Below are 115,343 nucleotides of genomic sequence, written 5' to 3'. Positions count from 1 at the left end.
AGCAAGTGTAGAACGTTCTTCGCTCAAAACCATATTGATTACCTGGCTATCGCCAACTTTTACCTCTTTGGTGCGGTAACCGATCATGGAAAACGAAAGCACGGCATCAGCACCAACTTCAATACGGTAAGCACCATTTCCGTCAGTAATGGTACCGCTTTGCGTGCCCAATACTTTGACCGAAACGCCCGGAAGTGCCAAACCTGTGGTATCTTTTACTACCCCAGTGATGATCCGGTCTGGTTTGTTGATTACGGCGTTGTTTAAAATCACGTATCCGCCTTTTTCCAGCACTTGTAAGCCTAGCCTGTCTAAAAGCGACCTTACCGGCTCTGTGGTGAAATCGCCGCTTACCAACATGTTTTTTTGTTGTAACTGGTCTGGATTGTACACAAAACTAAGCCCAGTACGGGATTCGATTTCTTTGATGATTTCGGTCATTTTACGGCCTTTATTTATGGTAATATTAACCGTTGTATTCTCTAATTTTTGCGCCATTCCTGCCGAAGCCAGAATAGAGCTGCAAAAAATACAGAGGATTGTAAATGTTAAACATGAGTATTTCATGATCTTATAAAGAGCTGTTTTCCTCTTAGGGGAGGTTGTTTTCATTGCTTAATTTGTTTTGTTTTATTTTTGTAAAGCTTTAATTATACTGGCCTGTACTGCCAGGAAGAAAGATTGCGGCGACCAGTCTGACCGGTACCGTAGATAATTTCTATATCACATCTTTATCTCATCTGTATATATTAAATGTTTTATGACTTTTTGATCCGTTGAATTTTAAGTGGTGAAGGCTGCAGATAATATCCAAAATCTCTTCAGGCGATTGCCGGCTATTGAAAGAAGCGGTAGTTTTAAGATTACCCAAAGCGCTATCGTTCAGCAGGATTTTAATGCTGTAAACATATTGGAGTTTTGCAATGACCTGGTTAAGGCTTGCACCATCAAAAGCGAATTCGACAAATACCGTTGCTTTTATTTTATGGATGGCTGCAATACCGTCATTTTTATCGTACGTTAATGAGTCATTCCTAACCAGGGTAGCGAGTTTGCCTTTTTTATTGCTAACTGCAACTTTACCTGTAACTACAGCAATCTCGAGCTGTTTACTGGCCTGATAAGATTTAACTTTAAAAGAAGTTCCCAAAACTTTGATATCAACACCTGTTGTGGTATGCACAGTAAAAGGCCTGTTCTCCTGATGGGCGATATCAAAAAAAGCCTCACCCTCCTTTAGTGCAATATGCCGGCTGTTTGAGGCAAATACTTTCGGATAGCTCAATTTTGCAGACGGACCAAGCAATACTACTGAACCATCTGGTAAGATAATACGCTTTCTTTCTGTTGCTCCGGTACTTGCGGTTACCTGATTTCCGGCAGGTTTTACCTGACTGCTGATTTTCCAAATTGCTAGTCCAAGCGTAACCATAACCAGTACCGCAGCGGCTATCTTGTAAAAAGTTTGAAGTTTTAGTACCTTATTGTACTTTGGTTTTTCGTACATCGCCGCCTTAAGCCTGAGCAGCATTTGTTCTCCTATGGCAGCTTTTTGTTTGGCTGATACCAATACATCTTTTGCCTGGAGCGTGGCATACCACTCTTCAACCTTTTTTTCTTCTTCTGGATTTGCCTGCTGATCCAGGTATTTCTGCAGCAGTTCTTTTGCCTGTTCCTCTGTCATTTAAATACATGTCGGTTAAAATGCAGAGTGGTACTAACCAAAGATGTTATCTATAAATTAACTTTATGTTAAGCCGATCAGAATAGCGATTAACAGGATATAGGAAAGGCTTTTTTTGAGGAGTTTTAACGCTGCAGAAATTTGATTTTTTACCGTTTGTACAGAAACGTCCAGCTCGGCAGCAATTTCTTTGATCGATTTTTCCTGTTTTCGGCTCATCGAAAATACCAGTCGCATTTTTTCCGGTAAAAGTGAAATAGCGTTATCCACTTCTAAATGAAGTTCTCTTAACATCAGCTTATCATCTGCTGCAGCGCTATGTTTCTCTTCCATTAACGCGGTAAGTGCATTTTGATGCTGCGCTTTGAGGCTACCCGACCTGAAATGGTTGATGATTTTATATTTTACAGCCCCATATAGATAGGCACCAAGGTTTCCAGACAGGTTAATCGTTTTATGGTTTTCCCAAAGCGAAATAAAAATTTCTTGGGTAATATCCTGTGCAAGGTCTTCATCTCCAGTTTTTTTAAGCGCGACATCAAAAATATCTTCCCAATAAACCCGGTAGATTTCTTCCATGGCCTGATGGTCTCCGCACTGTAAAGATGAAAGTAAAGTTTCGCTCAAGGGATGCTGCTTTATCGCGGCAAAACTAATTATCCAATATTCCCTTAATATTAATAAATCTTAAAGAGTAAGTGATGGAGGATGGAAAATGCAGGATGGAAAACGAGCAGGACGCTGCACTTAACAAACGGACAGCGCCCAGTATAGGGCTGTGTTAATCCCTAAATAAGCCTGCAAAAATTTTATTCGAATGCAATTTTGCCTGATGATCGTAAATATGCGAGGTACTCATGATCTCGTTTACACCGTATTTAGCAACAAAAGCTTCTAAATTTTCTTTAATGGTTTGGGCACTCCCAATAAACGAATAATACAACATCTGCCCTACGGCTTCTTTTTCCAACTGATCCCAGTAAATATCCATATCATCAACGGCAGGCTTCAGTAATTCTCTTTTACCCGTTATAGCACCTAAAAATATACGTTTTACAGAGCTTGATAAACGTTCTGCTTCTGTATCAGTATCAGCAGCAACCACATTTACACAAGCCATTACATAAGGTTCCTGTAAAAATTCAGATGGTTTAAAGTTATTTCTATAAATGGAGATAGCCTGTTCAAAATAAGTCGGTGCAAAGTGACTTGCAAAAGCATAAGGAAGCCCTTTCTCTGCCGCTAAGCGTGCACTGTCAGTGCTAGAACCTAATATCCAGATCGGAATATCCAAACCTTCTCCTGGAATAGCCCTTACACTTGCCCGATTATTATCAGCAGAAAAAAACTGCTGCAGCTTGTCAATATCTCTTGAAAAATTATGAACAGCATTAAAGTTTTCTCCACGGATGGCCATTGCCGTAACCTGGTCGGTTCCTGGCGCCCTGCCCAGTCCCAAATCAATACGGTTGGGATAAAGCGAAGCCAATGTACCAAATTGCTCGGCCACAATTAATGGTGCATGGTTGGGCAGCATAATGCCACCAGAACCTACGCGAATGCTATTGGTACCACCAGCAATGTAACCAATGAGCACAGCGGTAGCCGAACTGGCAACGCTGGCCATATTATGGTGTTCGGCAAACCAGTACCGTGTATAACCTAAAGCTTCAGACTGTTTAGCTAAATCAAGACTTGTTTTAAAACTATCTGCTGCAGTAAAGCCGTCTAAAACAGTTGCAAGATCGAGAATGGAATAACGTACATTTTTCAATATGTGATCAGCCATAAATCAAAGGAATAAAATCTATGCTACAAAAGTATCTGTATTAAAACCAAGTCTGCTTTAAATAAATATATATGACGTTTAACCAACACTAACCCCGCTGTTCAACCAGGCAATTGTACGTGTTTTATCAATGTTAAGTGACCGTTAAATAAAAAATTGATTTTTATCATCAAGTAATTAACAAAAACACCTTAAAACAGTAATATTAAACATACAAAAAATTTAATTTCAGTAAGCACCAGTGTATCTTTGCTATATGAAAATCTATAAATCATTCGCTCTGGTATTCCTTTTAATCACCTCATTATCTTGCCTATCAACTCATGTTCATGCTCAGAACAAGCAGATAAAAGTAAACAGGTTAAACGGAAACGATCTGATTAAGCAACTGGCTGATCAGCGCAATACATTTAATAAAAAACATTCAAACAACAGCCTGCCAAAGGCAGAATATATCATCAACAGGAATGACCTAACCCTCATTAATTTTAATGGCTTAGATTATTACGTAAAAAACAACAGGGTAATGGGTATTGAGGGAGTAAATCTTTCAGATACGGTATTAAGCCAAATTACAGATAAACTGGTTCTTTTAGACAGCATCCAATTTAACCAAAGTGTACGTTCAAACATGGAACACCTTAGTCCAAACATTGATTTTCAAAAGATCAGGAATATCGACCGTCAGTTTATGCTTACACTTAGAATGTTATCATGCACAGTGAGAGATATCGCTGCACTTATAAAAAATTCGAATCCGTCTTTAACTGTTGAAACCCAAATTGCCAAAATGCGCTTACCCAATATCGATAAGGCTGTAGAAAAATTAAAGATGCAACCACTGGTATTATTGTCGAAGTAGTACCAGCCGCCCCTTTTATTTCACTAAAAAAAGGATAATTATTAATCTGAACTCAATAATTATTTAGTGAGAAATGTTTTGCAAACATCCCTGAATAGCCCCATTCGTCATGCTGAATTCATTTTACAAGCAGAAATAATGTTTTCAATTGGCTTGTAGCAACTACGTAGTCAGCATGTTTTTAGCAGAAAAGCCCCTGAAATAAATTACCTTCGGTGAGCTCGCCAATGCTCGGTTAAGGGTAACGACCACCTTAAATTAAAAAGCCGGTCTGGGCTACCAAAGGTGATATTAATTATCTTCTTCAGTTAATTAATCTGCTTACTTACCGGAATACACTTCGGCAATCTGGACAGAAAGGTATTTAAACGCAAGTGGCATTTCGGTAGCGGCATTTTTAATACTACCTTCAATAAAAATGAAACCTTTATAATTTATTTTATGCAGGGCCCTTAAATAAGGTTTAAAATCGTCGCCCATAACGCCAGGTAATGACCTGTTCTGTTTTTCGGCAATTTCAGAAAATGCGATCAATTTCCCTGCTTCAATAATTTCATTTGGAGATTCTCCTTCACGCATCATATGAAATATGTCGGCATTTAGCCTGAAATTGGGGTGATCAACTCCCCTTACAATCTCCGCAGCAGACTTTAACGAAGTAATAAAGTTAGTTTCGGTGGTCTCGAGGTTTTCCAGCAAAATAGTAACCTTATGTCTTCCGGCAATCTGCGCAAGTTTTTTACCTAAGTTAATAAAATCAGATTTTGCCTTAACGATATTATAATCTGCCGGGATGCTCCTTGCACCAGAACTGCCCAAAACAATAAACCTGACACCCGCCTGCCCGGCCCTTGAAAGGACTGTTTCGGTATAAGCCAGTACCTTCGCCTCATCTACTTCCGGACCAGCTATTTTTATACTTGCCGGATAAAAAAGGTTACAGCTTAATACTTTACATTTTGCTGCCTTAATCTTTTTTAAATTCTCATTAAACTGATCATCTGTAAGTGCCGGCGAGAGTATCTTCGGAACTGATTCTCCAATCATTTTAAAACCTGAGGCATAAGCTAAACTATCCTGTGTTAAACCTGATACAATTCCTAAACGCGGGTATTCCTGTTTATCGGAAACAAAACCACATAAACAAATGAAAATCAAGCAGATCAAAGAAGACAAACCATTAATTTTCGTATTTCTCATATTATTTCTTAAGTAATTTGGTTAAAAAATATAAAAATTCCGTTTTGCCATTGCCCGTATAGTTCTGCCTGATAGCTTGAGAATTCTTATTTAAAGATAAGGGAATTATGCAGAAAAGTGAATATACAGAGGTTTGTATTGGTCGGATACAATAATGTGCTCGGCTATTGGGCAGTTTTTAAATCCAGTTCGTCGACAATTTAGCTGTGTTGGTATAATAGCGGTATTTCTACTGCAACGTTTTTGGGGTATGGGCGTCTTATCTATAAAAACAATTACTAAATATTAATTAAAAATATAAACAACAGCATTATGAAAACCTCAATCAAAACCCTAACAAAATCAGTATTGGCAGCTATCGTTTTAAGTTCTGCTATTTTTTCTACAAATGTAATGGCCGATGAGAAAAAGCCAGCTAAAGTTTCTGCTCCCAAAAATGTAAGCCAGGTTATTGTAAGCGGAAATGTAGAAGTTACCCTGGTTCAAAGAGCGAAAGAAGGCATTAGTTACAATGACGACAACCTGGGCAAAGTAAAAGTAACGCAAGATGGCTATGCATTAAAAATCAGTTCAGAAGATCAGGAAGTAGCCAAAGTTACAGTTTACGTTAATAATATCTATAGGGTTAAAGCATCAGACCACGCTGTGGTAAAAACACAGGGCAAGTTGGCATTAAAATATCTTCAAATATTTTTAAATGAAAATGCAGTTGCAGAAATCAACTCTGATACAGAAAGTTTATATACCGTAATCGAAAACAATGCCGATTTAAAACTGAGCGGAGCTACAGAAAAACATACCCTGGTAATGGGTAGAACCCCTAAATTAAACCTTGATAGATTTGCAGCACTTACAACAGAAATGAGTAACCCTGATGCCAATGCATTACAAACTGCAGCTCTTGCAAAATAATAATACCAAAGAATAAAAAAAGCGACAGTGATGTCGCTTTTTTTTTTGCAATAAATTTATCCGGAAATGGCAACCATGATTATAATACCGCTTTATTAAAACCTCCTATTTCCAATCAAATGGCAGGTACCAATTGGCCGGGTCCATTAATTTTTGCCTTGTGAGGCTTGCATTTGGATTGCCTGCTTTTAACAGTTTTTGATAAATGCGGTCTGCTAAAAAGGCTGGATTATTCTGCCTGCGGGCAATACGAACCAAGTCTGGCCAGCGGTTACCTTCAAAAGCAAGTTCTAGTGCAGCTTCATCAATTAATTTACCTTCTAAGCCCAGCATATCAGTTTGGTAACTTACATCTATGGCATTTACCACTGCCCTGCCCCTAATGCCACAGTTGCGGTACCATGTACCTGAAACATCGTTATTTTTTCTCGCATCAAAATAATACGGAGAACTTGGTGCATAGGGCGTAATCATGGTGTTCAGCTCAGCTACCGAAACCGGGGCTTGTGCTCCTGCTGTAATGGTACCTGTATAATAAGTGTTTCTTATCCCGGTGTTTAGCAATGCCCAGCCTAATTTGGTTTGGCCATCCCTATTGGCTGCTTCCGAAAAGCGCAAGTGCAACAATGATGCACGATAAATACCCCATTTTCCTCCGTTATCGGTTAATTTGGTAATCTCATCGCCCATAGATGAAGCATTGAATGATAATTTGCTCCTCGGATCAAAAGGGACACCACTTGTGGTTACCTGGCTGTTCCACAGGTCTTTTATGGCCTGCGAAGGTTTAATCTGGTAACTTTTAAGCGGCGAACAAAAATCAATCATCGGGTTTACCGGTTTAAATGCCGTATTATAAGGCATCGCCCATAACCATTCGGTGTTCCACGGGTTCGAAGTTGTTGGCAATGCAAAAATAGCACGCCAGCCTGCATCTAAACTGTTTATTAAACTGCTGGCATCCTGCCCACTTCTGCTGAACAGTACAGCTAAATTAGCATAGGCCACATCAGCAGAATTATTTACCTTATAAAAGTTAAACCTAAAATTATCATTTGCATTACCGTTTTCGGCATTCATCAGTTTGGCATAGTTTTCGGCTGCTTTGATATAATTGCCCTTCCACAAATAAAGATCGCCTAACAGAAAGGCTTTGGAAGCAAACAACTTTTGGGTACTGTTGGCATCGATGGTAACCAGCAAGGAAGTTCCTGCCGGGTAAGCGTAGGCTTCCTTGTATGGCAGCCCCTCGTTAAAGGCAATTAATTTATCCAATAACTGATCGAATGGTGTTTTTGGATAGTTAGCCAAATTTTTAAGATCATCAACCGTTTCCAATGCATCGGTTAAATAGGGTACACTACCATACTGAATACCCAGGTGCAGGTAAATCCAGCTTCTTAAAGTTGCAATGTCTGAATAGCGCTTGTTATAATCGTCTACGCTCATCCGGCGGTTATCGACCATGATTTTAAAGTTTTTGAGCACGTCGTTACAAGCTACAATCACCTGATAATAGGGCCTGGGATCTACATACTGATTATTCCTGGTTTCGGTATGTGATGAGAGTTCTTGAAGATCGGCGGCTGATCTTGATGTAACATCTACCAAATCTCCGCGGAGCTCGTTTTGAAGGATATACAATTTTTCCAATCCCAAAAACTGCCCGTAAATACCGATTACGGCAGCATCTGCATCTGAAACTGTTTTATAGGCATTCACATAATCCAATTTATCTTCGGTTGGCACATCAAGCATTTTTTTGCACGACCAAGATCCTGCCGATAAAGTACCCAATAATAAAAGGGATGCAATTTTTTTATTTAAGTTCATTTTCATGAGTATATCTTTCTTAATTATAATCCAACTCTAACACCTAATTGAAATGACCTGAACTGTGGTTCGAGCGTGGTGTCTACCCCTTGTGTAAACAGGCTTCCCGAATTACTGAATTCAGGGTCGTAACCTAAATAATTAGTAAGGGTAAACAGGTTATTTGCAGTAGCATAAATTTTCGCGTACTTAATCGCTTTTAATTTCAGGGGCACATTATAGGTTACATTTACGGTACGTAAACGCAAATAAGAACCGTCTTCTATCCAACGATCGGAGAAGCGGGCATTTCCAACGGGATCTCCGTAAGCTGCTTTCGGGGTATTGGTAAGCTGCCCCTCGCCTTTCCACCTGTTGTTTATATTGGGTGTTTGGTTATAGTAGGTGCTGCCCGATTCTAACTGCGACCGGGTATAGTTATACACTTCATTTCCGCTAACAAAGGTGATCAATGCATCCAAGCTCCAGTTTTTATACGTGAGGGTACTGCTAAAACTTCCAAAGAAATCAGGGTTGGGGTTACCGATAACCGTGCGGTCTGCATTGTCTATTATTTTATCTCCATTTGTATCCACAAATTTTATGTCACCAGCAGCAAAAGGGACTAAAACACCTGCACTATTGCGGCTAGATAATCCTGAAGCTGCTGCTTCTGCACCTGTAGCGTAAACACCATTGGTTCTATAACCATAAAACTGATTGGCCGATGCCCCTACCTGACTGATGTAAGCACCGCCTGCATAAGTGGTTACCACAGCATTTCCATCGGCTAAACCGGTTATTTTATTAGTTGATGTACCAAAGGTTAAGCCCGCATCCCATTTTATTTTTTTATTTAAAATCCTGCCGTTTATGGCTAAATCAATGCCTTGCGTTTGCATGCTGCCATTATTGGCAATGTATGAAGCAGTACCTGCAATTGCATTCAGTAACTGATAACCCAACATATTTTTGGTACTGTTTCTCCAATAGTCTAAACTGATACTTAAACGTTCGCTAAAAAAGGAACCATCAATACCGGTATTAAACTTACGTACGGTTTCCCATTGTAAATTAGGATTGGCAAAATTCCCTGTTATAATCCCCCTTATGCCTAAAACATTCTGAGTGGTGTAATACTTTCTTGCCGTGTAATTGCCAACATCATCATTTCCGACTAAGCCATAGCTCATCCTTAATTTCAGAAGGTCTATGCGGTTTAAATTGCGCATAAATTTTTCTGAAGAAATTATCCAGGCAGCACCAATAGCAGGTAAAACCGCATAACGGCTTCCATTAATCCTGAGGCCATCATCAAAACTTAAAAAAACCTGGTCTGCCTTTGTACCGAAACGTGACGATCCATCTACTGCCATAGAGAAATTAACCAGGTATTTATCGGCATAACTGTAATTTGCTGATAAGTAATTATTGAGTGTACGCCACTTGCCAATATCACCTCCGAAGGTTCTAAAAGCTGCATTACTGTTTCCAATACTGATCAACTCGTCTGTTGCAGAGTTAAAACCCAAAGCATAGTCTTGTTCACTTTCGCTCTGAGAATAGCGTGTACCAACTATTGCATGTAGCTTGCTATATAAACCAAAAGATTGATCGTAGGTTAGGCGCAGATCGTTAAACACGTTAAAAAATCTTCCTACCTGGGTACCCAAACGGCTATCGGCAACATAATTGGAAAGCGTATCGTTGGTTACCCCTTTTCTGGGAATAAACAGGGTTTCCTGTATTTTATCGTAAGTAACCCCGCTCAGGTTAGATAATTTAAAGTTTTTATTAAAAGTAAAATCGAAATTAATGTTTCCAAAAAAACGGTAGGCTTTTTTTAAGTTTTGTCCTTTCTCAATCAAAGCCCGTGGGTTACTCACCTGTAAAGTATCATAATCAGCTAAGTTTGGTGAAACTGCCCCAAGTGAACTCACGTCGTTCCTTGCCATAAACGGCGATTTAACCAGCGCCAAAAACAGTGGATTGGTTACCGGTGCAATGCCCTGATCTTTTAAACGTTGCTCGGTGTAGGTGAAAGATAAGCTCGTACTACCCTGTAGCTTTTTGGTCAGGTTTAAATCGCTGTTAAACCTGGTGCTGTATTTTAAATTGTCAGTACTGTCTATTACCCCTCTATCTCTTGCATAGGCCGCAGAAAGTGCATATTTGGCAATATTATCACCTCCGGTTACTTTTAAAAAATAGTTTTGATCAAAACTGCTCCGCAATACTTCCTTTTGCCAGTTGGTTTCGTTATGGTATTTAAAATAATCGGGATTATCAGGGCTATCATTCATATATGGTTTTGCTGCAATGGCGCTGTTACTCAAACCCTGGCTCTTTAAAATATCCGAAAGGTATAACCGGTAATCGTAGGCCTCCATTACGGCTAAATTTTTAGGTTTAAAGTTAAAACCAGCATAACCGGAGAAATCGATATTGGTAGCGAGGTCATGGGCGCGGTTAGTGGTAATTAAAACCACACCATTAGCTGCTTTTACGCCATAAGTAGCAGCCGAAGGTGCATCTTTAATGATACTGATATTCTCAATATCCCTTACATCGATAAATTGCAGGGGATTATTAACATGCCCCTTAGTTAAAGAATTACCATAATTGCTGGCATCGTAGATCATTCCGTCTACTACATATAATGGTTGGTTTGTGGCATATAGCGAGTTAAATCCCCTAATGCGTACATCTGCGCCAATGCCAGGGGTTCCGGAACGTCTGGTTACATTAACACCTGCTGCCCTGCCCTGGATATAACTCGTTACACTTTCAGAATTGTTGGCCCAGCCACCCTGCATACTCACGTTGCTAACAGCAGGTACTGCTCTCGCCAATGACAGGATACCCGAGGGTGTAACCACCTCATTATAAACAGAAATAAAAGATAATGGATAAAGTTTGGTTTTAATTTCCCTGTCTTTATAAACGGGCAATACCTTGGTTTGAAAACCATTACCCGATATGATAATACTCGACTTATAATCAGGAACTACGATGGTAAATTTCCCTTTTTCGTCAGTAATGGCAGCATTAAAGCCGGTAACCGTAATATTAATACCAACCAATGGTTTATTGGTATTTCCATCAAGCACAAGTCCCCTTATTTTTTCGCCTTTAACAGCGCGAATTTTTGCCTTTACGGTGGTGGTATCTGTTTCGGTTTTCATCGAATCTACCTCCTGTGCCGTAGCGCCCAGACCAATTGCCAGCAAGCAAACCAATACGCCCCAAACTTTTTTTATTGTTGTAAAATTATACATAGTATTTTTTTTGAAAGCAAGATTCATAATTAAGGTAAAACGGGTTCGAAGCGGAGGTAATCGAGTATAACGGTATTTACATTTACACTTGTGCTGTTCGCAGCCGTTAGCCTAAAAATAAAATTGCCAAATTCAGTAGGTGTATATTCACCAAGATACGTTTCGTTAAAGGTTAGCGGGTTTACAAGATGGGTGTAAAACAGTGAATAACTTGTAGTAGAAGGGCTATAAAAGAAATAGCGCTGTGTAAATGCCACCACTTGCGGATCTCCCTGTAGGCCAGAAATGGCCCTTGCATAAACTTTATATTTTACAACCGGTAAATTGGCTTTAGTATAAAACACACCAAATTCGGCATACTTATGGTCGTATACTTCCAGATCGTCAAAGCTTTTCCCTAAATTATCAATTTTAGTACGGTATAAAAGTGTTCTTGCAGCAGTTACCGATTGCGGTTTTTCGCCTTCGATTTTAAATTCGGGCACTTTATCTTTTAAACGGAATGGTAAAGCATTTACCACATGCACCATACCGTTACTGGCACGGTACGAACGGATAATATTGGCCTTGTTTACCGGAACTTTTACGCCTTGTACAGAAATAAGGGTATCTGGCAATTTTTCGATCGGATAAACACCTTTAACGGTTAAATCTTTTACCAAAAAGTACGATGCATTCAAATTTGGATTTACACTCGGAAAATAAGGGGTCAGTTTTGCCGATTCGGCGGTAAAAGCAGCATCCTGCAGAATAAAATAGGTGTACTGCTGTTTTTCGTCCCTTAAATCGGCCACGTTTACCCAATAAGTATTACGCGAAATCATTGGTGGATTTGGTGCAAAAATCGGATTACCCAGGTTGTTATAACCAATAATTGTAGCGTTTGCAGTATCTATTACAGTAATAGACAGATTATTAATATAGTTTTTCTGCAGCGAAGCATCTGTATTGGCCAGCATATAGTCCCATATGTTCTGTTTGGTTACAACGGCCTGATCTATAGCATACAACACCCCATTTTTCACAAATTGGCCAACACCACTAATGGTGCTTTCTTCAAATTTGGTGCTGGTAAAAGTACCATATTTGTTATTGAGCAGTTTTAACCTCGAAGTATCACCTTCTTTATTTAACCCGAATGTAGATATGGCAATGTGATTAGCCACAAAATCTTTCAGTTTAACCGGGTCAGAAACAATAGCTGCATCTAAGTTGGCCAAAGCCTGGTTGGTAGGTGCCCAGACCGTATAATTTTGCGCACCGGCCAGCACCTTATCATAACCTGTACTTTTAACATAACCGTTAAAAATGCTAAGGTTGGCCTGGGCGCTGAGCTTTTGTGAGAGGTCCAGGCTGTTATCTATATTGGTAAGCCCGTTATGCAGTTCCAGGTTATTTTTACAGGAATACACAACCACACTAATGCAGAGCAGGGCAATGTATTTGATATATTTTCTAGTCATTATATTTAGTTAGTATTAGTTTTATGGCTCGGTTACCGTTCTCAATTGGTTACGGGCGCTTAAATATGGCACCCGTTGTACCAAATCTTGGATAATTCTGATCGTCATCAATAGGAATGAAATGGATCATATCGATATTCATGATATAATCGTTGTTTCCCCTTAAGGTGGTAAACCTAATCCAATGCCTGTCGGTTGTTTTAATGTCGACTACACCAGCCAATCTCCCCACCATAACAGACCATTGGTTATTAACCGAAATGGGCTGTATACCCCTTACCCCATCCTGGTTAACATCTGCCGTGGTAGCCATATAGCGCTTAAAGCCATTCGTTAGCATTAATCCGTCTGCAGAAGGTAAAGCCGCGTTAGCTGTTGGTACGCCAGAAGAAGTTAACGATTGTGAAAAATCGACCAGATTCGGTAAAATCTGTTCTTGCGTTGTACCTACATCTACACCAATTTGAGAAAGTGGCCCATTTCCATTTTGCGTGTAGCAGATCCATACTTTATACTTGCCCTTTACCAGCATAGGTGTTCTCAGTTCAACCCAAATGTTACGTGCAGTGTTATTGGTAGTCATACTAAACTGGATCACATCTCTATTGGCATAACTTCTGCCATCACTTGTTCCTATAGGCAATGTTGAGGTAGAATTAAGATGTAAACGGCCAGGTATCCTGTCAGCTCTTAAACCCGACAAAACAAACTTTCCATTCTGTATGAGCGATATATTTTGACCAGGCACCCGCCATGCGGCCATTAATTTAAGCTCGGGCTGGTCGCTAATATCAAAGTAAACGCCTGTAGGCACCCTTGGCTTAATTTTGTAGAAGCTTTTAGATTCGTGTAATACACCATTCGCTGTGGTAACATTGCTAAACGTTCTGTTCACTTCTACCCCTGGTTCTATAACACCATTAAATTCATCTTCGTTTAATAATATCCTGGTACCTACCAGTTTGGTGGTTACAATTTCGCTAGGCACCAAAGTAGCTAATGACGGCGAAGACACAATATCGGGGGTATAATTAGCACCGGTAGATATATGATAAGCCACATACATCCATAAACTATCGGCATGGCTCTGGGGATTACCAGTTTTAGACAATTTCGCTTTTAGAGCCGCATAGTTACTGAAACCCGCCGCTTTAATTGCAGAGTCTGATTCGAGTATTACGGTTTGAAAACGGCGTGTAGTATCAGGAATAGCCGATTGCACATAATTTAACGAATCGTAGAATCCGGTTTCTTTTAAAGCCTGCGTAAAAATGCTATACCTGCTGTTCGTTTCTATGCTTACCGCCAGTGTTTTGGTTGATGGTGTTAAAACATGGTCGATCACATGGATAATGCCGTTCCCTACCCTTACATTAGATTGTGTAATAAGCGCCTGCTTATTAATGATGTAACTGCTAACACCATCTTTAAATACCACACCTGTTTGCAGGTACTGCCCGTAAAGTGTAATCTGATTTAACTTGCCATCAGTAAATTTACCGGTAGCAACCGTATCTGGCAGTATGTGAAAACGGACTATATCTTTTAGTTCTGCGGCACTTAACTGATCTACTGCAGTTTTATTTAATTCTTTTAACCAAGCAGTAATTGCATTGTTATCGGGTGTAAATATGGTATATTTCCCGTATGCGGCTAAATAACCCTTTGTACCCGATCTTTCCAGGATCTGGGTAAATAAAGAAAATTTTTCAGGGTTTTTCTCCAAAAAGCCGGTAATGTTTACATCATCAGTAGTGCTTAATGTTAAACTTTCTCTTTTGCAGGCATTGATCATGAAGCTGACTAATGCACCAAGCAGAACCAAATAGGTAATTTTTCGGACGTCTAATTTCATTTTCATATCACTTAGTCTATTTAGTATAAAATGGATTTTGAACCAGGTTGGGATCAACAAACAACTCGCTTTGATGGATGGGCATATAATGGCTGTTTGGATCTCTAAACTTGGTAATGGCCGATTGCTGAAGGGTTGGCGATACTGTTTTAGCGGCAAGATCTAACAAGATATCGATACGGCTATAATTGCTGCGTTTGGCATGACGTAAAAGATCAAACCACCTTTTACCTTCAAAAGCAAACTCCCTGGCACGTTCTGCCAAAATATAGTCGCATATACCTTCAGTATTTGAAGGATCTACATTAGCTTTTGTGGCATTTACTGCATTACGCCTTGCTCTCAGTTGATCAACCAAAGCCAAAGCCTCTGCTCCACTACCGGTTAAAGCCAGGGCCTCAGCTTTTATCATCATGATATCAGAATAGCGGTAAGCCTGCCATTTTACAAATGAAGGGTTTTCTGTACCGTACTTTTGGATGGTCATGGCCGAATTGTAATAGGATACCGGCCTGATATCGTAATTATTATCCGGATCTAACTCATCCGGAATATAAATCTCGCTGATCAAAAATGGTGAACCGATAAAACGCCGCCTGGTATTAACCAACACATTATAAAACGGATTTTCGATCGGTTGGTCAAATTCAAATATGGTTTCGATAGATGAGCCTTTGAAAAATACGTTGTTGTACCAGCCCGAACCTGCACCAACAAGGGCAAAACGCTGCGAGTCGATAATTTTGTTGCATTCGGTAATCGCATTCGGATAATCTTCCATCCACAGGTACACATCGGCCAGTAAAGCATTTACCGTAAATTTAGTTACCCGGCCTTTATCCAGCTTGGTGCTTCCGTAAGTGGTAACTGCACCTTGCTCGGCTCTCTTTAAATCTGTAACAATTTGCTTTAAAATATCGGCCTGTTTGGTTTTAGGCAGATCCTGCAGATCGGTATCTTTAACCGTGGCGGTTAATTTTAATGGCACATCCCTAAACGTACGCAACAGGTAGAAATACATTAAGCTCCTCAAGGTAAGCGCTTCTGCTACATATCCGTTCAATATTGCATCGGTAAAGGTAGGATCGGTACTTTTAACACCCGGTGCAAAATCAAGTACGGTATTACAGTAATTAATGGTACGGTAAAATGCCGCCCACCTGGCTAAATTATTGTCCTGGGTAATATTTACATTTATAATGTCTGTTTCTTCGGTAGTAATGCTCGGGCCGGCACTAATCATGTCTGCCCGGAGTTCTCCGTATATAAACATGTATTCGAGTAGCGATTTATCGCCCACGCCCGGAGGGGGTGCTAATAAAGATGCGTAACAACCAGAAACCGCAGCTAAAACATCTTCTTTGGTTTTCCAGAACTCCTGCCTGGTGATCCCGTCGCGAGGTTGAAGATCCAGCCATTTATTACAAGAGCTGCTCATCACCAAGATCAGGAATAAACCGGTACTATATAGTATATTTTTCATCAGTTTCGAATTAAAAGTTAGCTGTTAAACCTAAAGTGATTGTTTTAATTGGTGGTGTGGTAGAGTTATCTATTACCGTGTTCGAACCGTTTAACTTAATCGGCACCTCCGGATCCTGCCCGGTATATTTGGTAAATGTTAAAATATTCTGAACAGTAAGGTTAGTGGTTAGCGATTTCATACCTAATCTTTTCATAAAGGTTTTAGCAAAATCGTATCTCAGTACTACCGAACTCAGCCTTAAAAAAGAACCATCTTCAATGTAACGGTCTGAGCCTAAAAAGTTGTAACCAGCTCCATACATTGCCCTTGGCATATCGGTAATGTCTCCTTCTTTTTTCCACCTGCGCAGCACGGCAGTACTCTGGTTATTAAACCCGTACATATTGGTGGTATTAATTTTAGTACCGTTAATAATATCGTAGCCGGTACGGAAAGTAAAGTTAAAACCTAAACGAAGGTTACCGTTTATAGTAAGGTTGGTTCCAAACCCACCGGTTAGTTTTGGGTTACCGTTTCCTAAGTATACAATATCCTTGTAATCGATGTTTCCGTCGTGGTTAATATCTTCATACATGGCATCGCCCGGTTGGAAAACATAATCGATAGAAGGATAAGCGAAACGCATATAGATTTTATCGCCGTTAGGGCCAATAATCTGGTTTCCGTTTTCATCAAGTGCAACCGTCGAATTTTTATCGGGGTACACACCTTTAAACTTGAAACCGTAAAATGAACCGAAAGGATTATTCTCCTGAACAAATACTTTGTATACGTTGTTACTCGTTACTTTGGCTTTATTTTCTCTCGGGTATAAAGGTGAAACCTCGCGGATGACATTCTCGTTATGCGCAATATTGAAAGAAAAGTCCAGTCTTATTTTTTTCTTTTTAATTAGGGTGGCATTCAGGTTAACTTCCCATCCCTGGTTATCCATTGTACCTACATTCATATCAACACCACCATAACCATTGTAACTTGCTACCTGTAAACCCGGATAAAACAGATCTGTGGTGCGTTTACGGTATAAATCGAAATCGACATTGAAATTTTTAAGTACGTTTAAAGTTATCCCCAGGTTAGATTGTGTAACGGTTTCCCATCTTAAATCGGTCAATTCCATGTTAGTAGAATATACGCCGGCATTATCCAGGTAACTAAAACCGTAATTCTGATAGATATTAAAATAAGAGTAATCGTAACGGGGCACGTTACCACTCTTACCATAACTGGCCCTTAAACTGAAATCATCTACATACTTACTGGCCTTTTTCATAAATGGTTCTCCCGATATCCGCCAACGGCCAGAAACCGATGGAAAAATACCATAACGGTTTGCCGCACCGAACCTGGAGTTTCCATCGCCCCTAATGCTGCCATTAATGATGTAACGATCTAAAAATTTGTATTGAACGTTTGCCAATAACCCTACAGAACGGGTCTGGCCCAGAGACGAGCTTGCTGAACCCGAATAATTGGTACGGCTATCAACCGATGGATCAGACAAATAAGAAGAAGCAGTATTGGTAGAAAACAGGTACTGTCCGGTCCTGCGGCTGTCTTCGCTATCAAAACGCAAAAAACCAATAATATCGTGCCTGTCATTCAATTTCGGCGTATAGGCCAATGTCATGCTGGTATTCATGGTAAAAGAATCGCCATCTGCATCGGAAGCCGTATTGACTACTGCCTCGGTATAGGGACGGCCTGTTGCAATCTGCGGAAGGAAAGTTTTCACCTTGGTGTTGTTAATGTTTACCATAAAACTTCCGTTTAAGCGCAGTATGCTTGGCAAAATCTCGTACTGTAAACTAAATTTTGGGGTAATACGTTCGCCCAGTTGATGGTTAGTACCTGCGGTGGCCATAGCCAGCGGGTTAAAGGTCCCGCTTACCCTTTTGGTATCGAAATTATAAAGGAATAAACCTTGCGCAGTTGCCGCAGGACTAAAATAATTAGAGGTTAAATTTCCATACTCATCGTACTCATAAATGCTCTGATTAGGCATTTTAGTATAAGCTACATCTCTAACAGTCTGCGTAAAAAGCCCATTCTGGTCAATGTGGGTATATGATATATCAGAGCTGAACCTGATTTTATTAGACACCATATAATCTAAGTTTACCCTTGCCGAAACACGGTTTAAATCAGTACCAATGGTTGTACCGGTCTGGTTAAAATAATTTACCGAGGCACGGTACTTTGCCTTTTCGCCTCCGCCTGAAATAGAGAGGTTATGGTCCTGTAAATAACCAACCCGGGTAATGGCCGACAGCCAATCGGTATTGTTGCTGTAATTATAATAGTTATAAGGATCGTTCGGATCGTATTGAAATTGCTTGGCAAATTCGGAGCTGGAAAACTGACGGCCGGCATTATAATATTCTTCTAATATTAGCGACGAGTATTGGTTACCATTTAACATCGGGATCGGGCTTGGCTGCTTCGAATACGACCCTTTGAAGTTATAGGAAATAGCAGGCGGGCCAATTGAACCTCTTTTGGTGGTAATAATCAATACCCCGTTTGCTGCCCTCGAACCCCATATGGCAGTTGCTGCTGCATCTTTAAGCACGCTGATTTCTTTAATGTCAGATGGGGCAATGTTTAACAACTGCCCATAATTGTTCTCATCTGATGTGGCAAAATTAAAATCAGAGGGAATGGTAATGTCATAGGGCATACCATCTAATACGATTAAAGGATCGGTAGCGCCATTAATAGAAGATGTACCGCGGATACGGATTTGCATCGGGGCTCCCGGGTCGCCAGTACTGGCCGTAATGTCTACCCCAGCCATTCGTCCCTGCAAAGCCTGGTCTACAGAAGCCGCCTGAAGGTCTTCCAAATCCTTGGCATCGATGGTAACCGTGGCAGAAGTTTGATCGCGTTTATCGATGCTCATACCGCTTCCATTGTTTGTTTTAGCCCTGGAAACAATCTGAACCTCATCCATCTGGTTATCTGAGGCTTCTAACTGGAAATTGATAACCGCTTTATCGATATTAATCGGCGCAGAAGATTTATAACCGATGTAGGAAACCGAAATCCTATATGTTTTATCCGCTACGGGCAAAGAATAATTTCCGTCAATATCAGTAGAAACACCTTTAATTACCCTTTTATCTTTATCAATAATGACAACAGATGCACCTATAATCGGTTGTTTATCTTTTTTATCAATAACCCTGCCTTTTACATAATTAATTTGCTGGGCATAGGTTAATGACGATAGCAACAAACACCACAGTAAAATAAAAAAACTATAATTATATCTTTGAGTCATCTCGGTTTAGAATTGATATTTTAAATAAGAATTGATTTGGTGTATCACCGTCCGGTTAGAAAGCACGTTGCTTCTATCTGCTGTGCCAAGCAAAACATTAACCGATGTATTGGTTACATCTTTAAGGATAAGGGAATTGGTCGTATTGGTGGCTACTGTAACCTTGGCTGCATCGCCCGAATCGTTTTTCAGTAAACTTTCGAAAGCCCCTAGTTTCTGTCCATCACTTACTACTGTATTTTTGATAATGTGGTATTGAATAAATTTAGACACCTTGTTAATCTCTGCTGCATCTGTAGGCGCATAATTCGGACTTCCATTAGCCAGCTTAGGCAAAAGTCCTGCTGTTACTGCTGCCTGTATAGCTGCATTGGTAGGAATAAAAACAGTATAAGGCGACCCGTCTGTTACACCTTGAATAGCACCAGACGAGGCAGTATAAAGGGTTACATTGTTTTTTAGAAACTGGAAGAAAGAATAATAAGGATCGGTAGTTAAGGTACCGTATTTTTCAATGTGTTTGCTCACCGGAAGTACCGTATACATCAGCACTTTGGCAGCATAAGCATCTGCCCCGTTAATGGCAGTTGTAACAGAATCTATTTTTATGGTTTTATCAGCTACAGCTGTCATATCTTCTGTTCCGGCTGAAGAAAAGAACCCTTTATCGTATTTGATATACTCGCCACCTGATGTTTCCAAAATACCAGCTGATGTGGCAAAATTTGGTACTGCACGGTCGCCCAAGGGGATAATGTGAGTTTGCAGCAATCGCCTTAAAATATTAAGGTCGCCCCTAATGGGTGCTGAAGGGTAAAACGGATCGTATGAAAATCCTAAACTTATTAAGGTGGCATCGGGTATCGGAATTACGATATATTTTAAAGAAGCCGTTTTAATCGGAATGCTGTAGCCCAATACATCCAGGGCTTGCTTCATAATGTAATAGGTTGGGTCTAAATTTACTTTTCCATAAACGGTAGCAAACACATTGGCATTCTGGGCAGTATTTACCCCATAAAACAACCCATTACTCAAAAACTGTTTATCTACCACATTTGAGGTACTTAGTTTGGTAGACTCGCCCAAAAAACTGTTAACAGTGGTAAATTTGCTTGGCCAAACCGTAGTTCTGTATAAGTGGGAATTGATAAAATCTCTGATAATATCTGACCTTAAAGAAAACAGCTCGTTTAACTGGGCTTTATAGTTTCCGGGTTGTAAGCGGTTTTTGGCATAATATTTCAGCAATACTTTTGAATATGCTTCTACAGCCTCATCTGTAGGGGCAAAAATGGTATACATGCCAACCTGTGCATCATTAGCATCTTCTTTTAAGTAATTTTCGTTGTTTGGCGAAAAACCAAGCAATATGCTGTAATTTTTAGCATAAACATTATCACTTTTACCCGATAATACCTGATAGCGGTGCGTAATATCAGTGTTTATGTTATAGCTTACATACTTATCTAAAAGTGCTTTGAAGGCACTATACTGCGGTTTGGTGCCGATATACTGATCGATACTTGGCGGTGGTGTAAGTACCTTATCTACAACATGGATTACGCCATTTTCGGCAACAATATCCTGCTCTGTAATTTTCCCGGGACCAACATTTTTGCCCGTAAACTCTGTATTTGGATAAAAATAATTGTAATCCAAGCCACTTAAACCAGCAAAAGAAATAAAGGGGCTGAGAAAAAATGGTAGGTTTTTATTATTAAAATCGCTTGGCAAATAGGTTCCGTTGCGGTTGCCTGCAATAACCTTAATTGCTTTACCATCATTATCTACACCATCGTAAACAAAATCGTAATAAACGGTGCGTCGCCTAAAGGCTGTATTTTTAACAAAGCCTTTAGCAGTTAAATTATCGCTTAAGCGCTCTAATTTCTCCCCATCATAGGTCATTGAATAACGTACAATTGCCGAAGCGAGCGTAGCATTTATCTCGGTTAAGTTGTTTTCTGACATGTAAGTGCTAAAAGCTGCGTCTGTTGGTGCAAAAACAGTCCACGAACCTGCCGTACTCAGGGTTTCTTTATAACCCGATTTATCTATACAATCTAAAAACCTGGTAAAATTTCCCTTTGCCTGAAGTTGCTGGTAAATCGGATCGGCTAAGGTTTCAGGACGCCCATAGAACTCATCAAATTCTTTTTTCCGGCAAGCGCTTAGAATGAATATAATCGTCAAATTAACGATTAAAATTTTTTGTAAAATTTTACTCATAGCAATTTCATTGGATCAACGGCCATTAAAATACTGGGCAACAAAAAGCTATGGATCTAAATCAATTAGAAATTAAAAATGCAAAAACTGACTTAAAAGGGTGAGTAGATTTTTATCGCATAAAATCGTCTTAACGTTCGTTAATTAAATAGTTGGTTTAAAAAGTTATTTGGTTAGTAAATTATTTCTTAAATATATAAAGGTGGAACAAAATTCCCATCCTGTACTATCCTGTCTTTTTACGACAAAATATAATTTCAAAATAACAATATCCGTCAACAGTCCAAATAAATCGTTTTAATCAAGCTTTAAACGCCTTTTTAAAAAAAATAATCGTGGTATTTGTTATCAAAAAAAATATTAACAGTAAAAGGAATAAGACAAAAATTTAGCCCATACAGCAAACAATAACAATATATTATCTGATTTAAAGGGGCTTTCTTTAGCGTTATTTAGCAATTATCGCCCCCCTTAGCATAAAAATACTCCCATATATTCACCGGATTTCGATTTCATGTTGAAACAAAAGGATGCAAATCCTTGCCTTTGTTTATCCAGGTATCGGTGTATTAAACAGGCTTTATGGCTACAATATGCATTTCTTTTTCTTTCCCCCGAAGTTTAATGGCCCCCAACATTTGGGTCGTATAATGATCTGTTAACTGGAGCTCTTCAATAAGCGCTGTTGATACCAGCATTTCCTGATTAAACTCCTTGCACATACTCTGGATTCTTGAAGTAGTATTCAGTACATCACCAGAGTAGGTAATATCGCGTTTTATAATACCAACTTCGCCTGCTATAATCTTTCCGCAATGAATACCTGCTTTAAAAGAAGGTAGTAAACCATATTTTTCAATATACTTATCCCTCAGAAATGACAGGTGTGTTTTAATATCAAAAAAACAATTGATGCATTTGTTATTCCTTAATCCTTCATCATAGCGCCAGGCAATTACCACCTCATCACCTACATATTGATATATTTCTCCCCTATTTTCCAAAATAGGATTGGTAATATCGATAAAGATATCCTTTAATAATTCATGGTATTTTTTGTCTCCGAGGTTTTCGGCAATGGAAGTTGATGAATTTAGGTCGAGAAACATAAAAATCCGTGATTCTTCTTTAGGTGTATTGTATTTTCCACTGATAATATCCCAGAAAATACCTTGCCCGAACTTACTGTTTATCTGTAACAGCAGCTGCGTTATGGAAACAACGATACCCCACACCAGCCCATTCTTCAAAAATCTTTTCGAATCGCCTAATTCATAAAGGCTCAGCAGCTCATTTACAATTAAAATAATACCTAAAAACGATCCGGCCACAATTAAAAGGGTATAACCATAAGGCTTATCGTTATATTTTACATTTACAAAAAATACAAGCAAACTTCCTCCCAGCAGTGCACCAAAAAGGCCAATAATTGCATTTAGTACAATCGAAGAAATTAATGTATAACCAGGTACTGGTCCTAAAGAATTACGGGTATGCAGTACAAGGTCTTCAAAAACAGCGATTACAATCCCGGTCATGGTCCAGGCAATACTAATAACTAATAACTGCTGAAATTTCTGCCGTGTTTGCCGGTTGATTTTTACTGACATCGTGATTTTTTTCAAAACTACTGATTCAATATACCCTAATTTACTAAAATAATGAATATAATCTTATAAGTAGCCCACTTAAATACCCTGGAATAGCAATTGCCAGCTATTTTGCAGATTGGAAGTACCCAAATAGAAGATTTAAGATCCCCCCTTCTGTTCCGGACAATATAAACTGTTCACTGCCGCACATCGGCTGTTCGAAAATGAACAGGTTAACATTAACAACAAGCAAAAAAACTCGTTACAGAGCAATTAAAGCAACATTTTCTTTTTGGCACCAGCTTGGTTAACCACGAAAAGATAATATTGGTGTAAGCCGGTTCTCATTGGCACACCTGCACAAGCTTAACAAAATTTAAACATTAGATGAAAACCTCAATTAAAACACTAATTACTATAGCATCTGCAGTAATTACCTTAACAGCATCCCTTCCTGCAAACCTAAGGGCAACAGAAAAACCACAAACCATGCTTTACGGGGCCCCGAACTTTCGAAAGATCTCGATAAAAGGAAATGTAGAAGTGATGTTGGTACAGCGGCCAACCGCCGGAATATCTTATGCAGATGATAACGAAGGAAGTGCGAGAGTAACCCTGCAAGGTGAAGTGCTGCGCATTACCTCAGATCATAAAGAAACGTGTAAACTTGTTATTTATGTAAATGATATCTACCGCATTGAGGCTGATCAAAATGCCGTGGTAAAAACAGAAGCAAAACTCATCACAAAATTTCTACAGATTATACTTAAGGGAAATGCTGTTGCCAACATCGACACCAGTAGTGAAGGTTTATATACAGAAATTCTCGACAACAGCGCATTAAGACTTAGAGGGAATACCGACCTCCACACGCTGATTATGGGAAATGAATCAAACTTAATCATTGATCATTTTGTTGCCGCCCAAACAGATGTTAGCCGGAAAGAAAGCTCCGGGGAGAAAATTGCCGCACTTGTTCCTTAACTTGTAATATATAAAATCGTCATTGCGGGGAGGCTTTTATAGCCAGCGAAGCAATGACGATATTTCCTGGATACACAAATCCGGCCTGAAACAAATCCAGTTTAATTTTGCTCTATTTCTTTCAGGCTATTCATTTTTTTATAAGCCAAAAATCCTTTTATATCTTCAAAGTGTTCACGAACACGTTTATTACCAAATTCGAAAACTTTTTTCACTAATCCATCCAGGAAATCCCGGTCATGCGATACCAAAATCAAAGTGCCATCAAAATCCTTTAATGCATCTTTTATAATATCTTTGGTCTTCATATCCAGGTGGTTGGTTGGCTCATCCAGGATTAATACATTTACAGGTTCCAGCAGCAATTTAATCATGGCCAAGCGGGTTTTTTCGCCGCCAGAAAGTACCTTAACCTTTTTTGTTGTATCATCTCCACTGAACATAAATGCACCCAAGAGGTCTTTGATTTTTACAGAACCGTCGCTTAACGGAATCTGATCGATGGTTTCAAAAACGGTTAGGTTTTCATCAAGTAATGCAGCCTGGTTTTGCGCAAAGTAACCGATCTTGGCATTGTGCCCTACCTTTAAACTTCCTTCAAAATCAATCTCAGACATAATGGCTTTAATCATGGTCGATTTACCTTCACCGTTTTTACCTACAAAAGCCACTTTTTCTCCCCTTTCGATCACCATTGACGCTTTTTCGAACACGACATGATCGCCGTAAGATTTGGTCAGCTCCTCTACGATAACCGGATACTGGCCGGAACGTGGTGATGGTGGAAACTTTAAGCGTAATGCTGAGGTATCCACTTCATCAATTTCGATTATTTCCAGTTTCTCGAGCATTTTTACGCGCGATTGTACCTGTAAGGTTTTAGAATAAGTTCCCCGAAAGCGGTCAATAAATTCCTGATTATCGGCAATGAAACGTTGTTGCTCTTCATAAGCTTTTAACTGATGCAGACGACGATCGGCACGCAGTTGGAGATAATGGGTATACTTGGCTTTGTAATCGTATATCCTGCCCATGGTTACCTCAATGGTACGGTTGGTGATGTTATCTACAAAGGTACGGTCGTGCGAGATGACCATAACGGCCTTTGCCGAATTGATCAGGAAATCTTCCAGCCATTGAATACTTTCAATATCCATGTGGTTGGTAGGCTCATCCAGTAAAATAAGATCAGGTTTTTTTAATAAAATCTTAGCCAGCTCGATACGCATGCGCCATCCACCCGAAAACTCAGAAGTTTGACGGGTAAAGTCTTTGCGCTCGAAACCCAAACCTTTTAATACTTTCTCTACTTCCGCTTCATAATTGGTTTCTTCAATAGAATAAAATTTCTCACTTAATTCCGATACGCGCTCTATAAGCTTCATATAGTCGTCGCTTTCGTAATCGGTACGGATAGTAAGTTGCTCATTCAGTTCATCAAGCTCTTTTTGCATCTGGTTTACTTCTGCAAAAGCCTTCATGGTTTCCTCAAAAACAGTAACATTGTCATGAGTGAGCAAGTGTTGTGGCAAATAGGCAATTACTGCCTCTTTCGGACCTGTTACGTTACCGGAAGTGGGTTTAATTACATCGGCAATAATTTTTAGGATAGTCGACTTGCCTGCACCATTTTTACCCATTAAAGCAATTTTATCGTTCTCGTTTATCGAAAAGGTTACATCGCTAAAAAGGGTGGTTCCGCCAAATGAAACGGAAATATTATTTACATTGATCACAATTAAGAATATTAAATTCGCGGCAAAGATAAAGGAAAGCACGTAAATTATTGCGAGAATTTTAAGTCATAAAAAAGCTTTCTGCATTGATATTATGGCCTTTTAAGATCCAGGTCGGTTTACAATGCTAAATCATTAATTGGCGTATGGATTAAACAAACCAAGATTACAGCTGCAAACGTTAACATTCAGGATAGAAATAATCAATCAATAATGCCGTTTTTGGGGCTGATGTTCAAAGAAATTTCTTCGCCGTTCAATTCCGTCAAAGTGGCTTCGATCGTCTTACACATTACATTAAGGGCGAGGTCGTTTGATGCAGTACCAAAAGGCTGCTCTATCTCATCTGCAATGGCCTCAAAAGCCACAAAGGTATAAGCAATAAAAACTACAATAAACGGGGTAAGCCATTGTAGGCTATCAACCAGCCCAAAGGGCAGCAGGAAACAATACAGATACACTGTGCGGTGCAGCAACACCCGGTAGCTATAAGGGATGGGGGTAGAAATAATTCGTTCGCATCCACCAACGATCTCTGCCAGTTTATCAAGATTTTCATCAAATCTCATCTGCTGTATCGCATCAATTCTGCCAGTCCGGCGTGCACCAGCCACCCATTCGCCCATGAGTTTCATTATTATAACAGGTTTGAACTTTGCGGAGATAATTAAACTATAATCTGCCTCACTGAGCCGTTCTTTCAGGTCATGTTGCGGGTCTGTATCCCTAAGCTGGTGTTTCAAAGCATAGGTAAAAGAAACAAGAAGATCAATAAAGTGCCGCGCAAGTGACCTGTCAACCCGGGGCTCCGGAAGCGTAAGTACCTGCCTGGTTAATGAACGTGTGTAATTCAATAAAGCTCCCCAAAGTTTCCGTGCTTCCCAAAACCGGTCGTAACTAACATTGTTACGAAAACCCAGAAACAGGGCAAGTACAAAACCAAATAAGGTTAAAGGTGTTGGATTTAAAGGGATTTTGAAAGAAAAAATTTTACCATTAAAGAATACAACCCCGATTGACAAAATAAAAAGTAACGAAAGTCTTGGAAGGAGCTTTGGAAGAACAGAACCATGCCAAACAAACAGCATTTTGAACCAATTTTCCTTATTTCTAATTATCATACAGTATTCTGGCTTTTAAGCATCTTTATTTAAGGTGATAGCTCCTGTAAATTGCAATTTACGGCTGAACAGTTTGTTCTAGTTTTTTTACTCTTTCATATATCCCGGGATCATGTTTTTTAATCCTGATTTTTACATATTTCGAAGCAGGCATATTACTTTCCTTCACTACATTGTTTATACCAACCAGGACATTTGTTTCCGGAAAATAGGTAACCGCATTTTTTTCAGGAACCTGGTAGGAAACAATAATAAACAAAGGTGCTATCCGCTCTATTCCATCATCATAGTTAAATAAATCTACCTTATCTCCGGCCTTGAACCCTGCGCGGTCAATGTCGTTTTGATTCATAAACACTACCCTACGTTCATTCTTTATCCCCCGATACCTGTCGTCAAGCCCATAAATCGTTGTATTAAACTGATCGTGGGTACGCGTTGTAGCCATCATGTATTCGCCGTCTTCAAGATTGTTTTCGGGCAAACCGGTCAATGTAAATGGTACTCTATCTCCAAAATCCTTCGTAATAAATTTTCCATCCCTTGCCAGGTTAGGCAGGTAAAAGCCTTCCTTGCGCCTTACCTTTTCATTGTAGTTTTCAAAACCGGGAATACATTTTTCAATATCGTCCCTTACTGCATCATAACTGTTGGCATACCGTTTCCAATCGACAACTGATTTATCGCCCAAAGTGGCCATGGCCATGCGGCATACAATCTGTGTTTCATTAATGAGTTTATCTGATACCGGTTTCAGCATTCCTTTTGAAGATTGTACTACCCCCATCGAGTTTTCTGTGGTAATAAACTGATGCACACCGTTTACCATATCGATATCACTACGTGACAGCGTGGGCAGGATGATGGATTCTTTCCCATGAACCAGGTGGCTACGGTTCAGTTTTGTAGATACAGAAACGGTTAAATTAAGTTTTCTTAACGCATTGGCAGTATAGCTTGTATCTGGTGTTGCCGACAGAAAGTTGCCTCCCATGCAGAATAAGACTTTTACTTTCCCTTCATGCATGGCTTTGATTGCCCTTACCACATCGTAACCATGCTTACGTGGGGGATTAAAGCCATAAAAATCCCTCAGGCGGTCCAGTTGGGCATCTGTAGGCTTTTCATCAATCATCATGGTCCTGTTGCCCTGTACATTACTGTGCCCACGAACGGGACAAACACCTGCACCAGGTTTACCGATACTACCTTTTAACAACAGGATATTGAGCATTTCCTTAATCATATCTACCCCGTTGGGCTGTTGGGTAATTCCCATTCCCCAGCAAATAATGATTCTTTTTTTGAAGGCCAGCATTTGTGCAGCATTGTAAATCAATGCCGCAGAAACACCAGATTCTTTTGCCAGGTCTTCTAACTTGTAGGTTTCGAACTGTCCGATAAAATTGTGATATCCAACCGTTTTTTCGGCTATAAAATCTTTATCGAATACCGCTCCGGGAGATTTTTGCTCAAATTCGAGCAAAATGAGTTCAATTGCCTTTAACAAGGCCATATCGCCATTTATTTTTACAGGCAGATAAAGATCTGCAAGTTTTCCGCCGTTACCCAAAACCCCACTTATTTCCTGCGGATTGCGGAATCCCATCAATCCTGCTTCCGGTAAGGGATTTATAGCAATGATCTTGCCTCCGTTCTTTTTACATTTTTCAAGCGCACTCATCATCCTCGGTGCATTGGTGCCCGGATTCTGGCCTACAATTACAACCACATCGGTATCGTAAAAATCTTCGAGCTTTACCGTACCCTTTCCGATACCGATTGTAGGACGCAAAGCCGTACCTGATGTCTCGTGGCACATATTAGAGCAATCTGGCATATTGTTAGTGCCATATTCTTTTGCAAATAACTGGTAAAGAAACGATGTTTCATTACTCGTTCTGCCCGAGGTATAAAATGCTGCCTCATCGGGTACCTCTAACGCATTCAGATGGCCTGCAATTTTTGAAAATGCATCATCCCAGGAGATGGGTTGATAGTGGGTACCTCCATGGGGCAGGTACATCGGTTCGGTTAACCTTCCCATTTTCCCTATCGTAAAATCATCGAGCTTTGCCAGGTCGTAAACAGCATTTTCCTTAAAGAATGCGGCAGTAACCCTTTTGGTTGTAGCTTCTTCGGCAAGTGCCTTTGCCCCGTTTTCACAATATTCGCCCAATGGCGACCGTTCATCATCCGGATCTGGCCAGGCACAGCTCGGGCAGTCAAATCCGCCTGCCTGATTCATTTTAAACAGTGCTTTTGTCCCTCTTAAAAGTGTTTTTTCTTCAATCAGATCGCCAAAAGCAGCCATAACTGCTGGTATGCCTGCAGCCCATGTTTTTACTGGTGTTAGTTTAAGATCCAATAATTTATAGGGGTTTTCTGCAGCCGGCTCTTTTTTATCGTTTTCCATACCTTAATTATTTAAATGGGGATTAGGGTAATTGTCACTTTGATCTTCCTCTACATTATCCAAACAGGTAAAGTCCTTTTCTATCAACAAGCTCACAGGCCCGCTAAGGTCACTAAATCCTACCTTATCCGTATTAACCAGTTCCTGCACCATTTTCTCGGGCATGTTCAGTACGATACGGTTATCAATAAAGTCGGCACTAAGGCTGGTATTAGTTGTGGTTGTTATGGTGTATTCCAATGTTTTGCTTATAAAATGCGAACTTTCGGAAAGAAACCCAGCTGTACCTAATTTTTCGACGTCGGATTTAGTCAGCCTATATCGTAATGAATTACCTTTTATTCTAATTTTCATGTAATGCAGGGATTAATATCTGATCTTGATTGGTATATATATTAAATCTGTCGTTTTTAAGAAAACCCAGTAATGTTATACCAAATTCATTCGCCAGTTCAACAGCGAGGGTAGACGGCGCACCTATTGCGGCCACAACCGAAATTCCTGCCATGGCTGCTTTCTGGATGAGTTCAAAGCTGGCTCTTCCGCTCAAAAGCAAAATATATGTGTTTAAGGGGAGCATATTCTTATCCAGGACGCTGCCAATTAACTTGTCTAATGCATTATGGCGCCCAACGTCTTCACGAAGCAATACCAATTCTCCTTCCCGGGTAAAGAGCGCCGAAGCATGTATCCCGCCGGTTGCCTCAAAATTGCTTTGGGCCGATCTTAATTTCTCAGGTAAGCTGTAAAATACCCCGGGCGATAAAGTTATTGCCTGCTGACGGGCTAAATTTGTGTAGGCACTAACTGTTAGGATAGATTGTATGGAGCCTTTGCCGCAAACCCCGCAGCTCGAGGTGGTATAAAAATTTCTGTCAGATTGTAAAAGATTGGGCATAAAGCCTTCTGTCAATTCTACGCAAACAACATTTTCTTTCTGCAGTTCGCAGGATACAGGCACATGGGCAATCCCTTTAACCTCTGCATGTGAAGAAATTATACCTTCTGTAAACAAAAAACCAAGAGCAAGTTCAAGGTCGTTTCCAGGTGTGCGCATGGTGATGGAAATATTCTTTTCTGTGCGGTTCCCTTCAGGCCCATACACGATTCTAATTTCGAGCGGCTCTTCTACTGACAGCATGTCTGATGAAGGCGAAGCGATAAAACCAGAAACTTTATTAACCGGCAAACGCTTAACCGAAACCCATGGAATATCCTTCATAACGATGATTGGTAAGATCAGAAATTAAGACTAAATATACTTATTTTGAGCATATAAATATACGTTTTACTACTAATTGCCTTTAGTTGGATTGTATAAAAAACTAATTTAGAACCAAGTGCCTTATAAGTAACTGAAAATATATAATTTAGGCTGATTGCAACATACTGTTGCATCATTTAGAGTTTAATGATATAAAGTCTGTTTTAATCAAAAAAGAAGTCTTTTTATGTAAAATCTCTGAATGAATTTAAACCTAATTTTACTTAATGCTGAGAAATGCAGGCCCGGCATTATAAATTGTTATGCATAAAACGTTATCAACAGCGATTAAACACCCTGACGAATGAACATGAAAATTAACAGATTACTTTTAACTTATATACTTTGCTTTTCTGTATGGAACCTTGTTAACGCACAAACCGATGCCCCAAAACCGCTTGGCCCCATCCCTACCAAACAGCAGATGAATTGGCAGCAGATGGAATATTATGCCTTTGTACACTTTTCTACCAACACTTTTACAGACCAGGAATGGGGTTATGGTGAGGACGATCCGAAAATATTTAATCCAACCGATCTGGATTGCAGACAGTGGGCAAAGGTTTGTAAAGAGGCTGGTATGAAGGGAATTATTATCACGGCGAAGCACCACTCGGGCTTTTGCTTATGGCCATCGAAGTATACCGAATATTCTATCAAGAATTCGCCATGGAAGAATGGCAAAGGAGACATTGTTGGCGACCTGGCTAAAGCATGTAAGGAGTATGGCCTTAAGCTGGGGATTTATTTATCTCCGTGGGACCGTAATAGCGCAGAATATGGCCGGCCTGAATACATTACTTATTTCAGAAATCAGCTCAAAGAACTGCTAACCAATTACGGAGATATTTTTGAAGTATGGTTTGATGGTGCAAACGGCGGTTCGGGATATTATGGAGGTGCAAAAGAGACGCGTACAATTGACAGAACAACTTATTACGACTGGCAGAATACCTATAAACTGATCCGTAAGCTCCAGCCCAATGCCGTAATCTGGAATGATAACGGGGATCGGGCTGATCTGCGCTGGGTGGGCACTGAAGCCGGGTATGTTGGCGAAACGAACTGGAGCTTGTTAAATAAAACCGGGGATGTACCTTACCCTATGCTGCATTACGGCGTAGAAAACGGGAATGCCTGGGTTCCTGGTGAAGTTAATACCTCAACCAGGCCAGGCTGGTTTTACCATAGTTATGAAGACAGCAGGGTTAAAACGTTACCACAATTGTTAAACACCTATTACAGTTCCATCGGCAGAAATGGAACTCTATTGCTCAACTTTCCTATCGACCGGCGAGGACGCATCCATGAGAATGATGAGCAGGCTGTAGTAGCTTTAGCAAAAGCTGTTAAGGAAGCATTTGCCGTAAACCTGGCTAAAAACAAGAAGGTTGAAGTGTCAGATTCACGAGGCAAAAATTACAATGCCGCTCAGGTTTTGGATGACAATAAAGATACCTACTGGGCAACAAGCGACGGCATTTCAAAAGCAAGCCTTACATTGGATTTTGGTAAGCTTACAACATTTAACCGTTTTATGGTACAGGAATATATCCCCTTAGGACAGCGTGTTAAAGCCTTTAAACTTGAAGCTCAGCTGGAAAATGGCAGCTGGAAAGAATTGGCTAGGCAAACAACTATTGGTTATAAACGGATTTTAACCTTCCCTTCAGTACAAGCCAAAAAACTTCGTTTTGAGGTACTGGATGCCAAGAGCAATTTCCTGATTTCAGCTATAGGCGTTTATCTTGCACCCCAGATACTTACCGCCCCCGTTATCTCTAGAAACCCAGATGGTATCATCAGCATTCAGGCAGATGATAAAGAAACAGATATATTTTACACCATTGACGGAACAATTCCGGACAGTAAATCAATAAAATATTCAAAACCGTTTCCAGCAGACGGAAAATTAAGTGTTCAGGCCATTACCTACAGCACTCAATCAAAGAAAAGTAGCCCGGTAGCCAAACAGGAATTTGATATCTCGAAAAAAGATTGGAAGATTTTAAACGTTTCTGACTCTACCGCAAAGCGGCTCCTCGACGGGAATCCTAATACTGCCTGGTACAATAAAACAAATACAAATATTGAGCTCACTATTGATTTGGGAAAAGAAGTGGAAATAAACGGATTTCGGTATTTGCCCGGACAGGGAAGTAATGAAGGGATAATCAGTAAATACCAGTTTTTTGTATCGCCTGATAATAAAAATTGGACATTAACAGATGAAGCCGAATTTTCTAACATTAAGAATAACCCCTTATGGCAAAACAGGAGATTCAAACCAACCCGGGCACGTTATGTAAGGCTCACTTCTTTAAGTACAACCGAAGGTGATCATCAGGCAGGCTACGCCGAATTTGAACTGATTACACCATAAAGTATTTCAGTTGAAATGTATTGGGAGTTAGCTTCATTATACCCAATTTTAAGCTATGTTTCCTGTTTTCGGAAACTGCTTTTATTCTAAAGTATAAATATAAAATGGAAGATATCATCCAAACCAAAATATTAGATTTAATCACTGTTTTAGATGAAAAGCTAATTGCGCTTTTAAAATCGCTTACAAATGAAGAGTGGAACAACCAAACTATTGCCAAATTATGGAAAGTAAAGGATGTTGCCGCTCATTTAATTGACGGTAACCTGAGAGGGCTTTCATTTTCAAGAGATAAATATTTTGGTGAACAGGCTCATCAAATAAACTCGTATGAAGATCTTGTTTCATTTCTAAACAGCTTAAATATGACCTGGGTTAATGCGGCTAAAAGGCTTAGCCCACAAATACTAACAGAACTGTTAGCGATTACAGGAAAAGAGTATATTGAACATCTTAAAGAGCTTAACCCCTTTGATGAGGCCATATTTCCGGTAGCCTGGGCCGGGCAGGAAATTTCTCCAAACTGGTTTCACATCGCCAGAGAATATACAGAGAAATTCTTACACCAACAGCAAATACGCGATGCAGTGAACAAACCGGGGATTATGACCAAAGAGCTGTATTATCTCTTTATTGACATTTGCATGTATGCCCTTCCTCATACTTTCGATAAGGTAAAAGCAGAGGAAGGTACCACTATATCACTAATTGTATCAACAGATATAGGTGGTCAGTGGAACATCACCATGAAAGAAGGAAACTGTGTTTTGAGCAGGGGAAAAATCCAAGCATCCCATTCAACGGTAACAATTGATCCCCATACTGCCTGGAAATTATTTTCAAAAAGCTGGAAACCTGAGGTGGTGGTTAATAAAGTGGAAATAACCGGCGATAAAGCATTAGGAATAAAGGCCTTACAAATGATTTCAGTAATGGCATAATTAAACAAAAAAAGCAGGCTTTTTCAGCACTGCTTTTAGCATAATGGTATAGCGTAACAACACTAATTTGCCTTTACGGGAGCCAATTTACCTGCTTTTGCTGCTACCGGAGTAACTTTCGAAGTTGGCGCATATTTAATGGCTTGAGCAATTTTTGCATCCTTTGTATCGGTTGTTGCACTTATTTTTTTATCGGTAACGTTTTTAGCAATGGTATCTACCTTTGGCTTTACCGTTTCTTTCTGCACAGCTACTTTCTGTGCCTTAAGGCCAGTTACAATGAACAGGGCACTTAAAAGGGTGAAAATCTTTTTCATTTGCTTATATATGGGTTTAATTTCCAGGTTTGATGGCTGCTTTGCTTGTATCAGGAAATACAGGAGGTATCGTATCCGGACGCTTTTTATTTTTCTTTTTAAACAAACCATTCAGTTTATCGCTCACTTTGTTTATTGCCTTATCAGTAACATTATCGGCAGTTTTATTTACAGCCTTATCTACCACTTTATCCGTTGAGCGATCGACCGAATTTTCTGCAGCTATTTTTGCTTTTGCCTTGAGTTTGCCCAAGATCTGTGCTTGTGTTACCCCTCCTACACCAACGGTGAGAAAAAAGATCAGAATTAATTTTTTCATGGTTTTAATTTTTTATTGTTTGCTTTCTTCTTATAAAATTAGGTGGAGTACACAGGCTGATCAATCATTAAAAAGGATGATTTTTTGCACTTAAACGGGGACTATTTCCCTGTCCACAAACCACTTAGCATAATCTTTACCGTACTCACCACCATAATTGATGCATATTTCCGTATGTGCCTTTATCTCTTCATGAGCTGTAAATAGCATCTGCTTCTTCTCTCTATCGAGTATGTAAACAGCATTGGGATACTGCTTGTGGTTATACATGGAGCCAAAGCCCATGGTTAACGACAGGGTATTTGCTTCCTTATCGAAATAAAAACTATAATCCATTAGTGCTGTAGCATTTAGTGCAGTAAAATCTTCAGCCGGGATGACAATGACAGGGCAAACTTCTATTGTTTCTCCCTCGGCAATATTGGTGGTACAAAACACCCCCCTGCCCTTTCCTTTTACCGCTTTTAAATACAGTTTCTTTTTCATCGCTCATCCTGACTGGGAAAATAAACCTCACTCTTATCATCAGGCCTGCCATTGTAGTTAATCGTGATTTCGCTCCCCGCTTCAATGGTTCTGTAGGCATAAATGTTAAGGGCATTCTTTCTTCCCGAAAAAGTATAATAAGCATTTGCCTGGGGCGAATGGTTGTAAAACGAAGCATAGCCGAAACTAAATGCGGTTTGTTTTTCAGGACGATCTAACAAAAAATAATAATGATAGAGTTTAGTAAATCTTAAGGTTTCTTTTTCATCATTTGATAAGAAAATAACGGGAGCCTGCTCTATAAGCTCTCCTTTCTTTATTTTGCTTTTGGCAAATACCCCACGACCATGAAGCTGGCTTTCCCTTACTTCGATATGTTGCGGCTGATCAATGTTTTTACTGAACCACATTAGTTTTCTTTATGCTGTGTATTGGCATTTTTCGCTTCCCTTTCTGCCGCTGCTTTTTGCTCAGCTTCTTTTTTAGGATCGGTATGAGCGGCTTTCGGATCTTTTGCGGGCATAGCTTTAGGATCAGCTTGTTGAGCTATTTTTGCATCTTTTGCCGCCCTGTCTTTTGCGGCTTGCTCTGCAGCTTCCTTTTTAGGATCAACATAAGTGGCCTTTGGATCTTTTGCAGGCATGCTCTTTGGATCAGCCTGCTGGGCCATTTTTGCATCTTTAGCTGCCCTTTCTGCCGCCAACTTGGCTTCAGCCTCTTTTTTTGGATCAACACGATCCGCTTTTGGATCTTTTAATGGTACAGAACTCCCGGCGGTTTGGCTATTGCCCGGATTTACTGTTTCTTTTTTAACCACGGTTTGTGCTTTTACTGCTGTTACCAACAGCACAGAGCCTAAAATGGAGAAGATTTTTTTCATGATATTTTTGATTAATGAATAAAACTTAAATGGCAAGCACATTCTTACTCTAGCATGTTCCTTATCGCATCGAAGTCGAAATTTTTAGTGAAGTTTTCTACCAGGTTTTTTCCAAGTGTGGTCTTTACGTACCTATAGGTAAGCGCTATCATATAAGGTTTTGCCGGATTTTTTTCAGCCCCTTTAAAATAACCGGGATTGTATTTATAAAGTGTTACCCCCCCTTTGTCATCCCAAAAACCACTAAAAGTAAATGAACCGGTTTTTTGGGCATCTTCTTTAGTATCTGCACAGTAGGTATCAATCCATACACTATCGTTCGGACCCGGCCCATAATTGCTCTTCCAGGAAAAGGTCTCTGTCTTAGGCTTCACTACAGCAGGCTGCGCCAGCCATTCGGCCGTATTTTCTTTCAAAGCCTTTTGTGCTATAGCTTTTTTTGCTTCTATCTTTTGTTGCCAATCGGGATACCTGGCCTTTTTTACCACCAGGTTACGTTTGCCATCTTCATAAAGCCTGGGGTATTTCTGAGGATCTTTCATCATACCTGCGCTTTCTGTTTCAATTTCCTTTATTTTATCAGTGATGAGCAGTCGCTCTCTTTCGTAATAAACCAACAGGGCTTCGAGGTATTCTTTACGTGTTACAGGCACAAACAATAACATACCGGGTTTGGTAACATACCAATGGCGGGTCATGTACACACTACGATCGCCTTCTTTTACACTTGACTCCGGAATATCCTGATAAAATCCTCTGCCGCTATTTACATTTTTAGAGGCATCCATTTTAATGAAATTGTACAAGGCGATAAACTGTCCGTTATATTTTTTGGGCGTTTCGTAATAGTAAGCCTCATCGGGAAAGGAAAAAGCATTTTCCAGGCCCGGATAGCGGTTAACGTAAGCCCGAAAAACAATCTGGTATTCGCCGTTAACCTTCATTTTGTTTTTAACACAGATATATTCATAACACCCCATATTGAGGTCATAGCTTGCCAATGGATATTTACCCGCCATCATGGCTGGCGCTTTACCCGAAAAAGCAGTTTTAAGCACGCAGCCAGTTAAATTATAATTGGCGCGACTTTGCTTTTCAAGCGATTCGATTCTGGTGAGCAGGGCATTTGCAGTAGCTTTATTGGCCGCTGTGCCAAGCTCATCGAACCAATGCGCCTTTTCCTGAGGCCATTCCCAGTGCGCAGCATCGATCTGCTTTCCGGGAAGGGCTTCCAGCTCTTTTGACGACTGGCAAATCTGCGCATTGACCTGTTGCACCAGCAAAAAAATAGTAATTAAGGAGCTTATTGATTTCATTATCCGAAAGAATTTGGTGTTAGATTCTGAATGCACCTAAATCAATTTGGGTAAAACCTAACCTCAACGTATTAGGCTACACTTAATTTAGGGCAGTTTAATAGCAGGTTTGTTTACAGATGGTTGTGCATAGTACCAGGCATTATTGAATGTGGTATTGCTGCTAAAGGGCCCATCTCTTTTTGTAGGCTTACTGGCTTGCAACACAAGGTTCCACTCCTGTATTCCGGAAAAATAGTGTTTCGTGAACTGATAACTCACTTTTTCCAATACATTTTTTTGAGATGAAAGAAGCTTACCAAATTCATCGATATCGTTTTTTCTACTCCATCCTTCCGTAACACTTGAAACGGGAATTAGCGTTAGTTGCTTACCTGACACCTCAAATGTCCCTTTTTCTTTTTTCAGAATGAGGTTGTTAATTGATTGGTTAAAAATTTTAGCATAAAAAAAGTAAGAACCATTGGCATTAAAAATATATTCATTTTCAATATAACCTGAGGTGCCAAGCCCATTGCTACTGCTACGGTTTATCCATGTACCTGCAAAATCAATATCAGCACTTTTACTGCTCGTTGCTATACTATTTAAACCGCTTATTGCTGTTGTTAATTTCAATGAATTAAGAAAAGCGGTTAAATCATTTTGATATTGTTTCGTATTGGTCATTAAAACCACACTCACTGCTTTACCGCCACCCGTTGCCGTCATCAATGTTACTGTACCCGAAGTTCTGCCGCTGGTATAATCTGCACCACCAGAAATAATTTCCCATCCGTTTTCATTTCCGGGCGAAGACATTGCGGGTGCACTATTCACTTGTACGGTTTTCTTCACTAACTTATCCCAATTGTAATTAAAATTTTCATTAGCAGAGACTGTAGATGCGCTTGCTCTGGTAATAACTACCATGGCGTAGGCACCACTTTTTTTATCTGCAACAGATAGCTGTAAGCCCCCATCATTTTCTTGCCGTTGCCAGCCTTCTGGCATGGTGTAAGATATAACATCGAAGTTTACCTCATTTTTTTGTGCTTTTACCAAGGAGTAACAAAGCATCATCAGCAAAATTAACGATAGTCTTTTCATCAGTATATGATTATTTATGACTTAAAATTACATCACCAATAAAGCCTGAACAATCATTAAAAAAGATGATTTTTCCAGTGAGCAATTATTCCTATCTGAAATCGTTTAATACGGCTTACGCTAACTGCCCCCTCTGTTCATTATCACCTTACTGTTTTGAGATTTAATTTTTATTCCAGCATTTTTTAGTGCGTTCAAGTGGTCATTCTTCAAGAAGTTGCTGAATGACCTTTCAGATAACACCTCGTTTATTCAATTTCATTTATTTGCCAGCTTATGCAGATCAATTTTTAAAACCTGGCGGATTATCAATAATTGATTCACCGGTTCTACTCCTCGTGTAGGAAAAACCATTTTGATTATAGGTGCCATCCCGCTCTGTATTCTTTTTCGGGTTAAGAATAAGTCCGTAATTATTTGTCCCAGAATAATATTTTATTTCGAAAGTATAATTCGCCTTTTCTAACTTATAATCAGATGTATTTAACTTATTTCCCCATAGTTTTGTATTATTATCCTTCTTGCTCCACCAGTCGCCCCTCCCTTTATTAGGACTAATGGTAATTTGATTCCCGTAAACAGTATAGGTTCCGCTTTCACTGGCAAAAAGTATTTCTTTTAAAAGTGTTGACCAGTTTTTTAAGCGAAAAGTATAAGTACCGTCTTCTTTAAATAAATATTCCCGTCTAAAATAGCCCGCAGTATATTGTGGATAACCATTAAAATATCCACTTATTTCCAAATGGTTGTCGCACCATAAACCTACTATAGATGAACCACCTGTGTTATTTGTAATTACCTGGTTATTGGCTGATGTTTTAACTGCCTTTGACAATTTCAAAGACTGTATAAATGCCAGCAACTCGTTTTGATATTGTTTTGTGTTGGTCATTAAAACCACACTTGCCGTTTGCCCGCTATTGGTAGCCGTTAATAAAGTGGCCATTCCGGTATTGGCAGCATCGGTGTAATTTGCTCCGCCAGAAATTATTTCCCAGCCGTTTTCGTTTGTGGGTTGCTGCATAATTGGCTCGGCATTTACCTGCACGGTGCCTTTTACCAGCTTAAGCCAATCATTGTTGAAATTTTCTGTTGCTGATGCGGCAGATGCAGTTGATTTGGTAATAACGACTATTGCATAGGAAGCATTTTTTTTATCTGTAATGGATAATTGAATACCAGCTTCATTTTTCAATTCCTGCCAGCCTTTGGGTAAGGTGTACGACACCACATCGAAAGTTTGGTTCTGGGCGAAGCTTGTAAAGCTTATCGCTACGATCATATTGAACAGTAAAAATATTTTTATGCGCTTCATTGCCTGATCTGATTATTGTAACAGTTTCCTAAATTCATCCAGGTTAAGTTGGTCTATAAAAGATTCTTTTACCCCCATTAAAAAGTTATAATTCGGCTTGAAACGATACATTACGTCGACCACTGCTGGTTTGGCACCATTTGGCGGATATTTTTTCAGGTATTCGGGGTTGATCTGGTACAGACTGAAACCTTCGGTGCCGGTATAAAATTCGGTAAAATAAAAATTACCATACACATCGCCCAAATACCGATTACGATCGGTTGGCACTACAAAAGCTTTGTTATCACCCGGTATAACAGCCTGCTGGTTCAGCCATTTTTCATCTTTGTTCGTCAATAGGTTTTGCGCGGTAGTTTTTTTTCTTGCATTTACCTCATAGAATTCTTTTAAGTTCAATTCTGCATTGGTTATTTTATTTTTTACTTTTTCTTCGAGTAGAGGTACAATCCCCATTTTTTCCCGGTCATAATATTCCAGCATATCCTGCAAAAATTTCTTCCTTGTAATTGGAATAAAAAAAGGAATATCGTTGTGTGTAATAAATGCATGGCGATATACAAAATCGTTATTTACAGTAACGAAACCTGAATTAGGAAAATTAATGCCGTACCCTTTGCCTGGTTTATTCTCAATTACCGGGAAAGAACTAAGGTTACCTGCTTGTTCACTATTCAGATCAATAAAGCCATTTCCGTTGTTGATGGCACTTACCACCCTGCTGTCGGCAAAACCATAGTAATTAAGTATAGCAATAAAAGGGGCATTTACATGTTGTGAATTTGCCGGGATTTTGTAAGCGGCGGCATTTCCCCCAAAAGAATTAAAAGCTTTTTGAAACGATGGATTCCCGATTACTCTAAGCACGCCCTGGTATTCATCAACAATGGCCAGCTTATGTGTTTGCACGTTACATACAAATGCATGAAAACCCAGGTTATACGTATAGCTACAGGCTGAAAACTGATTATAATATGCTTTAGAATTTAGCCCGAAGCTGGCTTTGGCCAGCCCACCCGTAAATTGTAGCTTTGGTTTAATTATGTTTTCAAATGCCCCCATCATTTTTTGTGCATTGGCTATCTCCGTTGAAGAAATACCTTCTTTGCCCCCGCCAGCTACACCTCCAATATGAGCATCAAGAAACTTGCCCGGTTCTTTTAATACACTTTCGCTGGTGCAATCCTTGTTCATTTGTTTTGCCATTGCATTAAACTGTGCCTGTGCTGCAAAACCATAAAACAACAGGCCAATGAGTACTATTTTTTTCATTGAAATATATCTATTTTAAAAAACTACTTCCAAATGGTGTAAATCCAGGACCTGAAGAATTAAAGCCTCCGTTTACACTTACGGTTACAGCACCTAAATCTGCTGAAACCCCTCCACCCATCGGTCCCTTTATTTCTGCTCCTGCCGATCCTGTAACGATCAGGTCAACCGGGTTCATATTGCCGTCAAATTGTACGGTTGTTTCTACCGAGGCGCCAATTTTCCCGCCGAGTTTGCCGATTTCAAATTCTTTATCCTTCCCTCCTTTTACAGTAATGCTATGGCCGGTGGTTTCCCAGGTTACCGGATCATAGCTTCGGCTATAGGTAAATTCGCCTGCGGGAATACTGCCATAAACTAAAAATCCTTCGCAGTTCATTTTTCCAGCAACTACTTTAGCGTCAAAACCAAAATCCACTTCGCAATGTTCCTTCTCCCAAACCTGTATTTTTCCTTTAGTATTGTAATCTGGTTTTAAATAATCGCCGCAAGGCTTCGACAAACCGCCATCTACATAAAAAGGGAAAAAAGAACGGAAGCTTTTTAAATCGTTGAGGTAGCCAACATAAGCCTGATAGTTTACAGGTGTGGGATCTTGAAAAGATTGCATGGCTATCGTATTCCAAAATAGATATTCCTGCAATCGCTGGTTCATCAAATCTTCCATATTGCGGATATATTGATTATTGATCTCAGCCGACTTTTCCAGCCATTTATTTTGCCTTGCTGTCCTTAATTCGCAGAGTTCTTTTTCAATTTCCATAGACCGTTGGTTTGCTGCCCCTTTGCCTTCTCCGTCATCCAGTTTACTTTTCTCTTTTACCAGGGCGCTTATTTTATCGTCATAATCTGTTTTCAATCCCAGTTTCAATTCGTCAATTCCTTGCTTTGCGTTTGCCGTTTCTTTTTTCATTCGGCTGATGTAAGAAACGCTGTATTGTGGGTTATCAATGGCATTGAGCATAAGGAGGGCATGGGCCAAAAACGGATTGGTAAGTCCTGCTTTCATATCTTGTATGGCTTTACCAACACCGGGCTTCCCCACATTATCCACTATTTGTTTCGTTTGCGCCATCCGTTTATTCATGTTATCCATAAATGATTTTTCGTAATCTTTCTTTAACTCTTTGCTCTGTTTATCTGCTGCATTTATGGTTGCATCCAGGTTAAGAAAAAAGCTGTTTACTTCCGGATATACTGCTAAGGCACTCTCGTAACTATTAGGTATTGGAGGGATAATAAATCTTTTGGTGATGCTATGGTCTTTATAAAATTGTTTGAAATTATTGCGTATAGCCCGGTACATAGCCGATTTATCGGCTGTTGGAGAGAGCTGTTGCAAAAGGTTAATGTTTTGCGTGGTTGCACCGCCATGAGCAATGGCTTTTTGAAGATAACCAGCGCATAGCGGTTTATCTCCTTGTTTCTGCGCAATTAATGCCAAAGAACGATAGGCCTGGGAATTGGTAGAATCTTTTGTAACTGCCCCAACTAACATCGTTTTTGCTTTATCAACATTGCCAACACTAAGCAAAGCCTGCCCGGTGTTGTTGAGTACGGTAGCACTATTGGGCAACAATTTCTGCGTATACAATAATATAGGCAGCGATTTATGCGCATAACCCGAAATGGTAAGCAGACTCCCCAGGTTATTTAAGGAAACCATATCATCTGGATTGGTTATGCAGGCGTTCAGCAAAAGATACAATGCTTTGTCCAATTCGTTATTGGCCCAAAATACCATGGCATACTTTCCGGTTTTTTCGCCTTTGTTTATCAGGCTTTTTACCGCGTTTTTGCTTCCGGGCTTTATCAGTTTATCTGTTTCGGTAAAAATGGGCGTAAGATAAGCCGTTAGCTGTAGTTTGGTCTGTGGTGTGGTGGCAATTTTAAGTTCAGCAATTTTATCAGGAACAATATTGGGATCGGTACTCCGTACCATTACGTTCGTGTTACCTTTGGCATTATAGTTCAAACCCTGCTGTGCATTTTGCATGGCTTTATTGGCACCCATTTTTTCCATCATATCTTCAAAATTCTTTCTGGCCTCCGGGCTCATGGATGCTTTTGTGGCCTCCAGCTGTTTTTGGGCTTCAACCATTTTTTTTCTGTCTGCTTCCATTTGCTCTTTAGAAGGCTTTTGAGCAAAAGAAATGCTGCTGATGAGCATCAGCATGACTGCGATTAAATATTTCATATCCTAAATTTTGTCTTATGTGATTAAGGAAGAATTAATTTTTTATTGCTGCTTTCCTTTATTCAAATTGGCATAGTAATTAAATCTTTTGAAAAGGAAGAACCGTTTCTATTTTGTTTTTATCATAATTATAGTTATACAAACCCATTACATCTCTCCACGTATTATTACCATATTTTCTCGAATAAAACCGAATGAAGTATTTTGAGCTTGAACCTGAAGCAGATCTTCTTTCCAGTACATTTCCTGTAAAGGAGAATGATCCTTCGCCTTTAAATTGTTTTTTCTTAATTAAGTCATTATAATAGTCATAACCCACCGTATAAGAAGATTGCGTTAACACATAATATTTTCCTTCTGCTGTGTAACTGGTAGCAGCAATTAAACTATTTCCGTATGATCCACTGCTTGAAGCCCATGTGCCTGTCAGCTGGTTCTTATAATCTACATTTTTAGCGGCGACGCTATTTATTTTTAAAGTGAATAAAAGAAAATTCAAGGCCATCTCCATTTCGCTGCCCAGTATGTTGTCAGCTGAATTAATAATGGCTACGTTTGCGCCCACCTGTATAAGCAGTACGGTAGCTTTTATAACATCGCCCCCGGGTTTAGTAATGCTATTGCTTAACATATAATAAGGCAGGCCCTGACTGGTAAACCCTTTTTCATGGTCACCTTTTTCAAATAAGAGGTTGTTAGGGCTGTTATGCAGGCTCCAACCATCAAAAACATCAAAGAAAATATGTTCCATATCTTTTTCTAAGCTGCCGGATGATTTTATTAAACTCATAAACTCGATAATTCTTTTCCCGGTATTTGTAGTTTTTTCTAACGTTAAACTATTTTGGGTGGCATTTAAACTCCAGCTGGGCGGAACAGTAATTGAATAAATATTTTTGTTACCTGAACCGGTTCTATAGTTTGTGGGCGAAACCGGGTTTTCATTAACAGCTTTTTCACTTGTCGTTTCATTTAGGTCAAGGTTTTTTATAAAATCCAATATTTGGTTTTGATATTTATCGGTATTGGTCATGATTACCACATTGGCCATTTTATCGGTTGCTGTAGCAGTTATCAGCGTTACCCATCCTTTATTGGCGCCGTCGGTATAGCTGGCCTGCCCCGAAATAACGTTCCATCCTTTTTCGGTAGCAGGAGCCTGTATGGTTGGCTCGCCCGAAACAGACACGGTACCTTTTACCAGTTTTTCCCAACTGGCGGTAAAGTTTTCATTTGCTGGGGCGGTGCTTGCTACCGAACGCAGAATAACAGCAGCTGCATAGTTTCCTTTACCATCGTTTTTGGTAGACAACTGAATGCCATTTGCCATTTCTGTTTTACCCCAACCGTTGGGTATCGTATAGTTTATTACATCAAAAGTCTGCTTTTGAGCAAAACAAGTACAACTTACCATCAACAGCAGGTAAAACAGGAGCATGTTTTTTATAGGTTCCATCTTTTTAGGTTTGTCATTTCTGGAAAATCATTTCAAAATGCCGGCAGTTATACGTTAGCGAAGTAAATAGTTATATCCGTTTTTATTATTTGAATTGTTGCCATCGGTAAAACCAGATCCGGTTATTTCAATGTTAAATTTGTAAAGTACATTTTTGGGTAAAGTGGAGAAATTAGCGCCTCCGGCTACTCTCGCATCATAGAAAAGTTCTTTCACGTTTCCGGGTATAAATGGAATTTCGTCGGCGCTTAAAGTATTTCCCCCTGTAGCCTGCCCGCAACAAGCAGTTTCAAGAAAAGTACTTGGGTCATTGTCCGTATCTTCAACTCTGCTTTGTAAGGTTAGTGAGGCTGTTGACGGAATAGCTGTTTCACCAATATTTTTTAAGGTATAATAAATCCTGACGAATGATGCTGTATCAACCGGGCTCTTTTCTATTTTGGTAATAGTAACTTCTATATCTGCCGGAGCTGGTGGTGGCGGTGGAATGGTAAATGAAGATTGTATCGTATTATTTGCAAAATTTAATTCAGAAAATTGCTGCCCAACCCATGTCTCGGAAGCAGTACCAACATTTGATTTCATTCCATTTATACAAAGTTCAAATGTGTATGCATTGCCCACTATAATGCCATTAGTGCTAAATGTATTTCTACTACTGAAAGATTCTCCGGGATTTAGCAATTGATTCATTTCTGTTGTTAGGCTGGTAGAACTGCCACCTCCCACGGCGCCACCATTTATGTAACCTTGCACTGATAGTAGGCCTTTTTTTACAGCAGCAGTGCCAACATTTTTTAAGGTGTAATTTACGGCGTAGGTATTACCTGTATTGGGAGAAAAGCTAATATTTGTAATCACTATGTCTGGAAGGGGCGCTGGTGTAGTAGTCGGGCTCATTGTAGCCGCAGGCTGATTTGGCGTTTGCGTTGTTGTTGCAGGGGGTACATATAACATGCCTGTTGCCGTTTGCTTCGACGGAATTATTGAAACACTGGTAGTTAGCGGTGTATTCGTTTGCTGTGGTGTTGGCGCAATGATCTGCCCTTTAACCTTAGTGTTAATAACCGGTTTAACCAATTTACTTGAATCAATTTTTTTCACTTGTGCATTACTGCCTATTGCACCTGCAATAAGCAAGAATAGGATGAGTATTTTTTTCATGGATTTTAGATTTAATGATGTAAAAATAGACGGAGTGTTGAGGCATATCAATCATTAAAAAAGATGATTTTTCACTAACTTTATATAAAACAGACAAATAGCTAAGCCTAATCACTCCAGCATTCTAATCTAAAAGGTGATCTAATTAAGTAGTGACTAAAAAAGGTGAAAAAAATATATTATCTTCAAAATACATTTCTAACTAAAAACTTATTCAACATGGAACACAAAAAAATGATCGATGAATTGCAGTTGCAAGAATTGACAAAAGAAGAACAAAACAGAATTATAGGCGGCAGTAACAATGAACCTCTTGATTCGAGTTTAGTAAGCATCATGGCTTTAGGAACATCTGAATTATCACAGACTCAACATGATACAAAAAAAGGAATAATTGGTAATATTAGGTAAAAAGTCCGTTTTTTTAATGATTCTCTTACCTAAGGCTGTCTCAAACTGTAGAGACAGCCTTAGCTTTTTTAAAAAACCATTAAAAAAGATGATAAGAAACAAAAACCACTATACCTAATTTGCGCTCCATGAAAAAACTAGTCACAAGCCTATTCATACTACTGTGTTTTCTAAATAGCTATAGCCAAGACCTACAAAAAATTGATAGTCTTAAAAGGTTGCTGAAGTTGTCAAAAGAAGATACATCAAGGGTTTCTTTACTTATAAAACTAACCAAGGCTAATAAAAATAATGATATTGCCTCTGCCTATAAATATTGTTCAGAAGCAATAAACCTCAGTAAAAAACTTAAGTATAATAAAGGGCTTTTTAAGTCGCTTACAAGTGAAATATCACTTATCAGGATTGAAGGAAAAGACGGCCTCGCACTTGAAAAATCTAAAAGCCTTGTTCAGTTTGCAGAAAGTACTAAAGACTCTTTCAATATTGCTGCTGGTTATTTAACTCTTGGGGAAGTATATGACAATAATGGCGATAATAAAAATGGAGTAGCTTATTGCCTCAAGGGGCTGAGTATTGCGGAACGGATGAACGATCGGGGCTTGCTACAAGATGCTTATGCGGCATTACAAAGATTATATTTTTCGCGTACGGAATTTGATAAGGCTGTTATTTATGGGCAAAAAGCAATTGATTTAGCAAAGGCAATGGGCGATAAAAGCAGGGTAATGATACAATCTTATAATCTTGCCCAAACATACAACCTCATTAAAGCATTTGATAAATCCATCAAGATTTCAAACGAAGTTGTCAGAATGGCAAAACAAGCGGGTGATAAAAGAGTAGAAGTTTACGCACTTTATAACCTGTGTTCGGTTAACCTGCGAACCAATAACCTAAATGATGCGCTTACTTACGGCGAACAATGTTTGGCAATTTCTAAAGAAATTAGCGATAAAAGTATTCAATCGAATGTCTTGGCTGCCATTGGTTCGATCTATTTACAACTTGGCCAAAATAAAGAAGCTGAAAATAACTTATTACAGGCTTTAGCACTCAGAGAAAAAACAGAAGATAAACAGGGAATAGCAGATGTACAGAATCTTTTAGCGGATGTGTATTTTGCTATGGGACAGCCGAAAAAAGCTTACGACTTTGAGAAAGCATCAGAAGATTTTTCAGATAATTATAACCAGAGTATTTTAGCTCAACAGTCATCCGATCTCGAAAAAAAATACGAAACACAAAAGAAAGAATCGCAAATAAGGCTGCAACAGGCCGATATCAAACGAAAAAATATTTTGAATTATGTATTGTTGGGCGGCGTATCAGCGATTTTGATTATATCAGTATTGGCCTATCGTAACTATAAACACCGCCAAAAACTACAACAAGCAAAAATTGACGAATTAGAAACCGAAAAACTGCTGACGGCCACGGAGGGTATATTAAAAGGTGAAGAGCAAGAGCGTACGCGTCTTGCCAAAGACCTGCATGATGGATTAGGCGGCATGTTAAGCGGTATAAAATTTTCATTAAGCAATATGAAAGAAAACTTAATTATGACCCCTGACAATGTACATGCTTTTGAACGCAGCATAGATATGTTGGATAGTTCCATTAAAGAAATGCGACGTGTTGCGCACAATATGATGCCTGAAATATTAGTAAAATATGGATTAGATGCCGCGTTGAAAGAATTTTGCGCAGAAATAGACCGTAGCGGTGTGCTTCATGTAAACTACCAATCGGTGGGGATGCAAAATGCAAACATCCAGCAAACCACGTCAATTACCATCTATCGTATTGTGCAAGAACTGTTGAACAATGCAATGAAACATGCTAATGCCAAAAATGTACTGGTACAGCTCCACCAATCTGATCAGGAAAAACTACTGGCAGTTACTGTAGAAGATGATGGAAATGGCTTTGATACCGAGCTGCTGAAACAATCTGCCGGGATGGGTTGGTTAAATATTCAAAACCGTATTGAGTTTTTAAAAGGTAAAATAGATTTACAATCTGGACCGGGTAAAGGCACTTCAATAATGATAGAAATTAACATTTAATCTAAGTGATGAAAATAGGCATTTTTGTAGTTGACGATCATTATATGGTGATAGAGGGCATCCGCTCTTTGTTGCAAAACGAAAAGACGCTCGACTGGATGGGGCATGCCACCAATGCCGTATCTTGCTTAAGTTTTTTGAAGCGACAAGAACCTGATGTAATCTTAATGGATATCAACCTTCCCGATAAAAGTGGAATAGATTTATGTAAAGAAGTCAAACAATTATACCCCTCTATTGCTATACTTGGCCTAAGCACTTTTAATCAACAGACTATTATCAAAAATATGATCGATAATGGCGCTGCTGGCTATGTGTTAAAAAACGCCACAAAAGAAGAGTTAATGGAGGCAATAAATAGTGTGCTCAAAGGCAAGGTATATTATAGTTTCGAAGTGCTAAGCGCATTGAGAAAACCTGAACCTAATCAACTCCTGATAACCCGGAGAGAAAAGGAAGTGTTACTGTTAATTGCAGAAGGACTAACCAATGCGCAAATATCAGAAAAACTCTTTATCAGTGTGCCAACGGTAAATACACATCGCAAAAGTCTGCTGGAAAAGTTCGATGTAAAAAATACGGCGATGCTAATTGGCAAGGCTACAAAGCTGGGATTGCTTGAATAAAGAAAGCCTGCCAGAAATAAAAAGAAACTATTTCATCATGATAAAACCGAAACTTAAATCAACATTTTAATCACAACTCCTAAAACAGCAGCCACAGCAATCAGTTGCGGTTCCTGTAGTTTCCTGATGTAAATAAGGGAGCAACCACTGGCTAAGGCAATAACTGCGGTAGGAATATCTATAATCGATTTACCTGCAATAACGATAACCGATCCAACCAGCGCACCGATAACAGCAGCCGTAATTCCATCAACAAAGGCTTTAATACTTGCATTTTTCGCTATCTTTTTAAAAAATGGGGCAAGCACTACCGTGAAAAGAAAACAAGGCGTAAATGTTGCCAATGCAGCTACAGATGCCCCTAAAAAACCATTAACCAGGTAACCGATAAAACCAACCGTAATCACTACCGGGCCCGGGGTGATCATGGCCACCGCAACGGCATCTACAAACTCATTTTCTGTTAACCAATGAAAATCATTAACAACACCGGCATGCAAGAATGGAACAATAGCCAACCCACTGCCAAATACAAATGTGCCGGCTTTTAAAAAGAAGAGACCAATCTGAATAAGTGTTGTTTTTGAGTAATCCCAAAAACCGGTTTCAGCAAATAAAAACAAAGGGTTTATAGCAGACGCTTTAATCCACCTGGGAGGCGATTTAACCAGCATGTAAATAAGTCCGCACCCGATAAAAATCAAAATCTGTTCCTGTTGGGTGATTACGGTAACCGCAATGGCCATAACATAAAATGCCCATAAAAGCCAGTTGACTTTTAGCGATTGGAGGTTTAATTTACCAACCGATTTGATGGTTAATTTATAGGCACTGATCGCTATGATACCGATAACTGCTGCCCCCACTCCATAAAACACATCACGCATCCAGCTCATCCCGCCATAGAGTTGATAAATCATACCCAATATCACCACCATAATAAAAGACGGGAGTACAAATGCCAGGCCCGTAAGTGTTGCCCCAAGTAGCCCGTAATGGACGAATCCAATGTAGATTCCCAATTGTGCTGCCAATGGGCCAGGTGCCAATTGTGCCAATGCCAATCCTTCTTTATATTCTTCTTCGGTAAGCCATTGTTTTTGTTCAACCAAATCGCGGTGCATGTACCCCACCAGCGCTACCGGACCGCCAAATCCCCAGGTTCCCAATTTAAGAAAATAAAGGGCGATTTCTTTTAAGGTATATTTTGGGCTTCCCATCATGTCAGAACGCTATACCAAACTGAAAACCAACAGTAAACGTAGCCGGACGGTCATTACCAAACCTTACCGGTAAGGGCAATGCAGCAAACATACTGGCCGATTTGCCTTTGATGACTGTTTTATTCAGTACGGGGGTTAAACCATATCTGCCTGAAGTTTCAAAAGCGGCGCGGCCCGCAAAAGTCCAGCCTTTACCCAAAGCTACCAATACTCCCGGATGGAACGTAAAGTTCGACATTTTACTGATCCCGTTTTCTACCCTGACGGTAGGAACAAATTCTGCTGAAAAGCCAATTTTTGCACTTTTCCAGATATTTATACCGGTTGGCATACCCACCACATAATGGTGATCAAAGTTCATATCTGTACCGGTACGGCTGAAAGTGGCTATAGGGTGCAAGATGCCGACATAGCCGGTAATCTTTGGATAGGTTGTTGCAGGTGCAGCATTTTGTGCAAAAATTACCGCCGGCATGGTGATAAAAAAAATGATTAGCGTTCTAAATAAATTCATAAGGCAATGTTAAGCTCTATTGCCTCCATAAAATAGAACGTACTTGACTAATTTGTATCTTTTTTACCTGGCAGGATATTTTTTCGATAGCTCAGCGGGTTATGTCCCGTCTGTTTTTTGAACGTCCGGTTAAAATGGCTCTGATCTGAAAAGCCGGTAAGGTAAGCGATATCGGTTAATGAATAGTTATCATCTTTCATCAGTTCAAGGGCCCTGTCTATCCGGAGCTTACGCATGTACTCACCAAAAGACATGTTATCAAAATATTTAGAGAACTCTCTCGATAAATAGGTTGGGTTAATTTCCAGTTCCTCTGAGGCCTGTTGCAAACTTAGTGTCATGTTGGTATCCAGCTGATCCTGGATCATATCTTTAAGGGCTTTTGCCCAAACGGGCGCTTTCTTACCTTTCTCTGTTTTGAGGTATTGCTGGTATACCTGTAACAACAATTGCTCTACCGGGCCTGCCTGGCTATGTTTTAAGTGATACAACTTTTGTGCCCATATATAAAGTCCATCATAAATGGTTAAACCAAAGTTCAACAATTCCTGGTCGTCCAATAGCTGGTGGGAAAGCCCGGAAAATATCGCTTCAAGCCCTGCTGCCTGCGGTGCAAAGTCGTGGCGGTCAGTATCCGCCCCACGAACAATAGCGGCTATCCTGTCCAGAGCTTCATCTTTAAGGCCATGTTTTTTGATGAAGTAATCAAAAGTACAACGGTCATCATAATGAGAGTACTCCACCCCGGGCAGATCAAATGGTGTGGCATTAAGTTCAGTAGCTTTCTGCAATACCTCTACATAAGGCACATAGATAATTTCAGCATCAGGATCAATAAAGCGCAAAATCAGCCACGGACAGGCAATCCGGTCAATTTTTGGACGTTCGCGGGTAATCCATTTCATCTGGGTTCAACTGTTATTGCGGGTAAAATTAGCAATCAAATTCGTTTTACCCATAACTTTTTGTTGCCGTGTAAAGAGGTATCTCCGGTTGGCATTTGATAATAGTTAAACGTTATTATAATAATTTAATCTGGCTCAATCCAATGAAGAACTTTATTCAGTGTTTTACACCAATCACTCTAGCTAATCCTGCTCTAATATTAATGGCAGGTATTTAGATGATTTAAAACCTATTTGGTAATTATAACCTTAAAGAACTTCTCTCCTTTTGGAATACAGCTTTGTTTAATAGATACCATTAAAGCCTAATCAATAAAAAAATATATAGCTAACTATATAGTTGACTATATATTTTATATCTTTACCCAAAATAACCAGAAAATGTATTCAGATCTTATAAGAGAACTTGGCTATAAAGCATTAGACAGCAGATTTAAAAGAATCAGTGACCGGATGGCGCATGACGTGAGAAGATTCTATAAAGAGTTCGATATTGATATCGAACCAAATTGGTACCTCATATTTATGTTGCTGCAGGAAAAAAAACAGCTACCTATTTCGGCTATTGCAGAGCTCCTTGGGTATGCCCATCCCTCAGTAGCCATTATTGTAAAAAAAATGACCGAAAAAGGCTATCTGAACGTTAAAAAAGACAGTAAAGACATGCGAAAGCAGATGGTTTCGCTGTCAGACAAAGCACTGGAAATATTGCCAAAACTGGAGCAGATATGGCACAGTTGCGAAAAGGCAATCTTAAAGTTATTAGCTCATGATCTCACCATCTTGCAGTACCTGGACAATATTGACGAAGAGTTGAAAAGCAACTCTTTTCTAAACAGGTTTAAACAGGAATACTTAAAATCATCTAACTTATGAAAACACTGATTCTTATCTCTGCACTTCTTTTTTCAGGCATAATAAGTTCCGCAACGGAGACAAAAATAATAGTAAGAGCAAAGGCAAGGGATGCAAAATTTATTGGTAGCTCGCTTGGCGGGGCATATGTAATCATCAGGAACAAGATAAATCAGCAGATTTTAGCAGAAGGCAAAACGATTGGCAGCACCGGAAACACAGACCTAATTATGAAAAGTCCTAAAACGCGTGAGAGCTCAATAACCGACGAACAAACTGCAGGTTTTCTTGCCAAAATTGACATTAATGAACCTACATTCGTTAGTATAGAGGTAGTTTCTCCTTCTAACTTAAAGCAAGCACAGGCTAAAGTAAGCACAGAGTTATGGTTAATTCCAGGAAAAGACATTGTAGGAGAAGGAATTATTTTAGAAATACCCGGCTTTATCATCGACATCTTAAAGCCCCGCACCCATCAATACATTTCTTTGAACACGATTAAAGATAAACCCTTCCAGTTTCAGGCTAATGTAGTCATGATGTGCGGATGTGTTGTAGAAAAAGGAGGTGTTTGGAATTCTGAAGAAATCGAGGTGAATGGGATCCTTAAAAAAGATGGCAAACTTGTAAAGGAAATTAAAATGTCGCTGATTTCGACCAACCTTTTTGAAGGCGAGTATTTAATTGATCATGGCGGAAATTATGAACTCACCTTGTATGCTTATCATCCAAAAACAGGTAATACCGGTGTTGATAAGGTAAACTATGTGATTTATGAATAGCGAAATACCATTTCTGTTGGTTGGCCCAGCTTTTGGAAAATACACAGGATGATGGGATACTCTTCCTGGATTGCCTTATATCTCAATCAAAAGATTGGGATATTTATTGTAACCAATGTTGTTACCGCAAACTCATAAAGCAAACTAAACGAATTATCAAAGTGGCGTCATCAATACAATAAGGCCCTGAATGGAAATTAATCTATATGATTTCAAATGCACAAAAATGTAGCACTAATCCAATTTATGTCGTTTATATCGATTATGTAAACGCTAAAAATTAACTATTATGAAACAGTTCATCAGCAGTTTTATCGTTTTTTCATTTGCTTTTTCATTTATCAGCAAAGCACAAAAACAACCAGATTTCGTTCTTCCTGAAGCTACTTTTAACAAAGAAGAAGCCTATAAAATGCTCGAAGAAGGAACCAATAGCATTCAGGGCCGTATTTCGCTGAAGAAAAGAGGCTATGTAAATTATCCAGGCTTCAGCGATAAAGTCCTTTTGTATCCGATAACGCCTCACCTCTTAGAATATATTGAGCTTAAAAAAAAATACAACAGTAAAAAAAAGCAGGCGGCCATGACTAAAGAAGCGGCCATGGCACGGATAGAAACAAAAACCACAGACGATAAAGGCAATTTTGCATTCAGCAATTTAAAACCTGGCAAATATTATATTGTAAGTTGGGTCACCTGGGAAAAAGTAACCCGGAATGTGGTCCAAACCGGCCCTGCTCTTGTTAGCGTTAATGGCCTGGGGATACAGATGGGAGGAAGCTATGCACCAACTGAAACGCGCTATGATGCAACAGCCTATGAAAAAGAAATAGGTGAATTTATTGAAATAACCGGCGATAAGCAGATAATAACCGTAAACATTGCCAAATAATATTCTTTTAATACATCAGCTATCTAAAAAACAACAATTAAGGTAAATCATTATGAAACGCTTATATATTTTATTAACAAATGCATTATTTGTTTGTGGCACAACTTGCGCTAAGGCCCAGACCATCTCTTTCCCTGATGAAAAATTTAAAAACGCCCTGATTGAACAAGGCTTTGATACCAACAAAGATGGTAACATCCAAAAATCAGAAGCAGCCAAAGTTAAAGTATTATACGTTACCAAAGCTGGTATTACTTCATTGGCTGGAATCAAAAATTTCATCAATCTGGAAGATCTTGGCTTTTATGATAACAAACTAAAAACGGTTGATCTTGAAGGCATGCAAAATCTAAAATTCGTTTATGGCTTCAAAAATGAAATTACCCAGTTAAAATTGAAAGGGTGTACCAAACTTGAAATTCTTGCCATGGACAACAACCTGTTAACTTCTATTGATTTAACCGGGCTTACTGAATTAAGGGAAATTGATATAAACTGGAATACTTTACAAAGTGTCGATTTAAGTAATAAACCTAAATTGGTAAAGGTATCGTTATGGGATAATCAAATCACAAAGTTCAAAGTCAGTAACTCACCTGAATTACAGGATTTAAGACTCAGCAGAAACTTAATAGAAGAAATTGACCTGAGGTCTTGTACCAAACTCTTAAATGTTAGTCTTGTTGATAATCCTTTAAGAAAAATTGATGTAACCGGACTTACTGAGCTTAGGGAACTCGATTGCGAAGGAATAAACCGCAGAAATTATTTAAAACAATTAAATACTAGCGGACTTATTAAAATTGAAAAATATAGATGGTAACTTTCATTTGTTTTATCAGGATTTCTTAATCTTTGGAGACAAGACTAAGAAATCCTGTTTTTCTTACTTAAACCTCTATAGTACCCGTTTTTACCTCCCCTGCTCTTTTATAACTCACCACAATAATTCCACTGGGTGTTACAACACTGTCAGTTAAGGCGAGTGCTGCCGGAATGGCACCGTTTTCGAATAGTTTTTTCCCCTGGCCCAGCGTTAGCGGGTAAATTTTAAGGCGAAGCTCATCTACCAGGTCGTTTTTAAGCAATATTTGGATCAACTCACTGCTGCCCCACACCTGAATATCGGCTCCTTCTGATTTTTTAAGTGCTTCGATATCGGCTACGCTTTTAAGGAAACTGGTATTTTTCCAATCCGATTTTTCCCTGCTTTCTGACAGCACATACTTGGCGCCATCGTTAATGCCGGGCCAAAAATCGGCATGCTGAGGCCAGTAGGATTCGAAAATTTCAAACGTTTTTCTACCCAAAAGATAGTCGGCAGGTTTTAACTCTTCCTGCATAATCTTGCCAAAAACCTCATCGCCGTAAGAAGCAGTCCAGCCGCCGTATTTAAAGCCACCCGATGTATCTTCTTCAGGACCACCTGGTGCCTGCATTACACCGTCTAGTGTAACCATGGTTAAAACCGTTATCTTTCTCATATCGTTTCGATTTATAGTTAAACTTATTATTCTTTAATGATTTATTTTAAAAAACCATTCAGGTAACTCAAAATTGTTTTGGTCTGCGTCATCAGGCTCACATGTCCCTGTCCCGGAACAATGGCCAGCTGAGATTTTGGCATTACCCCAAAATCGGCCACTTTGCCACCACCCAGCAATTGATAGGTCTTGGCCAGTTCAATTTTATCCAGACCGTCGTTATCACCTGCAATAATTAATACTGGTGCAGTAATTTTAGAAATATTGGTTTCACCGACGTCAAATGGCTCTGCGGCTGATGCCATCATCTGTTTTAAAAACGGGATCCATTTTGTTTTATCAGGCGCAACGGCATCATAAGCGGTTTTCATCGGGCTGTTCTCAAAAAGTTCGGGTTTCATGTTTTTAAATGCATTGTTGATTTCGGGCAGCCATCCTGCGCTTTTATAAGTCGAAGAAATAATCACCAGCTTGCTCAGGCGTTTAGGGCTTTGTATAGCAAATTCGTAAGCAATAGCACCACCAAAACTATAACCCACCACATCAGCGCTGTCAATTTTAAGGTAATCCAGTACCTTAACCACATCGTTTGCCAAAGTGCTATGTGACAATTTTCTTTCCGAATATGGGGTATGTCCGTGCCCCTGTAATTCGATGGCAATTACTTTCCTGGTTTTAGACAGTTCCGGGATTAATTCGCCCCAGTTCATGCCAATGGTCATAAATGCACCGTGCAGCAGCACCAGGGGCTTACCGTTGCCGTATACTTCATAATAAACTTTGGTACCGTTAACCGGCACATAACCGCTGTTAGCAGGTTTGATCTGTGCGTTTAATCGCGATACACTCAATGTAACCACTGCAATAAGCAGTATAGATTTGAGGATATTGCTGGTGTTAAATAAGTTTTTCATATCGTTTTTTAGTTTTATTTTTTTTTGACCATACAAATATGGAGTTGATTTCAGAATTTGATCGCGTGAGGAAACGACAACTTAGGGGGCAAATTCCGACAGCAATAACCATTATCAATAATAAGCTTTCCGTTAAAACACTTAACAAACTGAATATTAAACAGTTTAATAAATTTACATCACCATTCTGGTTTAAAACATGAATACAATTTCATATTTTTAGAATACATTTTCACCTATAAAAACCAGACTATGAAAAACATCACACCGTTTAAAATCGAAGTCGGTGAAACCGTACTTAACGATCTCCAAAGCCGCTTACAGCACACGCGCTGGCCAGATGAACCGGAAGGAGCCGAGTGGAATTATGGCACCAACCTTAATTATTTAAAGGAACTGCTAACCTATTGGCAAAACGATTATGATTGGCGTAAACATGAATCAACACTGAATGGGTTCCCCCACTTTAAAGTTGAAATAGATGGCATTAACATCCATTTCATCCATGTTAAAGGCAAGGGCAAAAATCCGAAACCACTTTTGCTTACCCATGGCTGGCCAGATAGTTTTTACCGCTTTCATAAGGTAATACCTTTATTAAGTGAACCTGAAAGTTTGGGTGACGACAGCGAACAATCTTTTGACCTGGTTATACCTTCTTTACCTGGCTTCGGTTTTTCAGACCGCGTGGCACTCAATACCGATAAGGTGGCCGCTTTATGGGCAAAATTAATGACTGGGATTTTGGGCTATGACCAATATTATGCTGCCGGAGGCGATATTGGTGCAATTGTAACCAAATCGCTTGCGAACCAGCAACCTGATCGGGTTATAGCCATCCACCTCACTGATGTAGGCTACCCTAACGGACAGGAAGATTGGTCTACCATGTCGGCTGCCGAACAGAAATTCGGCCAATTTATCCAACATTGGTGGTATACCGAAGGTGCCTATAATATGATCCAATCTACAAAACCACAAACATTGGGCTATGGACTTAACGATTCGCCTGCTGGGCTGGCCGCGTGGATAATTGAAAAATTTAACAGCTGGAGCGATACCAAGGGCAATATTGAAAATAGCTTTACCAAAGATGAACTGATTACGAATATCATGATTTACTGGGTAAGCCAAAGTATTAATACATCTATCCGTACTTACCTCGAAAATGCAAGAGCAGCATGGTCGGGCCAGCCTTCACCTTCGGCAGAATATGTGCAAACGCCTGCAGGAGTAAGCCTATTTCCTGCCGAGGCACCGGTACCAATAGAATGGGCACAACGCATGGTTAATGTAAAGCGGTTTAACAAAATGGAAAAAGGCGGACATTTCGCTGCTTTGGAAGTGCCCGATGCCTGGGCAAACGAGCTCCGCAGCTTTTTCTATAGTTTATAGAAAAATTTAACGGCATGATTGGTTAAGCGGTAAAATAAAAAAGGCTGTATCATAAGTTTTTAATGTCATCCTGAGCTTATCGAAGAACCTCTCTTCAATGCCTAAAGGCGTTTCGACAGGCTCAACGTGACAAATTAGACATAAAATTATACCTTTTGATACAGCCTTGTTCAGAAAAATACAATATTTAGCTTAGGATGATCTGATAATTTACGTTTACTCTTTTCGGATAATTGCTCTCCTCATTATTTAAGGATACAAATGCTGCATTTCCGTGGACCTGGTTTTTCAAGGCATGTTCGTAATGTGCCTGGATAGTTTCTTGATAATCGTGCTGAAGGTTTTTGGTAGTTTCGGCTAAAAGATTTCTGTCGTTCAGATTTTCCGGCAATAACGTGATATCGCAATTCCCCTCACTGATTTCTTTGACTAAGTACTTCATTTTGGTTTTAATCTTTGTTTCCTGCTTGATGAATAACATTTCGAGAACGGCCAAAAATAGGTTAAGTCTTTATTTTTCATGTAATCTAAAAGTTAATTTTCGACTTAAATAAGATACTGATCAAAGCTCAGCCTGTAACCTGCTCAGAGATAACTCACTAATCACATCCATAATTATGAGTTCGGCCTGCTATGCCAAATTTATCACCCAAGAGATTTTACCATCAACATTCGCAAACCGGCTCCAATAACTGCTAGCCTCATTTGCAGCTTAGCGATTTTGCGCAAAGAAATTACTCATAAACACACTCTGAAATTTGATGGAGTTTGCCCAATATTCCCAATTATGGGCACCTGGTCTTGTGGTAAAATCGTGCGGAATATTATTATACAATAGCTCATCATGCAAACGCATATTAACTTTATAGAAAAAATCATCCACACCACAATCGATGGTAAGGGCTAACGATTTTGGTTTAACCAGGTAAACAAGATCGATCACGCTATGCTGTTTCCAACGTTCCTGGAATTCATCTTCCGGCCCTAATCTTTGCGGAATATTCCATCCGTTAGGGAAAGGTTTAATATCAACCCCACCACTCATGCTGCCCGCGGCACCAAAAACATCCTGGTGTTTAAATGCCAGATAAAGTGCCCCATGGCCGCCCATACTTAAACCCGTTATGGCCCTTCCCTTTTTCTCTGCAATAGTCTTATAATGCTTATCTACATAGTCTACCAGTTCTTTGGCAACATAGGTTTCGTACTTCCATTCCGGATCAACCGGACTATCGAAATACCAGCTGGTTACATTTCCATCGGGACATACAATAATAAACTGATACTGATCTGCCAGATTTTTGATTGCCGGTACTTTATTTACCCATTCGGCATAACTGCCACCTGCCCCATGGAGCAGGTACATTACAGGAAAGTTGTTGCCATTTTTATAAGCATCGGGTTTAATTACAACTGCCTTGATATTTTTTTTCATCGATTTGCTATAGGTCAGGGCAGTATCTACTTCGGCAGCGCTGGCTATTTGAGCAAACAAAAACAGGCATATTGTAAATAAAAAACAATTCTTCATGGATAATTCTTATGTAGTGAAACAATACAACGCTAAATTTATAAAATAACTCCACATTCTTTATCAGCTTAAATCGGCTTTTTTAATTTAAAGCGATCGTCATCCTGAACCGGGCATTGGCGAGCTCACCGAAGGTAATTTATTTCAGGGTCTTTCCTGCCAAAAAGATGCTGACCACGTATAGCTACAAGGCAATTGAAAACACTGTTTCTACGTGTAAAATATATCAGCATGACGAATTGGTCTGGTTACGGGCATTTATAAAATATTTTCTTATTAAATAAATTAATTGTGGAGTTCAGATTTATAGATCCACATGAACAAACACCTATCTTACTATCCGTGTTATTCCACCCCCTAATTTGTCGCATTTGCTCTTTTTGGGATGTAAAAGTTCGTATAACTTTACTTCATAAATATTAAAGAAAGAGAAAATGGAAAATACAACACCGATCACTGTAGAAACCACAGTAAATGCACCAGTAGAAAAAGTTTGGGAATTTTGGAATAATCCCGATCACATTACCAAATGGAGTTTTGCTTCGCCCGATTGGCATACCCCTTATTCTGAAAACGACTTAAAAGTTGGCGGTAAATTTAAAAGCACCATGGCGGCGAAAGATGGCAGCATGAGTTTCGATTTTGGCGGAACCTATACCACTGTCGATACCCATAAAAAAATTGAGTACAGTTTGGAAGATGGCAGGAAAGTAAGCATCCTTTTCGAAGCGCTTAGCGAACAAACCAGGATCATTGAAACTTTTGATCCCGAATCAACCAATCCTATTGAAATGCAACGTGGCGGATGGCAGGCCATTTTGGATAATTTTAAAAACTATACAGAAGAAGAGGGAGTACTTTAAATAAACGGCGTCATCTCGACCGGAATGCAGTGGAGCGGAGAGATCTATCCCCGGACATGTTCCCGACTTCGTTGCACTCCGTTCGAAATGGCGATTTTTTGTAATCCTTTTGTCTTATTTTAAAGCATAGTGCGATAAATCACGACTAAATATTGGTTAAAACGTCGTTTTTATAGGTCATTAAGTAACATTTCGATTATTATTTGATTCGCATAATTTTTGATTTGAACCAAATACTTTGATGTTCCGTCCATAATTTACATTTGCTGTGTAAATTATACACTATGTACCGTATATCTTTATCTTATTTTTTAGTTCTATTATTTATTAGTCTATCTGTGGGTGTTAATGCCCAAACACTAACCCTTAAACAGGCCGTTAGCACCGCAATTACTAATTATGGCACCATCAGGGCCAAAAACAACTATGCAGAGGCATCAAAATCTTCTGTCCTGCAGGCCAAAAGAGAGTACCTGCCCAATTTAAGTTTAAGTGCCCAACAGGATTACGGAACCATTAACGGACAAAACGGCCCCCAGTATGGTTTGGGTGGTTTGGGAGTGGCTTCAGCTGGTCCGGCTTTAGCTAAACAAAATTGGAACGCTGCTTTCGGCGGACTTTATCTGGCCAATGTAAACTGGGATTTTTTCACCTTTGGAAGAATCAGAGACCGGGTAAAAGTGGCCAGTGCCGCCTATGAAAGAGATAAAAACGACCTGGAACAGGAAAAATTTCAACAGGAAATCCGTGTTTCGGCCGCTTACCTGAATCTCCTGGCTGCACAGAGGTTAACCAAATCGCAACAGAAAAACCTCGAACGTGCCATTACTTTTCAGAATACCGCCATTATAAGGGCAAAAAACGGACTCATTGCCGGTGTAGATTCTTCATTTGCCAAAGCAGAGGTTTCGAACGCCAGAATTGCCTTAACAAAAGCAAAGGATCTTGAGCAGGAACAGGCGAACCGTTTAGGTTTACTGATGGGCCTAACAGCGACTTCTTACGATTTGGACACAGCCTCCATTACCCACATTCCGGGCAACCTGCTGGAAGATACCGTAGTTAAAAGTACACATCCGCTTTTAAAGTTCTACCAGAACCGGATAGAGGTAAGCGATCAGCAGGTCAGCTATTTCAAAAAGCTTTATTACCCAACCTTTACTTTCTTTGGCGTAATGCAGGGCAAGGGTTCAGGTTTTAGTCCAGGTTATGCCCTCGATCAGAGCGCTTATTCTACCAGTTATGCCGATGGTATTAACCCCACCCGTGGCAACTATTTGATTGGCATAGGAATGACCTGGAATTTGTCGACCCTGCTTAAAAACCGCCCGCAAGTACGTGCACAACAGTACATTAGCCAGGGCTTAAAGGAAGAATATAATTTGGCCGATCAGCAGCTAAAGGCGCAATTGGCCTTAGCAGAAACCAAGCTGAACAATGCACTTGCCAATTATAAGGAAGCCCCCATACAGGTTAAAGCCGCATCAGATGCCTATCTGCAAAAAAATACGCTCTACAAAAATGGTTTAACCACCCTGGTTGATCTTACCCAGGCGCTTTTTACATTAAACCGTGCCGAGACTGACCGGGATATTGCTTTTACCAACGTTTGGCAGGCTTTGCTGCTAAAATCGGCAGCTTTGGGCAACTACGACATATTTATCAATGAATTTTAATCTGGCTATATAAAATGAATTTAATACGTTTCGCCCTCCGCAAACCCATATCCATCTTAGTTTTAGTAGCAGGATTGTTCTTTTTCGGTATCGGGGCCATCAACCAGATCAAGGTGGATATCCTGCCGCAGATGAACCTTCCGGTTATTTATATTGCCCACCCCTTTGGCGGTTATACACCAGATCAGATGGAGGCTTATTTCGGTAAGCAATACGTTAACATCCTGCTTTTTGCAAACGGTATTAAAAGTATCGAAACCAAAAATACCCAGGGCTTAATGCTCATGAAATTAACATATTACGAAGGTACTAACATGGCACAGGCAGCGGCAGAGCTGAGTGCCCTCTCTACCCGGGCACAGGCCATTTTCCCGCCGGGTTCGCAGCCACCTTTCGTAATCCGTTTTGATGCTTCTTCGCTGCCTGTTGGCCAATTGGTATTGAGCAGCCCGATCCGTACCAATAACGAACTGCAGGATTTGGCAAACACCTATGTACGCCCGAGTTTCTCGGCCATTCCGGGCTTACTTTCTCCTGCCCCGTTTGGGGGTAGTCCGCGGACAATAGAAATCAATGTTAACCCTTCATTGCTCCGTTCTCATAACTTAACTGTAGATCAGGTGGTAGAGGCCATCAGGCTAAATAACCAGACTGCCCCTTCCGGAAACGTCAGGATTGGCGATAAAAACTACCTTACCCCTACCAATTATACCATCAAAAAAGTAAAGGATTTTGAAAATATCCCTTTATTTAAAGGCAGTGTACAAAATCTTCAGCTCCGCGATGTAGCCACTGTAAAAGACGGTGCCGACCTGGTTCAGGGTTACGCCCTGGTTAATGGTAAACGCTCGGTATATTTGAGTATTGCAAAATCAGGCGATGCTTCTACCTGGGATGTGGTTAAAAACCTGAAGAAAAACCTGCCCAATATCCAGAATACACTACCTGAAGATGTTAAGCTCTCTTATGAGTTCGACCAATCGGTGTACGTAATCAATTCTGTAAAGAGTTTGATCAGTGAAGGTGCCATTGGTGCCATTTTAACGGGTTTGATGGTATTGCTTTTCCTTGGCGATAAACGCGCAGCCTTAATTGTGATACTTACCATTCCAACTTCCATTATAGCGGGGGTACTGTTCCTTAAGTTATTCGGACAAACGATCAATATCATGACTTTGAGCGGATTGGCTTTGGCCATCGGTATCCTGGTAGATGAATCGACGGTTACAATAGAAAACATCCACCAGCATTTTGATATGGGCAAACCAAAAGCACTTGCCATATGGGATGCCTGTAAAGAAATCGCCTTTCCTAAATTGTTAATTCTTTTCTGTATCCTGGCCGTATTTGCACCTGCCTTTACCATGTCTGGAATACCAGGTGCTTTATTCTTACCGCTGGCCCTGGCAATCGGCTTCTCGATGGTCGTTTCATTTTTATTATCGCAAACTTTTGTACCAATTATGGCCAACTGGCTGATGATTGCACACCCTAAAAAGGGAGCTGAACATCACCCGGGCATTACACAGGACGAGGCTGATTTTAAAGCGACTGGAATTGAAATTGAAACCGAGAAAGATACCCTGAACCAAAAAAAGATACTGGTTGAGCGCGAAGACTTTAGCGGAGACGGTAAAATTGGCATTTTCGACCGTTTCAGGAACCGTTTTATCCGCTTTCTTGACAGGATATTGCCTTATAGAAAATCTGTTGTTTTAATTTATCTGGCTATTGTTATCGGCCTGGCCGCATTGTTATTGGCCAATATTGGCCGTGATGTTTTACCACGTGTTAATTCAAGCCAGTTCCAGTTGCGTTTGCGTGCACCCGACGGAACCCGGTTAGAGCGTACCGAAGAGAAAGCCAATTTGGTACTGGCCGAACTTAAAAAAATGGTTGGTGCAGAGCATGTGGGTATTTCTTCCGTGTACGTAGGCCAACACCCTTCGCAGTTCTCTGTAAACCCGATTTATCAATATATGGCGGGTCCGCACGAAGCTGTTTTCCAGGTGAGTTTAAAGGATTTTGAAGAAGACATGGACGATTTTAAAGATCAATTCAGGGATAAGATCAAAAAGCTTTTACCAGATGTTAAACTTTCGTTCGAGCCTATCGAATTAACCGATAAAGTATTAAGCCAGGGCTCTCCTACCCCTGTTGAGGTACGTATTGCCGGTAAAAACAAAAAACTGAATGAGAAATATGCCAATAAGATCCTGGCAGAGCTGAAGCAGATCCCGTATATGCGCGATGTGCAGATTGCCCAGCCGATCAAATATCCATCTTTAAATATCGATATCGACAGAACACGTGCGGCGCAGATCGGTGTAGATATGGCTGATATTTCGAGATCGTTGATTGCTTCAACCTCATCATCGCGTTATACAGATAAAAATATCTGGCTGGATGAAAAGGCGGCTTTACCTTATAACGTACAGGTACAGGTGCCACTTAACCAGATGACCAGTAAAGATGATATCGGGGAGATCCCATTGCTTAAAAACGCCACCCGACCGGTATTGAGCGATGTAGCTAAAATTACCCCTGATACCACTGCCGGCGAAAATGATAACATTGGCGCCATGCCTTTCTTGTCGGTAACAGCTAACCTTTACCATACCGATCTGGGAACGGCATCAAAAGATGTTGATAAAGCCATAAAGGCCGTTGGGGAACTACCCAGGGGGCTAAACGTTATCCCAATTGGATTAAGCAAAGTATTGAACGATACCTTAGATAGTTTGCAATCTGGTTTGTTTGTGGCCATTGTGGTTATTTTCCTGATGTTATCGGCCAATTTCCAATCGTTTAAGATTCCACTGGTTATTTTAACTGCGGTACCTGCGGTAATTTTAGGTTCGTTGCTGTTATTAACCATTACCGGATCAACTTTAAACCTTCAATCGTACATGGGTATCATCATGTCGGTTGGGGTTTCCATTGCCAATGCGGTATTACTGATCACCAATGCAGAGCAATTAAGGAAACACAATGGCAATGCACTTCAATCAGCGCGCGAGGCGGCCGCTTTACGTATACGCCCAATTATCATGACCAGTATTGCCATGGTTGCGGGCATGTTGCCAATGGCCATCGGGCATGGTGAAGGTGGTGGGGCAGTTTCGCCCCTGGGCAGAGCAGTTATTGGCGGTTTATTGGCTTCAACATTCGCTGTATTGATTATATTGCCATTGGTATTTGCATGGGTTCAAGGCAAACAGACAACTGATTCGATGTCGCTCGATCCGGAAGATAAAGACAGCATCCATTATATTAAAGGTTTAGCAGAAAACGAATAAATTTATCATCACAAATGAATACGAAGATATTTTCAAAAGGATTATTAGGTTCAGGATTTTTAATGCTTATGGCCATATACGGTTGTGGCTCTTCAGAACCTAAAGCCCCCGCAAAAAAAGAAAAAGAACCAACCATTGCCACTTTCGACCTTAAAAAAGAAAAATTATCGACCCAGTTAAGTTTACCGGGCGAATTGATTGCGTATCAACAGGTTGATTTATATGCCAAAGTGAGCAGTTTTGTTAAAACGTTAAATGCAGATATCGGTTCGGAAGTAACAAAAGGTCAGTTATTAATGACTTTAGAAGCTCCGGAAATGACATCACAGCTGGCGGCTACACAATCAAGAATAAAAGCACAGGAAGCCATTTACACGGCAAGCAAGGCCAATTATAACCGTTTATACGAAACCAGCAAAACCCCTGGAACCATTTCTACCAACGATCTTGATCAGGCACTGGCTAAAAAGAATTCAGATTTAGCACAGCTCGAAGCAGCGAAAGCAGCTTATAAAGAAGTAGGTTCGGTTCTGAATTATTTAACCATTAGGGCACCGTTCAGCGGTGTTATTTCAGCGCGGAATGTAAATCTGGGTGCCTATGTGGGGCCAACGGGTAAAGGTTCAGATTTACCTTTATTTACCTTGCAGGATCAGAAAAACCTACGTTTGGCGGTATCCATACCCGAAATTTATACCGGCTATCTAAAAGTTGGCGATGAAGTTACCTTCACTGTAAAATCTTTACCAAACCAATCATTTAAGGCAAAAGCAAAACGTTTATCGGGTGCCTTAGATCAGCGTTTACGTTCTGAACGTATAGAGATGGATGTACCAAATGCTTCGAAAGTTTTACTACCAGGCATGGTGGCAGAGCTCAATATTCCGCTACCAGCCAATGCCAGCACCTTTACCATTTCCAAAAAAGCATTATTGGATACCAGCGAAGGGTTATTCGTACTAAAAGTAGCTGACCATAAAGCGGTTAAAGTGGCTGTAAAAAAAGGCAGGGAAACCGACGATAAGGTTGAAATCTTCGGCAATTTAACAGAAGGTGACAAATTAGTGGCAGAACCTACAGAGGAAATGCACGAAGGAATGGTGATTAAACCATAACTTTACGTCTACCAAGGATTGAATTATGTTATCAAAAAACCAGGAGCTTTCTACCCTTCATAAAAAGGAAACTTTAGAGGATTTTTATAATAGGCTAAAAATTAACCGGCCAGAAATCCCTATGCCCAGCTTAGGCATGATTAACGATTTAGGGCACTTTAATGTTTTTAACAGGAGTACCGTTTGCACCAATATCCCTTCGGCTTTTAGTCGAAGGGACTTTTATAAAATCTCGCTGATTATTGGAAACGGGATTTTGCATTATCCTGATGCCCGAATCGAAATTAAAGGAAGGGCTTTATTGTTTACCAACCCCAATATCCCATATTCCTGGGAGAGCACTTCACCCAAACCTGCAGGTTTTTTCTGCCTGTTTACCGAAAATTTTATCCATAACCGCAGCGAAACCCTGCGCGATTCCCTGTTGTTACGCATTAACGATAGTCCGGTAATCCATATCGATGAAGAGCAGGAAATAACCCTGAGGGATATTTTCTGTAAAATGATGAAAGAGATGGATGGCGATTATATACATAAATACGATCTTTTGAGAAATTATGTGCAGCTGATTGTTCACGAAGGTTTAAAAGTGAAACCCCAGGATGTTCTTTTTAAACAGAATACCGCATCTGCAAGGCTAACTTCCCTGTTCCTCGAGTTACTGGAAAGGCAGTTTCCGATCGGTTCTACCGAACACATCCTGGAACTAAAAACAGCACACGATTTTGCCTGCCGTTTACTGGTACATGTAAATCACCTTAACCACGCTGTAAAAGAAGTAACCGGAAAAACCACCTCGGAGCATATTTCAAAAAGGATTGCAACTGAAGCAGTGGCCTTATTGAAACATACCGAATGGAATATTGCACAGATTGCTTATTGCCTCGGTTTCGAATACCCAGCCAATTTCAACATTTTTTTTAAACGCCAGATGCATTGTACGCCAAAGGTGTTTAGGACTAATTAGTAAAAGCCATCTCTTCGTGTCGTCATCTTTACCGGAGCTTGCTGGTTTTTCGTTGGCAGCGAAGCGGATAAATCAACATAGACAGATTTAGCTTCGTTGAGCCCTAACGTGGTGCTCGGTTGCGTTGCACTCCGCTATGACTATCCCAGAGAAGCCTGTCATGACGAGCCTGTCGAAGGACTCATCATTAGATATTTCGACAAGCTCAACATCACAACAATCAATTCAATGAGTAATGGTTTTAATCCAACACTGCAACATTATCGCTCCTATCTCCATCCAATAAATACCCATAAGGATCAACAACTACTGTTTTTGGTTTACGATCAACAACAACCGAAATTTTGGTCCTGTTCTGTTTAATGTGGTACTTTTTAAAATAAACCGGTTTCGTTTTTGTGTTCCATTCCCTCTCCAATTGGTTAAAACAGGCCAGATCTATTTCCAGATCAGGCAATTGTTTACTACCATCACTTAGCCTTTCGACAGCTATTTCTACGTCAATTTTGTACTTACCATTTTTCAAAGCCTTACAATCAAGCATGCTGATCCCTAAATTGTAAGTCACCACCTCATTAAAGCAATCGTTTATAAATTTCTTCTGTTCAGATGAAGCCTGATTTAACAGCGCATTTACAAAATCATTGGCTGTAGCTTTAGGTTTAGGGTACTCGTGCTCTACAATAAACCGTTGCAATAATGTATTAAACCTTTGCTCACCTATCATTTCCTTAATTGCATACATCATGAGCCCACCTTTTTGGTAATGCACATAAGGCTGGTCTAAAGTTTTAGCTAATGCCCACTCCTTGTTCGTATTGTTCCGGTTCAAAAAGTAGAGGTTATTATCGTAAGCCAGGTATCTGCGCAGGTACATTTTACCAAAGCGTTTTTCGATCAGTACGTTTTCAGTGTATTTGGCCAGCGATTCGGTAAGCATGGCATAACCGGCCCCATACACCGGTGCCAGTTTATTGGCCCACCATTGGTGTGCCGTTTCGTGGGCTGCAATCGCATAACTTTGATCTATAGCATCATTTCGGCTGTAATTACCCAGGAAATTAATATTTTCGGCACTAAAAACCACACCAGGATAAGCCGTTGCGGCCCCTTTATATTGAGGAATTTCGGCAAGGGTTAATTGCTTTAAAGGATATTCTGCAAAGTTTTTGCTGCCATAATCCAAAGCATCTTTAATCGCATTAAACATGCTTTTCAAGTTGTATTCCTGCCCCGGCTGATAATAAATACGCAGCGCTATACCTTTATGGCTTTCCTTTTTAACCGCATACCTTGCGCTGCTAACTGCAAACATAAAATTAACCGGCCCAGGGGTTTTGTATTTAAAATACCTGCGTTGATCAACTACCCACTCTTGTTGTAATTCGCCTACTGTAATCACTTTTTGGTCTGCTTCAGTAGAAATTGTTGTTTCTAAATCAATCAGTTCGTAAGTACGGCGGTATGTGGGTGCCGTCGCAATTTCAGGTAAACCTGCCTTTTTCCGCTCCAATTTGTTATCGCTTTCAAAATGATAGCAGTAGCCAAAATGGGGTACAAATTTCTCCAGTTCAATGTATGTCCCGTTTTTAACCACTGCATTCTCCTTATCCAACGAAATAAAGCCCGACCGGATTACCTCTACAGAAAAATCCATATTTATGGTTTCATTGGGCATTAAAGGTTTTTTCAAATCAACAAACTGCTGGCCAAAATGTTCATCTCTTTCGCTGTTGCGTCCCCCGGTTATTTCAACAGCATATGAGCTTACTTCTGGGTCAACGTAAGTCCAGATTTTTGAAATGGGAAATTGCGTTTCATTTTTCAGCAAATAATTACCCTTAATGGTATATTTCCCCTGATTTAAATATAGATCTACTTTGGTTTTAACTGATTTTACTACAGGCTGGGGCCAATTTGCCCATATTTTATATTTCTTTTCGTAGGTTAATCGCCATGCCAGCTGTGCCTGTTTATTTTGATATTTTCCGATAATATTCGTTTGATAATAAATAAACGCTGCAGAAGAGCACCAGACCAGCAAGGCAGAAAGGGTAAAGCATTTATACTGTTTAAATGCTTTTCCTATCAATTTAAACCGATTAACAGCTTTCATTTCAATCTTATTTTGCCACATGCCAATAGTTAAAACAGCAATAATAATGGCCAAAGCCACCCAGTATAACATGTACCAGTTAAATGCCGTGGCATAATATCCAAAACCGTTGAAATAAGAATGAAGAAGATCAGGCACTGAAGCAAAGCGGAGCAGGTAATGTTCAATTCCGAATCTTTCGGCGTAAGAAATTAAAAACACCACAATCATATTCAATACCATACCCAGGTATTTGTTGCTGCTTAAATTCTGAATAAACAGCATCAGCACCACAAAAAGCAACATCGGCAATGCGCTATAATAGTATAAAGTTAAATATAGCGGCAGCTCGATCCGGAAATAGCCATGTGTAAGCTGCAGAACAATACCAATCCCAATATTTAAAGTAACGAGGGTAAATACCAAAATAAAAAGACTGGTGCATTTCGCCATCCAAATGGCTGAATTTTGAACGGGAGTACTGTAAATTAAAGAATGGATATTGACTGATTTTTCCCTGCTGATGGTTTCTGCAGCATAAAAAAGGACCAGCACAAGTCCAAATTTCATAGAACGCATTTCTTCGATGATGATACCGGTTACCGGATAACTATGAATGCCATAAACCCCGCTGAACAGCTGATCTTTCAATTCTACACCATACAAAAATACCCAAAGTAAAAGCATCACCATAATGGGGATATTTTTAAACAGGAAGATCATTTCGAGCCTTCCCTGTGTTTTTAAAGTACTCAGGTAATAGCGGAAGCCACCAGTCAAAACCTGCAAATTGCGATATGGGATAAATGTTACCTGCTCCGGTTTAACGGTTTTCACTTTCACCTTTCGCTCGCGCTGCAACCTGAAATGGAAAAACCTGTAGCTGATTATCGTGATTAAAGCGGTTATGCCTATCCAGAATAGCCGATTAAGCAAAAATAGCCCTTCTACCGGAAATAATTGTTGATTACGCTGCACATCCGTCCAGGTCTTGGTTTCACCGAAAAATGAAGCCAGTGCAAAAGGATCTAAAAGTAAAGGTAAAACATCTGGTGTACCGGCTTTCATATTGGAAGTAGCCAACAGGGGCGAATTGCCCAATATCGAAGCCAGCATGTATAAAATGTAAATCAGTACACCAACGGTATAAATTGCCCTGACACTTTTGGTTGATACCGCTGTGCAGAATAAAGTAGCTGTTGCGATCAGCACGTTTGGAAAAGCAAAAATCAAAAACGGCTGTAAGAAATAGGTGATATTGAAGGAGCCTAAACGACCTTTATCAATAAAAAGTGAGCCTGTAAAAATCCCAAAAATTACAAGGATGTACAAACTGAAAACAGCAGAAAACAAGCCCAAAAACCTTACTCCAAAATAGACCGGTTTATTAATGGAGGTGGTAAAAATTACCGGTTCCATTCTGTAAATGCGATCCCTTAATACTACGTTTGCACTAAATATAGTTCCGGTGAATATGGAAAAGAGCGAAAGTAATGCCGTGATATTGGCAATTACATAAGGAGAATTTTTATGTACCTCTGCCGAACCAAAACCACCTTTAACTACGCAGAAGTAACCTAAGGTAAAAAACAAAAATGCGGCAACTTTAAAAGATACCTGGCTAAAATGGTACCTCATTTCGAATCTGAGTAAATTTCCGATCATAGCCCTGCCTCCCTATTTTGATTGGCCGGATTAAATAAGGACGAAAAATAGACCTCCTCTAAACCCGGGTAAACCGCTTCGAAACCCTCAGCGGGAATTTGATCGTTCAATACAAATAAATTCAATTTACCTGCTATGATTTTGGTCGAAATCACGCTGTGGTGGGCAGAGTAATGTGACAGATCGGCCTTTTCAATTATTTTCCGCCAGATCCTGCCATTAAGTTTCTGTGTTAAATCAGCTGGTTTGCCCTGCAAAATCAGTTTACCACCTGCCATTACCGCCATTTCAGGACAGAGATCGTTCACATCTTCTACAATATGTGTAGATAGGATCACTACACGGTCTGAGCCGATTTCGCTCAACAGATCATGAAAACGGTTCCGTTCCTGTGGGTCCAGGCCTGCAGTAGGTTCATCTACAATAATCAGTTGCGGATTACCCAATAAAGCCTGTGCAATGCCAAAACGCTGACGCATGCCACCTGAAAAAGTACTTACAGCTCTTTTCCTTACCTCAAACAGATTGGTTTGCTGTAAAAGTGACAGCACTTGTTCTTTGCGCTCATTTTTATTTTGAAGCCCTTTTAAAACGGCTAAGTGATTCAAAAGATCAAAAGCTGAAATTTTAGGATAAACGCCAAAGTCCTGTGGCAAATACCCCAATTTATTACGCATTTGTTGTGGGTTTAGCACGATGTCGTTTCCATCAAAAAAAATCTGCCCGGTATCTGGTAACTGAAGGGTAGCGAGTGTACGCATCAGCGATGATTTACCTGCGCCATTGGGTCCTAATAAGCCAAACATACCGTTTGCAATATTCAATGTAATATTATCCAGCGCCTTAATCCCGCTATGATAAGTTTTTGTAAGTTGCTGTATTTTAAGCCGTACCATATTATTCTAAAATAAGATGGACGCAAATTACATCGCCTAAAGTGGTCTGTTAAATTTAAGTGACAAAGGCTCCTGAAATGATGATCAATGGAAATGATAACAGGTTATATTCCTTTCATCACGAAAAATGCACCTTTCATCATGTAAATTTTAGGCTGACCATAAACTTTGTTAGTTTTAATGTTATCGCGTATGCTACCGTAGTTCGTGGCACCATAGGCCGAAACCAGGCAATTGCTTTGCGAGGATACAGACCGTGCAAATAGGAAGGCTAATGTTTCTTAAAAACGCGAACAATGGAAAGATTAAACAAAAAATGCTCAATACCAAAAATTTAAACTTCGGTTATCGGTACCAGGATTTCTTCATCAACGTTGGTCTGGTATTATGGATTGCGATATTAAACACCCATTCCTTATCAAGCAACATTTGGTCAACCTATGTGAGCTGTATTTTGGCTTTAGGCTTCTGTTTACTGCCTGTATTAATTTTTACCTTTACAAAATTGCAGTTAAAAAGTTCTTCAAGTAAAAAGCAATATGTCATTTACTGGTGCATTGTTTACCTTGTTTTACTACCCTTTTTTACATTTATTGCCAGTAGCTTCAGCATAGGAAAACTTAAAGATTCTGCTTTTATTTCGACAGCTTTGGCTGCAATTGCACTCGAACTGATTTTGATTGCGAACCGGTATTACCAGAAAAAAGTGCAGCACATTAGGTGGATTAAAAAAATCGGCCTGGAAAATGCTGTACTGATTACCATCATTTTACTTGCAGTTACCATTTCGGTTATGGCTGTATCGAGTTTAGAAAACCCCATCTATCAAAGAAAAGGTTTTCGTTTGGTGGGCTTTGAGTTTGATGCTAAAATGCTGATCCACAACTTTGGTACATTTTTAAGTTTCTTTTCACAATTCCTGATCATGTACCTTTGCGGATACCTGCTTTTTTTCATCAACAGCAGGTTTTTGGTTTCTAGGATACTGAAAGAAAAAGGGTTATTAATTTACCTCTTAACACTTTCTGCCACCGTTGCCATTCTTTATCCTTTATTGGCGCAGGTATTAATTTCATTGCCGATCAATACTGTTTTTGGAAGGGACATATTCGTGGCCAATCCTTTCGAGCTCGAAAATGCTTTTGGAGCCTTTGCCATCATGCTCATCAGCTTGCCCGTAGTGCTGGCCCTGCAATGGGGAAAGCAGAATAACAGGATCCTGGCACTTGAAAAGGAAAAATCTCAAAATGAACTCGATTTGCTGAAACAGCAGCTCAACCCACATTTCTTTTTTAATACACTTAACAACCTATACGCCTTGAGTTTACAAAAATCGGAGAAAACCCCCGAAAGTATTCTTCAGCTTTCAGAATTGATGCGATACACCATTTACAAAGGGCAGGAAAAAATGGTTAAACTTTCACAGGAGCTGGATTACATCGAAGGTTACATCCAATTGCAACAGATCCGCCTGCACAAAACCCTGCATTTTGAGTTTGATAAACAAATTGATAATGATCAGATTGATATTGCACCGCTCCTGCTCATCGTTTTTATCGAAAATGCCTTTAAACATGGTATAGAGCCTGCAGAAGATGCTGCTACACTAAAAATTTCGATAATCAGTAACGATAATTCGCTCAGTTTTACCTGCGAAAATTCTTTCGACCCTGAAGAAATACAGGAAATAAGGGGAATTGGTATAGATAACCTTAAAAAAAGGCTCGAATTAATTTATCCTAACCGTTATACATTGCATATCAGCTCAATTGGTCCTATATTTAAGGCTAAACTTAACATCCGGATTGCATGAGCTTACGTTGCCTAATTGTAGACGATGAACCGCTTGCCCATGGCGTAATAACCGAATATGCAAAAGATATTCCTTTTATTAGCATTGTTGGGCATTGCTACCGCGCTACTGAAGCACTATTCTTTTTGAGCAACAAACAGGCAGACCTGATTTTTCTCGACATCAGGATGCCGAAACTGAACGGCCTCGATTTTTTGAGGACATTACAGCATAAACCACTTGTTATTATTACTTCAGCCTACGAAGAATATGCTTTGGAAAGTTTCGATCTTGCTGTTTGCGATTACCTTTTAAAACCCTTTAGGCTAGACCGCTTTTTGAAAGCCGTTAACCGTGCGCTTGAGCTTTACCAGCTTAAAAAACAGAATGTAACCACCAGCGATATTGAAAAAACGACACCCAAAAACGGCAAACAGATTTCGCTTAAGGTAGATAAAAAGCATATCCTGGTCAATGTAGAAGAAATACACTTTTTGGAAAGCCTAGGCAACTATGTAAAAGTTTGGAAAAACAACGAATTTTTACTTACCCCACGAACTTTGGGAAGTTTCGAAACACAGTTACCTGCCGATTATTTTATCCGGATACACAAATCATTTATCCTTAACAAAAAATATGTCGATTACCTTGAGGGCAATACCATTGTGCTTAAAAACGGGCAGCAGGTACCCATTGGTAAAAATTTTAGGGGCATTATTAAACCGCTGCTGAATATAGATGATTAAATGACGGAACGTTTTCGACTTCCGTTACGCTGAAAACCGGTTGATGTATTTTATATCGTAAACCTTAAAACAATAGTCTTAAGCCTGACATGGCAACCTTAATTATGGCGAAAATGTAGTTTTGAAAATTTATATTTGAAATCCCAAAGCCCATTCCCATGCAGAATTTCTTCCCGGCCCAATATTCTACCTTGTCAGCTGCCGCTTTAAAAAACCATATCATTGAGGCCTATCATTTAGATCCCTCTACAACATGCCGTTTACTGATCAGAAATGTAAGTGACACCTATATCCTGGAAAACGATTCTAAAAAATATATTTTAAAGATTTACCGCGATGCCCACCGTAAAAGGAGCGAAATTGAAGGTGAGGTAGAATTGCTTAACATTTTAAAAGCAAAAGGAAACCGGGTTTCTTATCCATTGAGCGATATTGAAGGGAAACAGATCCAGCAGTTTAATGCCATTGAAGGCTTGAGAAATGGTGTATTGTTTTCTTTTGCAGAAGGAAAAGTAGTTTTAGACCTCAGCGACCAACAAGTCATCCGCCTGGGGCACGGTATAGCCAAAATACATCAAACTACAGCCGCCATTAAACTGGATTACCCCAGGCCGGTTTTTGATTTTGAAACAACCTTATTTCAGCCTTTAAGAGACCTAAAACCCCATTTCACCGAAATGAGGGAAGAATTCGATTACCTCAACAGCATCGCAAACCAAGTGGCAAAAAAATTTGAAGAATTTGATACTTCGGCATTCAGCTACGGTTACTGCCATTACGATTTCTTTCCAAAAAATTTCCACTTTGATGAACAGGGGAACATTACTTTTTTTGATTTCGATTTTGCCGGCGAGGGTTATCTCATTAACGATTTAATGAGCTTCCTGAACCATTATTTCTTCCACCAGCTCAACAACCTGATCACTAAAGAACAGGCCGAAAAAGATTTTGGCGCTTTTTTACAGGCTTACCAGGAAATCAGGCCATTAACAGGCGATGAATTAAAGGCTATTCCTTTTCTGGGTATTACCTTTCATATTTTCTTCCTTAAATTCTTTTACGATAATTACGATGACTGGTCTAATATATTTTTAACGCCTCGCTATACCAAACACCGTGTATCGCTGATCAAAAAGTGGGAAGAACAGTATTGTAACTTTTAGGCAACGCTTGGCTAAATCTCAAGCACCTTGTTTATCTTGTAAGGTAATTAAAAATCAACGGGATGGACCAGAAAATAATAAACCTGTACGATGAGTACACGCACAGTCAGATCAACAGAAAAGATTTCATGAAAAAACTGGCAGTCCTGACGGGCAGCACAGCTTTAGCAATGACGATTTTGCCCATGCTTGAAAACAACTATGTGGCAGCCGCCGCTTTTAAAAGCGACGATATTGAGGTTCAAAACATTACCTATCCAGGTGTTGATGGCGAAATCAAAGCCGTTCTGGCCAAACCAAAAGGTAAAAAGAGTCTGGGCAGTGTATTGGTAATCCACGAAAACCGAGGCTTAAATCCACACATCATTGATGTAACCAAACGTGTTGCAGCCGAAGGTTTTATTGCATTGGGGGTTGACGCACTTTCTCCCTTTGGTGGAACACCTGCCGACGAAGATAAAGGACGTGAGCTGATCGGTAAACTGGATCCTGAAAAAAACTTACAAAATTATTTAAAAGGCCTGGAATACCTGCGCAACCGCAAAGATGGAAATGGTAAAGTAGGTTGTGTTGGCTTTTGCTGGGGTGGTGCAATGGCAAACAAACTGGCCGTTAACGACCCCAAACTACAGGCCGCTGTTGCCTACTATGGTGTACAGCCCAATGCAGCCGATGTGCCAAAAATTAAGGCAAGTGTAATGCTGCATTATGGCGGATTAGATGAACGGATTAACGCAGGCATTCCGGCTTACGAACAAGCCTTAAAAGACAATAAGATCGATTATAAGCTTTACATTTATGATGGCGTGAACCACGCTTTTAATAACAATACCTCGCCTACGCGCTACAACGAAGCAGCTGCAAAACTGGCCTGGGGCAGAACAATTGAGCTGTTCAAACATAAATTGGCAGTGTTAACGAGGTAAGTTTCGCTGGTTACATCATTTCGAATACATATCTCTTTCCATTCCGCTACTGATGAAGAATCGGCACACTACAGGAAGTGATGACCGTTTTATTTAAAGTTATTGGATATATTTCCACTCTGATCGTCATCTCGAGCAAAATGCAATGAAGCCGAGAGATCTGCCTCGAGATAGATCTCTCCATTACGCGGTACTCCAGTCGAGACGACAATTTTGTTTAAAGCTATTTCGAGCAGGTTCACACGCTCATCGTCATCTCGAGCGAAATGCAATGAAGCCGAGAGATCTGCCTCGAGACAGATCTCTCCATTACGCGGTGCTCCAGTCGAGATGACGACAATTTTGTTTAAAGCTATTTCGAGCAGGTTCACACTCTCATCGTCATCTCGAGCAAAATGCAATGAAGCCAAGAGATCTGCCTCGAGATAGATCTCTCCATTACGCGGTGCTCCAGTCGAGATGACGACATTATTATTTAATTATTTAGCATAATTACTACTAACTTTCTTCTTAAATTCATTAACATGGAACTCGGAGGGTGGGTCTACATCATGACCAATTATGAAAGAACAACATTATATATCGGAGTAACTTCGGATTTAAGAAGCCGTATTTATGAACATCAACATAAAATTTATCCAAATTCTTTCACAGCTAAATACAATTTGATTTATTGCGTATATTATGAAACCTTTTTATCTATTGAAGAAGCTATAGACCGGGAAAAGCAACTAAAAAAATGGAATAGATCAAAAAAAGATAATTTGATTAATGGTTTTAATCGAAACTGGGATGATTTAAAAGCAGTTATAAATGATTGGGATGAATAAAGCCCTCTTTGTTCTATGGGGAGCTCCCTCCTTGCCGTCATCTCGAGCGAAATGCAATGAAGCCGAGAACCACGAAGTGCTCAGCGAAGCTAAATCTGCCTCGAGATAGATCTCTACCCGCCTGTACGGGCAGGCATTCGAGATAACGATTTTACGTAAATAGCGTATTAAAAATCACACCGCTAAAACAAATCCGTTTTAAGCATGGTCTTCAATATATTCGATTGAACATCGAAATTACTGAGGTGATTTATGAAATTGATATCCGATATCTTAGCATAGCTGTCTTCCAGCAAGTTAACAACTTCTTGCGGAATAGCCGTTTTTAATACCGCAGCGTTGCTTTTTAACTTATCGTTTTTGTACTGGAGCTCCTGTATGATCTTCTCTTTTTCCGACAGGTTGGTAGAAGTATCCAGGTCTTTCAAAACAGCTAAATCGCAGAAAAGAAACAGGTTTCTGCTTGGAAAAAAAAGATAATAATCGTCTGTTTCCAAAAAATTGTATACTTCGATTACCTGCTCGCCTGATTTTAAACCAGCGTAAAACTCTGTACGAAAATCATATTTACACAGTTTTCCCATCAATTTCTTTTCGATGATGGCATAGGCATTGGTGTATACCTGCTTATTTTGAAAGTTAATCAATTGTGTAAACTGATCGGTGGTAAGATCAAAATAAAAATCGTTGGCATATTTAGAGCTGAAAACGTTGATGTTTTTGGAAAAAGGAAAATCAGAACTTAGATCTGAAAGTACACTGAACAATTTCCGCAGCGACAGGTTTACTTTAAGTGATTGCTTTTGCTTATCCAGCCGGAAACTTTTCTGGTCGGTCAAAGCCACCGCCATCCTCCCGATCAGTTCTTCATTAAGATCGATCTCATCGTAAATGAGCGATACATTTTTTTCATTGCTCTTTTTGATCTTTCTGAGCAGTTCTATAACACTATCGGTAAACTGAAGGTGGAAAAGATCGAGTTTTTCGATTTCCAGTTCTTCATTATTCACAAACAGCTGATGAATAACCTGGCTGCGCAGGTAAATTTTATAAATTACCTCATCATCAAAAAACACAGAGAGCAGCTGTAAACGGTTGATCTCTGTGTTCGATTTTTTGATAATATTTAAACGGTATTCATCCATAGGTTAATTTAATTCACCCTCGTCACGTTCTTTTTCAACTCTGCTTCCAAAGTTTTAAGCTCGCCATCCAACACACGTCTGCTCTGTGCACCAGCCTCATGGATCTGTTTCACCTCATTAAGTGTTTCGATCAACGATGATGTGGTGCGTTTTAGGGTTTCTAAAGATACTACTGTTTTTTCATTTTCTTTAGCCACATCTATACTGTTCTGCTTCAGCATTTCTGCATTTTTCTGCAAAATGGTATTGGTGGTATCCGAAATTTTCTTCTGCATCTCTACATTGGCTTTTTGCCTTTGTAAAGCAACAGCAATAGTCAGCTGGTTTTTCCACACCGGAATGGTGGTAGAGATAATCGACTGTGCTTTTTCTGCGATAGAAGTATTGTTATTCTGTACCACGCGTATCTGGGCTAATGATTGCAGCATAATAAAACGTACAATCTTCATATCGGCCAGTCTTTTATCCAAACGGCTGATGAAATCCCTTAAATCTGCAATTTCATAATCCTGGTAATCGGCAGGCCTGCCTTCCATTTCGGCCAGTTTAATACTTAACTCGTTGTATTTTAGCTGACCAGCAATAATGAGCTCTTCCATCTGGTGGATATAGCCCACATTGCTATCGAACATGGTTTGCAGCGAGCTGTTGTCTTTGATCGAGTTTAACCTTCCGGCTTTGATTTTATTGGTTATTTTATCGATATTATTAACCACTACATCATACTTCTGGAAAAGTTTCTTTACATCAACTACCAGATTCTTTAAAAAAGGGATTTTAGCGATAAAACTCTTAAAACCACTCTGCTCGAGTTCAGAAACATCGATATAATTAAGTTCGGTTAACAGTTCGTTAATTAAACCGCCAACTTCGCCGCTGTTATAGGTCCGTACAGACGATAAAAATTCGTTACTGTATTTCTCCATCGAGTTTTGGGCTTCGCTTCCGTAATTCAGGATAGAATTTACATCGGATGGTTCGAGCGATTTTCCAATTTCCTGGTATTTGATTGTTTCCTCGCTTGTTATTTTTTCGAGGTCAACATTGCCATCTTTATCCAGCTTAACCGGCGTAAGGGTTTGGGGAAGATTTGGGTTGGTTTCCATAGTTTATTATATGATCAGCTTTGCAGCCTATAAATAATTTTGGGTTACGGTTTTAACGGTTTCTTCCAGTTTCCGGTCTCTGGTTGGTTCGCCAATGGCATTAAATTTCCATTCGCCGTTTTTCTTGTAGAAAACGCCCATTACCATTGATACGTGACCGGCAAAATTAGATCCGTTTGCAATATCATAAGTAGCAAAAACCTCGTTTACCCGTTTAGGTGTTCCTTCATAAATACGGATTGAAGCAAAAGGAATGGTACCGAAATCATGTCCTCTAAAACTGTTCAACACAAAAGCCACATAATTTACATTAGCATCCAGCTGCGAAAAATCAAGTGTAATAATCTCATTATCAAGGCCATCATCACCGCCCATATCGCCTGTTAAATCATCACCACTGTGTTTTACCGATCCGTTTTTAGATTTTAGGTTCCCAAAATAAACAACTTCCAAAAGCTGCTTGTTTTCGTTGTACAAAGCACAGCTTGCATCTAAATCTACGGCTTCTTTTGAAGATCCGAAACCGAAAAGGCCTTTCTTTTCAATTGCGCCCCAGTTAATACCTACACAAACATGCTGCAGTTTGCTACCATTGCTTTTTTCAAGACTGATACGCTGTCCTTTTTGAAGATTGATTGCCATAATATTATTGATATCTGTTTAAATAATCCTGTAAACCACCTTTCATACCTACACCTACCGCCTCAAATTTCCATTGATTTTCGCGCTTATAGATCCTTCCGAATTCTACCGCAGTCTCGATTGAAAAATCTTCTTCAAGTTCATATTTCAAGATCACTTCGTTGGTTACCGAATCAAAAATGCGGATGAATGAATTCCTTACCTGACCGAAGTTCTGTCTTCTGCTCTCTGCTTCGTGGATGGTAACAACGATACAGATTTCGCTTACTTTACCGTCGATTTTTGTCAGGTCGATTTTAACCTGTTCATCATCGCCATCGCCCGCGCCTGTTAAATTATCGCCAGTGTGTTCTACCGCACCATCTGGTGAAACCAGATTGTTATAGAAAACGAAATTTTCATCAGAAATTAATTTTTTCTGATCATTAAGTATAAAAACCGAAGCATCTAAATCGAATGCCGAACCTGTAGAAGAGCTGTTGGTATCCCAACCTAAACCTATTGTAAATTTAGGGGCATTGATATTTTCCCTTTGCCCCTTTTGCAGATTAATAGCCATATTTAAATTAATTTATAATTGTTGTTTTTGATATAATCTTTAATGAGATGTAAATTTTTCGAATATGCATCCATCGTATGGTAATTATTACCGAGCGAAAGATCATAAAGCTGGTTAACAAAATCGGCATTTCTTCTTTCCAAAAATATGGTAAAACTGCTCGAACTGCTATTTAAAATATATTTTACGATACGGGTATTGAAGCAAAAATTGCCCCCGTCTATAATTTCTTCAAGATCGAAAATAGATTTCACCTGGTGGTAATTCAGAAAATTCTCTACGTTGGGATGGATATTTTTGTTAACCAGTTCGGCAAAGTAAAGCATGTGCATTTCGTTGCTCAGCCCATATTCTTTAGCCATTTTTAAGATCATCCTTTCGTGGCTTCCGGTAATTTTGATATCATCCAGGAAAAGCAGTGTTTTTCCTGTCAGAAAATCCTTATCGATATGAAAAGAATCATTCCCGATCAGCGAAAGCCTTTCTTCAGCACTTAATTCGCCATAATCTTCCTTGTAGGTAATGGTACGGTGTACCTTGGTTTCCTGTACAGCCAAACCGCCATTTTCTACCAGCCAGCGGTTAAGCTGGCTTACGAAATAGTTTTTCATGGCAAAGGTTGCCGTTGGGATAAAGCTATAAGGGCTAGATATCACCACAATCTGGTCGGTAATCAGGTTATCAACCAGGTAATAGCGGATAAAACCATCAGCAAGCGCTTTACCGAACGACCGGGCAACCAGATCATCGCCAAATTTAAAGCGGCTGTAATCATCGGCACTAAAACCGAAATCGTTCGTATTATCGATTTTGTGGAGTGAATAACTATACGGTATCATAGAGTAGGTTTGAGATAGATAGATTATTTGAATTGATGAGCATACTGTTGATTCCCATGGCTTCGGCCCCGCGTACATCAGCATAGGGGTTATCGCCAATATGAATCACATCCGATAGCAATAAACCAGGATGTTTTGTTCTGTCGATCGTATCCAGCATCAGCTGAAAAAAGCCGGTACTTGGTTTCGACATGCGTACTTCATCCGAATAAAGCTGAAAATCGATATATTGATCGATTCCCAATTGATAAACGACTTTTTTTAAGGTTTTACCTTTAATAAAACCGGTATTGCTTAAAATATTGGTGGTGCTCTTACCTGATTCCTTGATTTTAGCCAGTACGTCTAAACAATCGTCGCTATAGAGTTTTGGCATATGCATAAATACGAGCTGCTCCATATCATGATCGAGTTGCTGCAGGTCTATATCATGGAAATTAAAATCATAATCGTTGATCATGCTGATAATCATCAGGTACATTTCTTCGGCATCTACATTTTTTCCGGCCTTTTCATTAATGGCATTTACCATTAAATCAACCTGGCGGAAAATGATGACAATTTCTTCAGCAGTTTTATTTTTTCGGTTAAAGTTCCGGTAAAAATATTGTGCCCGCTCTTGTTTATACCTTGGATTGGATTTAATCAGCGTTAGCCAAAGATCGAACGAGTAATGTTTGTAAAAAGCCATTTGCACCTGTTTACTCAACTATTTTAATATGTCCTAATATTACAAAATCAGATTGTAATACAGGGAAAGTTCAATTGTAAGATTTATGACAGACAAGCCTTAACATTAAGATTTATCCAATACATCTTCGGCATCTTCCGAGATGATCACATCACTTTTGTGTTTTTTGGGAAAGTTGAACAATAAAGAACTCAATACCGGCAAAATAAAAATAGCTACGGTAAAAATAGACACAAAAAGATCTGTTTTTTCACCTTCAATGGCATGCGAAACAGGCGATTCAGGATTGAAATGGGTAAATACCGATGAAGTTAGTTTAATGCCCAATACTCCGATCACGATGAAAGCCACAGTTTCTAAAAAAGTAAATTTTTCCATCAGCTTTACAAAAGCCTGCGCCACAAAACGCATGGCCAGTATCCCAATAAATACACCAATATAAATTAACCAGATGTGATCGGTAAAGGCAACTGCAGCAAAAACATTATCGATAGAAAAGGCCAGATCCATTACCTCTACCAGGGCAACAGTTGCCCAAAAATTACCGATCAGGCCAACTGTTGATTTATATATCCAGCTTTTGCTTTTATCTACCTCCTCATCTTCATCGTCGTTTTTACTGTTCTTTTTTCTGAAATAATCAAATGCCAGGTACAACAGGTATAAACCGCCAAGTGGTTTTAACCACCATATTTTAACCAACCATGCAGCCAGGAATAAACAGATCCCCCTGAAAACATAAGCGCCTATAATGCCATATTTTAATGCTTTATCCCGTTGGTTTTTGGGCAGGTCCATTACCATGGTAGCCAAAACCGCAGCATTATCAACTGAGAGCAAACTTTCAATTACAATAAGGTTTAAAATAATCAATAATCCGGCCTGTATGTCGTCACCTAAAATTGTATGCAGAAAATCCATTGAGCGTGTGTATTTTTTTTAAATTAATGTTTTAGTTATTACAGCAAAGAAACAAAATTTTATCATCTCTGCTCATCATGCTGTTTATTTTAACTGTTGTTTTTTATTGTTAGAATAACAACTATTAGAATTGTTACGCTATTTGCGCAAATATCAGTTCGCGGCTTCCAGTTTATATACATTTCCGTTTTCTCCAGCCAGGATCACGATCCTGCCTTTTTTTGCTTTCTGAACTGCATTAAAACTTTTATCCGAAATGTGCTTCCAATTCTGGCCACCATCTGTTGATATATCTGTACCTGATGTACCGGTGGCAATCAACGTTTTGGCATTAATATAAGTTACGCCTGACCGGTATCCGAAAACCGGCGTAGTGGGTTTCTGCCAGGTTTTGCCCCCATCGCTGGTTAACAGCACATTATTGGTGTTTTCTTTATCTTTTAAATAATTACCCCCAACTGCAACACCGGTTTTATCATTCAAAAAATCGATGGAGAAAGGCCCGGTACTGTTTTCGCCTTGTAAAATCGGGCATTTAAATACCTGCCAGTGCTGTCCGTAATCAGGCGAAAAATAGATGTTGGATACTATCCCTCCAGTAGCAATCCAGGTTTTACCACCCGGCAAGGTTTTAATAGTGGTTCCACTGGCTGCAAAACTAGCTTCGCCTTTAACTAAGCTGCTTTTTAAGTTAGCAGTAATATCCTGCCAGCTTTTACCCGCATCGGAAGTTTTAAGCAGCTGCAGTTTGTTACTTATCGGATCGCCGAAAATGAGCCCCCTGGTTTTATCCCAAAAGCCGGCACCATCTAAAAATATGGCTGTATCTGCATTTTTATAATGCATTGTCCAGCTTTCGCCCCCATCATTTGTTTTAAGGATATAAGCTGGCGACCCGGCATTTACGATTATGGCATTTTGATCATCAAAAGCTTCAATATCCCTAAAATCGAGCTTTTCATAGCCTTCAGGCTGGGTCCACTTCCAGGTGCTGCCGCCATCGGTACTTTTACCGACCGAGCCTTTGCTTCCGCTTACCCATATTACCTGATCGGATACCACACTTAAACCACGTATACTGCTTTTGTTGCCCTCGGTTAAGGGTTTAATGGTATATGACTGCGCAGCGCAAAAAAAAGGTGCCAATAAAAGGCACCATATTAGTCTCATCATCTTATTATTTATTTAACTCTTCTAAAAGTCTCCGATCTGCCTAAAAGCGAAATACCAATGTAACCGCGGATGTTTAACACATCGGCGCTTTTTAAAGTCATGTTACAGCTGTAGGTTTTACCACTTTTCGGATCATAAATTGTACCACCGGTCCATTTATTATTATCGTAAACAAAATCTTTTAATATCTCAAGATTTAACAGGGCCCTTTTCTGTAAGTTTTCATCAGGATTTTTAACATCTAATTTAGGCTTTCCGTTGATGTTTGGTTCCTTCATCCATACCAGCTTACCGTAAAACTTATCGCCTTTTTTGTAAATCTCTATCTGTCCTTCTCCCGACGGATTAAGCCATTTCCCTAAAATAGCATCTTTGTTCTGTGCGGAGACAGAAAATGATACTGCTATGAAGAGCAGCATTAAAAATGGTAACTTTCTCATATTTTTTATTTCTAGTTAGTTTCTAAAGATAACGAATTACACTATATCGAAACACTAAATAAAGAGAAAAAGTATGAGAAAGTTTTATAAAAGGTAAAATTTACTTTGAAACTATCGGCAGGTATTTGGCCCTGTAGGCATAAAGCAGGAACAGGTTAAACAATAACATTACCGCACTCATTGGAAGATCTTTAGGCTGTGCTAAAAATGCGGTATACAGAAAGATATTCAAAGTAACCGGGAGGATAATAATCGATGCCAATGGTGCTGTCCGGTTGATAAGCAACAATACACCTCCGATCAATTCTGTAATTTTAATCAACGGGAAAAGGTAAACAGATGCCATCAGTCCCGTCATAAAAGAGGTTTGTGCAGGTGTCATTTCAGGCGCTTTTGGCATAAAATTCAGGAAATAGCTTATAGAAGCAAACAGATACATAGCGGCTAAAAGCACGCGGATAACAATTACTGTGATTTTCATATTGGTTAAGTTTTAGTGTTTATTTAAAAATAATGTTTTTTGTTCAATTGTATTTTTATTTGGTTTACCGTTTAAATCGGTTAAAAGTAACTCCCTACGCACCAACCTCCTCAAATAGTTTTATTAACCATACCCGTTTTTTAAATTGCAGAACCGCAGGCTAAAGATTCAAGACTTTGGCGGTAATTACATCCTGGTTAACTTTACATCCATCCATGGCATCCAGTCTTTTCCATCAAATTGCTCCCACATACCTTCAATCGTGTTCGCTTTAAAATTACCTTTAAATCTTTCAGTATCAGTAAATATTAAAATAATATCATTGTAAATTTTAAGCGTAGAGATGGAAATGCATCCTCTGTTATCGAAAGATTGTGACCTGAAAACATCTTCCATATCATCATAGTGGGTGATTTCTAAAGACTGCACCCTTTTCTGGCCAAATGTGATGTCAACTTTATGCATTAAAAAGAAATCGCCTTCAATCCATTCGTAGGTATCAGTTCCTGTAATTGCTTCACCCGATCTGGTTAAACCTTCTGTTTTCCATTTACCGATATAAGGATTGAGTAAAGAAAGACTCTTGTTTCTCATAGATTTAATAAAATCAATTGCTGTTTAAGTTATTGTAGATATTCTTCAACTGACGAACATGGCGCTGTGTATGATAAATCACAAAATAAACAGCCTCCAGGCGGGTCAGAAAACCATATACTGGTAGCTCATAAGAAACACATGTTCTGGTTAAATCGAGGCTGTTTACTGCCTTTGATAGCCCTTCCCTGATCTGTTTTAAATTTTCCAATAATTCAGCCTGGTTATAGGTCTTATTTTCTGGATAAATTTCTTTTGGCGAATGGTATTTCGCATCAGTATCCAAAAGGTCTTTTTTGATCTGGACAAGCATTAAATCAGCTGGCCTGTCAGTTTCCCCTGCCGAACCGTTAATAACCTGTAAAAAGCCCGAATTTGCCAAAATCAGGTGTTCAGCCAATTGACCAGCTGTCCAGCTTCCTTTAAACGGTACTGAATTAATTTGGGCCGTATCAAATTTCGACAAAGTGTTTTCCAGTGTTGACAAAACTTCGTTGGTTTCGTTTATTATCTTTTCCATAACTTACATGTAATTCATTCCAGGATATCCTAATAATCTCCTCCAAAGGGCAATTTGTCCAATGCAGTTGGCTTCGCGGTAGCTACTGAAACTGATCATTTCGAACAATGTTATTTCCATGCCGGGTATAACCAGTTTTTCTTCTAATTTTTCATCGGTAGCCGCAGTTAAAACTTCCTGTAAAAGGGGAGAAATTTCTTCCCAGTCTTTTATAAAATCTGCCAATGATGGGTAAGTGGCCTCATCAATAATGCCTTTATTGCCGGCAAAAAGTTCGTCGGTTACAGATGGGAGGTCGATACCGAATGATTTGGCCAAAAAATAGCGGCTATGTACCACACTTCCTGTAATCCAGGCGATATGGTTTGCCCTGGTATCCAATCTTTTCTGCGCATCCTTTTGCTCTATCCCATCTAATGCTCTTACCAAAAAATCTGTTTGCATTTCGTAAAGCACCATAAAACCGTACATTCTGTTACTTGTTGGGCTGGTTTTCATATAATTTTAATTAGTGGTTAACTCGGAATAAAGTTAGTTGTTAATTTAGCCGAACGTCCATGCCGTAAAAGTCAATATTGAGGGGCATTTCAGACAATTTTTATATATTTACGATACCGAAATTTTAACCAAATGAAACAAATAGGTGTTTTAATTCCTCAAAACTTCAGATTATTAAGCGTAGCCGCTATTTTAGATGTTTTTGATACCGTAAACGGATTTTATCGTAAAGATGGGCTCCAAACGCCTTTTAACATCAGTTTAATTACCACTGATGATAAAAATTACAATTTTAGTGAACATCCGTGCATTCCTTTGCAAAAAGCCAGTGGTATTGACCTTATTTTGATCCCTTCTTTTGTAACCAATGATATTAAGGAATGTATTTCGGCCAATAAAAGTTATATTCCATGGTTAAACAAACAGCACCTTGAGGGGGCGGAAATTGCCACTTTTTGCACCGGGGCATTTTTACTGGCGGCATCGGGATTGCTGGATGGTAAATCGGCTACTACCCATGTTGATGCCTGCACAGCTTTTTCTACCGCCTTTCCACAGGTGCATTTAAAAGCTGATAAAACGGTAACACAAGACGGCAAGCTATTTACAAGCGGCGGTGCAACCTCTACCTTTCATTTATTGTTACACCTTTTACATCTTCATTGCGGAAAAGATATGGCAGTTAAAGTAGCCAAGATTTTTGCAATCGACATGGACCGCGTAAACCAATCTTATTTTAGCACCTTCCAGCCTATCCGTCATCATAATGATGATATTGTAGCCTCTGCCCAGGAAAAAATTGAAAACAATTATCAGGATCTGGCCACCATTGAAGAGATGATTAAAGACATTCCTTCCAGCAGAAGAAATATTGTGCGCCGCTTTAAACAGGTAATTGGCATTACTCCTATCGAGTATCTTCAACAAACCCGTATAGAAGCTGCTAAAAAGTTATTGGAACAAACCGCGCAACAAATGACAGAGGTTATTTATAATTCAGGCTACAATGATCCAAAAGCATTTAGAAAAGTGTTCAGGAAATCAGTCGGGATGACTCCTACCCAATACCGGGATAAATTCCAAGCGAGATAAAACACAGCGGGCTGGCAAACAGCGTAATATAAAATCTGGTGCGCAGCAAGAACACTTATAACGGAGCAGAATGGCCGACCGCCACAAAACGCTGAACATCTACTTTCAAATAAAAAAACCTGGGTATATCTGCTAAATCAGCGGAGAATCATCATCAATGCACTTTTCTGAATATTAATATGATCATCGCAGATGGAATTTACATTTCTTAAGTAAACTCATAAACCCACATTGTTTTTAAGCCATATTACAGTGAATGAGCCACTTAAAAAACAAACTAAATAAATAGTTTTCAACACTGAAATTTATTATGTTGATAATTAATATAAAATTAATACGCTTACTTCTTTTATTTAAGATAACTTAATGTTATAATTACACTAACCAAATAAAAATTTATATGAGCACATTCCTTTTAATTATGGCGGTATTTTATATTATCTCTTTTGGATTAATGTTGTACTGTTATTTTTCCGCTGAGCAGATTCCCAGCGACGATGAAAAATTCTAATCAGTTCTTTTCCCGTCATCAAAATTAACGTCTCCCTTTAGGTTAAAACACTCTTTTTTTTGCAACAAAGCAGGCAAAGAATGTTTACGGCCAAATCTGCCCTCATTCTTAGTATACTTTATTTATTGGCGATCCACTTAATCAAGTAGGAAGTGGCTCCTGTATACCATAAAACTGCTGAAATTAAAAATATAGCGATCAGGATCCATAAAATTGGCCATCCTTCAAATTTGTGTTTCGGCCCAGGAGTGTAAGACTTAAGGTTATTATGGTCACTGTCCATCCTTTCACCTTTTTTTTCTGGTTTCGGAGTAGATATATTGCTCATAAAATATTCGGTTAGTAATGCAAACTTAGCTTATAAACCTATAAATCAAAAATTAGTTTCAACATTCTTTTGTTTTAAGATTCACAAAGAACAAAAATGGCTAAAACTTAAATTATCCGGATTTCTGCCATTACTGCCTCGAGAATGCCTGTTGGTATTTAAGTGGCGTTTTACCTGTAATTTCCCGAAAATATTTATGAAAACTGGTAAAGTTGTAAAAACCGCAGTCGTAACAAATCTCCTTAACGGTTAAATTACTTTCAATTAATAATTTACATGCCTGACCTACCCTAATTTCGTTTAAAAACTGCGTATAGGTTTTCCTGCTTTTGGTTTTAAAGAACTTACAAAACGAATTTGGACTGATTTTAGCCACTGCAGCAATTTCTTTCAATTCTATTTTATTTTTATAATTGCTGAGGGTATAATTATAGATCGATTGTATCCTGTCTTTCTCATTTTCTAAGAAATTTGGCTTAAAACCAAGCGAAACCAACGTTTTTTTCTCCTCACTGCCGGCTATTTCGGAGAGTCCTTCCAATAGCCTGATAATCCGCATGGTACCATTAGCCTCAATAATGGTTGGCATCAAACTGGCTATCCGCTCTTTTGCAGCTCCCAACAGCTGAATGCCCTGTTTAGATTGTGCCAACATCTTTTTGAGCTCCTGGTTTTCTGGAAGTTCGATAAATGCTGTCCCTAAAAAATCTTCCTTAAAATGAATGACATAAACATCAACCGATTCTTCTTCTTTTTTTTCAAAAAACTCAGGGTCAAAGCGCCAGTAATGTGGCAGGTTGCTTCCAAGCAACACTACATCTCCATCGCTAAAATTTTTGATGCTATCGCCTATAAACTGCGTTCCCCGCCCCTTTTTGATATAAATCAGTTCCAGGGCTGAATGGTAATGCCACAGGTTGTTCACATCTGGCATAATATCCCTCCTGGCGCTAAAAGAATCTACGGTATTGGTAGATACATTAAGTAAATGCGGTTTCATAAAATCTTAAAAAATCAATCTAATATGCAGTAATATTTGGCAATGTATAAAATTGAGCCAATATCATTTAATAATTAGATCATAAAATTAAATTTTTATTAACACTTTAAGGTTTAATTTGTAAAGAAACAACTAGCCAAAAACATTTTATGAAGTCGGGATTATTTACTCCTTGTTACATCGATCAGCTTTACCCTAAAGTTGCCATTGCAACCTCGGGATTGCCTGAAAAACTTGGTTTAGATATCCATTTCCCGATTAAGCAAACCTGTTGCCGACAGCTTCTGACCAATTCGGGTTATAGCCATTTAACTACAGGAATGGAGGAAGTATTTGTTAAAAATTCCGGAAAAATCGACTATATTGTTCCCCAATCTGGCAATTGTACTTTACATGTTAAAGATCATTTGCATGTTAAGGAGCACGATAGCGGCAGTTACGGATATGGTGTATTTATTGCAGGCCTTTCCAAAACGGCAGCTATTGAACAATCTTTAGCAATTGGTGCCCATAGCACCAAAAATTAACCATTTTTTTTAACAAACCCAGCTTAATCATTAATCAAATAAAATATGAGCCAAACTACACCATCAAACTTTAAAGTATCTATTCCGCAGAAAAATGGGAAAGGATATTTATTCCCGTTAATCCTGGTCACCAGTCTGTTTTTCTTTTGGGGCTTCGTTCACAATCTCGATCCTATATTAATTCCACATTTACGTAAAGCTTTTCAGTTAAATGTTTTCGAATCTACCCTGGTCGATTCTTCAGTTTTTATCGCTTATTTTTTATTGGCATTGCCTGCAGGTTACATCATGCGCAAGTATGGTTATAAAAGCGGTATTATTTTAGGCCTCGTTTTATTCGCTATAGGATGTTTATTATTTATACCTGCGGCCAATACCGCCCAGTATGTATTTTTCTTAGGCGCCCTTTTTATTATTGCCTGTGGTTTAACCTTTCTGGAAACTGCAGCAAACCCCTATGTTACCGTTTTAGGTCCACCTGAAACAGCTACGCAACGTTTAAACTTCTCTCAATCCTTTAACGGCTTCGCTGCTTTCCTGGCCCCTGTACTTGGTGGTAAATTTATTTTTACTGAAGTAAAATATACCGATGCCCAGTTGGCTAAAATGCTGCCGTTAGAAAAACAGGCTTATATGCTCGAGGAAGCATCGACCGTAAAGGCGCCTTACCTAATTTTAGGCATCCTGATTATCGTGGTGGCTATTCTATTTATTTTCACTAAGCTACCCGATATTAAAGAGGAAGAAAATGTACAGGAAAAAAGCAGTTTTGCGCATGTATTAGGGCACAGCCATTTGCGCTGGGCAGTTATCGGCCAGTTTTTTTACGTGGGCGCCCAGGTTTGTGTATTGAGCTTATTCATCAGTTTTGTAACCTCATCGGCAAGCATAAGTCAGGACGAAGCAAAATGGTACGCAGGTGCGGCAGGTTTGGCTTTTATGATCGGCAGATTTGTGGGCACCATTTTCATGAAATTTGTAACACCGCATAAATTATTGATGATTTATGCCTTGATCAGTGGCGTGCTTACCCTCATATCTGTTTTTGCAAGCGGAATGATTACCGTTTACGCGTTAATTGGTGTTGCATTTTTCATGTCGATCATGTTTCCAACCATATTCTCATTGGGTATAGCAGGTTTGGGTAAAGATACAAAACTGGGGTCTTCATTAATTGTAATGTCTATTGTTGGTGGCGCATTTTTACCTCCGGTGTTAGGCCTCATATCAGATGCGACCCACAATATCCAATACGGATACCTGGTACCTTTCGTATGCTTTTTAGTAGTATTCTACTTTGGTTGGAAAGGATGGAAACCTAATCATGTTGAAAAAGAAATAAGTTTAGAAGTATAAATTGATAATGAAAAAATTAGTCATCAAGATTAACAAGGCTGATAACGTTTTGGTTGCATTGCAGGATTTACCAGCTGGCACCCAAATACTGCACGAGGGAAATTCTTACGTTACTGTTGATGAAATTCCTGCGAAGCATAAATTTTTTATGCAGGATATGAAGGCAGGTGATGAGGTAATCATGTATGGTGTTTTAGTTGGGAAAGTGCAATTTGAGGTAAAGGCCGGTATGCGGATGAATGTGGAGAATACCAAACATGCTGCTGAACCTTTTGCCTATCGCAATGTTAATTACAAATGGGAAGCTCCTGATGTAAGTAAATATGCCAATCGTAGCTTTAAGGGATATCACCGTAAAAACGGCTCAGTGGGTACGGCGAACTATTGGTTGTTTATACCGACTGTTTTTTGCGAAAACAGAAATCTGGATATCATTAAAGAATCCCTTTACAGCGAGTTGGGCTATGCTGTAGATGACAAATACAAATCTTACACCCATAAGCTCGTTGAGGCTTTTAATAAGGGAGAAGACATTCATAATATCAGTTTTGAACCTAAAGTTGACAAGGCCAGCCGTACTTTTAAAAATGTAGATGGCATTAAATTCCTTACACATAACGGGGGCTGTGGCGGAACACGCCAGGATGCCGATACTTTAAGCAAATTATTAGCGGCTTATGCCCATCACCCCAATGTGGCCGGTATTACAGTTTTAAGCTTAGGTTGCCAACATTTACAGGTAGCAGATTTTAAGCGCGACCTCTTTGCCCTCGATCCTGATTTTGATAAACCGCTTTTAATTTTCGAGCAGCAAAAAACACAGAGCGAAGAACAATTAATCCAAAATGCAATACGCAGCACTTTTGAGGGACTGATGTTCATTAATAAACAAGAGCGTGCAGCAGCACCGCTAAGCAAAATGTGCGTGGGTGTAAAATGTGGTGGTAGCGATGGTTTTAGTGGTATCTCGGCTAATCCGGCGGTTGGTTATTGTGCCGATTTGCTGGTGGCCTTAGGTGCAAAGGTTTTATTGGCCGAATTCCCCGAGCTTTGTGGTGTAGAGCAAGAAATGATCGATAGATCTGTAGACCGGTCAACTGCCGAAAAGTTTATCCGTTTAATGACTGAATATGATGATCTGGCACATAAAGTAGGCTCGGGCTTTTATATGAACCCTTCGCCGGGAAATATTAAGGACGGTTTAATTACCGACGCCATAAAATCAGCGGGAGCTGCGCGTAAAGCAGGTTCATCTCCGGTGGTTGATGTTTTGGATTACACTGAACCGGCAACAAAACCGGGTTTAAGTTTAGTTTGTACCCCCGGAAACGATGTGGAAGCCACCACAGGTAAAGCAGCTGCAGGTGCAACGTTAATTTTATTTACCACAGGTTTGGGTACACCAACAGGAAACCCGGTTTGCCCAACCATTAAAGTAGCCACCAATTCGGTTTTGGCCAAACGCATGAGCGACATCATCGATATCGATACCGGAGCCGTGATTAGCGGCGAAAAAACCATTAATGAAATGGGTGAAGATATCCTGGAATATTGCATTAAAGTAGCCAGCGGTGAAGAAACCCCAAAAGCGGTACAGCTTAACCAAGATGATTTTATCCCCTGGAAAAGAGGTGTAAGCCTTTAGGTGCAGGGAGCAGTTAAAACAACAAAAGAAAAATAACCGAATATGAATTTAAATTTAGACGGCAAAATAATACTGGTAAGTGGTGGCGCAAAAGGCATTGGAGCGGCAATTGTGAAGGCATTGGCTACCGAAAATGCATTTCCGATCATTATTGGCCGAAATGAGGAAGATAACCTGAAAATGCTGCAGGAAGTAAAAGACCTGGGTTTAAAAGCCGATTATTTTACGGCAGAACTTACCGCACCTGAAACCTGTAAAACCATTATTGATGCCATATTAGAAAAATACAACAGAATAGACGGTTTGGTTAATAATGCGGGCGTAAATGATGGCGTTGGACTCGAAAGCGGTACTTACGAAGCTTTTATGGATTCGCTGCATAAAAATGTGGTGCATTACTACCTTTTGGCAAAATATGCGCTGCCTGCATTAAAAGAAAGTAAAGGCTCTATTTTAAATATTGGCAGCAAAACTGCAGAAACGGGTCAGGGAGGCACATCGGGTTATGCAGCATCAAATGGTGCCAGAAATGCATTAACCCGCGAGTGGGCAGTAGAATTATTACCATATAGTATCCGTGTAAATGCAATTATCGTGGCTGAAGCCTGGACACCATTATATGAGAAATGGATCAACACTTTTGAAGATCGTGATGAAAAGCTGAAAAGCATTACCGACAAAATCCCTTTTGAAAACCGGATGACTACCGTAGATGAAATTGCCAATACTGCCGTGTTTTTATTATCGGATAAATCAAGCCATACCACAGGCCAATTGATCCATGTTGATGGCGGATACGTGCATCTGGATAGGGCTTTGTTGTAAAATATGGCCCACTTTTCTGTCATTCTGAACGCAGTGAAGAATCTTTTTCTTATCAGTAGTATGGCCTAACTATATTGTAAAACATGGCTCGCTTATCTGTCATTCTGAACGCAGTGAAGAATCTGTAAGCCATAGAACAGCTAATAATCTAAGCTAATTAACTTATAATTAGATATTTAAAGATCCTTCGTTGCACTCAGAATGACAATTATATTCTCGGCCTGTATCCCTATAAACCTTTTCTATGGTCCCAAACACCAATTGACCCTGTTGAAAATGAGGCCACTACAAAACCTCTTACCAAAACCTAAAATCACCCAAAATAACAGAAAGGCCATCCATTTTAATCCCATTTTAAGATAGGATGGTTACTTTTGTTAAATGCTAAAGATTGGAATAGCGGAAGACGATCCTAAAATTGCCGAACTTTTAAAATCGGCACTCGAAGAAAACGATTATCAGGTGCTTACTGTTGCCAATGGTATCGATGCCCTTGACCTTTTCCTGAGCCAAAGTTTCAACCTGCTAATTATTGATGTGATGATGCCAGGCCTCAACGGCATGCAGCTTTGTAAGCATATCAGGGAAAAAGCCATGAACGTACCGATTCTCATGCTTACAGCCCTGGGTACTGTTGATGATAAAGTTACTGGTTTAGAAGCCGGCGCTGATGATTACCTGGTAAAACCTTTCCACCTGAAAGAATTTTTGGCACGGGTGGCAGCGCTTTTACGCCGGCAATCTGGTGCTGACGTTAAAACAGGCCATAAACTACATTTCGAAGATCTTGTACTCGATACGTACAGCAAAGAAGTAAGCCGGGGCGGAAAGCCGATTGAGCTGAGTGCTAAAGAATTTGTGCTGCTCGAACTGTTTATGCGCAACCCCAACAGATTGCTGTCCAGGCAGTTTATAGCTGAACAGGCCTGGAATATCAGCTTCGAAACCGGCACAAATGTAATCGATGTCTACATCAACTTCCTGCGGAAAAAGATCGAAAAAGATTTTGAACGCAAACTCATCCATACCAAAATTAATATGGGCTATATTCTGAAATAAGTGAAAATAAAGGACCGCATAGCGCTATATTTTACGCTGATCAGCACTTCGATGCTGTTCGCTGTGCTTTGTACGGTGTATTTTACTTTTATGAAATTTTTGGAAGCCGATTTTTTTGAGCGCCTTACCGACCGTACCATGGTTACAGCCAAACTGTACCTCGAAGCCGACGAAATCAGTAGAGATGCCTTGAATACCGTCCGCCATAAATACCTGCAAAAGTTAAATGGCGAAGTGATCCGCATTTACGATAATGAAAACAGGGCTACGTTTATTGGCGACTCTGCACAGTACTGGACCAATTCTACCATTGACGAAGTACGTAAAAAAGGCCGTTTAAAATATACTGACGGCCAACGGCAGGTAGTTGGCATTTACTATAAAGACAACCAGGGCGATTTCGTGATTTTGGTTTCAGCTGACGATCAGGGTTCACACAATAGATTGGCCAAATTATTAAAGATCATGATTTTTGTGTTCATTCTCATTTCATTGATCGTATTGCTGCTAAGCAGGTGGGTTGCACAAAAAATGCTCAAACCCTTACAAAAATTCATGCTCGAAGTAAAACAGGCGAGCTCACAGAATATGGAATTCAGGGTGGAAGAAAACCATAATAAAGACGAAATCAACCTCATTGCCCAAAGCTTTAACCTTTTAATGGAGGAACTGGAGCAGGCCTTTATTTTGCAGAAAACCTTTGTATCCAATGCTTCACACGAATTACGGACACCGGTAACGCGTATTATGATGACCGCCGAGCTGGCACTGTCAAAAGAAAGAGATCAGCCGGCTTACCAAAAAGTGATTGGTTCGATGCTCGAAGATGCCGAAAAAATGGACCACATTATTACCGGTTTGGTTGCTTTAGCCAAAATGGACCTTGAACTGATCAATTCTAAGCTGGTTCCGATCAGGTTAGACCACCTGATTCTCAAAATACAGTCTGAATGGAAATCGCAGAAAAACCTCGACCTTAAAGTTACCTATCAAAATCCCGTTGATCCTAAACCTGAAATATTGGCCAATGCTGTATTATTACAAATTGCCTTGGACAATATTATTTCAAATGCGTTTAAATTTTCTGAAAATCAACAAGTTAACATCAATATAAAAGCCAGTGAAAATGATTTTCTTATCCACATTACCGACAGTGGAAAGGGTATCCCTGCCGGGGAAGAAGAAAATATTTTCAAGCCCTTTTACACGCATGCAGCTGATTTTGGCCTCCAAGGTGAAGGAATGGGGCTTTATATGGTTCAAAAAATCATCGATCTGCTTAAAGGAAAAATAGCTGTGAATAACCTGGAACAAGGCGGATGCACTTTTACGATCATTTTAACGAAGATTTAGTAGCTATTTATCCATCCGCGTGGTCGTCATCCCGACTGAAACGCAATGGAATAGAGGCTATATCACTAGTTGTAACTTCACCCTAATTTGTCACGTTGAGCCCAGCCTGTACTGAGCTTAACGAAGTATCGAAACGCCTTTGAAACATCTAAAAAGAGGTCCTTCGACAAGCTCAGGATGACAATTTTATATTTATGATAAATCTCGACTGCGTTGCATTCCGCTCAAGAGGAGGTATGAATAAGAATAATCAGTCTATCTGTAACTTTAACCCCCTTCCTGCTAACGCTCGTTTCTAACGAGCGTTGAATAGAATATCGTTTACAACGATAAAATCGCATAACTATTTATGCACTCGTTTGGAAACGAGCGCAAGCATAATTGAGAAATAACCAACCTATCCGTAACTTTAACCCCCTTTTAAGTCCTATTTAATCCCCCTTTAATTCGGCAAGAATAGTTTTGCGGGATGAAAAGATTATATACGTCGCTTATTTTCATTTTGACTTTAACAAGCCGGGCAGCTTTAGCACAAACCGATACCCTAAGCTTAAACCTGACTCAGGCCGAAAGCCTTTTTTTAAAAAACAATTACGATCTCCTGGCGAGTAATTATGAGATCGATCAGGCAAAGGCCGAAATGATTACGGCAAAGTTGTTTGAGAACCCAACACTGGAGTACGAAAATCTTTTTTACAACCACGAGACAAAGAAATTCCTGCAAACCTCTTACGCGAATGGCCAATATGCAGGATCTATTTCGCAGTTATTCAAACTCGCCGGTAAGCGGAACAAGAACATCAAACTCGCACAGGCAGGGGTTAAACTGGCAGAATATGAATATTTCGACCTGTTGAGGACACTCAAATTCGAGCTTGTTAATACTTTTTACAAAACCTATTTCTCAGCACAATCTGCAAAGGTTTACCAGGAACAGATCAGCTCCACCGATCAATTGCTGAAAGCCTACGGTCTTCAATTAAAAATGGGCAATGTTGCCGTAAAAGATGTAATCAGAATCAAATCATTATTGATCAATCTCAAAGCTGAAGAAGCAGGATTACTAAACGAATTGGAAGATAACTACAAAGATCTGAAATTGTTATGTGGTTTAGATGCCGGCACATCACTTGTTTTGGTGGCAGATCAGGAAGCCTTCAAAAATCAACCGATTGATAAAATCCCCTACAGTTTATTGCTCGATTCGGCCAGAACCAACCGTGCTGACCTTAAAGTGGCCAAAACCGACCTGCTTTATAACGAGCGCAATTTAAAACTTCAAAAAGCAATGGCTATCCCCGATGTAGAAATTGCCTTAAGTTACGACCTAAAAGGTAATTATCCAGAAAAATACACAGGTTTGGGTTTAAAAATCCCCCTTCCGCTTTTCTCCAGAAACCAGGGTGAAATTAAAAAGGCACAGATAGGTATCGCAGCTGCCAATACAAATATCAAAAAACAGGAGGCCCTGCTCGAAAACGAAGTATTTAACAGTTATAAAACAGCTTTACGCAACGAAAAATTGTATGCAGAAATCGATCCTGCCTTCAGCACCGGCTTTAACACACTCATTTCAGGACTAATCAAAAATTTCAAAGCAAGAAATATCAGCCTGATCGAATTTTTAGACCTCTACGATGCCTATAAAGAAAACACGCTGCAACTAAACAAACTTCAGTTCGAAAGAATGAGCACCCGCGCTGAACTCAATTATGTAACCGGTTCTAATATTTTTAAATAAATCTTATGCAAAATCTCTATAAAAATACTTTAATTATTGTGGCCACCAGTTTGTTGTTTGCTTGTAGTGAACACAAAACAACTGCACCTCATGATAAATTTGCCATCACCGATTCATTGATCAGCCGCTTACTGATCGATACTGTGCAGCAGGCTAACAGCAAAACTGAACTTATATTATCGGCCAAAATTGCCGCAAATGAAGAGCGCCGTTCTGAACTTTTCCCTATGGTAAGCGGAACGGTAAACAGCGTTAGGGTGCGGTTGGGTGACCAGGTTTCTAACGGACAGACGTTAGCAACCCTTACCAGTTCAGAAATGGCTGGTTTCGACAAAGAAGTGATTGCGGCCAATGCCGAGCTTAAAAATGCAGAACGATCTGTAAAACAGGCTGAACAACTTTTTCAAAGCGGTTTATCATCTGCAAAAGAGCTGGAAGAAGCCAAAAATGATTATCAGATCAAAAAAGCTGAAGCAAAAAGGGCCAATTCGGTATTAAAACTCAACGGTGGCAGCAATACAGGATTATATGCCGTTAAGTCTCCTATTAATGGTTTTGTGATCGAAAAAAATGTAACCCAGAACATGCATTTACGTGGCGATAATGATAAAAGCCTCTTTACTGTTGCCGATCTCTCCAATGTTTGGGCAATGATTAATATTTATGAATCAGATATTTCGCGCGTAAAGGTTGGCGATGAAGTCAGCCTATCTACCCTCTCCTATCCCGATAAGATTTTTAAAGGTAAAATAGAGAAACTTTACAACCAGGTAGATCAAGACAGTAAGGTAATAAATGCACGTGTGGTTATTCAAAACCCAGGTTTTTTATTAAAACCAGGCATGCTTGGAACGGTAAAAGTTTCGGCAAATTCGGCTATAGATCTTCCTGTTCTCAATTCTAGGTCGGTTATTTTCGACGAAAACAAGAATTATGTACTCGTTCTTGGTCAGGATCACAAAATAAAAATCCAGGAAATCGAAATTGGCCGTAAAACTGCCGATAAAACCTATATCAGCAAAGGTGTAAATGCTGGCGACCGTATCATCGCATCTAAACAGGTTTTCTTATTCGAAAGTTTAAAAACACAGTAAAATTCTTTTCATCAATTAGATTATGCATCATGAATAAATTCATTAAAGGTGTTATAGGTTTTGCACTGAAGAACAAGTATTTTATCTTTTTTGCTACTTTTATTTTAATCCTGTCTGGTTACCTGAGCTTTAAGCATACTGCCATCGATGCATTTCCTGATGTAACCAATACCAATATCATTATTATTACCCAATGGCCGGGCCGTAGCGCCGAAGAGGTAGAAAAATTTGTGAGCAGGCCCCTGGAAATTGCCATGAACCCAACTGAAAAACGTACCAGTATCCGCTCTTCGTCCCTCTTCGGGCTTTCTATTGTAAAAGTGAGTTTTGAAGATGATGTAGATTATGCCGAAGCCCGTGTACAGGTAAATAACCACCTAGACGAGGCTGATTTGCCCGAAGGGATCAAACCAGAAGTACAACCACCTTATGGCCCTACCGGCGAGATATTCCGTTACACACTTACAAGCGATACAAAATCGGTCCGTGAATTAAAAACCCTTCAGGATTGGGTAGTACAAAGGGAGCTTCTTTCTGTTTCGGGTATTGCCGATGTAGTGAGTTTTGGTGGTGAGGTAAAAACTTATCAAATTACCGTTGATCCGCAAAAGGCTATCCAGTATGGTGTAAGTGCAACCGAACTTTTCGAAGCAGTATCTAAAAGCAACATCAATGTGGGTGGCGATGTGATTGTGCAAAGCGGCCAGGCTTACGTTGTACGTGGTATAGGCGTACTCAACAATATCGATGAAATCAGGAATGTAGTGGTCGATAATGTTAATGGTACGCCCATATATGTTAAAACCATTGCCGAAGTTGCCGAATCGGCTTTACCCAGGCTGGGGCAGGTCGGTCGTGATCAGGACCCTGATGTGGTTGAAGGCATTATCGTGATGAGGAAAGGAGGCAATCCGAGCGAGGTAATTGCCAGGTTGAAGGAAAAGATCAATACAATCAATACCAGTATATTACCAAAGGATGTAAAAATAAAACCTTTCTACGATCGCGAAGACCTGGTAAATTATTCTGTACATACCGTAATGGGCAATATGCTTGAAGGGATATTGTTTGTAACCTTAATCGTATTCCTGTTTATGGCCGATTGGCGTACTACCTTAATTGTATCAGTTGTTATTCCATTGGCCCTGCTCTTTGCATTTATCTGTCTTAAATTAAAAGGCATGTCTGCCAATCTGCTATCTATGGGGGCTATCGATTTCGGAATCATTATAGATGGTGCCGTAGTAATGGTTGAAGGGATTTTTGTAACCTTAGATTTAAGTGCAAAAAAACTGGGGATGGATAGGTTTAACAAAATGAGTAAACTTGGTTTTATTAAAAAGGCCTGTGTAGAAAATGGGAAAGGAATTTTATTTGCAAAGCTCATTATCATTACAGGCTTGCTGCCTATTTTCACCTTCCAAAAGGTAGAAGGTAAAATGTTCTCTCCCCTGGCGTGGACATTAAGTTTTGCTTTATTGGGTGCCCTAATCTTAACCTTTACCCTTGTACCTGCAATGGCCAGTGTACTCTTAAAAAAGGATGTTAAAGAGAAACACAATATCTTTTTAGAATGGATTACCAAAACGACCCTTAAATTTTACGACCTGTGTTTCAAAAAAAAGAAGCTCGTTTTTAGCATTTCTATTATTGTATTGCTTTTAGGTATTTTTAGCTTCAGGTTTTTGGGGACAGAATTTCTACCCAGTTTAGATGAGGGCTCTATTTATGTCCGCGCTACAGGTCCATTAAGTATTTCTTTAGATGAAACTAAAAAGCTTTCGAATGAGATGAGAAAAATCTTTTTAAGCTTTGAAGAAGTTAAGCAGGTAATGTCGCAGACTGGAAGGCCCAATGACGGGACAGATGCCACAGGTTTTTACAACATGGAATTTCACGTTGATATTTACCCCCGTAAAGAGTGGAAACGCAAGCAAACCAAAGAACAGCTGATTGAGCGCATGCAGGAAAAGCTAAAAAGTTTCCCTGGTATCAACCTTAATTTTTCGCAGCCCATTTCAGATAATGTGGAAGAAGCCGTATCAGGCGTAAAAGGTTCAATTGTAGTGAAGCTATTTGGTGAAAACTTTGACTACATTGAAAAAGAAGAGGAAAAGATAGAAAGCATTTTAAAAACGGTTGATGGTATTGAAGATTTAGGTATTCTAAGAAATCTTGGTCAGCCAGAACTACAGATCAACCTCAACCAAAAAAAGATGGCTTTATATGGTGTAAGCACGGCTGATGCCAATGCTGTAATCGAAATGGCAATTGGTGGTAAAGCTGCTACACAAATTTATGAAGGCGAACGAAAATTTGACCTCATTATCCGTTATCCTGAAGATTTTAGAAACGACGAGAGTTCGATCGGTAAATTACGGATTCCTACCATATCTGGCACTAATGTTCAATTGGGCGAAATTTCTAGCATCCGCAAAATTACGGGTCCCAGTATGATTTACCGCGATAAACACAAACGTTACGGAGCCATTAAATTCTCGGTCAGGGGCCGTGATATGGGAAGCGTAATTGCCGAGGCACAGGAAAAAGTAAATGCAAAGATCCATCTGCAGCCGGGATATACATTGGAATGGGCCGGAGATTTTGAAAACCAGCAAAGGGCAATTGCCAGGTTATCTCAGGCAGTTCCGGTGAGCTTATTACTCATATTCTTCATTTTATTTGTGCTTTTCGGAAACATTAAAGATGCTTTATTGGTATTGAACAATGTTCCTTTTGCCATGATTGGCGGTATATTAGCCCTTTTAGTTGCAGGTGTAAACTTCAATATTTCGGCAGGAATTGGCTTTATTGCCCTTTTTGGAATCTGTGTACAAAACGGGGTGCTACTCATTACACGCTTTAAAACCAATATCGCCGACATGAAGCACCATCCCGGCTGGACCTTTACCGATGCCATGCGCGCCGCGGTGACCAGCAGGTTCAGACCTGTATTAATGACTGCTTTAATGGCTGCCATCGGCTTAATGCCTGCTGCATTATCTACCGGAATTGGTTCGGAGGCATCAAAACCATTGGCTATAGTAGTAATAGGCGGATTAATTACCGACACACTTTTTAACCTTTTTGTTTATCCGATTGTGTTTTACTGGTCGAACCGTAAAAAAGTGCAGAAAATGATCCCGGAAAGCCTGTAGGGATAGAAAATGGATAATGGAATACCCAAGCGATCCGTCATCCTGAGGATAATTTATTATATAAAAATCAATATGAATGACATTTAACTATTGGTCTTGTGCGACTTGTAATCCCCCTCTTTCAGAGGGGTGTCCGCAGGACGGGGTGTTTGATTAGTCCTAGCCGGACAGGCTTCTTTCTTTTTGGTGTCAAAAAGAAACAAAAAACACCGGCTGAAAATTTTTCTTTCGAAGCTAGTAGGTTGGCTTGGGTAGTGCTGTCCGAAAAATTTGTTAGGCCGGGTTTAAGTGAAACGGAGATGCTGTGCTATGGCCTAGCGGGACGAAAATGCAGACACCTATGTAATACGCTAAATATCAATAAGTTACTAAACAACATCAATAATAGCGGAGTCGAAGGATCAATCGTAAATGTTAAGTTGCGTCATTAAAAAGCATCGTCATCTCGACTGAAACAAAGTGGAACGGAGAGATCTGTCTGGGTAGATCTCTCCACTCCGCCTCGCTCCGGTCGAGATGACGATTTTCTATTAAATCCGTCAATATTAGTAAGGCAGTATTTTGACACCAAAACAACAGCTAAAAGAAGTTTTTTGTCGGCTAAAACCTATCAATTTAGTTTAAAACATCTTTATTATTATTTATTTGTAGCCAACTCCAATGCTTTTTCCAGTATTTCATCTTTACCCGTTAAAATATCATTAAGTGTTTTATCAACGCGGACATCAATTTTTACACCCAATTTTTGGTTGGGTGTTCCATCGGGATAATATTCGCCAAACCCGGAAAAAAAAGAAAAATATTCTCCGGGGAAATTAATGGTAATGGCCATCCCGTTGGCACCTGCTGTTTGCCGGCCAACCGTGGTACCTTTTGTTACCCCCTGAAGGGTAATTACATTGCCTTCTCCCTGACTTTGATTGCCCTCATCAGCAAGCATGAAGTAACGTTTGTTTTTCAGATCGGGATTCGTATTGGGTTCAATTATTTCATTTTCAATTAAACTATAGTTTTTCGAAATGTCAGGACTGATGACATAAGGAAAGCTGTTATAAGCCACGATATCTGTTTTTGCAGCAATATAGGCAGCCAATTTTGATCCGATACTACCATCTTTTGGATAACCCCTAACATCCAGAATAATGGTTTTACAGTTTTTAAGCATGGCCGCCAAACTATCCAGCTCGCCGGAATAAATCCTGTTTACACGCAGGTATCCTATATTTTCAGTCAATATTTTACAATATGGCGGTGAAAGGAGATTGCGGTTGACCTTACCTGTTAAAGCATAATAATCATCACGTTTAATTCGACTTAATGAAACTTTTTCAATCCCATCCTTTCCACGGATGGTGAGTACAGCTTTACTGTTTACTGCGCCATTGGTTAACCAGCTAAAGTAAAATTCGCGATCAAAGCCTGCTTTGTTTGATGCCACTATATAGGGTTCCCATTGTTCGGCAAGTTGTTTTACCGGAACATCATCAATGGCCAGCAGTTCCGCGCCTTCTTTAATCAATGAAAGTTGATTTTTCTGATGAATATCGTCGAGCACAGCGGTGATATATACTTTATTACCCACCAAACTGGTGATGATGGGTAAATTACCATCCATAATACCCATTGGCGATCGTCCACCTTTTTTAGTGATCAGGACAGCATGTCCGTCTTTTATTGAAGCGGTAAGTTTCATGAGGGCCATAAAATATTCCTTTTCGGTTTTAGCAGCTAAAAACAAGGGAATATTTTCGTTAAGAACGTCATCCCAGTTTTGGGGAATGAGGTTTTTGTTCGGTGAAAAGTAATGAATAGCGTTCCAGAAGTTAAATAAACCAAGCAAGCGAAGTTCTGCACTCGGAACATCTGCAGCAGGGTAATCGTCCTGTGTTCTGCAGATATAAGCCGTATTTTCGGGCTTTTTTACCGTTTGTTTTACAAAAGAGCCCGTTAATAATTTTGTGGCTGCCAGAATTACCGGCGCATTTAAAGAAGTATCATTTGTTAAGGGTAATAAAGCATCGGGCTTTTCGCCCAAAGTACCACCCTCATAAAGTACTTCGGCAGTTCTTATTTTTATGGAAAGACTATCGGAAAGTTTCATGTTATAAAATTCGCCATATATGTAATTAGGTAATTCGCCTTCTACCACCAGGTTACATAAATTTCGGTGCCTTAATGCCTGCAGTGCTTTAAAGGTATTTACGTTAACATATTTGTTTATAATAAAACAGAAACGTTTTCCGGTATATTTTAGATCTGGTTTTGCCTGTGTATAAGCGCCTTCAGAAACGTTACGGATGCCAAAATAAACCTGGTAATGGTCGTTAATTGTACCGTATTTATCTTGGGGCAGAATGTTAAGGTCGTGTGGGAAATCTTCCCTCATCAACCCTTTATAATAAAAAGACCTCGTAACGGGCAGGATCATCGTATTACTGATTAACCGCGACACTAAAGGTTGCACAAAATCTACATATTGTTTTAAGCCCAGTTGATAGTTAATAGCTGAATTCCGAAGATCGATAACAAATAACTGGTGCTTTGCCAAAGCCTGGTTTAACAAGGTATCCGCATTGTTTCTGTCCTGAAAAGTTTTCTGCGGAACATTGAGATACCAGATTTTTGATTGGAGCTGCCTGGCGTAAACCACACGTTTTTCGCTATAGTTACTTTGACCAACCGCTTCATTTTGCACAATACCGGATTGAGGATCTCCGAGGTCTGAAAACAGACTTTTCAGTGCTTCCCGAAAATTGTTTTCATTGGGATTTTGGATCAACGGTTTAATGTTTTTAATCATCAGACTATCCATATTTAAAACCCCTTTACCTGCATTTGGATGAAAATAATTAACTACTCCCCAAACTTTGCCAAAATCGGCAATGCGTTTTATTTCTGCTGTTTTAAGCGCGGATACCTGTTGCTGTGCGCCGGAAAAATGAGGCAATAGCATCCCCATAAAGATAAAAATGTACCTTTTCATGATATTTCTATTAAGATTTTTGAATGGTTATTTGTTGGCTACCAGCGAGCGGATACTTTCCATATCGATATTATCGCCTATGAAACAGCTTACCGAAATATGGCCTTTGTTGAGGGTAATATAATCAAGCTCAGTAATTTTTTTATCGCCTTTGGTATAAATCACAGATGAAACCACATCATTTGTTTCCCAACGGAAATATTCTTTATAAATATTGCCTTTATTTACCGCCGTACTTACCTGCGCAATTATTTTTTGGAGATTTTCGGACGAACTGTTAAAATTGAGGTATTTATAGGTTTTAACCTGCTTCATAATCCGGGCAATGCTTGGGTGTGTCCACATGCCCATTTCATTTGTTCGCTTAACCATGGCTTCGCCCATGGTATTGATCTGATATTTAGATTCGCCCGAATAAGATTTAAAATAAAGATCTATCATGGTTTCAGCATTACCAGCTGATTTCTGCTGACCATAAGAAAAGCTTACCATAGTGAGCAGCAAACTAAAATATACAACGATGGTTTTCATGCTTAATCGTTTTGGGTTTTAAGATCACTTTTAGGTTTGATGATTTCGTTTAATCCGGTATTGGCCTGGTTTAAAGTTTTGGATATCGAAAACAGATCGGCCTCTACTTTTTTCTGCAAAGCTAAATCCCGTTCTACCTGAGCTGAACGATAGCTGATTACCCAGAAAGATACAGCAATAACGAGCAATATACTGGCTGCTATTTTTAAAATGTTAGCCAGTAATCTTCTTCTTACTAATGGTTGATCTGTAATTACGCCAAAATCAACGGCTTTCACTTCAATTGATTTAAAATCGCTTAGCGCTTCAAACCATTCTTTTTCCGGCATTAATCTTTTTTCAGGATCGTTGCTTTCGAGGTATTGTTTAACCATGCGTTCTTCTTCCAAAGTAGTTTCGGCATTCCAGTACTTTTCAAGCAGGACTTCTATTTTATCTTTTTCCATGTACTTTACTTTTTAAATATTGACGCGCCCTAAAAAGGTACATTTTAACCTGTGCATCAGTCAAATCCAGTATTTCGGCTATTTCTTTGTATTCCAGTTCTTCAATTTCCCTTAAAAACAGGATATTTTTTTGTATTTCGGGCAATTTGCGGGTAAGCAGCTTAAATTTGTATCGTAAATCGTCGGTTATTATCCCCTGCTCTACCTCATTTGGTTCCGGCACTTCTACAACATCTTCTAAACCAACATACAACTTACTTTTTTTTCTCTTTTCAAAATTCAGGAAGTTGTTCCTGATCATCCGCATGGTGTAGGCTTCAAAATTTGTCCACTTATCCCATTCCTCTTTTAGTTCCCATATTTTAACCAGCGTATCCTGAAAAATATCTTCAGCATCGCCAACATGCTTTACGAGCGAATAGGCAAACCGGTAAAGTTTCGGCTGACATTGTAAAAACTGCTCGTATTGCTTTGGTTTCATATAATGTAAGGAAGACAAAAATCCTGTTCCAAAAGTTACATTTATTTTAAAATAATGGGGTCTCTATTGAAAAACATTAACTATATCTATTTTCAGCCTATGTCATGATGCTGTATTTTCTCATTTTGGCTACAAAAGCCCTCAATTAGGCTACAAATTACAGACCGGCCTTAGCCACCTTTGATCCATCATTTATTCAGATAATATTATGGAACATCAACAAGAAAATCAGGGCAAAAATATTCCAACAGCAAATAAGGTTTGGTTTATTACAGGTGCGTCCCGCGGATTTGGGCGTGTATGGGCAACAGCAGCTTTAGAGCGGGGCGATAAGGTGGCGGCAACGGCAAGGAGCCTATCGGGCATTGCCGATCTTCAGGAAAAGTACAAAGAAAATGTACTGACTCTGGAACTCGACGTAACCAATTACGACCAGGTAGCAAAAACCGTTCAGCAGGCGTACGAACATTTCGGGCGATTGGATGTTGTTTTAAATAATGCAGGTTATTCGCTTGTCGGTACTATTGAAGAAGCTACCATTGACCAGGTTAAGGCCATGTATAACACCAACATTTTTGGAGCAGTGGCTGTTATACAAGCTGCGCTGCCTATATTACGAAAGCAGGGTTATGGCCATATTTTAGGTACATCCAGTAACCTTGGCCACGTAGTTTTACCCGTTATCGGATATTACAGTTCATCTAAATGGGCATTTGAAGCCATTCACGAAAGTTTGGCAGCAGAGGTAAAATCCTTTGGGATCAAAGTTACCATTATCGAACCGGGCGCCTATGCCACCGAATTCGGAAGTCAGGCTTCTTTAAAGTTTGCAGATGGATTGGATGTATACACCGATTTTAAAGCAAAGTTTTTTGAAGGTTTGCAACACATGGAAAGAGGTAATCCAGAGGCAACACCCGAGGCCATTTTTAAAGTGGTGGATACAGAAAACCCACCTCTACGTTTATCACTCGGCAGCCATAACCTGGCCTGGGTACGTACAGCTTATGCTGAGCGTATAGCCAGCTGGGAAGAATGGGAAGCGGTATCGAATGCAGCGCAGGGTTAATTAATCAGAAATCAACCATATAACCGATAAACACAAGCTTATCGGTTATATTTGTATATATCAATATGAAAAAGGTAGACACTAGCCCTTATAAATTCAGTTCGTTAACAGAAGCACACCGGATGTTAGGCCTGCCCCAGCCTAAGCACCCCTTAATCAGCCTGATCAACAATGAAGAGCATCCGGTTGAAATGAGCGGACAGCCAAATTCGCATATCCTGAATTTTTATAAGATTTCGTATAAACCAAAATTAAGCGGCAGGCTAAAGTATGGCCAGAGTTATTATGATTTTGATGAAGGCGGTTTATTATTTGCTGCTCCCAACCAGGTTATTGGTCACGATGAAGATTTAAGCTCAAGCGTTTGCTCCTTATTTACTTTATTGATCCATCCCGATTTTTTAATGTCTTATCCAATAGCAAAAAAAATCAAAAGTTATGGTTTCTTTTCCTACTCAGCCAATGAGGCATTGCACCTCTCAGAAAAAGAAAAAACCACTGTTATTGCTATTTTTAAGAGCATTGAGGAGGAACTGAACAGCAGGATCGACGATTTTAGCCAGGATGTGATCATTGCACAAATAGAACTGTTGTTAAATTACAGCAACCGCTTTTACAAACGGCAGTTTATTACGCGCAAAGTATTAAATAACGACCTTTTGCAAAAACTCGAAGAATTGTTAGAAGAATATTTTAACGATAAAGTAAGCATGCTTAAAGGCTTACCTACGGTGCAATACCTTTCCGGCCATTTAAATGTTTCTCCAAGTTACTTAAGCGATCTGTTCCGTTCGCTAACCGGACAGAATGCACAACAGCATATCCACCAGAAACTGATCGAAAAAGCAAAGGAAAAATTATCGGGCACCAGTTTATCGGTGAGCGAAGTAGCATACGAACTGGGCTTTGAACACCCGCAATCCTTTAATAAATTATTCAAAGCAAAAACGAAGGTATCGCCATTGGCATTTAGAAAAATGTTTAATTAAAAGACAATTCCAATGTAGCGTTTGGGTTCTCTGCACCGTATAAGCTGTAAATTAAAGCTTTATGAAAAAGATAGTATTACTCATCCTGGCTACAGCAGGTCTTTTGTATATATCATGTAAGAAAACCGATAAAGGTATTGATGGACCGGGCGAAGTTTACGGTAAATGGAAACTGACTGAAACAAGGTTCGATATTGGAAGCGGAAACACCCCTTACCAAAAAGTAACCGGCGAGGCCAAATACCTTGTTTTAAGCAAATCAGCAGATAACGCCGGTAAATTTGAAGGTGATGCCATCCCGGATTTGTTTTCTTTCAGAATTCTGGACAGTGTAAAAATGGAAGTTTCCAGTAATACCTATAAAACGCCATTGATTTATTATTACAAAGTTTCGGCAAAATCGCTGCAGCTTAACCCGCCCTGTTTCGAAGGTTGCGGGTACAGGTTTGTAAGAGAATAAGAACCTGGTGATCAAGCAGTAAAAAATAATTTATTAGGAGCAACAGTTAATAAAACCCTTCTTTAATTGTGATCACCATTTGATTAAGTTAAGTATACCCGCTGTCAGTCTGAGCCTGTCGAAAACCTTTACTAGTCGAAAACAAAAAATATTTGTCTTTCGATATGTCATCAATTACAGATTCTAAAATCAGCGTCATCTCGACCGAAGCAACGCGTAGTGGAGAGATCTTTGGACCAGGTTAAAAGATTTAGCTTCGCTGAGCAATCGTGGTTCTCGACTGCGGTCGAAATGACGTCCATTATATACCTGTCATCAAAACTTCCAATGTATTAAAAATCTTAACCTTGCAATCGACAGACCTAAGAAATATCGTCATTTTTAAACAGTCAAACTATCCCAAATCACCTGATAAACATCCGGTGCATACAAGGTTTTACCAACTGCTTTGGAAGTGACCAAAACCGGTTTAAATTGATCGGCTACATGAATGCGACCATGCGACCCTTTAATTAGTGTTGCATCAAGCGGAATTACATCCATTACATAACGGAAACCGGCTTTTTTCCTTAAGAGTTTATATCCTGCCCTTAATTTAGAGGTCATAAACATTTCTACAGGATCATACCCGGGTTTTTTATGGATATCAACCACCCTTGCATAATCAGGTGCTTTGGCATCATCAAGCCAGAAATAATAGGTAAACCAGCTGTTTTCTTTGGCCATCAGCACCAGATCGCCTGAACGTTCGTGGTTGATGTGGTATTTTTTTTGTTCTTCCTTATCTAAAATCAGCTCAACACCGGCTACATTGTTCAATAAAGCCTTTACTTGTTCCGTTACACTTTTATCGTTAATGTATACATGTGCAATCTGGTGATCGGCCACTACAAAAGCTTTTGACGCACCAGCATCCAGCAGTTCCAACCCTCTTTCTTCGCGGATCTGGATCAATCCGTTTTCCCTGAACAGGCGGTTTAAATGGACAGGATGATTTACCGGGGCTATGCCATATTCGGAAAGTAATATGATACGGGCACCTTTTTCTTCATAAAAACGTACCAGATCAGAAACCACCGCATCAATTTCCTGCAATTCGGGCTTGATTTGCGCTAAGTCAGGTCCGAATTTTTGTAAACAGTAGTCAAGATGTGGCAAATAAATCAATGTAAGCGTGGGATTATGAAGTTTTTCGGTTTCCATCGCCGCATCGGCAATCCACCTGGTCGATTTAATATTGGCTCCCGGTCCCCAGAACTGGAACAATGGAAATTGACCTAACTTATCCTGCAGGTAATCGCGCAGTTCGGCAGGTTGCGAATAACAATCGGGCAGCTTACGGCCATCGGCCAGATAATTGGGCCGTGGTGTAACCGAATAATCAACCGTAGAGTACATGTTGTACCACCAGAACATATTGGCACAGGTAAAGTTTGGATCTTCTTTTTTGGCCTGGTCCCATATTTTTTCGGCATTTACCAGTTTGTTCGACTGTTTCCAGAATTTAATTTCAGCATCAGCATGATCGTACCAACCGTTACCTACAATTCCGGTTTCGGAAGGGAATTTCCCGGTAAGGTAACTCGATTGCACCGAGGTGGTAACTGCCGGCAACAAGGGTTCGATGGTACTGAAGTGGTTTTCAGAAATATATTTCTGGATAAAAGGCGTATGTGCTCCTATTACGGATGAAGATAGGCCTACGATGTCGATAACAACGGTTTTATGCATAATCTACTGTTCTAATAATGTTTTTACCCAGGCCAGTTCCCTGATGATGGAATCGTTTAAAGGTGCTTTTAAAGTTGTTGGCAAAACCTCCCAGGTATAGGTTTCTACTTCCAGATGGGCCGTAAAAGGGCTTTCTTTCTGCAGGTTCAGTACTTCAATAATATCGCTTTGGGTAGATTGGATCAGGCCCATATCTTCTATAAAGATCGGCACATGGAAATGTGCACGCCACTCCTCTACCGATAAATCTCCAGCATCTGTCAAAGCCTGGGCAAGATCAGGATACCGCAATAAAGTGCCATTGTTTTTACGCGCAATTACCTGGTGCAGATAAGTAGGTTCATCAAAACGGCTCAACTGCTCCAATACTGCTGTCCGTTCTGGCATTGAAACCGGTAATTTTGCTTTCAATGCAGCGCTGATCTGGATTTTCCCTATTTTGATGCCTTTGCCCTTTAATTCATTGATAATAGCAGTATGTGGTTCGTACCCGATGGCAAAATGGCAAACATCATAACACAAATAAATGTGGTTTTTAATCAGCTTTTCGTTATTTCCGGCGGGTAAAAGCACATTTTCGTACCAATGGATAAATTCAGGTCCCGATTCAAGGAAACCATCTGGTTCAGGTTCAATATCCAGGTGGATGAGCTTGCCGGTTTGCTCCTGTATGGCATGCAGGCCCTCGGCAACTTTTACAATATTGGCAGTTGCCTCATTTGTAGCATTTTCTCTTGCCCCTGCATCGGTAAACCAGGGTTTATAACTCAAGGGAGAGGTTGAAATGCCACCGTCCATATCATCAGGGAGCAACTGAGAAAGGATGTTAGCCAAACGCAGGGTATACGCTACCCTGTCTTCGGTGGTCCAATCGGGTGCATGTACCTGGTCTTTAACCCTTGTATTATGGAAACCACCATAGGGAAAACCATTCATTGTAAAAACATAACCTCCCTCATCCTGAAGCCATTGTTTAAAAATGGCCAAATGGTTTTGCTCCAAAAGTTCAATACTGGCGAGGTTAGAAAGGCGTAAACCGATTCCCAGTGGCGAACCGGGCGACAATTGAGCTTTTAGCTTCGGAAAACTATCTTTCAACACGGCAAAATGTGTTTCCCAGTTCTCTCCTGCATAAATATTGGTACAGAAGGTTAAATGTCCCGAATTTAATCTCATAATTTAACGTTAAATAATGGCGGTTTGACTATTTAAAGCTTCAGCAGCCTGTTTTAAAATCCGGGTATCTATTTCGTGTACCTCTTCTCCACTTCCAATGCCGGTAAGCAGGGTAATGGTTAATTCGCCCCCAAGGTGTTCACGGAATTCTTCCAGTCCCTGTAAAATCGGGCTATTACCTTCTTTAACCTGTAGTAAAGGATGCGTTAGCTCAAAACCAAGTGCCTGGATCAGGTTGATTACCCTTTGCGCTTCTTCGGCTGTAATTCTTCCTGATAAATTTGAATATACGCTATCCAAAGCGATACCCATTGCCACGGCCTCTCCGTGCCTTACTTCAAAATTGGTAAGATATTCGAGTTTGTGGGCACTCCAATGGCCGAAATCCAGCGGCCTGGCCGAGCCATTTTCAAAAGGATCGGCACTACGGATGTGTTCCAGGTGTAATTTGGCACACTTCCAGATCTGGTCATTCATGGCTGCAGTATCCCGTGCGGCAAGTGCTGCTGCATTGGCTTCGAGCCACTCAAAAAATTCGGCATCTTTAATCAAAGCCACCTTAATGGCCTCGGCAATACCCGAACGCCAGTCACGGTCAGATAAGGTACTTAAAAAAAGTTCGTCGTTAAAAACAGCAACAGGTGGTGAAAAAGTACCCAAAAAATTCTTTTTATTAAAATAGTTGATTCCGTTTTTTACGCCAACACCCGAATCGTTCTGTGAAAGTACCGTACTGGGAATCCTGATGTGTTTAATGCCCCTGTGGGCCACTGTAGCGGCGTAACCCACCATATCGAGTACGGCCCCGCCACCAATTGCGGCCACAAAAGAATGCCTGTCTATACCATACGCATTAATGGCTTCCAATACCTGATCGAAATATCGGGTATCATTCTTTACCTGTTCCCCTCCCGGGATGATCAGGATATCCTGTACCAGTTGTGTTTCATCGTATTTGGAGAAATAGGTTTTAATTTCAGTAACAAGCCCGCTGTGTGCATTGGCTACCCCTTCGTCAATTACAAATAAAATTTTCTTTACGGTAACTGCAGGGTTTAAGTTGATCAAAAAGTTATTCAGCAAATCGTTCTGAGGCGAAAACAGTGCCGATGTAAAGAAAATATTGTAGTTATATTGTACAGTGAAAGATTGATGTAAATGTTCCATATAATTGGATAGTGTGTATGGTTTAGGTAACAGCAAATAATTTAGAGAGCCATAACGATACAGGCAATAAAGCGGCAATCGCAAAAGCCACAATCAGCGCATCGAAAGTTACCGCCCAGGCTGCATCCATCAAAATTAGAGATATTACGCCAGCTTTAACAGCCGCACCGATATTTTTGCCTATGGGCTGATGAATTGCCTTTAAAAGCGGTCTGAAAATCATAAAGGTAAAAGGTACCAGGAACAGCAGCGACCATAATAAACGCCCGTTTACATAAGCAAAATAAGCAATGGCACAAATTACCAGAGCATACAAAAAAGCTGCGACATACAGGTTTTTGGCTTGCCCGCCATGCACCTCGCCACGGCTGGTCATGGTGATGGAGAAAATATAGATTACCGGAATAACGGCCAAATAATAATGGCTGTAAAGCATTTCAGGAACAATACTTAAACCCAGCAAGAGGTTAAATCCCCGGCATAAACCCATGTTAAACGGGCCCAAAAAAGAATGGTGTTTGCTCAATTTATTATACAGCAAAGCGAAAACGGCTACTAAAAACGCAAGTATACCTGAAGTAAGGCTATTTAAGGCTGCGAATACAATTCCGCCAAAAAGCAAAAAGGTGCCAAAAATGGTTGCTTGTTGCAAACTGATCAGGCCACTGGGAATGGCCCTTTCCGGCCGTTCAATCTTATCGAGTTCGGCATCAAATACATCGTTAAAAACAATGCCTCCACCGTATAAACAAGCTGTTGATGCGGCCAAAAGCAAAATGGAAAGCCATGGAACGGAAAATCCGCTGTTTAAAATACCAGAAATGGCAATTCCTGCTAAAATATCGGCTACAGAAGTAACAATATTGGCAGGGCGCATCATGCGCAGGTAAACAATTATTTTTTTCAATGCCATTTAGCTGATAATGATCGAAGATTTATCGGGTTTTGGCTGCTGTCCGCCACGCAAAATGGTATTGCCTTCAAATTTCTCGGTAAGGTCTACAGGCGCATTAAAATCAGCCTCATCCAGCTGTCCGCTTTGAGCAAAAGCAGTAATTGCATTGCGGTAGGTAACCAATTCAATTTCCTCATCGCTTAAACCACGCAATTTCATCAAAGCCGCGGTTTTAGGTACGGCCAACGGATCGCTGATACCCCAATCGGCAGCCGAATTTACCATAATGCGTTCCGCGCCGTATTGTTTTACAATCTCTACCATACGTTCGTTACCCATTTTGGTAAAAGGATAAATGGTAAAGGCAGCCCAGAAACCA

The 115,343-nt window shown here is 39.7% G+C and carries 98 protein-coding genes (2 of these 98 only partly in view); 36 read left to right on the top strand and 62 right to left on the bottom strand.

Translation table 11 applies throughout. The features are described 5' to 3' along the window. The 4 genes from ACFSR6_RS03070 to ACFSR6_RS03055 all read right to left on the bottom strand — a co-directional run. On the bottom strand, positions 1-567 hold the beginning of the coding sequence (locus tag ACFSR6_RS03070) for a SusC/RagA family TonB-linked outer membrane protein (protein WP_379074763.1). It extends 2,733 nt beyond the left edge of the window; only the first 567 of its 3,300 coding nucleotides appear in the window; its start codon is at positions 565-567; its stop codon lies beyond the left edge, outside the window. 169 nt (positions 568-736) lie between these two features. Beyond that, the gene (locus ACFSR6_RS03065) at positions 737-1,684 is read right to left on the bottom strand and encodes a FecR family protein (RefSeq protein ID WP_379074760.1); all 948 of its coding nucleotides are present in this window, start codon (positions 1,682-1,684) and stop codon (positions 737-739) included. A gap of 63 nt (positions 1,685-1,747) precedes the next feature. Then, the gene (locus tag ACFSR6_RS03060; RefSeq protein WP_379074758.1) at positions 1,748-2,311 is read right to left on the bottom strand and encodes an RNA polymerase sigma factor; all 564 of its coding nucleotides are present in this window, start codon (positions 2,309-2,311) and stop codon (positions 1,748-1,750) included. Positions 2,312-2,465: 154 nt separating this feature from the next. Beyond that, a complete protein-coding gene (locus tag ACFSR6_RS03055) occupies positions 2,466-3,473 on the bottom strand; it encodes an LLM class flavin-dependent oxidoreductase (protein ID WP_379074755.1) in 1,008 nt (335 codons plus the stop codon). Between the two features lie 256 nt (positions 3,474-3,729). Here ACFSR6_RS03055 and ACFSR6_RS03050 point away from each other — a divergent pair, with 256 nt between their 5' ends. Continuing rightward, positions 3,730-4,335 carry a hypothetical protein gene (locus ACFSR6_RS03050; RefSeq protein ID WP_379074752.1) on the top strand — a complete coding sequence of 202 codons (606 nt, stop codon included), beginning with the start codon at positions 3,730-3,732 and terminating at the stop codon, positions 4,333-4,335. A gap of 321 nt (positions 4,336-4,656) precedes the next feature. Here ACFSR6_RS03050 and ACFSR6_RS03045 read toward each other — a convergent pair whose 3' ends face one another. Continuing rightward, the gene (locus ACFSR6_RS03045; RefSeq protein WP_379074749.1) at positions 4,657-5,535 is read right to left on the bottom strand and encodes a sugar phosphate isomerase/epimerase family protein; all 879 of its coding nucleotides are present in this window, start codon (positions 5,533-5,535) and stop codon (positions 4,657-4,659) included. A gap of 312 nt (positions 5,536-5,847) precedes the next feature. Between ACFSR6_RS03045 and ACFSR6_RS03040 the strand changes: the two genes are divergently transcribed. Further along, positions 5,848-6,447 (top strand): GIN domain-containing protein, encoded by a 600-nt coding sequence (locus ACFSR6_RS03040; RefSeq protein ID WP_379074746.1) that lies wholly within the window; start codon positions 5,848-5,850, stop codon positions 6,445-6,447. A gap of 105 nt (positions 6,448-6,552) precedes the next feature. Here the strand turns inward: ACFSR6_RS03040 and ACFSR6_RS03035 are convergent, their stop codons facing one another. The 8 genes from ACFSR6_RS03035 to ACFSR6_RS03000 form a co-directional block, all read right to left on the bottom strand. Next, positions 6,553-8,280: a RagB/SusD family nutrient uptake outer membrane protein gene (locus tag ACFSR6_RS03035; protein WP_379074743.1), complete on the bottom strand. Its 1,728-nt coding sequence runs from the start codon at positions 8,278-8,280 to the stop codon at positions 6,553-6,555. A 23-nt stretch (positions 8,281-8,303) separates the two neighbouring features. Further along, positions 8,304-11,537, bottom strand: coding sequence for a SusC/RagA family TonB-linked outer membrane protein (locus ACFSR6_RS03030; RefSeq protein WP_379074740.1), 3,234 nt, complete (start codon positions 11,535-11,537; stop codon positions 8,304-8,306). 29 nt (positions 11,538-11,566) lie between these two features. Further along, the gene (locus tag ACFSR6_RS03025; RefSeq protein ID WP_379074737.1) at positions 11,567-13,000 is read right to left on the bottom strand and encodes a fasciclin domain-containing protein; all 1,434 of its coding nucleotides are present in this window, start codon (positions 12,998-13,000) and stop codon (positions 11,567-11,569) included. A 49-nt stretch (positions 13,001-13,049) separates the two neighbouring features. After that, positions 13,050-14,861, bottom strand: a complete 1,812-nt coding sequence (locus ACFSR6_RS03020; protein ID WP_379074734.1) for a fasciclin domain-containing protein — start codon at positions 14,859-14,861, stop codon at positions 13,050-13,052. Between the two features lie 10 nt (positions 14,862-14,871). After that, positions 14,872-16,338 (bottom strand): RagB/SusD family nutrient uptake outer membrane protein, encoded by a 1,467-nt coding sequence (locus tag ACFSR6_RS03015; RefSeq protein ID WP_379074731.1) that lies wholly within the window; start codon positions 16,336-16,338, stop codon positions 14,872-14,874. A gap of 10 nt (positions 16,339-16,348) precedes the next feature. Continuing rightward, positions 16,349-19,624, bottom strand: a complete 3,276-nt coding sequence (locus tag ACFSR6_RS03010) for a SusC/RagA family TonB-linked outer membrane protein (RefSeq protein WP_379074728.1) — start codon at positions 19,622-19,624, stop codon at positions 16,349-16,351. 6 nt (positions 19,625-19,630) lie between these two features. After that, positions 19,631-21,820 (bottom strand): fasciclin domain-containing protein, encoded by a 2,190-nt coding sequence (locus ACFSR6_RS03005; protein WP_379074726.1) that lies wholly within the window; start codon positions 21,818-21,820, stop codon positions 19,631-19,633. 605 nt (positions 21,821-22,425) lie between these two features. After that, complete coding sequence (locus ACFSR6_RS03000; protein WP_379074724.1) at positions 22,426-23,466, bottom strand: adenylate/guanylate cyclase domain-containing protein; 1,041 nt, start codon at positions 23,464-23,466, stop codon at positions 22,426-22,428. A gap of 369 nt (positions 23,467-23,835) precedes the next feature. Here ACFSR6_RS03000 and ACFSR6_RS02995 point away from each other — a divergent pair, with 369 nt between their 5' ends. Next, on the top strand, positions 23,836-24,432 hold the full coding sequence (locus tag ACFSR6_RS02995) for a GIN domain-containing protein (RefSeq protein WP_379074722.1): 597 nt from the start codon (positions 23,836-23,838) through the stop codon (positions 24,430-24,432). A gap of 101 nt (positions 24,433-24,533) precedes the next feature. Here the strand turns inward: ACFSR6_RS02995 and ACFSR6_RS02990 are convergent, their stop codons facing one another. The 5 genes from ACFSR6_RS02990 to fdhD all read right to left on the bottom strand — a co-directional run bounded on the left by ACFSR6_RS02990 (position 24,534) and on the right by fdhD (position 30,927). Then, positions 24,534-26,168 carry an ABC-F family ATP-binding cassette domain-containing protein gene (locus tag ACFSR6_RS02990; protein WP_379074720.1) on the bottom strand — a complete coding sequence of 545 codons (1,635 nt, stop codon included), beginning with the start codon at positions 26,166-26,168 and terminating at the stop codon, positions 24,534-24,536. A 203-nt stretch (positions 26,169-26,371) separates the two neighbouring features. Beyond that, positions 26,372-27,289 carry a bestrophin family protein gene (locus tag ACFSR6_RS02985; RefSeq protein ID WP_379074717.1) on the bottom strand — a complete coding sequence of 306 codons (918 nt, stop codon included), beginning with the start codon at positions 27,287-27,289 and terminating at the stop codon, positions 26,372-26,374. A 58-nt stretch (positions 27,290-27,347) separates the two neighbouring features. Beyond that, entirely contained in the window at positions 27,348-29,705 is a 2,358-nt protein-coding gene (locus tag ACFSR6_RS02980) for an FdhF/YdeP family oxidoreductase (RefSeq protein WP_379074714.1), read from the bottom strand. A gap of 3 nt (positions 29,706-29,708) precedes the next feature. Continuing rightward, entirely contained in the window at positions 29,709-30,059 is a 351-nt protein-coding gene (locus tag ACFSR6_RS02975) for a DUF7009 family protein (protein WP_379074711.1), read from the bottom strand. Beyond that, complete coding sequence (gene fdhD, locus ACFSR6_RS02970) at positions 30,049-30,927, bottom strand: formate dehydrogenase accessory sulfurtransferase FdhD (RefSeq protein WP_379074708.1); 879 nt, start codon at positions 30,925-30,927, stop codon at positions 30,049-30,051. Before fdhD ends, ACFSR6_RS02975 begins: the two co-directional genes overlap by 11 nt. 346 nt (positions 30,928-31,273) lie before the next feature. Here fdhD and ACFSR6_RS02965 point away from each other — a divergent pair, with 346 nt between their 5' ends. Together ACFSR6_RS02965 and ACFSR6_RS02960 are read left to right on the top strand one after the other, a co-directional pair. Then, entirely contained in the window at positions 31,274-33,352 is a 2,079-nt protein-coding gene (locus tag ACFSR6_RS02965; RefSeq protein WP_379074706.1) for an alpha-L-fucosidase, read from the top strand. A 104-nt stretch (positions 33,353-33,456) separates the two neighbouring features. Next, positions 33,457-34,293, top strand: coding sequence for a maleylpyruvate isomerase N-terminal domain-containing protein (locus ACFSR6_RS02960; protein ID WP_379074703.1), 837 nt, complete (start codon positions 33,457-33,459; stop codon positions 34,291-34,293). A 62-nt stretch (positions 34,294-34,355) separates the two neighbouring features. Here ACFSR6_RS02960 and ACFSR6_RS02955 read toward each other — a convergent pair whose 3' ends face one another. The 12 genes from ACFSR6_RS02955 to ACFSR6_RS02900 all read right to left on the bottom strand — a co-directional run bounded on the left by ACFSR6_RS02955 (position 34,356) and on the right by ACFSR6_RS02900 (position 46,104). Continuing rightward, the gene (locus ACFSR6_RS02955; RefSeq protein WP_379074700.1) at positions 34,356-34,610 is read right to left on the bottom strand and encodes a hypothetical protein; all 255 of its coding nucleotides are present in this window, start codon (positions 34,608-34,610) and stop codon (positions 34,356-34,358) included. Between the two features lie 16 nt (positions 34,611-34,626). Then, a complete protein-coding gene (locus ACFSR6_RS02950; RefSeq protein ID WP_379074697.1) occupies positions 34,627-34,929 on the bottom strand; it encodes a hypothetical protein in 303 nt (100 codons plus the stop codon). Between the two features lie 90 nt (positions 34,930-35,019). Further along, positions 35,020-35,415, bottom strand: coding sequence for an SET domain-containing protein-lysine N-methyltransferase (locus ACFSR6_RS02945; RefSeq protein ID WP_379074694.1), 396 nt, complete (start codon positions 35,413-35,415; stop codon positions 35,020-35,022). Further along, positions 35,412-35,825 carry an SET domain-containing protein gene (locus ACFSR6_RS02940; RefSeq protein WP_379074692.1) on the bottom strand — a complete coding sequence of 138 codons (414 nt, stop codon included), beginning with the start codon at positions 35,823-35,825 and terminating at the stop codon, positions 35,412-35,414. Before ACFSR6_RS02940 ends, ACFSR6_RS02945 begins: the two co-directional genes overlap by 4 nt. Beyond that, positions 35,825-36,295 carry a hypothetical protein gene (locus tag ACFSR6_RS02935; protein WP_379074690.1) on the bottom strand — a complete coding sequence of 157 codons (471 nt, stop codon included), beginning with the start codon at positions 36,293-36,295 and terminating at the stop codon, positions 35,825-35,827. Before ACFSR6_RS02935 ends, ACFSR6_RS02940 begins: the two co-directional genes overlap by 1 nt. Before the next feature lie 44 nt (positions 36,296-36,339). Next, positions 36,340-37,611: a hypothetical protein gene (locus ACFSR6_RS02930; protein ID WP_379074687.1), complete on the bottom strand. Its 1,272-nt coding sequence runs from the start codon at positions 37,609-37,611 to the stop codon at positions 36,340-36,342. 87 nt (positions 37,612-37,698) lie between these two features. Next, on the bottom strand, positions 37,699-38,700 hold the full coding sequence (locus ACFSR6_RS02925; protein ID WP_379074684.1) for a hypothetical protein: 1,002 nt from the start codon (positions 38,698-38,700) through the stop codon (positions 37,699-37,701). Positions 38,701-38,983: 283 nt separating this feature from the next. Further along, positions 38,984-40,015 (bottom strand): nitroreductase family protein, encoded by a 1,032-nt coding sequence (locus ACFSR6_RS02920; RefSeq protein WP_379074682.1) that lies wholly within the window; start codon positions 40,013-40,015, stop codon positions 38,984-38,986. Between the two features lie 12 nt (positions 40,016-40,027). Then, on the bottom strand, positions 40,028-41,287 hold the full coding sequence (locus ACFSR6_RS02915) for a hypothetical protein (protein WP_379074679.1): 1,260 nt from the start codon (positions 41,285-41,287) through the stop codon (positions 40,028-40,030). 10 nt (positions 41,288-41,297) lie between these two features. After that, a complete protein-coding gene (locus ACFSR6_RS02910; protein ID WP_379074676.1) occupies positions 41,298-43,484 on the bottom strand; it encodes a hypothetical protein in 2,187 nt (728 codons plus the stop codon). 79 nt (positions 43,485-43,563) lie between these two features. Then, complete coding sequence (locus tag ACFSR6_RS02905) at positions 43,564-44,940, bottom strand: hypothetical protein (protein ID WP_379074673.1); 1,377 nt, start codon at positions 44,938-44,940, stop codon at positions 43,564-43,566. A 54-nt stretch (positions 44,941-44,994) separates the two neighbouring features. Further along, complete coding sequence (locus ACFSR6_RS02900) at positions 44,995-46,104, bottom strand: hypothetical protein (RefSeq protein ID WP_379074671.1); 1,110 nt, start codon at positions 46,102-46,104, stop codon at positions 44,995-44,997. Positions 46,105-46,323: 219 nt separating this feature from the next. Between ACFSR6_RS02900 and ACFSR6_RS02895 the strand changes: the two genes are divergently transcribed. From ACFSR6_RS02895 to ACFSR6_RS02885, 3 genes are all read left to right on the top strand, one after another. Continuing rightward, complete coding sequence (locus ACFSR6_RS02895) at positions 46,324-46,515, top strand: hypothetical protein (RefSeq protein WP_379074668.1); 192 nt, start codon at positions 46,324-46,326, stop codon at positions 46,513-46,515. 128 nt (positions 46,516-46,643) lie between these two features. Next, a complete protein-coding gene (locus ACFSR6_RS02890) occupies positions 46,644-48,584 on the top strand; it encodes a tetratricopeptide repeat-containing sensor histidine kinase (protein ID WP_379074665.1) in 1,941 nt (646 codons plus the stop codon). 8 nt (positions 48,585-48,592) lie between these two features. Further along, complete coding sequence (locus ACFSR6_RS02885; protein WP_379074662.1) at positions 48,593-49,210, top strand: response regulator; 618 nt, start codon at positions 48,593-48,595, stop codon at positions 49,208-49,210. Positions 49,211-49,263: 53 nt separating this feature from the next. Here ACFSR6_RS02885 and ACFSR6_RS02880 read toward each other — a convergent pair whose 3' ends face one another. From ACFSR6_RS02880 to ACFSR6_RS02870, 3 genes are read right to left on the bottom strand one after another with little or no spacing between them, the layout of a single operon-like run. Further along, complete coding sequence (locus ACFSR6_RS02880; RefSeq protein WP_379074660.1) at positions 49,264-50,433, bottom strand: chromate transporter; 1,170 nt, start codon at positions 50,431-50,433, stop codon at positions 49,264-49,266. Between the two features lies 1 nt (position 50,434). Beyond that, positions 50,435-50,947 carry a hypothetical protein gene (locus ACFSR6_RS02875; RefSeq protein ID WP_379074657.1) on the bottom strand — a complete coding sequence of 171 codons (513 nt, stop codon included), beginning with the start codon at positions 50,945-50,947 and terminating at the stop codon, positions 50,435-50,437. 47 nt (positions 50,948-50,994) lie between these two features. Continuing rightward, on the bottom strand, positions 50,995-51,852 hold the full coding sequence (locus ACFSR6_RS02870) for a chromate resistance protein ChrB domain-containing protein (RefSeq protein ID WP_379074655.1): 858 nt from the start codon (positions 51,850-51,852) through the stop codon (positions 50,995-50,997). A 381-nt stretch (positions 51,853-52,233) separates the two neighbouring features. Between ACFSR6_RS02870 and ACFSR6_RS02865 the strand changes: the two genes are divergently transcribed. The 4 genes from ACFSR6_RS02865 (at position 52,234) to ACFSR6_RS02850 (ending at position 55,204) form a co-directional block, all read left to right on the top strand. Then, on the top strand, positions 52,234-52,728 hold the full coding sequence (locus tag ACFSR6_RS02865) for a MarR family winged helix-turn-helix transcriptional regulator (protein WP_379074652.1): 495 nt from the start codon (positions 52,234-52,236) through the stop codon (positions 52,726-52,728). Then, positions 52,725-53,489: a hypothetical protein gene (locus ACFSR6_RS02860; RefSeq protein WP_379074650.1), complete on the top strand. Its 765-nt coding sequence runs from the start codon at positions 52,725-52,727 to the stop codon at positions 53,487-53,489. Before ACFSR6_RS02865 ends, ACFSR6_RS02860 begins: the two co-directional genes overlap by 4 nt. A 289-nt stretch (positions 53,490-53,778) precedes the next feature. Continuing rightward, complete coding sequence (locus ACFSR6_RS02855) at positions 53,779-54,381, top strand: prealbumin-like fold domain-containing protein (protein WP_379074648.1); 603 nt, start codon at positions 53,779-53,781, stop codon at positions 54,379-54,381. Positions 54,382-54,433: 52 nt separating this feature from the next. Then, positions 54,434-55,204, top strand: coding sequence for a leucine-rich repeat domain-containing protein (locus ACFSR6_RS02850; protein ID WP_379074645.1), 771 nt, complete (start codon positions 54,434-54,436; stop codon positions 55,202-55,204). A 67-nt stretch (positions 55,205-55,271) separates the two neighbouring features. Here ACFSR6_RS02850 and ACFSR6_RS02845 read toward each other — a convergent pair whose 3' ends face one another. Beyond that, a complete protein-coding gene (locus tag ACFSR6_RS02845) occupies positions 55,272-55,865 on the bottom strand; it encodes a dihydrofolate reductase family protein (RefSeq protein ID WP_379074643.1) in 594 nt (197 codons plus the stop codon). Between the two features lie 41 nt (positions 55,866-55,906). After that, positions 55,907-56,779 carry an alpha/beta fold hydrolase gene (locus ACFSR6_RS02840; RefSeq protein WP_379074641.1) on the bottom strand — a complete coding sequence of 291 codons (873 nt, stop codon included), beginning with the start codon at positions 56,777-56,779 and terminating at the stop codon, positions 55,907-55,909. Positions 56,780-57,031: 252 nt separating this feature from the next. On the opposite strand from ACFSR6_RS02840, the gene ACFSR6_RS02835 reads away from it, so the two are divergent. Continuing rightward, on the top strand, positions 57,032-58,174 hold the full coding sequence (locus ACFSR6_RS02835; protein WP_379074638.1) for an epoxide hydrolase family protein: 1,143 nt from the start codon (positions 57,032-57,034) through the stop codon (positions 58,172-58,174). 187 nt (positions 58,175-58,361) lie between these two features. On the opposite strand, the gene ACFSR6_RS02830 is transcribed toward ACFSR6_RS02835, so the two are convergent. Continuing rightward, on the bottom strand, positions 58,362-58,616 hold the full coding sequence (locus ACFSR6_RS02830; protein ID WP_183764008.1) for a hypothetical protein: 255 nt from the start codon (positions 58,614-58,616) through the stop codon (positions 58,362-58,364). Positions 58,617-58,886: 270 nt separating this feature from the next. Continuing rightward, positions 58,887-59,705 (bottom strand): alpha/beta hydrolase, encoded by an 819-nt coding sequence (locus tag ACFSR6_RS02825; RefSeq protein WP_379074635.1) that lies wholly within the window; start codon positions 59,703-59,705, stop codon positions 58,887-58,889. Positions 59,706-60,139: 434 nt separating this feature from the next. On the opposite strand from ACFSR6_RS02825, the gene ACFSR6_RS02820 reads away from it, so the two are divergent. The 5 genes from ACFSR6_RS02820 to ACFSR6_RS02800 all read left to right on the top strand — a co-directional run bounded on the left by ACFSR6_RS02820 (position 60,140) and on the right by ACFSR6_RS02800 (position 67,625). Then, on the top strand, positions 60,140-60,568 hold the full coding sequence (locus tag ACFSR6_RS02820; RefSeq protein WP_379074632.1) for an SRPBCC family protein: 429 nt from the start codon (positions 60,140-60,142) through the stop codon (positions 60,566-60,568). A 284-nt stretch (positions 60,569-60,852) separates the two neighbouring features. Continuing rightward, complete coding sequence (locus ACFSR6_RS02815) at positions 60,853-62,244, top strand: TolC family protein (protein ID WP_379074629.1); 1,392 nt, start codon at positions 60,853-60,855, stop codon at positions 62,242-62,244. A 14-nt stretch (positions 62,245-62,258) separates the two neighbouring features. Further along, complete coding sequence (locus ACFSR6_RS02810) at positions 62,259-65,543, top strand: efflux RND transporter permease subunit (RefSeq protein ID WP_379074627.1); 3,285 nt, start codon at positions 62,259-62,261, stop codon at positions 65,541-65,543. Between the two features lie 14 nt (positions 65,544-65,557). Beyond that, a complete protein-coding gene (locus ACFSR6_RS02805; protein WP_379074624.1) occupies positions 65,558-66,658 on the top strand; it encodes an efflux RND transporter periplasmic adaptor subunit in 1,101 nt (366 codons plus the stop codon). A 25-nt stretch (positions 66,659-66,683) separates the two neighbouring features. Beyond that, positions 66,684-67,625 carry a helix-turn-helix domain-containing protein gene (locus ACFSR6_RS02800; RefSeq protein ID WP_379074622.1) on the top strand — a complete coding sequence of 314 codons (942 nt, stop codon included), beginning with the start codon at positions 66,684-66,686 and terminating at the stop codon, positions 67,623-67,625. Positions 67,626-67,866: 241 nt separating this feature from the next. On the opposite strand, the gene ACFSR6_RS02795 is transcribed toward ACFSR6_RS02800, so the two are convergent. Together ACFSR6_RS02795 and ACFSR6_RS02790 are read right to left on the bottom strand one after the other, a co-directional pair. Then, positions 67,867-71,358, bottom strand: a complete 3,492-nt coding sequence (locus tag ACFSR6_RS02795; RefSeq protein WP_379074620.1) for a M1 family aminopeptidase — start codon at positions 71,356-71,358, stop codon at positions 67,867-67,869. 23 nt (positions 71,359-71,381) lie between these two features. Next, positions 71,382-72,281 (bottom strand): ABC transporter ATP-binding protein, encoded by a 900-nt coding sequence (locus ACFSR6_RS02790; RefSeq protein WP_379074618.1) that lies wholly within the window; start codon positions 72,279-72,281, stop codon positions 71,382-71,384. Positions 72,282-72,555: 274 nt separating this feature from the next. Between ACFSR6_RS02790 and ACFSR6_RS02785 the strand changes: the two genes are divergently transcribed. The 5 genes from ACFSR6_RS02785 (at position 72,556) to ACFSR6_RS02765 (ending at position 77,738) form a co-directional block, all read left to right on the top strand. Further along, positions 72,556-74,094 (top strand): sensor histidine kinase, encoded by a 1,539-nt coding sequence (locus ACFSR6_RS02785; protein WP_379074616.1) that lies wholly within the window; start codon positions 72,556-72,558, stop codon positions 74,092-74,094. Beyond that, entirely contained in the window at positions 74,091-74,819 is a 729-nt protein-coding gene (locus ACFSR6_RS02780) for a LytR/AlgR family response regulator transcription factor (RefSeq protein WP_379074614.1), read from the top strand. Before ACFSR6_RS02785 ends, ACFSR6_RS02780 begins: the two co-directional genes overlap by 4 nt. Positions 74,820-74,977: 158 nt before the next feature. Beyond that, a complete protein-coding gene (locus ACFSR6_RS02775; RefSeq protein WP_379074611.1) occupies positions 74,978-75,982 on the top strand; it encodes a phosphotransferase enzyme family protein in 1,005 nt (334 codons plus the stop codon). A gap of 62 nt (positions 75,983-76,044) precedes the next feature. Next, a complete protein-coding gene (locus ACFSR6_RS02770) occupies positions 76,045-76,908 on the top strand; it encodes a dienelactone hydrolase family protein (protein ID WP_379074608.1) in 864 nt (287 codons plus the stop codon). A 524-nt stretch (positions 76,909-77,432) separates the two neighbouring features. After that, on the top strand, positions 77,433-77,738 hold the full coding sequence (locus ACFSR6_RS02765; RefSeq protein WP_183763973.1) for a GIY-YIG nuclease family protein: 306 nt from the start codon (positions 77,433-77,435) through the stop codon (positions 77,736-77,738). Between the two features lie 182 nt (positions 77,739-77,920). Here the strand turns inward: ACFSR6_RS02765 and ACFSR6_RS02760 are convergent, their stop codons facing one another. The 13 genes from ACFSR6_RS02760 to ACFSR6_RS02700 form a co-directional block, all read right to left on the bottom strand. After that, positions 77,921-78,883, bottom strand: coding sequence for a hypothetical protein (locus tag ACFSR6_RS02760; RefSeq protein ID WP_379074606.1), 963 nt, complete (start codon positions 78,881-78,883; stop codon positions 77,921-77,923). An 8-nt stretch (positions 78,884-78,891) separates the two neighbouring features. After that, entirely contained in the window at positions 78,892-79,989 is a 1,098-nt protein-coding gene (locus tag ACFSR6_RS02755; protein ID WP_379074604.1) for a toxic anion resistance protein, read from the bottom strand. Between the two features lie 27 nt (positions 79,990-80,016). Beyond that, a complete protein-coding gene (locus ACFSR6_RS02750) occupies positions 80,017-80,631 on the bottom strand; it encodes a TerD family protein (protein WP_379074602.1) in 615 nt (204 codons plus the stop codon). 4 nt (positions 80,632-80,635) lie between these two features. Then, positions 80,636-81,190, bottom strand: a complete 555-nt coding sequence (locus ACFSR6_RS02745) for a TerD family protein (RefSeq protein ID WP_379074600.1) — start codon at positions 81,188-81,190, stop codon at positions 80,636-80,638. Positions 81,191-81,192: 2 nt separating this feature from the next. Continuing rightward, the gene (locus ACFSR6_RS02740; protein ID WP_379074598.1) at positions 81,193-82,029 is read right to left on the bottom strand and encodes a phosphoribosyltransferase family protein; all 837 of its coding nucleotides are present in this window, start codon (positions 82,027-82,029) and stop codon (positions 81,193-81,195) included. Beyond that, positions 82,016-82,720 (bottom strand): HAD family hydrolase, encoded by a 705-nt coding sequence (locus tag ACFSR6_RS02735; protein WP_379074596.1) that lies wholly within the window; start codon positions 82,718-82,720, stop codon positions 82,016-82,018. Before ACFSR6_RS02735 ends, ACFSR6_RS02740 begins: the two co-directional genes overlap by 14 nt. Positions 82,721-82,825: 105 nt before the next feature. Next, positions 82,826-83,641 carry a TerC family protein gene (locus tag ACFSR6_RS02730; RefSeq protein ID WP_379074593.1) on the bottom strand — a complete coding sequence of 272 codons (816 nt, stop codon included), beginning with the start codon at positions 83,639-83,641 and terminating at the stop codon, positions 82,826-82,828. Positions 83,642-83,794: 153 nt separating this feature from the next. Then, positions 83,795-84,814, bottom strand: coding sequence for a WD40/YVTN/BNR-like repeat-containing protein (locus ACFSR6_RS02725; RefSeq protein WP_379074591.1), 1,020 nt, complete (start codon positions 84,812-84,814; stop codon positions 83,795-83,797). A gap of 8 nt (positions 84,815-84,822) precedes the next feature. Further along, a complete protein-coding gene (locus tag ACFSR6_RS02720) occupies positions 84,823-85,254 on the bottom strand; it encodes a DUF2147 domain-containing protein (RefSeq protein WP_379074589.1) in 432 nt (143 codons plus the stop codon). A 100-nt stretch (positions 85,255-85,354) separates the two neighbouring features. Next, a complete protein-coding gene (locus ACFSR6_RS02715; protein WP_379074586.1) occupies positions 85,355-85,735 on the bottom strand; it encodes a DoxX family protein in 381 nt (126 codons plus the stop codon). Positions 85,736-85,921: 186 nt separating this feature from the next. Continuing rightward, positions 85,922-86,329, bottom strand: a complete 408-nt coding sequence (locus ACFSR6_RS02710) for a hypothetical protein (RefSeq protein ID WP_379074584.1) — start codon at positions 86,327-86,329, stop codon at positions 85,922-85,924. Positions 86,330-86,342: 13 nt separating this feature from the next. Further along, the gene (locus tag ACFSR6_RS02705; protein WP_379074581.1) at positions 86,343-86,849 is read right to left on the bottom strand and encodes a DinB family protein; all 507 of its coding nucleotides are present in this window, start codon (positions 86,847-86,849) and stop codon (positions 86,343-86,345) included. 3 nt (positions 86,850-86,852) lie between these two features. Next, the gene (locus ACFSR6_RS02700) at positions 86,853-87,347 is read right to left on the bottom strand and encodes a DinB family protein (RefSeq protein WP_379074579.1); all 495 of its coding nucleotides are present in this window, start codon (positions 87,345-87,347) and stop codon (positions 86,853-86,855) included. Between the two features lie 132 nt (positions 87,348-87,479). Here ACFSR6_RS02700 and ACFSR6_RS02695 point away from each other — a divergent pair, with 132 nt between their 5' ends. After that, on the top strand, positions 87,480-88,439 hold the full coding sequence (locus ACFSR6_RS02695) for a GlxA family transcriptional regulator (RefSeq protein WP_379074576.1): 960 nt from the start codon (positions 87,480-87,482) through the stop codon (positions 88,437-88,439). Between the two features lie 969 nt (positions 88,440-89,408). Here ACFSR6_RS02695 and ACFSR6_RS02690 read toward each other — a convergent pair. Further along, complete coding sequence (locus ACFSR6_RS02690; RefSeq protein WP_379074573.1) at positions 89,409-90,278, bottom strand: AraC family transcriptional regulator; 870 nt, start codon at positions 90,276-90,278, stop codon at positions 89,409-89,411. Positions 90,279-90,427: 149 nt separating this feature from the next. Here ACFSR6_RS02690 and ACFSR6_RS02685 point away from each other — a divergent pair, with 149 nt between their 5' ends. The 9 genes from ACFSR6_RS02685 (at position 90,428) to ACFSR6_RS02645 (ending at position 103,036) form a co-directional block, all read left to right on the top strand. Continuing rightward, complete coding sequence (locus tag ACFSR6_RS02685; RefSeq protein WP_379074571.1) at positions 90,428-90,805, top strand: heterodisulfide reductase-related iron-sulfur binding cluster; 378 nt, start codon at positions 90,428-90,430, stop codon at positions 90,803-90,805. A gap of 45 nt (positions 90,806-90,850) precedes the next feature. Then, positions 90,851-92,161: an L-fucose:H+ symporter permease gene (gene fucP, locus ACFSR6_RS02680; RefSeq protein WP_379074569.1), complete on the top strand. Its 1,311-nt coding sequence runs from the start codon at positions 90,851-90,853 to the stop codon at positions 92,159-92,161. A 7-nt stretch (positions 92,162-92,168) separates the two neighbouring features. Then, positions 92,169-93,806, top strand: a complete 1,638-nt coding sequence (locus ACFSR6_RS02675) for a UxaA family hydrolase (RefSeq protein ID WP_379074567.1) — start codon at positions 92,169-92,171, stop codon at positions 93,804-93,806. Between the two features lie 42 nt (positions 93,807-93,848). Further along, positions 93,849-94,631: an L-fucose dehydrogenase gene (locus ACFSR6_RS02670; RefSeq protein WP_379074564.1), complete on the top strand. Its 783-nt coding sequence runs from the start codon at positions 93,849-93,851 to the stop codon at positions 94,629-94,631. Between the two features lie 381 nt (positions 94,632-95,012). Beyond that, positions 95,013-95,690: a response regulator transcription factor gene (locus tag ACFSR6_RS02665; RefSeq protein WP_379074562.1), complete on the top strand. Its 678-nt coding sequence runs from the start codon at positions 95,013-95,015 to the stop codon at positions 95,688-95,690. After that, the gene (locus ACFSR6_RS02660) at positions 95,691-97,043 is read left to right on the top strand and encodes a HAMP domain-containing sensor histidine kinase (RefSeq protein ID WP_379074559.1); all 1,353 of its coding nucleotides are present in this window, start codon (positions 95,691-95,693) and stop codon (positions 97,041-97,043) included. A 469-nt stretch (positions 97,044-97,512) separates the two neighbouring features. Continuing rightward, entirely contained in the window at positions 97,513-98,784 is a 1,272-nt protein-coding gene (locus ACFSR6_RS02655) for a TolC family protein (protein WP_379074557.1), read from the top strand. A 5-nt stretch (positions 98,785-98,789) separates the two neighbouring features. Beyond that, positions 98,790-99,878, top strand: coding sequence for an efflux RND transporter periplasmic adaptor subunit (locus ACFSR6_RS02650; protein ID WP_379074555.1), 1,089 nt, complete (start codon positions 98,790-98,792; stop codon positions 99,876-99,878). A 29-nt stretch (positions 99,879-99,907) separates the two neighbouring features. Further along, entirely contained in the window at positions 99,908-103,036 is a 3,129-nt protein-coding gene (locus tag ACFSR6_RS02645; protein ID WP_379074552.1) for an efflux RND transporter permease subunit, read from the top strand. Positions 103,037-103,673: 637 nt separating this feature from the next. Here ACFSR6_RS02645 and ACFSR6_RS02640 read toward each other — a convergent pair. From ACFSR6_RS02640 to ACFSR6_RS02625, 4 genes are read right to left on the bottom strand one after another with little or no spacing between them, the layout of a single operon-like run. After that, positions 103,674-106,019 carry a S41 family peptidase gene (locus ACFSR6_RS02640; RefSeq protein ID WP_379074550.1) on the bottom strand — a complete coding sequence of 782 codons (2,346 nt, stop codon included), beginning with the start codon at positions 106,017-106,019 and terminating at the stop codon, positions 103,674-103,676. A 27-nt stretch (positions 106,020-106,046) separates the two neighbouring features. Continuing rightward, positions 106,047-106,550 carry a hypothetical protein gene (locus tag ACFSR6_RS02635; RefSeq protein ID WP_379074547.1) on the bottom strand — a complete coding sequence of 168 codons (504 nt, stop codon included), beginning with the start codon at positions 106,548-106,550 and terminating at the stop codon, positions 106,047-106,049. A gap of 2 nt (positions 106,551-106,552) precedes the next feature. Further along, a complete protein-coding gene (locus ACFSR6_RS02630) occupies positions 106,553-106,996 on the bottom strand; it encodes a hypothetical protein (protein WP_379074545.1) in 444 nt (147 codons plus the stop codon). Next, positions 106,983-107,477, bottom strand: a complete 495-nt coding sequence (locus tag ACFSR6_RS02625; protein WP_379074542.1) for an RNA polymerase sigma factor — start codon at positions 107,475-107,477, stop codon at positions 106,983-106,985. Before ACFSR6_RS02625 ends, ACFSR6_RS02630 begins: the two co-directional genes overlap by 14 nt. A 208-nt stretch (positions 107,478-107,685) precedes the next feature. Here ACFSR6_RS02625 and ACFSR6_RS02620 point away from each other — a divergent pair, with 208 nt between their 5' ends. From ACFSR6_RS02620 to ACFSR6_RS02610, 3 genes are all read left to right on the top strand, one after another. Further along, entirely contained in the window at positions 107,686-108,546 is an 861-nt protein-coding gene (locus tag ACFSR6_RS02620) for an SDR family NAD(P)-dependent oxidoreductase (RefSeq protein WP_379074540.1), read from the top strand. A 65-nt stretch (positions 108,547-108,611) separates the two neighbouring features. Beyond that, complete coding sequence (locus ACFSR6_RS02615; protein WP_379074538.1) at positions 108,612-109,535, top strand: helix-turn-helix domain-containing protein; 924 nt, start codon at positions 108,612-108,614, stop codon at positions 109,533-109,535. A gap of 61 nt (positions 109,536-109,596) precedes the next feature. Further along, positions 109,597-109,995, top strand: coding sequence for a hypothetical protein (locus tag ACFSR6_RS02610; RefSeq protein WP_379074535.1), 399 nt, complete (start codon positions 109,597-109,599; stop codon positions 109,993-109,995). A gap of 381 nt (positions 109,996-110,376) precedes the next feature. Here the strand turns inward: ACFSR6_RS02610 and ACFSR6_RS02605 are convergent, their stop codons facing one another. The 5 genes in view from ACFSR6_RS02605 to ACFSR6_RS02585 are tightly spaced (at most 22 nt apart) and all read right to left on the bottom strand, a layout consistent with a single transcriptional unit that may run on beyond the window. Further along, positions 110,377-111,726 (bottom strand): alkaline phosphatase family protein, encoded by a 1,350-nt coding sequence (locus tag ACFSR6_RS02605; protein ID WP_379074533.1) that lies wholly within the window; start codon positions 111,724-111,726, stop codon positions 110,377-110,379. A gap of 3 nt (positions 111,727-111,729) precedes the next feature. Beyond that, a complete protein-coding gene (gene eboE / locus ACFSR6_RS02600) occupies positions 111,730-112,902 on the bottom strand; it encodes a metabolite traffic protein EboE (protein ID WP_379074530.1) in 1,173 nt (390 codons plus the stop codon). Between the two features lie 9 nt (positions 112,903-112,911). After that, entirely contained in the window at positions 112,912-114,069 is a 1,158-nt protein-coding gene (locus tag ACFSR6_RS02595) for a 3-dehydroquinate synthase (RefSeq protein ID WP_379074528.1), read from the bottom strand. A 22-nt stretch (positions 114,070-114,091) separates the two neighbouring features. Then, entirely contained in the window at positions 114,092-114,982 is an 891-nt protein-coding gene (gene eboC / locus ACFSR6_RS02590) for a UbiA-like protein EboC (protein WP_379074525.1), read from the bottom strand. Next, on the bottom strand, positions 114,983-115,343 hold the final stretch of the coding sequence (locus tag ACFSR6_RS02585) for a TatD family hydrolase (protein WP_379074522.1). The gene runs 581 nt beyond the window's last position; 361 of the gene's 942 nt are visible here — the last part of the coding sequence; its start codon lies beyond the right edge, outside the window; its stop codon occupies positions 114,983-114,985.

Source organism: Pedobacter vanadiisoli (genome assembly GCF_042684385.1).
Taxonomy (GTDB): Bacteria; Bacteroidota; Bacteroidia; order Sphingobacteriales; family Sphingobacteriaceae; genus Pedobacter; species Pedobacter vanadiisoli.
Note: the sequence above shows the minus strand (reverse complement) of the source record. Positions and strands in the feature narration are given on the sequence as shown.

Excerpts from the sequence above, each read along its gene's own strand:
- ACFSR6_RS03065 (WP_379074760.1), bottom strand. The coding sequence starts at position 1,684 with ATGACAGAGGAACAGGCAAAAGAACTGCTGCAGAAATACCTGGATCAG.
- ACFSR6_RS03055 (WP_379074755.1), bottom strand. The coding sequence starts at position 3,473 with ATGGCTGATCACATATTGAAAAATGTACGTTATTCCATTCTCGATCTT.
- ACFSR6_RS03050 (WP_379074752.1), top strand. The coding sequence starts at position 3,730 with ATGAAAATCTATAAATCATTCGCTCTGGTATTCCTTTTAATCACCTCA.
- ACFSR6_RS03045 (WP_379074749.1), bottom strand. The coding sequence starts at position 5,535 with ATGAGAAATACGAAAATTAATGGTTTGTCTTCTTTGATCTGCTTGATT.
- ACFSR6_RS03040 (WP_379074746.1), top strand. The coding sequence starts at position 5,848 with ATGAAAACCTCAATCAAAACCCTAACAAAATCAGTATTGGCAGCTATC.
- ACFSR6_RS03035 (WP_379074743.1), bottom strand. The coding sequence starts at position 8,280 with ATGAACTTAAATAAAAAAATTGCATCCCTTTTATTATTGGGTACTTTA.
- ACFSR6_RS03030 (WP_379074740.1), bottom strand. The coding sequence starts at position 11,537 with ATGTATAATTTTACAACAATAAAAAAAGTTTGGGGCGTATTGGTTTGC.
- ACFSR6_RS03025 (WP_379074737.1), bottom strand. The coding sequence starts at position 13,000 with ATGACTAGAAAATATATCAAATACATTGCCCTGCTCTGCATTAGTGTG.
- ACFSR6_RS03020 (WP_379074734.1), bottom strand. The coding sequence starts at position 14,861 with ATGAAAATGAAATTAGACGTCCGAAAAATTACCTATTTGGTTCTGCTT.
- ACFSR6_RS03015 (WP_379074731.1), bottom strand. The coding sequence starts at position 16,338 with ATGAAAAATATACTATATAGTACCGGTTTATTCCTGATCTTGGTGATG.
- ACFSR6_RS03010 (WP_379074728.1), bottom strand. The coding sequence starts at position 19,624 with ATGACTCAAAGATATAATTATAGTTTTTTTATTTTACTGTGGTGTTTG.
- ACFSR6_RS03000 (WP_379074724.1), bottom strand. The coding sequence starts at position 23,466 with ATGTCAGTAAAAATCAACCGGCAAACACGGCAGAAATTTCAGCAGTTA.
- ACFSR6_RS02995 (WP_379074722.1), top strand. The coding sequence starts at position 23,836 with ATGAAAACCTCAATTAAAACACTAATTACTATAGCATCTGCAGTAATT.
- ACFSR6_RS02985 (WP_379074717.1), bottom strand. The coding sequence starts at position 27,289 with ATGATAATTAGAAATAAGGAAAATTGGTTCAAAATGCTGTTTGTTTGG.
- ACFSR6_RS02980 (WP_379074714.1), bottom strand. The coding sequence starts at position 29,705 with ATGGAAAACGATAAAAAAGAGCCGGCTGCAGAAAACCCCTATAAATTA.
- ACFSR6_RS02975 (WP_379074711.1), bottom strand. The coding sequence starts at position 30,059 with ATGAAAATTAGAATAAAAGGTAATTCATTACGATATAGGCTGACTAAA.
- fdhD (WP_379074708.1), bottom strand. The coding sequence starts at position 30,927 with ATGAAGGATATTCCATGGGTTTCGGTTAAGCGTTTGCCGGTTAATAAA.
- ACFSR6_RS02965 (WP_379074706.1), top strand. The coding sequence starts at position 31,274 with ATGAACATGAAAATTAACAGATTACTTTTAACTTATATACTTTGCTTT.
- ACFSR6_RS02960 (WP_379074703.1), top strand. The coding sequence starts at position 33,457 with ATGGAAGATATCATCCAAACCAAAATATTAGATTTAATCACTGTTTTA.
- ACFSR6_RS02955 (WP_379074700.1), bottom strand. The coding sequence starts at position 34,610 with ATGAAAAAGATTTTCACCCTTTTAAGTGCCCTGTTCATTGTAACTGGC.
- ACFSR6_RS02950 (WP_379074697.1), bottom strand. The coding sequence starts at position 34,929 with ATGAAAAAATTAATTCTGATCTTTTTTCTCACCGTTGGTGTAGGAGGG.
- ACFSR6_RS02945 (WP_379074694.1), bottom strand. The coding sequence starts at position 35,415 with ATGAAAAAGAAACTGTATTTAAAAGCGGTAAAAGGAAAGGGCAGGGGG.
- ACFSR6_RS02940 (WP_379074692.1), bottom strand. The coding sequence starts at position 35,825 with ATGTGGTTCAGTAAAAACATTGATCAGCCGCAACATATCGAAGTAAGG.
- ACFSR6_RS02935 (WP_379074690.1), bottom strand. The coding sequence starts at position 36,295 with ATGAAAAAAATCTTCTCCATTTTAGGCTCTGTGCTGTTGGTAACAGCA.
- ACFSR6_RS02930 (WP_379074687.1), bottom strand. The coding sequence starts at position 37,611 with ATGAAATCAATAAGCTCCTTAATTACTATTTTTTTGCTGGTGCAACAG.
- ACFSR6_RS02925 (WP_379074684.1), bottom strand. The coding sequence starts at position 38,700 with ATGAAAAGACTATCGTTAATTTTGCTGATGATGCTTTGTTACTCCTTG.
- ACFSR6_RS02920 (WP_379074682.1), bottom strand. The coding sequence starts at position 40,015 with ATGAAGCGCATAAAAATATTTTTACTGTTCAATATGATCGTAGCGATA.
- ACFSR6_RS02915 (WP_379074679.1), bottom strand. The coding sequence starts at position 41,287 with ATGAAAAAAATAGTACTCATTGGCCTGTTGTTTTATGGTTTTGCAGCA.
- ACFSR6_RS02910 (WP_379074676.1), bottom strand. The coding sequence starts at position 43,484 with ATGAAATATTTAATCGCAGTCATGCTGATGCTCATCAGCAGCATTTCT.
- ACFSR6_RS02905 (WP_379074673.1), bottom strand. The coding sequence starts at position 44,940 with ATGGAACCTATAAAAAACATGCTCCTGTTTTACCTGCTGTTGATGGTA.
- ACFSR6_RS02900 (WP_379074671.1), bottom strand. The coding sequence starts at position 46,104 with ATGAAAAAAATACTCATCCTATTCTTGCTTATTGCAGGTGCAATAGGC.
- ACFSR6_RS02895 (WP_379074668.1), top strand. The coding sequence starts at position 46,324 with ATGGAACACAAAAAAATGATCGATGAATTGCAGTTGCAAGAATTGACA.
- ACFSR6_RS02890 (WP_379074665.1), top strand. The coding sequence starts at position 46,644 with ATGAAAAAACTAGTCACAAGCCTATTCATACTACTGTGTTTTCTAAAT.
- ACFSR6_RS02885 (WP_379074662.1), top strand. The coding sequence starts at position 48,593 with ATGAAAATAGGCATTTTTGTAGTTGACGATCATTATATGGTGATAGAG.
- ACFSR6_RS02880 (WP_379074660.1), bottom strand. The coding sequence starts at position 50,433 with ATGATGGGAAGCCCAAAATATACCTTAAAAGAAATCGCCCTTTATTTT.
- ACFSR6_RS02875 (WP_379074657.1), bottom strand. The coding sequence starts at position 50,947 with ATGAATTTATTTAGAACGCTAATCATTTTTTTTATCACCATGCCGGCG.
- ACFSR6_RS02870 (WP_379074655.1), bottom strand. The coding sequence starts at position 51,852 with ATGAAATGGATTACCCGCGAACGTCCAAAAATTGACCGGATTGCCTGT.
- ACFSR6_RS02865 (WP_379074652.1), top strand. The coding sequence starts at position 52,234 with ATGTATTCAGATCTTATAAGAGAACTTGGCTATAAAGCATTAGACAGC.
- ACFSR6_RS02860 (WP_379074650.1), top strand. The coding sequence starts at position 52,725 with ATGAAAACACTGATTCTTATCTCTGCACTTCTTTTTTCAGGCATAATA.
- ACFSR6_RS02855 (WP_379074648.1), top strand. The coding sequence starts at position 53,779 with ATGAAACAGTTCATCAGCAGTTTTATCGTTTTTTCATTTGCTTTTTCA.
- ACFSR6_RS02850 (WP_379074645.1), top strand. The coding sequence starts at position 54,434 with ATGAAACGCTTATATATTTTATTAACAAATGCATTATTTGTTTGTGGC.
- ACFSR6_RS02845 (WP_379074643.1), bottom strand. The coding sequence starts at position 55,865 with ATGAGAAAGATAACGGTTTTAACCATGGTTACACTAGACGGTGTAATG.
- ACFSR6_RS02840 (WP_379074641.1), bottom strand. The coding sequence starts at position 56,779 with ATGAAAAACTTATTTAACACCAGCAATATCCTCAAATCTATACTGCTT.
- ACFSR6_RS02835 (WP_379074638.1), top strand. The coding sequence starts at position 57,032 with ATGAAAAACATCACACCGTTTAAAATCGAAGTCGGTGAAACCGTACTT.
- ACFSR6_RS02830 (WP_183764008.1), bottom strand. The coding sequence starts at position 58,616 with ATGAAGTACTTAGTCAAAGAAATCAGTGAGGGGAATTGCGATATCACG.
- ACFSR6_RS02825 (WP_379074635.1), bottom strand. The coding sequence starts at position 59,705 with ATGAAGAATTGTTTTTTATTTACAATATGCCTGTTTTTGTTTGCTCAA.
- ACFSR6_RS02820 (WP_379074632.1), top strand. The coding sequence starts at position 60,140 with ATGGAAAATACAACACCGATCACTGTAGAAACCACAGTAAATGCACCA.
- ACFSR6_RS02815 (WP_379074629.1), top strand. The coding sequence starts at position 60,853 with ATGTACCGTATATCTTTATCTTATTTTTTAGTTCTATTATTTATTAGT.
- ACFSR6_RS02810 (WP_379074627.1), top strand. The coding sequence starts at position 62,259 with ATGAATTTAATACGTTTCGCCCTCCGCAAACCCATATCCATCTTAGTT.
- ACFSR6_RS02805 (WP_379074624.1), top strand. The coding sequence starts at position 65,558 with ATGAATACGAAGATATTTTCAAAAGGATTATTAGGTTCAGGATTTTTA.
- ACFSR6_RS02800 (WP_379074622.1), top strand. The coding sequence starts at position 66,684 with ATGTTATCAAAAAACCAGGAGCTTTCTACCCTTCATAAAAAGGAAACT.
- ACFSR6_RS02795 (WP_379074620.1), bottom strand. The coding sequence starts at position 71,358 with ATGAGGTACCATTTTAGCCAGGTATCTTTTAAAGTTGCCGCATTTTTG.
- ACFSR6_RS02790 (WP_379074618.1), bottom strand. The coding sequence starts at position 72,281 with ATGGTACGGCTTAAAATACAGCAACTTACAAAAACTTATCATAGCGGG.
- ACFSR6_RS02785 (WP_379074616.1), top strand. The coding sequence starts at position 72,556 with ATGTTTCTTAAAAACGCGAACAATGGAAAGATTAAACAAAAAATGCTC.
- ACFSR6_RS02780 (WP_379074614.1), top strand. The coding sequence starts at position 74,091 with ATGAGCTTACGTTGCCTAATTGTAGACGATGAACCGCTTGCCCATGGC.
- ACFSR6_RS02775 (WP_379074611.1), top strand. The coding sequence starts at position 74,978 with ATGCAGAATTTCTTCCCGGCCCAATATTCTACCTTGTCAGCTGCCGCT.
- ACFSR6_RS02770 (WP_379074608.1), top strand. The coding sequence starts at position 76,045 with ATGGACCAGAAAATAATAAACCTGTACGATGAGTACACGCACAGTCAG.
- ACFSR6_RS02765 (WP_183763973.1), top strand. The coding sequence starts at position 77,433 with ATGGAACTCGGAGGGTGGGTCTACATCATGACCAATTATGAAAGAACA.
- ACFSR6_RS02760 (WP_379074606.1), bottom strand. The coding sequence starts at position 78,883 with ATGGATGAATACCGTTTAAATATTATCAAAAAATCGAACACAGAGATC.
- ACFSR6_RS02755 (WP_379074604.1), bottom strand. The coding sequence starts at position 79,989 with ATGGAAACCAACCCAAATCTTCCCCAAACCCTTACGCCGGTTAAGCTG.
- ACFSR6_RS02750 (WP_379074602.1), bottom strand. The coding sequence starts at position 80,631 with ATGGCAATCAATCTTCAAAAAGGACAGCGTATCAGTCTTGAAAAAAGC.
- ACFSR6_RS02745 (WP_379074600.1), bottom strand. The coding sequence starts at position 81,190 with ATGGCTATTAATCTGCAAAAGGGGCAAAGGGAAAATATCAATGCCCCT.
- ACFSR6_RS02740 (WP_379074598.1), bottom strand. The coding sequence starts at position 82,029 with ATGATACCGTATAGTTATTCACTCCACAAAATCGATAATACGAACGAT.
- ACFSR6_RS02735 (WP_379074596.1), bottom strand. The coding sequence starts at position 82,720 with ATGGCTTTTTACAAACATTACTCGTTCGATCTTTGGCTAACGCTGATT.
- ACFSR6_RS02730 (WP_379074593.1), bottom strand. The coding sequence starts at position 83,641 with ATGGATTTTCTGCATACAATTTTAGGTGACGACATACAGGCCGGATTA.
- ACFSR6_RS02725 (WP_379074591.1), bottom strand. The coding sequence starts at position 84,814 with ATGATGAGACTAATATGGTGCCTTTTATTGGCACCTTTTTTTTGCGCT.
- ACFSR6_RS02720 (WP_379074589.1), bottom strand. The coding sequence starts at position 85,254 with ATGAGAAAGTTACCATTTTTAATGCTGCTCTTCATAGCAGTATCATTT.
- ACFSR6_RS02715 (WP_379074586.1), bottom strand. The coding sequence starts at position 85,735 with ATGAAAATCACAGTAATTGTTATCCGCGTGCTTTTAGCCGCTATGTAT.
- ACFSR6_RS02710 (WP_379074584.1), bottom strand. The coding sequence starts at position 86,329 with ATGAGAAACAAGAGTCTTTCTTTACTCAATCCTTATATCGGTAAATGG.
- ACFSR6_RS02705 (WP_379074581.1), bottom strand. The coding sequence starts at position 86,849 with ATGGAAAAGATAATAAACGAAACCAACGAAGTTTTGTCAACACTGGAA.
- ACFSR6_RS02700 (WP_379074579.1), bottom strand. The coding sequence starts at position 87,347 with ATGAAAACCAGCCCAACAAGTAACAGAATGTACGGTTTTATGGTGCTT.
- ACFSR6_RS02695 (WP_379074576.1), top strand. The coding sequence starts at position 87,480 with ATGAAACAAATAGGTGTTTTAATTCCTCAAAACTTCAGATTATTAAGC.
- ACFSR6_RS02690 (WP_379074573.1), bottom strand. The coding sequence starts at position 90,278 with ATGAAACCGCATTTACTTAATGTATCTACCAATACCGTAGATTCTTTT.
- ACFSR6_RS02685 (WP_379074571.1), top strand. The coding sequence starts at position 90,428 with ATGAAGTCGGGATTATTTACTCCTTGTTACATCGATCAGCTTTACCCT.
- fucP (WP_379074569.1), top strand. The coding sequence starts at position 90,851 with ATGAGCCAAACTACACCATCAAACTTTAAAGTATCTATTCCGCAGAAA.
- ACFSR6_RS02675 (WP_379074567.1), top strand. The coding sequence starts at position 92,169 with ATGAAAAAATTAGTCATCAAGATTAACAAGGCTGATAACGTTTTGGTT.
- ACFSR6_RS02670 (WP_379074564.1), top strand. The coding sequence starts at position 93,849 with ATGAATTTAAATTTAGACGGCAAAATAATACTGGTAAGTGGTGGCGCA.
- ACFSR6_RS02665 (WP_379074562.1), top strand. The coding sequence starts at position 95,013 with ATGCTAAAGATTGGAATAGCGGAAGACGATCCTAAAATTGCCGAACTT.
- ACFSR6_RS02655 (WP_379074557.1), top strand. The coding sequence starts at position 97,513 with ATGAAAAGATTATATACGTCGCTTATTTTCATTTTGACTTTAACAAGC.
- ACFSR6_RS02650 (WP_379074555.1), top strand. The coding sequence starts at position 98,790 with ATGCAAAATCTCTATAAAAATACTTTAATTATTGTGGCCACCAGTTTG.
- ACFSR6_RS02645 (WP_379074552.1), top strand. The coding sequence starts at position 99,908 with ATGAATAAATTCATTAAAGGTGTTATAGGTTTTGCACTGAAGAACAAG.
- ACFSR6_RS02640 (WP_379074550.1), bottom strand. The coding sequence starts at position 106,019 with ATGAAAAGGTACATTTTTATCTTTATGGGGATGCTATTGCCTCATTTT.
- ACFSR6_RS02635 (WP_379074547.1), bottom strand. The coding sequence starts at position 106,550 with ATGAAAACCATCGTTGTATATTTTAGTTTGCTGCTCACTATGGTAAGC.
- ACFSR6_RS02630 (WP_379074545.1), bottom strand. The coding sequence starts at position 106,996 with ATGGAAAAAGATAAAATAGAAGTCCTGCTTGAAAAGTACTGGAATGCC.
- ACFSR6_RS02625 (WP_379074542.1), bottom strand. The coding sequence starts at position 107,477 with ATGAAACCAAAGCAATACGAGCAGTTTTTACAATGTCAGCCGAAACTT.
- ACFSR6_RS02620 (WP_379074540.1), top strand. The coding sequence starts at position 107,686 with ATGGAACATCAACAAGAAAATCAGGGCAAAAATATTCCAACAGCAAAT.
- ACFSR6_RS02615 (WP_379074538.1), top strand. The coding sequence starts at position 108,612 with ATGAAAAAGGTAGACACTAGCCCTTATAAATTCAGTTCGTTAACAGAA.
- ACFSR6_RS02610 (WP_379074535.1), top strand. The coding sequence starts at position 109,597 with ATGAAAAAGATAGTATTACTCATCCTGGCTACAGCAGGTCTTTTGTAT.
- ACFSR6_RS02605 (WP_379074533.1), bottom strand. The coding sequence starts at position 111,726 with ATGCATAAAACCGTTGTTATCGACATCGTAGGCCTATCTTCATCCGTA.
- eboE (WP_379074530.1), bottom strand. The coding sequence starts at position 112,902 with ATGAGATTAAATTCGGGACATTTAACCTTCTGTACCAATATTTATGCA.
- ACFSR6_RS02595 (WP_379074528.1), bottom strand. The coding sequence starts at position 114,069 with ATGGAACATTTACATCAATCTTTCACTGTACAATATAACTACAATATT.
- eboC (WP_379074525.1), bottom strand. The coding sequence starts at position 114,982 with ATGGCATTGAAAAAAATAATTGTTTACCTGCGCATGATGCGCCCTGCC.